The organism is Malaciobacter halophilus (genome assembly GCF_002837275.1).
GTDB classification, from domain to species: domain Bacteria; phylum Campylobacterota; class Campylobacteria; order Campylobacterales; family Arcobacteraceae; genus Malaciobacter; species Malaciobacter halophilus.
In genome coordinates this window covers 1-115,343 of record NZ_NXIF01000007.1, presented here as the reverse complement: position 1 = coordinate 115,343, position 115,343 = coordinate 1, and the positions used below count along the sequence as shown (strand labels likewise).

Here is a 115,343-nt window from a genome sequence, read left to right as displayed (position 1 = left end):
TAGGACTTTTTATTTATATGTTTTAGACATCTATTTATTCTATTTTGTACTGTAAGGTAAGAGTTAGCATTTGCATGACAACTTTTTTTGTCTTTTTTAATATTTAAGTTAATATCATTAATAATAGCTTTAAAGTCATCACTTTTACTATATCTATTATTTTTATTTAAAATATAAACAAATACTTTATTATTTGATTTTAAACAGATTTTATATTTTGATTTATCTTTTGAATTGAATTTAAGTTCAGTTTTAGAAGCAAAAAAACAGTATGCACTTGATACAAAATCTTCTTTTACATCATGATATAGATTCATATTGTATTTAAAGTTTAAATTTTCTGTTTTATTTTTACCTTGAAAAATATAAAAGTTTGCATTCATAGCTATTTTATTGAAACTGTTAGAGTTCGCATTTACATTTAATAAAGCTAAAAATAGTAAAATAATGAGTTTCAAAAAAAATCCTAAATTAAATATTTTGCAATTATAGAAAATAATTTTTATGTGATATAAAAAAATATTTATTAATAGTTTTTTTTTATAAAGAATTAATAAAGGAGTATAATGGATATTTTTCAATGGATAGGCTTTGTTGGGATGTCTTTTGTAGTAGCTGCATATCTATTTTTGCAACTAGACAAATATGATATACATTCAATTCAATATCAAATATTAAATTTAGTTGGTGCTATACTATTACTTATCTCACTATGTGTTCATTTTAATCTTGGTTCTTTTATAATTGAAGTATTCTGGATTGCTATTACAATCTATGGAATATTCAAAAATTTAAGGAAAAGAAAAAATGAAAAAATCAATACTTTTAATCCTTAGTATTTCAATGCTTAGTTTTGCTAATACTTATGGCAAAATTGATATGCATGGAGGCAAAGGTGACTCCTTACTTGGTGATAATAATAAAAAAACAACTTCATCTTTTAATAACTCTTTTAATAGTTTTTCAAAACAAACAAAACAGATAAAAAAAGATGAAAAAAGTAAAAATACTAAACAAAAAAACAGTAGTAATAAAAGCAATAACAAGTAATATATTAAACAAAATAAGGAATTAAATGCAAAAATATAGATTTATTTCGTGGAATGTAAATGGAATTAGAGCCGTAGATAGAAAAGAGGCTTTAAAATGGATAGATAAACAAGATGTTGATATTTTAGGATTACAAGAGATTAAAGCAGAAGAGAATCAAATCCCTAAATCAATATTTGAAAAAGAGTATAAATTTAAGCATATAAATCCTTGTAGTATTAAAGGACGTTCAGGAACTGCACTTTATAGTCAGATTGAACCTTTTTTTAGTGATAATTGCTTAGAAGTAGATGTGCTAAAAGAAGGAAGAATAAACGAAGCACATTTTAATTTTAATAATAAAAAGATTGCATATTTTAATGTATATTTTCCAAATGGACAAAGTTCAGATGAAAGATTGGATTATAAAATGCAATTTTATGATAGATTTTTAAACTATTGTCAAAAACTAAGAGAAGATGGATTTTCTATTATAGTTTGTGGTGATGTTAATACAGCACATACACAGATTGATATTGCAAGACCAAAAGCGAATGAAAAAACATCAGGTTTTTTACCTATGGAAAGAGAATGGATTACAAAGTTCTTAGAACATGGATATATTGATACTTTTAGACTAATCAATGGTCAAATAAAAGACAAATATAGCTGGTGGAGCTATAGAGCAAATGCAAGAGCAAATAATGTTGGCTGGAGAATTGACTATTTTTATGTAAGTGAAGATTTAAAACATAACATTAAAGATGCTTTTATTTTAGATGATTATATGGGAAGTGACCACTGCCCTATTGGTATAGAAATTGAACTATAAAAAAAGGGATGAAAGATAACCTTTCATCCCCTTTAAGACTCTAAGCTTTAAAATAATTGATTTAATTAAAATCTATTATTAAAGTTTCTTTTTGGTCTCTCTTCTCTTGGTCTAGCCTCATTGATTTTAAGAGTTCTTCCTTCGAATTCTTTCCCATTTAATTCATCAATAGCACTTTGTCCAGCAGTATTGTCTTCCATTCCAATGAATCCAAAACCTTTTGCTCTTCCAGTCTCTCTATCAGTAATAATTTTAACAGAACTAACTTCTCCATACTGAGCAAATAGTGCTCTTAAACTCTCTTCTGTAGTCCCATAAGACATATTCCCAACGTAAATTTGCATTTTTTCTTTTCCTTTTATTGTTATATAATTAACGCCCTTTACATAACTTTATTCATATTTGGGAATATAGATATTGCCAGTATAGGTACATTAAATATATTAGTAATTTGATTATACAATAAAAAACTGTTTTTTTAGATAGTTTTTATCCAAAATGAAAGATTTTTTTTAAATTTTTTTTAAACTTACACTAAAAACCACGTAAAAAGTTTGGAATTATGGGCTTTTGAGCCTTTATTACTAAACTTAACTCTTTTATTAATTTTTCTTTATCTTTAGGTAAAGTTCCAGCTAAAGCAAAACTATTAGAAGCATGATTTGAACGAAATATAACTGCATTTTTTGGATTTAAACTAGAAATAAAAGATTTTTGCTCTTTTAACATTTCAATATCATCTAAAGGCTCAAAATCATTATCAAAGCCCTTATAAAAACCATTTATAGAACTATTATCTAGCATAAGCTGTAAAGTAGAAAGATAAGTTATATTTGTATTATTTATTATATTTGAAGTATGTAAAATATGCTCTTTACTATATTTTTTACCACCAATACCTAAAACAACTGTTGCAGAAATCTTCATATTTGCATTGCTTGCTTTATTTAAACCACTTATCATCTTATCATTTGTTATTGGCTTTTTAATCTTTTTTAGAAGTTCATAACTTCCTGTTTCTATTCCATAATAGATTAAACTTAACTTTTTACTTCTTAATAGTTTTAACTCTTCTAGCGTTTTATCATACAAATTAAATGCAGATGCATAAATAGAAACTCTTCTTAATTTTGGAAAATACTCATTTAAAAGATTTAAAATTTCAATAAGCTTTTTAGTTGGTAAAGCTAAAGCATCACCATCTGCTAAAAAGACTCTTTTTGCACTTTTATTATATTTTGCATATATTTTTATATCAGTTAAAATTTCATCTATACTTCTTATTTTAAACTTTTTTGTTTCATACATACTACAAAAACTACATTTATTAAAACTACAACCTAATGTCACTTGAAGTATAAAAGAATAGGCCTCAGCAGGAGGCCTATATAAAGGTTCATCGTAACTAATGAACATCTTTACTCTTCATGCTCTTTTAGTAAGTTTTGAGGAGAACTTTTAATTGATAAATATCTAACTAAAAGTAAAAATATAATTACTACTGATAAAATCATAATATTAAAATTTACAGGACTTGATAACAAAGCATCTACTGATGTTAAATCTTCTGTATTTACTTTTACAACATTTACAATAAACTCTCTTAATGTTAAGATAATAAATGCATCAACTAAGATACTTAATACAACTCTTTGTTCTCTTACAAAATTAATAACAGCTCTTACTATTTCTAAGAAAATTATAAAATAAAGCATATAGATAATAAAATCCATCAATTTATCCATAGAAATAGCTATAATAAATAAAACTGTTGCTACTATAATCTCAATATAGAATTTATCCTTGTAAAAATTTGTAATTCTTCTCATCTTTTATATTACTACCTTTATTTTTAACCATGATTTTGGAATATCTTTTAAGCCGTACTTAGCTGAAAAAATCATAGCTGCTACCATACCTCTTGCACTAGAGTCGCCACCAGCTTTAGCATTTTGTATTAATAACTCTTTTAAATTGTCATACTTAAATAACAAATGTAACACAGATGCAAAACCTTCACTTGTCGCACAAGCAGGACCAAACTCTCTTATTACTTCAAAACTCTCTTTATCTTTTGAATCATAAGCTTTTTTAATATATTCTTGAATATCTAAATCTGATTCATCTTTTAATTGTATAATTGCTTCTTTTATATCCCATTTATCTAATACCTTCAAAAGTAATTTTGCAAAAAATTTACTTGCATTTAAAGATTCTGAACTATTATGGGTTAAAGCTGTAAATAGCTCAACATTATCTAAAAACTCTTTTTTATTATTACTAACTAATAATAGTGGCGCAACTCTTCCTACAATTGATAAATCAGTAGAATCAGAACCTTTTATTTGTTCATTTTTTATAAACTCTAAACTATTTCTTGTTGCTGCATCAATATAACCATTGTAAGCTTGTACTTTTTCAAGCCAATATAAACTATATGCTTTTATATCAAACTTATCTTTCTCTTTTAAAAAATCATATAACCAAAAAGTTTGGTCACCATAATGGGTAAATTCTCCTGCTATTTTACCTTTATGCCAAATAGAACAAGGAGCATTTAACTCATTCCAGTCTATATTTAAAGTTTGAAGTTGTTTCTCATTATAAACCCAATGAGCTCCTAAACTGTATGAATCTGCTACTAATGTACTTAAAACAATATCTTTTACTATTTTTTTATCAAACATATTAAACTCCTATGTTTAAATATTCCAATTTTTATAGTTAGTAAAAGAGGGATATTGCTGTTTAAACTCTTCTTCTTCAAAACTAAATTTATAATTTTCAATATAATCTAGCAAAAGTTCATAAGATTGTTTTAGCTCTTGAAACTTCTGCTCACTTCCTGTTGGCATATCAGGATGATACTTTTTTGAAAGTTTTAAATACTTCTGTTTTAACTCTTTTTTTGAAGTTTTTGTTAATATTCCAAACAAATCAACAGCCTTATCAAAATCCTCTTTATCCATAAACACCTCAATACTAATATCTTTATAGTTTAGATATTACCATAAATTATTTATTTTTAAATTATAAAATTCGACTAATAATAAAACTGCAAATTTTTGTGATATTATATAATAAAAATATAGATTTTATACAAAAAATTAATACTCATCATCAAAATTTTTATTATCTCTTTTTGTTGATAAAGCTAGAGTTATTAAAGATAACACAATTAAAACAATTATAAAAATTACTGCACTTATAATCACAACAACTTGTAAGCTTTTTTTGGATTTCTCTTCCATCTTTTTAATTTTTGCTTCAACATCGTCAATATAAGCTCCTGTTCCAACTATCCAATCCCAAGGCTCAAACTTTTGAACATAAGAGAATTTTGGTTTGGCTTGTTGTTCATTTGGCTTTGGCCACATATAAAGAATTAGTCCACCCTCTTTTTTCTCATTTGCTAAAGTTACAAACTCATTAAAAATATATTGTCCATTTTTATCTTGAAAAGTAGATAAATCTTTACCATTTAATTTAGGAAAAATTGGATGTGTAATCATCTTAGGTTCGCTATTATTTATCCAAAAATAACCATTTTTACCATACCTTATTTCAGAAATAGTTTTTATAGCTTCTTGTTGTAGTTTTTTTGTAACATCTTCTACATAATCACCTGTTCCAATTATCCAATTAAAAGGTTTAAATACCTTTACAAAAGATATTTTCTCTTGTGCTTTTTCAAAGCCTGGTTTTGGCCATAGATAGTCAACAAAACCTTCATCTTGTGTCTTTGCAATATGAACAAAAGCCTTAAAAAGTTGCTTCCCATCTTCATCTTTTCTTTCCATTAAGTTTTGCTGATTTAAATCTGGAAATATTGGATGCATCAACATTACAGCATCAAAATTATTTACCCAAAAATAACCATTTTTACCATATTTTGCTGCTTTTATTGTTTTTAAAAGATGTTTTTTTAAACTCTCTTTACTCATACTATTTTTATGCTCTTCATAGTTATCTTCAAGAATAGAAAAAAGTAAACCCATCTGTTCTGTTAAATGTTTTTGAACCTCTTTTTTTATCTTAATAGGTGAAGTTCTTTGATAAAAAGAGTCTATTGTTTGAATTGTAACTTGAACATAATTTTGAAGTTCTGTTTGTGTTTTTAAATATATATCATGTTTATAATCATCAATATTTGATTTGTTTATTGAATTTATAGTTATGATTGTTCCAATTAAAGAAGCAATAGCTAAAAAGAAAACTACAAATATAGTAATAATTAAAATTTTTGTTTTCATAGAAACATTTATAGTTCCAGTCATAATAATCTCCTAAGATTATTTAACTTTAGTATACTTCAAAAAATTGTTTGTGTCAATTCAGATAAATAGAATTTTGTAGTAAAATAAAAGAGGAGTTTCCTCTTTTATTTCATAAGTGGGTCTGTTAGTCCTAATGTGTACATTCCAATAAGTCCTAAAATACCAGCTATTAAACAGTAGTAAATAGTAGGTATAACTGTTCTTCTTAAAGTTTCTCCCTCTTGGTCTAATAATCCAACTGTTGCAGATGCAGCTACAACATTATGAATTGCAATCATATTACCAGCTGCTGCACCAACTGCTTGAAGAGCTACCATAAAAGCAGTTGAAACACCTAAAGCATCTGCAACTCCAAATTGAAATTGACTTAACATCATATTTGATACAGTATTACTTCCTGCAATAAACGCTCCTAATGCTCCAATCATTGGGGCAAACATAGGATATATATCTCCTACTGATGATGCAACAAAATTTGCCATTGCAACTGGCATAGAATCAAATCCAGACTCATTAATACCTGAATTAATAAGGATTCTAACAAGTGGGATTGTAAATACTAAAACAAAGCCCGCACCTATCATAACTTTTGAAGATTCAGAAACTGCCTCTTTTAACTCTTTGAATTCCATTTTGTGAAGGAAGAATGTTAATAAAACTACAAATACTAAGATACCACCAGGTAAATATAATGGAGCAATGCTATAACCTAAACCTTCTCCTAAAATATCTTTAAAAGGAATTACAACTGATTTTACAAAGGCTTTTGCTTCATCACTTACTCTTGTGATAACTAAGATAACTGCAACTAAAATATATGGAATCCAAGCTTTAGTTAAAGACATTGGAACTTTTGCAGTCATTGCGTCAAGTTTCATTTCTAATTTACTTACCCAATGAACTGGCCACTGCTCTTTAGGTGCAAAATCCCAAGTATTTTTTGGAATTAAAAAACCTTTTTTAGCAGCAAATGTAACAATAGGAAGCCCAACTAATGCTCCTATTAAAGAAGGAAATTCAGCACCTAAGAAAATACCTGTTAATGCATAAGGAATAGTAAAACAAACTCCTGCAAAGATTGCAAATGGAATAATATTTAAACCCTCAGTCCATGATTTATTTTTACCAAAAAATCTAGTTAACATAATCACCATAAATAAAGGAATAAGTGTTCCAGTGATAGCATGAACTATTGCAACTTCAGATGTAATAAGTCTTAAGTATGCTTCCCAATTTGACCCAAGAGAGTCTAATGTGGCACTAATACTTGCACTATCTAAACCTTTATTAACTCCAATTAAAATAGGTGTTCCAACTGCTCCAAATGATACAGGTGTACTTTGAATCATCATCCCAACCATAACAGCTGCCATAGCAGGAAAACCAATTGCTACAATAATGGTGCTGCGATTGCTGCTGGCGTACCAAATCCTGAAGCTCCTTCTATAAAAGAACCAAACAACCATGCAATAATAATAACCTGTACTCTTCTATCAGGACTAATATTATTAAAACCTTGTCTGATTACAGCAATTGCACCTGAATGTTTTAGTGTATTTAAAAGTAATATTGCACCAAAAATTATCCATAAAACTGCAACTGTTATAAGAAGACCTTGAATTGTTGAAGCTAACACTCTATTAAATGTAACCTCCCAAACTAATAGTGCTACTAACGCTGTAGCAATATATACTATTGGCATTGCTTTTTTTGCTGGTAATCTAAGACCAACTAACAATACTGCTGCAATAAAAATTGGTAATGCAGCATAAAGTGCTTGTGTACTAATGTCCATAATACTCTCCTTTGAACTCACTGAAATAATAAGCAAGAAATGTGATAATTGTATGATAAAAATAATAGAAGAAAAAATTAGTTTTTCTATTAATTTATTTGAGTAGTTATGTAACAAAATGTGATAATTATGTAAAAATAGATAAATTAAAAATTGAAATGTAGCTTTGGTTTTATTTATTTATTTAATTCTTTTTGTATAATTGATAATTTATTACAAAAATTTTATATGTTTATATTATAATATCAAACTTGAAATACAAAGGAATATTTAATAAAAATGCACAATAATACAATTATATATATTTTTAATAGACTTATTAGAGTTGGAATTTTACTATTTATCTTATATCTTATTTTTACAAACTTTGGAACTTTTTTAATAATAGTTGCGACTATATTTCTACTTGGATACTTTTTTATTTATAAAAAATTAAAAAAGATGTCAAATGGTTTTAAATTTACTTATACACAAAATGATTTTTCAAATGGAGCAAATCAAAATTTTGATTTTAGGGATTTTGACTTTAATAACTTTAACCAACAGTTTGCACAAAGACCTGGTATTGCAGAAGTAGATAAGGCAAAAGAGTTTTTTGGTTTTTCTCATACTCCTACAAAAGAAGAAGTAAAAAAAAGATATAAAGAACTAGCAAGAAAATATCATCCTGATATAAATAATAGTGATGATACCTTAATGCAAGAGTTAAATCACTACAAAGATGTACTTTTACAATATATAGGATAATTAAAAGTGGGGATAAAGAAAGTATCTAATATTTTTTTATTCATCACTTTAATAAGTGCTATATTCTTAATTTATCTTTGGTATAAAGATTATGAATTTAAAACAAAACCACTTAATCAAGATATTATTTCTAAAATTGAACAAAAAACAAAGCATTTAAGACAATTAGCATATAAAAACTATAATATTACTTATGATATTCCAGTTTTAATCTCAAAGAATATGAAAAACAATCTATTTGGTATGGCTATTTATAGTTATGATAAAGGGATTATTATATATCTTAATAAAAATAGATTTAAAGAAAATATTGATTATATGATTGATTCTGTTTTACCACATGAATATGCCCATGCTATAATGTTTGTATTAAAAGATTTTTCAAAGAAAAATGCAGGTCACTCAAAAAAATGGCAAGATATTTGTATCTCTTTAGAAGGCAAAAAATGTGATAGATTTGTTAATAACAATGATATTATCATTGAAAAAACAAATCCTTTTTAATTTTAATTATCTTCAAGCTTTGAACTTATTGAAAATACCTCATTTGCCCATTTTTCATCATCTAAATTATCTTCGTTTAAAATTGATTCTGCAATTGCCTCATATTCATCAGAAGTTGAAGCAATTTTTAAAGCAAGTTTATAGACTTCTTTTGCCCATTGCTTATCATTTAATAAACTTTTATCACATAAAGACTCAGCAAGTGTTAAATACTCATATGCACTTGAGGCTTTTTCAATAGCCTCTTTATAAACACTTTTTGCCATATTTTCGTCATAAAAAGAGTCTTTAGGTTTTGCTAAAATATCAGCAATACTTCTTAAATCTCTAAATAGAGTTATCTTAGATATTGCTAATTTATAAGCTTCTTTTGATAAATCATCATCAGCTAAGCCATCTTTTTTACTAATATAATATGCAAAATCAACATAATCTCTATAATCTTGTGCATTTGATAATACATAATGAAATAGCTTTCTTGAAAGATTTTGTTTTTTTTCAAACTCTTGTGTTGAGAATCTATAAGCCCATTTACTTAAATTTACTTCATACTCTAAATCTTTTAAAATTTCATCTAAACTTTTACTATCACTTAACTCTTGTCTTATCTCTTCTACTATATCTTTTTTGGTAATCAAATTTTCCCTTTAAAAGTTTGGAAGAACTTCTTCTCTTTTAATTAAGCTCTTTTTTTGTTCATTGAAATTTTTATACTCTTGTGTCTGTTTATAATCATTAAACAGTTCTTCACTACTCCACTCTTCATATACTAAAAGCTCTGTTTCATCTTCATCAGCTTCATAAACTTCGTAGTTCTTACAACCTTCTACTTTATTTACATTTAGTAGATGAGTAAATAGTAGTTTTTTTAAGTCGTTTTGTTTTTTTTGCTTTGCAATATAAACTGTTTGTTTTACTAAACTCATTTTATTCCTATAGTCTGTTTTAAAATCGTAATGTACACTATACTTTATTAGATGATACTTACATATTGTGTAATTTTATCTAGGTTTGGATATATTTTCAATTTTGCAAAGGATAGAATATGGAAACTTTTTTAAATCCCTTAATACAAACTTTACAATCTACTAGTAGTTTAGAAGCAATTGCAATGTTTCTATCAATTTTATATTTGCTTTTAGCCATAAAACAAAATGTTTGGTGCTTTGTAGCTGCATTTTTTAGTACACTTATATATACAATAATATTTTTTGATGCATCTTTATTAATGGACTCATTCCTAAATGCATACTATTTAATAATGGCAATTTATGGTTGGTACTCTTGGAAATATACAAATAGTAATAAAAAAGCTGAACTTAAAATTTCAACTTTAGGAATAAATAAAAATATAAAAGCAATTTTTTTATTAACTACTCTTTCTTTAGTACTTGGTTATTATATGAAAAACTATACAAATGCAGACTATGCTTATCTTGATACTTTTACTACTGTATTTGCAATTTTCAATACATATTTACTTGCAAAAAAAGTTATTGAAAACTGGTTATATTGGATAGTAATTGATGCAATTTCAATATATATTTATATAAATAAAGCCTTTTATCTAACTGCTATTTTATTTACTATTTATACAATACTTGCAATAGTTGCATTTATAAAGTGGAAAAAAGATTATGAAAACTGATATAAGCTTTATTAAAACTCATGATTTTTTAAAAAAGAAATATATAAAAAATATTATGTTAGTTAAAAATCAAGGTTTATGTAATACTAATTATATTGTAAAGACAAAAAAACAATCATATGTTTTAAGATTTTTTCACTCAAATAAAAGTGTAAATATAAGTAGAGAGTTTGAATATAAAGTACAAAAAGAGGCTTTTAAAAAAAATTTAACTGCAAAGCCTTACTATTTTGATAAAAAAAATGGTTTACTTATTTCTAACTATTTAAAAGGAGAACATAAAAATAAACTAAAAAGTAAAGAGTTAAAAACCTTAATAAAAAAAGTTAAAAAAGTTCATAAACTAAAAATGAAAAGTAAAACTTATGACTTTAATATAGATTTAAATCACTACAAAAACTCTTTACACGATAAGAAAAGTCAAAAACTCATAAAAAAATTAAAAAAGAAACTAAAAAAGCTTAGAAACTTTAAAAAAAATCTTGCTTTATGCCATCATGATTTAAATCCTAAAAATATCATTTTTAGTGATAAAAACATCTATTTAATAGATTGGGAATATGCAGGAATAAATGATATTTTTTTTGATTTAGCAACTATTTGTATTGAGTTTAATTTAGATAAAAGGAAAAAGAAAATTCTACTTAAACAATATTTTAAAAATTTAAAATATTCTCATTTTCAAAAACTCAAATGTTATGAAAAGATATATTCTTTGTTATGTAAATTATGGTTTAAAGAGAATTTATAGGTTTTTTGTATAAAATTTAACTAATATTTTTCTCATATTGTTAACAATTTTGTTATAATTATTTATAATAAAAGGTTTAACTATGAAAAAAAAAGAGTTTTTAATCGTTTTTGTAGCCTTTACTATTTTTATTTTTACTATAAGTATTCTTTCTCATATAAAAACTTCAAAAGAGTATTATGTAAACTTAAATAAAAATATTTTATTTCAAGAAGCTAAATCTCTTTTTACAAATATGCTAAATACAAGAAGTTGGGCTTCAAGCCACAATGGTATTTATATAAAAGCCCATGATAATATTAAGCCAAATAAATATTTAGAAGATAATATTGCATATACAAATAAAAATGAACTACTAATAAAAATAAATCCTGCTTGGATGACTAGACAAATCTCTGAAATTACTAATCAAAGAGGAAACTACTTTTTTAAAATAACAAATGCGAACGCTATAAATCCCAATAATGAAGCTGACGAGTTTGAAAAGAAAGCATTAAAGAGTTTAGAAAAAACAAATAAAAAATTTTATACTCAATTTACTGCTAATAGATATGATTTACTAGGAGCTTTAAAAGCTGAAAACTCATGTTTAAAATGCCATACAAAAGGTGAAAAATTAGGTGATGTATTAGGAGGTCTTAGAGTAAGTATCCCTGCTGATAATTACATTAAAAGTATTCAAGCAATAGAACAAAAAGCTTCAAATCTTTATATAATTACTATTGTTACTTCAATTATTTTTCTTAGTTTAATAATATATACAATAATTAGTTTATCAAATAAAGAAAAAAGGATATTACTTCTTAATAAAACTTTAGAAAGAAAAGTAAAAAAAAGAACAAAAGAGCTAAGAAAAACAAATAAAAAGTTAACAAAAATTTCAATAACTGACTTTTTAACAAAGATTCCCAATAGAAGGTTTTTCTTTGAGATGGGAGAAAAAGTTTTCTTTTTAGCAAAAAGAGAGAAAATACCTTTTTCAATAATTTGTATTGATATAGATTTTTTTAAAGGAGTAAATGATTCATATGGACATCATATTGGAGATATGATATTAAAACAAATTGCAAATATCCTTAAAAATAATATAAGAAACTCTGACATTTTAGCAAGAACAGGTGGAGAAGAGTTTTATATAGCATTAAATAATACTGATTTAAAAGGTGCTATAAATTTAGCTAATAATTTAAGACTATTAGTTGAAAAAAGTGCTTATAAAAACAATGAAGATTATATTTATATAACTATTAGTGCAGGTGTTGCTACTTGCAATAGTGAAGATAGTTTTTTTAGTTTAATTAATCGTGCAGATAAAGCTTTATATAAAGCAAAAAATAGTGGAAGAAATAGAGTTATATCAAGTTGATTTTTTTCTAATTTTATAAAAGTAAGCGCTTATTAAAATTTATCATTTCTACTTAAATTATATTTTTAATATTTTATAATATACTTTCACAAAATAATAAAATTAAACAAAAAAGAAAGAGAAAATGAGAAGTGTTTTTACAGTTTTAAGTATTTGTATCTTTTTATTTTTTCAACTAGCATATGCAAAAACTACATTAGTTGAAGAAAATACAGCAGTTACAAAAAAAGATGAACTTTTAATTGGGTATTATGGAAGACCAAATACACCATCTTTAGGGATTTTAGGTCAAAGTAGTCTTGATGAATTAATAAAAAAGATGAAGAAAAAGCAAAACTATTTCAATAATGAACTAGATAATAAACTAGATGTAAAATTAGCTTTTCATCTTATTCACTCTTTAGCAACTAAAGATCCAGGTAGAAGAAATGATTATCTTTTAGGAATGAGTGAAAAAACTGTATTAAAATATATAAAAAGAGCTCAAAAAGAGAACTTTTTAGTAATTATAGATTTACAACTTGGAACATACACACCATCAGAAGCTATAAAACCTGTTTTAAAATATTTGAAATATAAAAATGTACACTTAGCAATTGACCCTGAATTTAAAATTCCAAAACATAGAAGATACCCTCCTGGAAGATATATAGGCCATATATTTGCAAATCATTTAAACGACGCACAAGAATTAATTAGTACATATTTAAAAAAGCACAATATAAATCAAGAAAAAAAACTAATAATTCATATGTTTCATAAAAGAATGTTAAGACAAAAAGAGCAAGTTAAAAACTATGATAATGTAAAGCTTATTTATAATATTGATGGTCATGGAAGTGCACAAGTTAAAATCAAAATATATAATGGATTGTATGCATCAAGTCAAACAAATAAAGCAATTGGAGGTTTTAAAATCTTTTATAAAAATGATATTAAACCAATAATGACTCCAAAACAAATATTAGGTTATGAACCAGTTGGTAATCAAAAAATAATGGTTAGACCTTATTATATAAATTATCATTAAATATACACTTTCATTAAAAGGAAAGTGTATAAACTTTTAGATAAAATTCATAAATGAATTTAGAAGAAAAACTTAAAGAACTACCAAATAGTGCCGGAGTTTATCAATACTTTGATAAAGATGGACATTTATTATACATAGGCAAAGCAAAAGTGCTTAAAAATAGAGTAAAGTCATACTTTAAATTTACTCCTACTTTAGCCCCTGCTGATAAATTAAGTCCAAGAATATACAAAATGATAACAGAGGTTAAGTCTTTAGAGTGGATTGTAGTGCCAAATGAACATGATGCACTTATTCTAGAAAATTCACTTATTAAACAACTTAAACCTAAATATAATATTCTTTTAAGAGATGATAAAACTTATCCATATATTATAATAGATTATAAAGAGGATTTTCCAAGACTTGAAATTACAAGAAAAGTTCTAAAAGATAAAAATATTAAATATTTTGGCCCTTACTCAACAGGAGCTAGAGATATGCTAGATAGCATCTATGAAATAGTACCTCTTGTTCAAAAAAAGTCTTGTGTAAAAAGTAAAGAGGCCTGTTTATTTCATCAAATAAAAAAATGTCATGCTCCTTGTGTAGGAAAAATTACAAAAGAAGAGTATAGTAAAATTGTTGAAGAAGCATTAGAGTTTATATACAACAAAAATCGACTTATAAAAAAACTAAATGAAAAAATGCTTCAATACTCTGAAGAGTTTCGTTTTGAAGAGGCTATGAAGTTAAGAGATAGAATCAAAACAATAGAAAAATCTCAAATTCATACAGGAATGGATTTAGCTTCAAATATTGACCTTGATTTATTTGCTATAAGAGCGTCAAAAGATAAAGCAGTTATTGTAAGAATGTTTTTTAGAGAAGGAAAATTAGCTTCAAGTAATCATGACTACTTAAAAATAAATCAAACTCAATTGGAAATAGATTTAAATGAAGCCTATAAAAGAGCAATTATAAACTATTATGATAATGAAATTCCGTTACTTCCTAAAGAGATTATAGTAGCAGATGAGATAACACAAGAGATTGATGAATTGCAAGAATTTATTAAAGATAGATTTGAAAAAAATATTCCAATAACACATCCAAAAAGAGGGAAAAAAACAGAAATTATAAAAGTTGCAATAAATAATTGTAATGAATTATTAAGATTACAAACAACAAATAGTTCTATTTATGAAGAGTTAAAACAGTTACTAAATCTTTCTTATACTCCAAGTAGATTTGAATGTTATGATAATTCACATATGATGGGACAAGCAACTGTGGGTGCGATGGTTACATGGGAAGAGAAATTTGTAAAAAAAGATTATAGGCACTATAATTTAGAAGCTAAAGATGAATATGCACAAATGAAAGAGACTCTAATAAGAAGAGTTCAAAGTTTTGAAAAAAATCCAGCACCAGATGTTTGGGTAATTGATGGAGGAGAAACTTTATTAAAACTTGCAATTGATATAAGAAACTCAGTTGGAGTAAATCTTGATATTATTGCTATTGCAAAGGAAAAACTTGATTTTAAAGCTCATAGAGCAAAAGGAAGTGCAAAAGATATTATTTATTTTGAACAAAACAACTCAATAAAAAGAGTTGATTTACTTCCTAGTGATAAAAGACTGCAATTTATTCAAAGGTTAAGAGATGAAGCACATAGATTTGCAATAAGCTTTCATAAAAAACAAAAAAGAAAAGAAGATAGTAAAATCTCTTTACTTCAAATAAAAGGAATAGGAGAAGCTAAAGTTAAAAAGCTTCTATTATATTTTGGTGAATTTGAGAAAATAAGAAATGCATCCTTTGATGAATTAAAAGCAGTTCTAAACGAAAAAGATGCTAGTTTATTAATAACTCATTTTAAAACATTAGAAAATTAAAGGCTAAAAAGTTGGCAAAAATTTTATTAAATAAAAAAAATCTATTTCATAATTTAAATCTTATATTAAAACAAACAAAAAGTAAAGAAAAGGTCGCAATTGTGTTAAAAGACAATGCTTATGGTCATGGACTTTTAGAAATTGCAAAATTAGCAAAAGAGTTCGGTATAAAAAAAGCAGTTGTTAGAACTTGTGAAGAAGCTAGAAAAATAAATAACTATTTTGATTATATCTTAATATTAGCTGATACGAACTTAAGTACTTATTCACATACTTTTCACATAGCTGTAAACTCACTTGAACAAATTAAACAATTGCCCAAAAATACGCAAGTTCATCTAAAAGTGGATAGTGGAATGCATAGAAATGGGATAAATAAAGATAAGCTTAAAGAGGCTATTCATGGGCTTTATAAACAAAACTTAAAATTCACTGGTTTGTTCACACATTATAGATGTGCTGATGAACTGGCAACTGATTTTTACTGGCAAAGGTCAAATTTTAGGCAAATAAAAGAAGAAGTGAAAAACATATGTGAACAACTTTCAATACCACTTCCAAAATTTCATTCTGCAAACTCTTCTGCTTTGTTTAGAATTAATAATTTTGATGAAGATTTTGCAAGAGTTGGTATCGCTTCTTATGGATATTTAGAAACTGACAATATATTTAATAATCCAGATTTAAAACCAGTTATGTCACTGTGGGGTCAAAAAATTGCCACAAGAGAGATAAAAAAGGGTCAAAGAGTTGGTTATGGTGGAGGATATATTGCAAAAAAAGATATGACTATCTCTACATATGATGTTGGTTATGGAGATGGTTTTTTTAGATTAAATGAAAAACATAAATACATAACTCCTAAGGGTTATGAGATTTTAGGAAGAGTATCTATGGATAATCTTAGTGTAAATTGCAATGATGAAAATATTTGTATTTTTAATGATGCTAGACAATTAGCAAAGATTCATGATACAATAACATATGAAATAACAACAAAATTAAATCCAACAATAAAAAAAGAGATAATCCAATGATTAAATATTTTCTTTTAATAACTACAATTTTTACGTTATCATTTTCTTTAACTTTTGAACAAGCACAAAAAGTAGAGAAAGAAAAAGGTGTCTTAGAAGCTTTAGGCTATTATAAAGATTTAGCGCAGGAAAATAATACTGATGCAATTTTTAGACTTGCAATGATTTATGCAAATGGAGAAGAGATACAAAAAAATATAAATAATGCTTTTATTCTTTTAACTAAAGGTGCAGTATTAGGAGATAAAAAAGCAGGATACTATTTAGGAAAATTATATATAAATAAAAAATCACCCTATTATGATACAAAAAAAGCTTATAATCTTTTTTTAGAACTAAGTAATGCAAACTATACACCAGCACATAATATGATGGGAAAAATCTTAATTAATGGAGTTGGAGTAGATAGAGATTATAAATTAGCTGTTAAATATTTTGAAAAAGCATCAAAAGCTGGATATACAGAAGCACATTGTAACCTTGCTTTAATGTATGCAAGTGGAAAAGGAGTTTTTCCAAATTTTGGAAGAGCCCATGTTTTTGCAAAAGAAGGGATGAAAAAAAATCATCCTTTATGTATCAAAGTTTACAAAGATTATAATCTAAAAAAATATCCAGAAGACAAAGGTTTTAAGTTTGATTTTTATACACAACCTAAATAAACTTAATCTCTTTTAGCAATATCTTCTAAAAAGCAGTCTATTTTATTCTGTTTTAAATAGCTTACAAATAATTCATAATATTTTTCAACAGCTTGCTTATTTATAGAACTAAGAGATATAACAGTTGCTCTTTTGTTATTATCAATAAATCTAGGAAGAGAAGATAGTTCAACTTCTTCACTATTTACTTGTTTCATAATATCAATTAAATCACTCTCTCCACAACCAGCAGTTAAAGATAGTCTATATTTTTCTACACTATTTTTTTCATAATATTTATTAAGTGCTTGTAGTACCATAGCTTGACTCATAGATGGAAAACCTGGAGTAAAAAAGAATCTATTATCCAAATAAAAACCTGGTACATTATTTACGACATTATCTAATAATTTAGAGTCTTTTGGTAAATAAGCCATATTAATTCTATGGGGATAAGCTTCTTGCTTAAACTGTTTTTCTATTAAAGCTTTTGCTTCTTTATGAAAACACATTTGACCATTAGTAAAAACTTTTCCTGCAACTTCTCTTGTCAAATCATCAGGAGTAGAACCTATACCACCAAAACTAAACATAACAGAGTTTTTATCTGCTTTTATTAATCTATATATATTTTCCATAAGTTCAGGTTCATCTTCTATTACAAAAGAGGCTTTATGTCGCCACCCTCTTCTTACCAACTCTTGATTTAAAAAAGAAAAATGGGCATCTTTACGACGCCCATTTAAAAGTTCTGTTCCAATTATAACTGAATAAAAGTTAACTATTTTTTCACTTTGTTTCACTTCTATTTCTTTTAATTAAATTTTTGATTGAATAAACTCATCCATTTCTAAAACTATCTCTTCAATAGTTCTTTCACCATTGATTTTCTTTAAAAGTCCTTTTTGTGTATAAAACTCTTGAATTTCAGCTAAAGGCTCAGTATATACTTTCATTCTATTATTAAAAACTTCTACATTATCATCAGCACCTCTAGCTCTTCCAAGAACTCTATCTTTTGCAACTTCTTCAGATACTTCAACTTCAATACAATTTACTAACTCTACTTCAGATTCAGTTTGTAAGTATTTATCAAGCTCAGTCATTTGCTCACCACTTCTTGGATAACCATCAATTACAACAACATCAGTTGGAGCTTTTTTTATAGCTCCTACAATAGTTTCAATTACAATATCAATTGGAACAAGGTTTCCTTTTGATACATATGAATCAATTAGTTTTCCTCTTTGGCTTCCACTTGCAACTTCAGCTCTAAACATATCTCCTGTTGAGTAGTGAGTTATATTTTCATGTTTTTGAGCAATCAATTCTGCATCTGTTGTTTTACCACTTCCTGGTGCACCAATAATTAAAAAAAGTTTTTTCATAAATGTTCCCTTATCAATTTTTATAAATGTATTAAATTGGCGGTATTATAGCAAAAAGCAACTTATACAAGTTTTTGTACTTTTTATCCTTGCATATCAGATGAATAGTTTTTTCTTCTATTATTTTTATTAAAACCTGTTTTTTTAATAACTATCTCTTTTTGTTTCTCTTTTCTTCTAGTCTCTTTTTCTACAAAAACCTTTTTCTTAGTAAAAGGGTCCATTTCAGTATAATACATAACAGCTGAGTATGTTCCAGGAGTTGGAGTGAATACTTGTGCTTGTTCAGGATTCATCTTTAATTCATTTGTAGTGAACTGCTTTAATTCATGCATATGTTTCTCTTTACAACCTGGATGTGCTGCTATTAAATAATATGTTAAGAACTGTTTTTTCCCTGATTCTTTATTTAATTTATCATACATTCTTTTAAAATCAATTAGTGTTTGTTTTCCAGGTTTTCCCATATGATATAAAACCTCATCACTTGTATGTTCAGGTGCTACTTTCATCTGCCCAGAGATATGATGATTTACCATCTGTTTTAAATACTCATATCCATGTTTTTTATCAGCAGTAATTAAATCATATCTAACTCCTGAAGCTACAAATGCTTTTTTAACACCAGGAACTTCTCTTATATCTTTTAAAAGCTGTATGTTTCTACTATGGTCAACTTTCATAGCTTTACAAAGTCTTTTATCATCAACGCATCGATAGTTATCTATACAAGTACCTTTTTTTAACTTCTTTTTGCACTCATAGCCATACATATTTGCAGTAGGCCCACCTACATCAGAAATAACTCCTTTAAAGTCTTTCATTTTAGTAAAATGTTTTGCTTCTTGAATAATATTCTTTTCACTTCTTGTTCTAATAGTTCTACCTTGATGTACTGCAATTGCACAAAAATTACACTCTCCCCAACATCCATGATGAGTCATAATAGAAAATTTTATAGTTTCTAAACATTTAACATTTCCATCTTTTTTATGATATGGATGTAAATCTCTTTGATAAGGGAAAGATGCAATTTTATCCATCTGCTCTTCTTCTAAATAATCACTTGGAGGATTTTGAATTAAATACCTTGTATCTACTTTTTGACAAAGGCCTTTAGAATACACAGGGTCATTATTATCATAAAATGCTCTAAATAAATCAATATACTTCTCTTTATCTTTTAAACACTCATCATGACTTGGTATTTGCTCATACTCATATACTGGCTCTTTTGAGATATAACAAACTCCTTTAATTGTTTTAGGGTCTTTTCCTTCTTTTAAATAATTACCCAAATCAATAATAGCTTGTTCACCCATTCCATAAATCATATAATCAGCTTTTGTATCAAATAAAATAGGTTTTCTTAGTTTATTTGACCAGTAATCATAATGAGTTAACCTTCTAAGACTTGCTTCTATTCCACCAAGCACAATAGGAACTGTATTTTTAAAATATCTTCTTATTAAATTAGTATATACTAAAGTAGCTCTATCTGGTCTTTTGTTATTTTTACCACCAGGAGTGTAATCATCACTATTTCTAAACTTCTTAGTAGCAGTATAGTTTGATACCATAGAATCAATACTTCCACCACTTACTCCCCAAAAAAGTTTTGGTTCTCCAAGTCTTTTTATATCTATATCAGAGTTTATATCAGGTTGCCCTATTATCCCCACTTTTAATCCAATACTTTCAAGTATTCTTCCAACAACAGCTACTCCCATAAAAGGAGAGTCAATATATGCATCACCAGATATTAAAATAACATCAAGTTTATCCCAACCACGTTTATTCATCTCTTTTTTAGTAGTTGGTAAAAATTCATTTCTATTCATAGATATTTTGACCTTAATATTTTTTTGTATTGTGCCAAAATATCTTTTAACTTATTCTATAAATTTTAAATTAGCTTAACTCTTGTGTTAAATTATCATCAATCTTTTTAATATCAAGTATCATGGCTACTTTTGAGTTTCCATTCTCTTCAATATCAACAAGACTTTGAATTAAAGTACCAGCTCCTAAAAAGTGATTTTGAATATGTTGAATTGATTTTCTTTCAACTACACTAATATTTTCCAATGAAGATACTAAAATTCCAACACAATGCTCTACATTATCTTTATCATACTGCAACAATATAATATTTTCTAACTCATCATCTTCTATCTCTTCATTTATAAAATCTCTAATATCTAAAACAGAAATTAGATTCTGTTTATATAAAACCATTCCTTTAAAATGATTTTTTTTATCCATATCAATTGATTCTTCAAGCTTATCAATTCCAATAGAGCAGATAATATTTTTTGCTTCCACTGCTAAAAATTTACTTCCAAGATTAAATGTTGCTAAATCCACACTATCTTGAGTTAAACTCTTTTTTGAAGATACATTAAACTTATCTTTAACTTTGTGTTTAAATCTATTTTTACTATTAATATCTCCTATATAAATAAATACAAAACATAATACATCATTTTTATAATCATCTACACTACTTTTATACTCTCTATATCCAGAAGAGCATCTAACAGCAACTGCATAATATTTCCCTTCGTATTCAACTATTTGACTTAATTTTTGAGCATTTTGTAATGTAAAAAATTTATCATCTAAGTCTAAGATACTATCTATTTTAAACTTTTCATTTGTAGAAGAGATAATTGTCTTATCTTTATTTGTAAAAAGTGCAAATACTCCATCTATTTTTTCACCTTTATTATCTTTAGGTAGCGTTTCATTAAGCATTGCATTAAATTGAAAAGTTGAATCAAATACGATTGCAATTCCACCGTTTATTTTCTTTTCATCAATTAAAGAACGAATTGCACTACAATAAATATAAGTTGATTCATTTTCATATAAATTACTCTTTTGAAATTTTGATACGCAATATTTAGAAGTATTTTTCAAATTTAAACTCTTCTGTACCCACTCTTGAGTTAAGATTTTACCAACTAAATGCTCTTCTTTTTTATTTGAAACTGCAATTATTTTTCCATTTTTATCAAAAATCAAAAGATTTGTATATACTGTATATAAATCATTTATATACTTTAAAATTGAACTTATCTCATCTTTTTTATCTTCTATTGTCTCCAAATTATCTAATGCTTTTCTAAAAAATGAAGTAAGAGCCCACCACCTACAATCATTAGCTCTTTCATATAAGTTTCTATCCATAATATCTATTGCTAAAGAAGATAAGAACTCACTATCTTTTATAATTGAATTTATAATTGTTTTATTTAGATTACTTAAAGAAGAGTTTGCTTTCACTCCTGTAACACCTATCTCATTTAATAAAGATTTTGAAAACTCTCTATTTGAAGAGTTAACTTTACTTTGAGATATATTACCATTCCAAATTACTCTATTTAAATTATCTTGTATAGTTTTACTCTTATTAAATACTTCTTGTAGCTCTTTTGAGAAGTGTTGTTCATTATTCATCATAGCTTCAATTACTTTATCATCTACACTACTAGACTCTAATTCATCACTTAAAAAAGCGTACTCAAGTGGTATCATTATATGTCCATACCAACTAAGCCCTTTAAAACCTTGATAACCATTTGTTTTACATGTTTTAGCAATATAATCCCTACCAGCAAAGGATACTATTTTGTACTCATCATTTAAAACGATTGGCAGTTTTGAACCTAAAGGAATATGCACTTTATCACTAGAAGCAATTACAACTCCACTCTCATCTAAAATAGTAATTGATTCTTTATTTTTTGTATCTACAAGATTATTAAAAACTCCTTTCATCTCATCTTGAAATTTAAAACATAAACAAAGAACTCCTAAATTTTCAGAGTTTGGATTATTTGATTTTGTAACTTTATATGAATATACTAATGTATTTTTATCTTGAGGAATAAAATCGTGGTGTTTATATGTTTCTACATACTCATCGTTTGTATTTAATACTTCATTTACAAAAGATAAATCTACTTTTTCTATCTTTTCATTTTCATCCAATCTTGCAAGTATTTTACCTTTAGTATTAACTAATACAATATCAAAATATACAGAGTATTTAGCCACATACTCTTTAAATCTTTTTTGTATTTCATGCTTAAGTTCAATACTTTCATCATTATAATCTGATACATAAGATTCAATAAAAACTCTAATATCATCATCTGTTGCTAAAAAACCAATATCAGCTGTTCTTTCAAAAAGATTCCTAATCACAACATCTATGGCTACTTGAGCCTTAAAGTTCATCTCAGCAGTAACTTTTTTTATAGTTTGTTCACTTAAATGATTTAATAAAGTTGAAGTTAAATTTAAAAAATTCTCTTTTGTTTTTCCAATATCAATATTTATATCACCAAGTTGTCCAAGAAGTGCAAAAATATCCCATGAAGAGCTTAATCTACCCAACTCTTCTCTATATTTATCAACATCTTCTATATGTTTAATTATAGGGTATAACTCTTTTTTTACATTTATACCTTTGTAGTTTATCAACCCAGACATTTCTCTTCCTTTTTAGATTGATTAGATATAAAGATTATATATTTTTAAATGTAGAAAATATACCTATATTATGTATATTATTTATACAATTGTATAAAATTATGTTTGTGATTATCAATCTTCAGCTATTTTTTGAGTAAATATAAAAATATTTGCTTGCCAGTTTTTTTTAAAAATGTTATTTTTTATAATTTCAGTTTCTGAATTTTGTGCAAAAAAAGAGATTATATCACTACTATCATGAGTATCAACAATAGTTCTATATATATCATTTTCTCTTGCAAAAAGTATTGTATTATATATCTGTTTTGCATTAAGTTTTTGTTTTTTCTTCTTATAAATATTTAATCTATATCTATTTGCATAATAATCCCAATACTCATCAAAGGCATAAAAATTATAAGTTTTCATTGTATTTAGTTGCATCTTTACTGCTAAAAAAATCTCATCTATATCTCTTAATAATTTAGTCAAGTTTTTTTCATAATAAGACTTGTGTGCTTTATCAAGTTTAACTATTTCATCATATACATTTAATACAATTTTTCTAAAGTTTATAGGGTCTGTCCAAATATAAGGATTATTATCAATTCTATTGATTCCTTTTGTTACATCAACAACTTTAATATTACTAATTGCTTTTAAATCATTTATATAATCTTTTTCTTTAGGTAAATTCATAGACAAAAAAACAGGGGAATAAGATAGTTTTCTAACTCTTTTTTTTGAAGGATATTCAGTTATATAGTTTTCTTGAAACAAAGAAATATAATAAAATTTATTAACTGTGATTTTTTCAATAATATACTCTAAAGGTAGAATAGATACAGAAAGTCTAGGTTTTGCATATAAAATAGAGATAGATAGAAAAAATAGTATTATTACTTTTTTCATATCTACTCTTTTATATATTAAGCTTGAGGTTGTCTAATTCTTAGACTTAACTCTTTTAATTGCTCATTATCAACAGGACTTGGTGCATCTGTTAATAAACATTGAGCTCTTTGTGTTTTAGGGAATGCAATTACATCTCTAATAGAATCAGTTCCAGCAAGAAGCATTACTAATCTATCAAGACCAAAAGCAATTCCACCATGACTTGGTGCTCCATATCTTAATGCTTCAAGTAAAAATCCAAACTTCTCATTTGCTTCTTCTTGAGAAATACCCATAAGTTCAAATACTTTTTCTTGTACATCTTCTTTATGAATTCTTATTGAACCACCACCAAGTTCAGTTCCATTTAGAACTAAATCATATGCAATTGATTCAATATCTTCTAAATCCTCAATATTATTTAAATCACATTTTTCTAAATTTGGCATTGTAAATGGATGGTGCAATGCTTTTGTTTTTCCATCTTCAACTTCAAACATTGGGAAATCAACAACCCACGCAAATTTATAAGTATCTGCTGGAATAATTTCCATTTGCTCAGCAAGATAAAGTCTAAATCTTCCCATATAATCCCATACAGTTTTTTTATCTCCTGCTCCAAAAAATACAACATCACCAACTTCTAATTCAGTTGATTTTACAATCTCTTCTAAATCTTCTTCACTAAAGAATTTAGTTAAAGGACCTTTTAATCCATCTTCTTTCATTTGGAAGTAACCTAAACCTTTAGCTCCAAATTTTCTAACGTAATCTTCAAAACCTTTCATTTGTCTTTTAGAGAAGATATTATCTCCATTTGGACATTTTAAAGCTTTAATTCTATTATTTTTCTTATCTTTTGCAATAGAAGAGAAAATCTCATTTGTAGAGTTAGCAAAAATATCAATAACATCTACCATTGGCATATCAAATCTTAAATCAGGTTTATCTGAACCATATTTTTCCATTGCTTCTTTATATGTAATTCTAGGAAAAGTTGTAGGTATATCTTTTCCACAAGTTGTAAAAACATCATAAATTAGTTTTTCAGCTACTTTTATAATATCTTCTTGATTACAAAATGACATCTCAATATCAATTTGAGTAAATTCAGGTTGTCTATCAGCTCTTAAGTCTTCATCTCTAAAACATTTTGCAATTTGAAAATATTTATCAAATCCAGAAACCATCAATAACTGTTTAAATAATTGAGGAGACTGAGGAAGAGCATAAAACTCACCTGGATGAACTCTACTTGGCACTAAATAATCCCTTGCACCTTCAGGAGTTGACTTCGTTAAAATTGGAGTTTCAACATCAAGAAAACCTAATTCGTCTAAAGTATTTCTAACTTGAATAGTAGCTTTACTTCTTAATTTAAAAATATCATAAGCTTTTGGTGTTCTTAACTCTAAAAATCTATTTCTTAATCTAATCTCTTCATTTACTTTTTCATCACCTAAATCAAATGGCATAGGTTTAGATCTATTCTCAATAGTTAAGTCACTTACAACAATTTCAATTTTTCCAGTAGTTAAGTTAGGGTTTTCTAAACCTTCACCTCTTGCTCTAACTTTTCCAGTAGCTACTAAAACAAACTCATCTCTTACTGTTTCTGCTTTTTCTAAAGACTCTTTGCTATCTTGTGGGTCACAAACTAACTGAACTAGTCCACCTTTATCTCTTAAGTCAATAAATATAATTCCACCGTGGTCTCTTCTACTGTTTACCCAACCAGCAACAGTAACTGTTTCACCAATGTTTTTTTCTGTTACGTCTGTACAATAATGCGTTCTCAATTCTAAACTCCGTCTTTTTAAATATTCGCGATTATATCCAAGATTTACTTAATCTTTTGAAATCCATGCGCTGTACTTTTATATAGTTTTGGCTCATATAAAACTCTATTCTCTTCAAATTTTGTTTTTATTAATCCAGATTTATTTTCATCAAAAAGTCTATTAACTCCTACTAATGAAGAGTAATTTACCCAATCATAGACAATATCAGCACCTAAAGAATCTAAAATATCTTCTAATTTCTCATTTGTTGCATCAATAGAATTAGCAAGTACAAAACTAGTTCTATCTTCTGCTTGAGTTAAAGATATTAATAAAGGATTAAAGTTTAACTGTGTTGATAAAACAACTTCAGGCTCTTTTTCAAAAGCTCTAATTTGAGAAAGGATAATAGAAGTTTTTATAATAGAAGTATTTAACATAACAGCTGCTTTATCAAGTCTATTATCATTAACTAATCTTCTATAATCATTGTTTCTACTCTCAACATTTTTAATAGTAATAATATTTTGCACACTATTTTCATAAATAGTTTTTAGTTTATTACCTAAATAATTTTTTTGGTAATACATAATATTTTTGCCATTTGATAAGCTTTGAAGTAAATCAATCTGCTTTTTATATGAAATTCCTCCAAATAAAAAATTATCTTTAATTATAGAAACTGTTTGTTTATTTATCAAAGGAAAATAGATTTTAACATCACTATCAAAAGAAAAACTTGCTAGCTTTTTATATCCTTCATTTGTAAAAAGTGCAATTACCTTCTCATAACCAGCATCTTTTAACTGTTTTACACTATTTTCTATTGATAACATACTCTCATCAATAGTATCAAAAGTTTCAACTTTAAACTTCTCATTTTTAAATAACAAATAAGCAGTAATTGTATTTACAGTATTATTTGCATATTTACCAACTACCTTAGAAGGATAAACTACTGCTAATTTAAATACATCATCTAAATCTTTATCTTCAATTGATTTTACTTCATTGATAACTATTTCATCTTCTGAAAGCTTGTCAAAAGCTATCTCTTCTTTTACTTGCTCTTGTTTAGTAGTTGGAATTTCTTGTTTTTTTTGAATATCTACTACTCTTTGTTTTTGAGTACATCCAAAAAATAAAAAAACTGTAGCAATAATAAGTACTATCTGTTTCAATTTATCTCCAGTATAGATTTAATTTTTAGCATATCATAATATGCTTCTTTTTTTAATGAAGGATTCCTAAGTAATATACTAGGTGAAAAAGTAGGAATAATATTATAATATTTAAAAGGAAGTATATTTCCTCTTACTTGTTCAAATTGTACATTATCATTTGTTAAATACTTATAAGCTTTCTCTCCAAAAGTTACAATTAACATTGGATTTATTAACTCAATTTGTTTATCTAAATATACCCTACAACTATTTGCATTTGTTGTAGTAAATCCGTCATTAGATTTACATTTAACAATATTAGTAACATATACATCATGAGTGTCTAACATAAGTACATTTTGAATCATATTTTTTAATATTTCACCACTTTTACCAACAAAAAACTCTCCTAACTCATCTTCACTAGTTGTTGGTTCTTCTAAAATAAAAAGAACTTTTGCATCGCTATTACCTTGTCCAAAAAGTACATTTTTTCTAGTTTTACACAAATCACATAAATAGCAATTATCAACTATATTTTTTAGTTCACTTAAGTTATTTGGCAAATTTGAATCATTTATCTCATTTTTGCCAAATTCAATATTTGGATGATACTCATAACCAATAGATTCTAAAAAATTTAATTGATATAAAATTCTGTTTTTAACTGCATTTGTCATGCCAAATTTTACAAAAACTTAACTTTCACATTAATTTGTTCCAATATTTTGTACAATATTTATTTTTTACTTGATTTTTGTTCAAATATTTTGTACAATACATTTCAAGCAACAATACAGGATTTATAATGACTTTACCAAGTCTTAGAACATTAGAAAAAGAATTAGGAGTAAATAAGACAACTTTACACAATTGGAAAAAAACAAGACCTAAGCTTTATAATTTTATTATAGAGTCATATAAAAGGAAAGAGTTGTTAAATAAAAACTTACAACTTATGATTAATCACAAGAAACTTCTTGAAGAAGAGATTAAATTAACCGAAAATAGACTATAATAGTGTAGTTGTAAATATTTAGTAGGCAAAACTATGGAGCTAACTATTAGTTATACCTTTTTAAACTGCGAACTATAACTAATACGAGGCTTCATAGCTTTGTTTATTATATATACACTCCAGTATCAATAATAATTTTATCTCTACCTTCATGTTTAGCTTTATTTAGTAGTAAATCTGCTTGTTCTAAAGCTTCATTATAAGAGTTATATTTATTTCTATAAACTACTCCAGCACAAAATTTAACTTTTAATTTTATATCTTTATGAACAAATTTATTTGTAGAAACAATATTTTGTACTCTTTTTAAATAACTTAATACTTCATCATCTTCTGTATAGTGAATTAAAGCTATAAACTCTTCTCCACCATACCTACAAATTACATCTTCTTCTCTTGTTAGTTTTTTTAGTATTGTTGCAAAAGTACTTAATACAGTATCTCCACATTCATGGCCATAATTATCATTAATAGATTTAAAGTGGTCAATATCATAAAATACTATTGCATACTTAGATTTAAATATTTCATATTCATTCTCAATTTTGTCAACTTCTGCTGCAAATGCTCTTCTGTTAGCAATACCTGTTAAAAAATCTATATCTTTTTCTCTACTAACTTCATTTAAATCTTGTTCAAGTTTATTTATTTGTTTTTGTAAATAAACACAATCTTTTTGTCCTTTAAAAAGTTCAGCTTGAGATTCATCTATACTATTTTCTAATTTATGAATAGTATCTACTAGCTTACTTTGAAGCATAGCTAAATCCCTAGCTGAATGTTTTGATAACTCCAAGCCTTCTAGTTCAGTTTTTATCATTGTAACCTCTTTTGAAGTATCATCACTTTGAAGTAAACATTTGTCAAAATATTTTCCCATAAGATTAATTACTTTTTTAACATCTTTTGCTTTTTCTTGAACTACAACTTTATCTCTTGTAATTCTTTCATTTGTAAATTTTCTTAATCTATTTATAGTACTATTTTTAACTAATCTTTGAGGCTCTTGTAAAAGTTCTGTTTTTAGTTGTGAAATCTTTTTTTCAATATTATAATCAATAGAAGGGGTAAGTAAAAAATCTAAATTCTCTATAAATTTAGTTAAATCTTTGTTATTTACTCTTTTTAATAGCAAGAAGGATAGTTCAAAATAAGTGGTTATATCATTTTCACTTATATATAGCTTCTCATCTTCATTTAAATCTTTATATAACTTATAAAACTTATTTAACTCATCAACTCTAAAATCTAGCTCTTGTGCTTGCTTATAAAACTCTTTTGCATAATTAGATGGAGTTGCGGGTATTTCTTGCTTTGTTAAAGATCGAATAGTATTTTTAATTATTTTTTTTATATCTTCCATAATAGTTCAACTTTTAATTATTTAGAAGTATTTTAACAAGATTAATCTAAAAGAAGGAAAAAAAAAGAGACAAAATTATAAGTTATTGTCTCTTTTTATAAAAATTACTTATATCTATGAGTAATTCTACCTTTATCAAGTGAATAAGGTGTAATTTCTACTTTTACCTTATCACCAGGTAAAATTTTAATGTAGTGCATTCTCATTTTTCCTGAGATATGACATAATACTACATGTCCGTTGTCTAGCTCTACTCTAAACATTGCATTAGGTAAAGCCTCTACAACTTTACCATCAATCACAATAACATCATCTTTTGCCACTTTATTGTCTCCCTAGTTATCTACTGTACTTAAAATCTCTGCTTTGCCGTTAATAACAGCTACTGTATGCTCATAATGGCTACCTCTTAATCCATCTCTTGATACAACATCCCAATCATTTTCTAAAATAACAGGTTCTCTATCTTTATGACAAATCATAGGTTCTATACAAAATACCATTCCATTTTTAATTTTTGGTCCAGATTTTGGACTTCCATTTTCTAAATAGTTTGGAATTTCAGGCTCATCATGAGGTTTTTTACCAATACCATGTCCACAAAATCTAATTAGAGGTTGATAACCTCTAGCAACGATAAAATCTTCTATTGCTTTTGAAAGTTCTTTAAATCTCATACCTTCTTTGATAATATCAATAGCATAAAGTAAAGAGTCTTTTGCACAAGCAATTAACTCTTCATCCTCTTTTGAGATTTTGCCAATTGGCATAGTAATAGCAGCATCTCCATACCAACCATCTAACTCTGTTCCAATATCAAGGCCTAAAATGTCGCCTTCTTTTAAAACAGTATCATCTGGTATACCATGGATAATAACTTCATTTAGTGAGGTACAAATAGCACCAGGGAAACCATACAGTCCTTTAAAAGACGGTCTAGCTCCAAGATCTCTCAAAAACTTCTCACCCATAACATCAACTTCTTTTAAAGTCATGCCTGGCTTTACATTTTCGTTTAAATAATTTAAAGTCTTCGCAACGATAACGTTAGCGTCGCGAAGTTTTTGAATTTCATTTGGTTTTCTAATTGCAATTGCCATAACTACAGCCCAACCGCACTTAGTGTTTCATACTTATTAGTATATTGTTGTGCTTCTATTTTTCTCATTGTATCAATAGCAACTTGAACAACAATAAGAACAGCAACACCACCAAAATAGAATGGAACACCCATTGACTTAACTAAAAGCCAAGGAACCGTTGAAATTGCTGCAAGGTATAATGCTCCCCAGAAAGTTAATCTACTTGCTACTTCATTTAAGAAGTTTGCAGTTGATGCTCCTGGTCTAACACCTGGAATAAATCCACCTTGTCTTTTTAAATTGTCTGAAATATCTTTTGCATTAAATGTAATACTTGCATAGAAAAATGCAAAAAATACTACAAATAAAAACATAAAAATATTAAAAGTATAACTGCTCGGATTTAAAAAATCCGCAATAGCTACTAAGTACTCGTTTTGACTACCTTGTAAAACAGTCGCTGGGAACATTAAAATAGCACTTGCAAAAATAGCTGGAATTACACCTGATAAATTAACCTTAATAGGTATATAGTTCATAACTCTTTTGTTTTGATTTTGCATCATAACTTTTCTTGAGTATGAAACAGGTACTCTTCTCTCACCTAGTTCCACATAAATAATAGCTCCAACAGTTGCAAGAATAATTACTAAAATTGCAATAACTGTTAAAAAGTTCATTTGACCATTATTTACTAAATCAACTGTACCACCAATAGCACTTGGAATTGCAGAAACAATACCTGCAAAGATAATTAACGAAATACCGTTACCAATACCTTTTTGAGTTATTTGCTCTCCAATCCACATTAATAACATAGTTCCTGTCAACATTGATATAGATGATACTGCAATAAAAGTATTCATATCAATAGAAATTGCACTTTGTCCACTTTGCCCAGTTAATGAATTTAGACCCATTGATACACCAATTGATTGAATTAGTGTAATAACAATAGTAGTATATCTGATGATTTGCATATATTTTTGCATACCATCTCTCTCTTTTTTCATTTTACCAAGTGCTGGGAAAGTAGCTGCTAGAAGTTCCATAATAATAGAAGCTGTAATGTAAGGCATAATTCCTAGTGATATAATTGACAATCTTTCAACTGCATTACCACTAAACATATTTACAAGACCTAATGCATTATTTGCATTTGAATCGAAGAATTCTTTTACTACATCTATATTAACACCAGGTACTGGCACATATGCCAGTAGCCTGTAAAGGAATATAAACCCTAAAGTAATAAGAATCTTATTTATAAGATCTTTACTCATAATTATTTTCCAGTTGTAGTTACGTTTTCGTCTTTAATTTTAGATGCTAAATCTTTAGCAGCTGAACCGATTAATTTAACCTTCTCAACTGATTTAGATAGTTTATAAACTGATTTAATAGAATCTAAAGTAATCTCTTCTAACTGTGCAACTTGCTTAACTCTATCTACATTAATAGAGTAAGGTTTGCTAACTCTTGAGAAGAAACCTACTTTTGGAAGTCTTCTATGGATTGGTTGTTGACCACCCTCAAAACCTCTTTTATTCTTAAATCCAGATCTAGATTTTTGACCTTTTTGACCTCTAGTAGAAGTCTTACCCATTCCTGAACCTTGACCTCTACCAACTCTTTTAACGTTTTTAGTACTACCTTCAGCTGGTTGTAAATTATTTAATGCCATCTAATTATCCTTTTATTCTAGCTAGTGCTTCAACAGTAGCTTGTACAAGGTTGTTAGGGTTGTTTGAACCTAAAGATTTTGCAATAATATCTTTAACACCTGATAATTCTAGTACTGGTCTTGCCGCACCACCTGCGATAAGTCCTGTACCCTCTGAAGCTGGTTTAAGTAAAATTTTACTTGAATTATACTTATGCTCAATGTCATGTGCAATTGTAGTTCCTTTAATAGAAACGCTTACTAATGATTTAAATGCATCATCTAAAGCTTTTTTAATTGCATCAGGAACCTCTTTAGCTTTACCAGTTCCATAACCTACTGTACCATTTTTATCACCAACAACAACTAAAGCTGTAAATCTGAATCTTCTACCACCTTTTACAACTTTTGTTACTCTTCCGATTTTAACGATTGCTTCTTGAAAATCTTCTCTATTTACTGCTGCCATCATTAACCCTTATAGTTTAATTCCGTTTTCTCTTAATGCGTCAGCAAATGCTGCAACCACACCATGATACAGGTATCCATTTCTATCAAATACTACAGTATCAATATTCTTCGCTTTTAACTCTTCTGCTAATTTAGCAGCTGTTTTAGAAGCGCTCTCTTTAGATACATTTAATCCTAATGTCTTAGAATTAGCAGCAGCTAAAGTGTTACCAGCTACATCATCAATTGCTTGTGCTGAAACATATTTATTAGATTTAGTAATAGTAACTCTTGGTTTACTTTCAGTACCAGAAATACTACCTCTAACTCTTCTTTTTCTTTTTAATCTTAAAGCGTTCTTTTTTGCTATTTCTTTTGCTCTACTCATTACTCACACCTTACTTCGCAGTTTTACCAGCTTTTCTAACAATATGCTCATCAACATATTTAACACCTTTACCTTTATATGGTTCAGGTTTTCTAAAGCCTCTAATAATTGCAGCAGCTTGCCCAACTTGTTGTTTGTCTGCACCTTTTACGTGAATTAAGTTTTTCTCAACTGTAATATCTAATCCTTCTGGGATATCGTAATTAATTGGGTGAGAGTATCCTAATTGTAGTTCAAGAACTTTACCTTTTACAGCAGCTCTATAACCAACACCGTTGATTTCTAAAGATTTAGCAAAACCTTTATCTAATCCTTCAATAGCATTGTTAATAAGTGCTCTATAAGTTCCCCAGAAAGCTGCAGCTTCAGGTTGTTCTCCAATTTTAGAAAGAATAACTTTATTATCAGCTACTTCAATTCCTACTCTTCCATGAGTCTCAACAGAAGAAACTTTACTTCCTTTTTTAACGTTAACTACTGTACCTTCTACAGTTACTTCAATTCCATTTGGTATAGAAATAGGTCTTTTTCCAATTCTAGACATTACACTCTCCTACCATACTGTACACAGTACTTCACCACCAACTTTTGAAGCATAAGCTTCATCGTTAGCGATAACACCCTTGTTAGTTGTAACAATGATTGTACCGTATCCATTTTTAAAGTTTTTTAATTCTGAAGAAGACTTATATACTCTTCTTCCTGGTTTTGAAACTCTTTTAATTTCGTTAATTACAGAGTTATCATTATCATCATATTTTAATGTAACTTGTACTGTTTTCTTATTATTTTCTGCATCGATAACTTTGTAACTCTCAATATACTCTTTTTGTTGTAATACTTCTAGAATACCTACAATTGTATTTGAGTGTAATAATGTTGCAACTTCTAATTTTCTAAGTGCAGCATTTCTTATTCTAGTTAAAGCATCTGCGATTATATCATTCATCATAGCTTAAATTCTCCTACCAACTAGATTTTCTAACACCAGGAAGTAACCCTTCGTTAGCCATTTTTCTTAAACAAACTCTACAAAGACCAAAATCTCTGTATACTGAATGTGGTCTTCCACAAACTGAACATCTTGTATATGCTCTTGAAGAGAACTTAGGAGTTCTCTTTGCTTTAGCAATCATAGATTTCTTTGCCATTACGCTCTTCCTTTAGTAAATGGAATTCCAACAAGCTCTAATAATCTGAATGCTTCAGCATCATTGTCTGCACTTGTAGAAATTGAAATATTCATACCGTGAGTTTTGATGATATCATCATAAACTACTTCTGGGAACATTAACTGCTCATCTAAACCGAAGTTGTAGTTACCTCTTCCGTCAAATCCATTTCTTTTAAGACCTCTAAAGTCTTTTACTCTTGGTAAAGCAACTGAACAAAGTTTATCTAAGAAAGTATACATATTTTCACCTCTTAGTGTAACTTTTACACCTACTGGCATACCTTCTCTTACTTTAAATCCTGCAACTGATTTCTTAGCAATTACTTTAACTGCATGTTGTCCAGCAATTAAAGAGATAGTATCTTGGATGTTTTGCATTAATTTACTATCTTTCATAGCTTCACCAGCACCAACAGAGATAACTACTTTTTCTAATTTAGCAGTTAACATCTTGTTTTTAGGAAACTCTGATTCTAAAACTGGCTTAATTTCGTTTTTGTACTTTTCTAATAATCTTGCTGCCATAATTAATTACCTTCTACTTTTGCTACATTAGAGATATCAATAGGCATCTCTTTGTTTACAAATCCACCATTAGGGTTTTTTTCTTGATCTGGTTTTACAGTTTTTTTAGCTACTTTGCAATCTTTTACAATTACTTTGTTCTCTTTTGGTAAAACTTGTAAAACTTCACCAGTTTTACCTTTGTCATCACCAGCGATAATCTTAACTGTATCACCTTTTTTAATTTTTAATTTAATAGCCATAATTATAGTACCTCCGGAGCAAGTGAAACAATTTTCATGAAACCTGAGTATCTAACTTCTCTAGCAACAGGTCCAAAAATTCTTGTTCCAATTGGTTCTTTTTTACCATCAAGAATAACCGCAGCATTGTCATCAAATCTAATTAATGAACCATTTTCTCTTTGAACTTCTTTATGAGTTCTTACAATTACTGCTTTAACAACTTGACCTTTTTTTACTTTACCAGTTGGTAGAGCTTTTTTTACAGAAGCAACAATTACGTCACCTACTGTTGCGTATCTTCTTTTAGAACCACCTAAAACTTTGATACACATAATCTCTTTTGCACCAGTATTATCAGCTACATTTAATCTAGAAAAACTTTGAATCATTATTTAACTCCTGTAGCTACAATTTTCTTTAATCTGAAAGATTTAGTTTTTGAAATTGGTCTACACTCAATTGCAACAACTGAGTCACCAACATTTAATTCATTTCTTTCATCATGAATTAAATATTTTTTAAATCTCTTCACAGTTTTGTGATATCTTGGGTGTAAAACGTTTCTTGTAACTAACACAGAAGCAGTTTTATCTCCAGATTTCTTTACCACAACACCTTGAATCTCTCTTTTATGTGTACTCATACCTTAGATCCTTAAGTTATTTAGCTGCAGTAATTGCTGTTTGAATTTGCGCGATCTCTTTTTTAACCGCTTTTAATTCAGAAGTATTTGTTAACTGCATCGTTTTTAGCTTTGCTTTTAATTCAAAAAGAAGCACCTTTTTCTCTTTTAATAACTCGTTTAACTCTGTTAAGCTTTTGTCTTTAATATCAGTATAATTCATTTTCGCTATCTCTTGTTACAATTTTAGTCTTAAATGGTAATTTATGTTGAGCTAAAGTTAAAGCTTCTCTTGCTAACTCTTCACCAACACCCGCCATTTCGAAGCAAATTCTACCTGGCTTAACGTTCATAACCCACTTATCAACAGCACCTTTACCTTTACCCATTCTTGTTTCTAATGGTTTAGCAGTTAAAGGCTTGTCTGGGAAAACTTTAATCCATACTTTTGCTTGTCTCTTAACTTTTCTAGTCATAGCAATTCTGGCAGCTTCAATTTGTCTAGAATCAATTCTACCATGCTCTAAAGCCTTAAGTCCGAAATCTCCGTAAGCTAAGAAGTTACCTCTATGAGCTTTACCTCTATTTCTTCCTTTTTGCTGTTTTCTGAATTTAGTTCTTTTAGGCATTAACATAATTATTTACCTCTTCTTTTACTTGGTCTTCTTTTTGGTTTAGAAGTTTCAGCTTTTTCTGCAGGGATACCTTTAGCAAGTACCTCACCTTTGAAAATCCAAACTTTAATACCAATACAACCATAAGTTGTATGAGCTTCAGCAAAACCGTAATCAATTCTAGCTCTTAAAGTATGTAAAGGAACTCTACCTTCTAAGTACCACTCAGTTCTAGCCATTTCAGCTCCACCAAGTCTACCAGAAACAGAAACTTTAATTCCTTTTGCACCTGATTTAAGTGCATTTTGCATAACTCTTTTCATAGCTCTTCTAAATGCAACTCTTCTTTCTAATTGTTGAGCAACATTTTCAGCAGCTAATTGACCAGAAAGTTGTGGTTTTCTTTCTTCTTTAATATTAACAGCAATCTCTTTTCCAACTAATTTAGAAAGATTTGCTTTTAATTTTTCAACGTCTGCACCTTTTTTACCGATAATAATTCCAGGTCTAGCAGCAACAATAGTAACTCTAACTTTTTTAGCAGTTCTTTCTACAATAGTTTGTGCTACACCAGCGTAATATAACTCTTTTTTGATATATTTTCTGATTTTATCGTCTTCTGCAACGTTTGCAGGTAGTTTTTCAAATGATGGAAACCATCTTGATTCCCAGTTTCTGTTGATACCTAATCTTAAACCTATTGGATTAACTTTTTGACCCATTATTTATCTCCTTTTTCAGCAGCAGCTACTTCAATCATAATGTGTGCAGTTGGTTTATGCTTAGGTGAAGCAGAACCTCTTGCTCTTGGAGTAAATCTCTTAAGAACAGGACCTTTATCAACTCTAGCAGATGTAATAACTGCCTCTTCTGGCTCTAAACCTGCATTTGCAACAGCAGATGCGATAACTTTTGAAATAATTCCTGCAGCTTTATTAGGAGTGAACTCTAATGAAGCAATTGCATATTCAGCATTCATACCTTGAACTTCTCTAGCAATTAATCTTGCTTTGATTGGAGAAACTCTAATAAATTTTAATATTGCTTTACCCATTTCTTAACCTACCTTCTTCTGTACAGAACCTTTATGTCCCTTAAAAGTTCTTGTTGGTGCGAATTCACCTAATTTATATCCAACATGATTTTCAGTAATTAATACAGGAACAAAGTTTCTACCATTGTGAACGTTGAATGTTAATCCAATCATATCTGGTAAAACAGTTGATCTTCTTGACCATGTTTTAATAGGTTTTTTATCATTTGCTTCAACAGCTTTGATAACTTTTTTCATTAGGTGCGCGTCTACAAATGGACCTTTTTTTATTGATCTTGCCATCTTAAACCCTTACTTCTTTCTTCTTGAAATGATTAATTTATCACTAGCTTTTTTCTTTCTAGTTTTATAACCTTTAGTTGGCATACCCCATGGAGTAACTGGATGTCTTCCTGAGTTAGTTTTACCTTCACCACCACCGTGTGGGTGATCAATTGGGTTCATAGCAGAACCTCTTGTTTGAGGTCTAATACCCATGTGTCTAGTTCTACCAGCTTTACCAATTACCATATTAATGTAATACTCATTACCAACGATACCTACAGTTGCCATACAAACACCAAGGATTTTTCTCATTTCACCAGATGGTAATCTTAAGATAACATATTTTCCTTCTCTACCCATGATTTGAGCATATCCACCAGCAGATCTAGCAATTTGTCCACCTTTACCAGGTTTTAACTCAATGTTATGAACCATAGTACCTACAGGGATACTTGCTAATCTTAAAGCATTTCCAGGAACAATATCTAATCCAGACTCAGCAGCTTGTACTTTGTCACCAACTTTTAATCCAGATGGTTGTAAGATATATCTTTTTTCACCATCAGCATAAGTTACTAAACAAATTCTACAATTTCTATATGGATCGTACTCGATAGTAGAAACAGTACCTTCTACACCAAATTTGTTTCTTTTGAAATCAATAATTCTATATAATTTTTTAGCACCTGCTTCTTTGTGTCTTGAAGTGATTCTACCGTTATTATTTCTACCAGCACTTGCTTTTACTCTTTTAAGTAAGCTTCTTACTGTTGGCTTAGAAGTAATATCAGAAGTATCCATAACAGACATGAATCTTCTAGCAGGAGTTATTGGTCTAAATTTTTTTAATGCCATACTCTATACTCCTTATGCTGATAGGTTCGCTATTTCAGCGCCCTCTGGTAATGTTACATAAAACTTTTTAAAGTCAGGTCTTTTACCAACTCTTCCTCTAAATCTTTTTACTTTACCACTTTGTCTTAATGAATTAACCTTTTCAGGTGTTACTCCAAAATACTCTTTGAAAACTTCTTTTAAACCAGTCTTAGTCATTCTAGGACTAGTTTGAACAACGATTACACCGTTCTCTTGAAGCTCAATAGTTTTCTCTGTGTATAATATTGCTTTAATATCTGTAATATCTGCCATTTTTACGCCTCTTTTGTTAGTGCATCAAATACTGATTTTTCAATTAGTACTGAATGATATGCAGAAATTAAATAAGCATTAACTTCTTGCTTTTCAATAACATAACAGTTTTTAATGTTTCTAAATGATAAATAAGTTTTTTCTTCGATTGTATCAACAACAATTAAAGTATCTCTCTTATTTAATTTGTTTAAAACTGCCACTGCATCTTTAGTCTTTCCAGACTCAACCTTAACAGAATCAACTACAAATAAAGATTCTTGATTAGCGTGAGCATTTAAAGCATAAGATAATGCTAAAGCTTTTTGCTTTTTGTTAACTTTTTGATTGTAGTTTCTTTTTGTAGGTCCAAAGATTTGTCCACCACCAACAAATAGCGGAGATCTTCTAGAACCCCATCTAGCACCACCTGAACCTTTTTGAGCTTTAGGTTTTTTACCACCACCGCTTACTTCAGTTCTATTTTTAACTCTAGCTGTATTAGCTCTTAATGATGAAAGATGTGATTTAACATATAAATATAAGTTGTGAGAGTTAATCTCTTCATAACTTGCTGGTAAATCTAATTCACCATTATTTTCAAATTTTTCGTTTAATACTATTGCTTTACTCATTTAGCAACCTTTACTTTTCCTAATGCACCATTTGGTCCAGCAACTGAACCTTTAACAACTAAAATACCTGTTTCAGCATCAAATGAAACAATATCATTTTTTACAGATACGTTCGTATTTCCGTAATGTCCTGGCATTTTTTGCCCTGGTTGAACTCTTCCTGGCCATTCGCAGTTACCAATTGAACCTACTGCTCTGTGGAATCTTGAACCGTGAGACTTAGGCCCACCTGCAAAGTTCCATCTTTTCATACCACCAGCAAAACCTCTACCTTTTGTTTTAAAAGTTGATTTTAAAACATTAGCATCAGATAAACCAGATACATCTAAGTCACCAGCTTCAGTGTTTGCTACAGAAATTGTTGCAAATCTGTTGAACTCTTTACTTAAATTGTATTTTTTTTGTTGACCTTCAATAGCTTTGTTAAATTTTTTACCATTTGCAAAAGCTACAATTGCTTTACCGTTTTCAGCTATCTCACATACTTTTGTATCAAGAACTTTTAAAAGTGTAACAGGAACACTTGGAACTGAAACAGTTCTACTCATACCGATTTTTTCAACTATGAATTCCATTCTTTACCCTTCCTTCTTACTCTTGACCCATTGATCTAACTTCAACATCAACTTCTGGAGCTAAATCAAGTTTCATTAGAGAATCAACTGTATCAGGAGTTGCAGCAATAATATCAATAATTCTGCTGTGTACTCTAATTTCGAATTGCTCTCTAGCGTCTTTGTTAACGTGAGGCCCTTTTAAAACTGTATACTTTCTGATTTTTGTAGGAAGAGGGATTGGACCTCTTAACTCAGCACCAGTTCTTTTTACAGCTTCAACAATAGAAGCAACACTTCTGTCTAAAACTCTGTGATCATAAGCTTTAAGCTTTAATCTAATTTTTTCCATTTTTTTCCTTTAAAGAACTCGTTAGATATACCAAAAAAGTACTCTAACTATTTTTTATGGACGCGGATTATAACTTAATTTTTGTTAAATGTCAAGATTTATGGGCTTTCCAAAAAAAATATCTCTATTTTATTTCCTTATAAAAAGGAAAGTATTTATTTTATTTAAATTTATTAAGTATTTTGACAAAAAACACTACATTTTATATATTTTTATCCTTTTAAAAAGGAAATAAATACAAAAAAAATAGACTTTTATTAGATTTTTGTGAAAACGCTCTTAAAATGTGAGTAATTTGCTTTTAAAATGTGTGTATTGCTAATATTTACTACTTTTTACCCTATTTCACTACATTTCATTAGCAAATATTTTGCTATTTTTACTATTTACTTACTTTTCATTAGCAAATTATTATAAATATAAAAGTTATATTACAATAAACTTTTACATATAATAAGGAGCAATATGATTGAATATATTAATGAAATCTCAAAAGATGAAGACTATATAAGATACAACCATTTTCTAATTAGTGAAAATCTAAATGAACTTTTACACAAAGATTACTATTTATATAATACTAATGAATTTAACAAATCAGATTTAGTAGAAGAGTTATACAACAAAAACTTTGTAAATAAGTATGATAAGGTTCAACACAAACAAATATTTGATTTATATATCAATAATGATAAGTTTAAAGAAAAAGCTCAATTTATCTATTCAATAATAGATAATAAAAAATTTGAAGAGTTTGCAAAAAACAATCCAGACATTGAAAATCCAAATGAATACACTATTACTTACAATATAGTTGATTCTGCTGGTGTTAAAGTTACTATGTATCAACTAAGTCTTAAAGACATAGCTTTTGTATTTTAGATAATCATTTTTGATTATCTAAATCACCCTTTTTTGCTTTAATACTTCTAAGGTTACTTTTTTTCTTAAATCTAATCTTTTAAAATCTTCTATTAAAAGATTTGTTGCAAAAAACCAAACTTCTTTTTTTGTTTCTAAAAAGCCTACATACCATCCATGTTTATTTTTTACTGATGTAGCCCATCCAGTTTTTGAACTTAGTTTATATTTTCTATTTTTTTCTTCAAACATAATATCTTTTACTATATTAATATATTTTTTATCTAGTGGAAGGTTATTTAAATACAATTTTCTTAAAAACTCTACTTGTTCAAATGCTGTTATTTTTATATCTCCATCAAGCCAAAAGCTACTTGAATCAATACCAACTTTTTTATTTCCATAATCTAAAAGTTTCAAATACTTTTCATACTTTTGTATTGAGATTTTTTTTGCAAATTTTTGATAACACCAAACACAAGAGTATCTAAAAGCAGTTTTAAGAGTTTGGTCTTGATTCCATACATTTAAAAATCTCTTCTTTTTATCCCACTTTATTATTTGATTTTCATCATGCAATAGTTTTTCATTTAATATAATTAAACTATTTGGTATTTTGAAAGTTGAAGCTGGCAACAAAGGTTTTGTTGCCCTATTTAAATTATAAACATAGTTTTTTTTACTATACAAAGATTGTATAACTATTGTTCCATCAACATCAAAAGAGTTAAAAATTGATTTTATCTCTATATCTTCTGCTTTTACTAAACTACAAAGAAGTAGTAAAAAAACAAATAATTTCTTCATGTTTATCCTTTATTGATAAAATCCTGAAAAAAGCAATACTCCATCACTTTGTGCATTTTTTTTATCATTTGATACTAAATCACTTATTATTGAACCAACAGCTGGTGCAAAAGTCATACCTAACCAACCAAGTCCCATAGCGTATGTCAAATTCTTTATATTTTCATCTCTTCCTATTAAAGGTATATCATTTGGTGTCAAAGGTCTAAATCCTGCCCATGTTGTTTCATTTTTCATATCAAAGCTTTTATTATATGCAAAGAAGTTATTTTTGATACTATCAATTTGTTTTTGTACAACTTTAGAGTCATCACTACCTATTTCCAATTTTGAAGTTAAACGTACACTATCTTTTCTAGGAGTCATTACTATAAATAAATCATTAAATAGTGTAGAAGTCTTAGGCACTAATTCACTAGGCATTTCAAAAGTAATACTATATCCTTTTGCAGGAGTCATCATCAAATCTTTTTTGCATTGATTTGCAAGTAAAGTTTGGTAACCAGTTGACATAACTGTATGATTTGGCCTATATTGGTTACCATTTGAAGTGATTACATACTTAACCTTATCATTTCTTATATCCAATTGCTCTACTCTTTCATTTAAGATAAACTCCACACCTTCTTGTTCTAAATGTTTTTTTAATTCATTCATAACTTTTCTTGAATCAAAATGTGCATTTTTTTTAAACAGTATCGCACCTTTTGCTTTTTGTGTTATTGTGGGTACATACTCTTGTAACTCATCAAAATCTAAAATTTTAAATCTATCTTCATCTACATAATTGTATGTTTTTAGTTTCTGATTATAACTTTTATCTTCGGTAAAAACAGATAGCATTCCATTTCTGTGATAATCAAAATCCAAATTATGCTCTTTTATCATTTGTTCATAAAATTGTAAAGAGAGTTCACCAAATTTTTCAAAAAGCATCATTGTTTTTTTTGTTCTTTTTTCATTTGCATTAAGTATAAAATTTAATAACCACTTATATATTTTAGGACTTATTGTAGGATGAAAAATAGCAGGAGATTGACCTTTTAACATCAACTTTAATGTATTTGTTACAACACCTGGATAACTTAAAGGAGTTTTATCATATGATGACAATAGCCCTGCATTACCAAATGATGTAGAATCTGTTATATCATTTTCATCAATTACAGTTACTTCTCTTCCACTTTTTTGTAGAAAATAGGCACAATTTAGTCCTACAATACCACCACCTATTATAACTACATCTTTTTTCATAAAGTATCCTTTACAAATAATAATATTGTATATCATACTAAAAAATCATATAGAATAAAAAAATTTTTTATGTAGATATAAAATTTAAACTTTTTTTCAATAGATTTGTTACATTAAGGCTAGCTTTTGTTATAATGAAAAAAAATTAAGGATATAGTTATGACTCAAATCAAACAAGATTTATTAGAAGTTATTGAAACGACAATGATACCAGAAGTAGAAGCATATATCAATGAGCTACATGAACTTATAAAAAACGATGAACAAACAGAAGATAATATGGAAGAAGTAAAAGAGATGGAGTCATTTCTTGTAGAGCTACAAAATATTGTAGTAGGAATTAATGAAAACAAAATAGATGAAAAACAAGCTGAAGAGATTTATACAAAAATAGAAAATCTTTTAGAAGAGAGCCAAGAGCAGGAGTAAATTATACTCCCTCTAAAAAATATTTGAAATCTGCAATATTTTTTATTTGTGATTTAAAGTGACTTATTATTGCAATAGTAGTATTTTGCTGTTTTAACATCTTTTCTATTTTAATACTTAAAGACTCATTTAAAGATGCTGTTGGTTCATCTAAGAGTAATAACTTTGGTTTTAACAATAGTGCTCTTGCTAATATTAACCGTTGTTGTTGGCCTCCTGAAAGTTTTAAAGCACTCTTATTTAGTATATCTTTTACCTCATCATACAAATATACTTGTTTTAATGCTTCAATTATACTTTGTTCTTTGTTTTTAATTTTGTGTGTTTTTGCAAAGAAATTTAAATTATCATATATACTCATAGGAAGCAAATCAGGATGTTGAGAAACATAAACAATCTCTTTTCTAAGCTCTTGTACTTCATAGTCATCTAAAGTTAATACATCTATATATTTATCACCTTTTTTATAAAGTATTTCTCCACTTAATTTATAATCTTCTTCAAATCTAATCATAGAGTTTATACATAAAAAAAGTGAAGTTTTACCTATTCCACTTGGACCTTGAATTGCAGTAATAGCATCTTTTTTTATATGAAGATTTAATTTTTCAAAAACTATTTTATTTGCAAATTGCAATTTTAAATTTTTAATAATAACCATTTTTTCTCTTTACTCTTTGTTGTATAAGTTTTGTTACTAAAAACAGACTCATAGAAATCACTAAAAGTATTAGTGCTGCACTAAAAGCTTGATTAAGCTCAGTTTCATCACCATAATTTGTAGAGATATAGTATATATAAAAAGGCAATGCTTCATACTTTGAAAATATACTACTTGCAATTCCTACACTTGCAACCGCTCCTGTTAGCATAATAACTGCTGTATCTTCACATGCACGACCTAAAGCCAAGAATACTCCACTTAAAAGCTCTTTTGAACAGTATGGGATTAAAACTAAAAAAAGATTCTTTGTTTTGCATAAACCTAAATTTAAAGATAGCAATTTTATATGTTTTGGAATATTATCAAGTGCATATTGAGTATTTTTTACAATATATGGCATGATAAGAAGTGCCAAGGCTAAAGAAGAAAGAAATAATGAAGGTAAAAAATTTGTCAAAAACTTCTCATGTAAATATATACTTAACAATAAAAAAAATAACCCTATTAAAATAGAAGGTACAGAAGACAACAGTTCAAAACAGAAATTTATATACTCTTTTAATTTTTTATTTGCATAAATACTTAAATAAATTCCACTTGCAAATCCAAAAATAAATGAAAAGCTTAAACTAAGTAAAATTAACATAAGTGTTCCAACTATTGCAGGGAAAATACCATCAAATACTCGCTGTTTTAAGAGTATTGCATCTAATACATTTGTATCTTGAAAAATCAACTCTAAAGATATAGTATTAAAACCTTTTATCAAAACAAAACCTAAAAGCGTATAAACCAAACATATAGCACTTATTGTAAAAATAGCTAAGACTACTTTGTATAAACTATACTGCATAATCTTTTCCTTTTATTTTTCTAATTATTAAAATTAGTATAAAATTAGAACTAAGAAGTAGTAATGCGCATAAAAATATTGCTTTAAAAGCCATTGATTCAAAATCATTTGCAAAAATAAGTGCAATATGTGAAGTTAAACTTCTTGTTGAATCAAAAATAGAACTAGGCACAGCCAATGCATTTCCTGCAAGCATTAAAACAATCATAGTATCACCAAGTGCTCTAGTTGTTGCCAATAAAAAACCTTGTGCTAATTGCTGAATTGAATTTTTTATAACAAACTTGAAAAAAAACTCTTCTTTACTCAAGGCTAAATTTAAACAACACTTCATATACTTTTGTGCTAAATTATTAAAAATATTTAAAAATATAAGACTCATAGTTGGAATCAAAAGTAATGATAAAACAACACTAGCAACAAGTATAGATAGAGTTGAGCTAGGTTTAAACAAACTTATAAATGGTACAAAAATAAATAAAGCTGAAAAAGCATAAATTACTGTGGGAATTGTAGCCATTAATAAAACTGTCTTTTCCAAAAAAAGCTTAATAATAGTAAATTTAGTCAAAAAAATCATACTAGAGATTGAAAATGAAAAAATAAAACCTAAAATCAAAGCTATAAAACTTACTATAAAAGAGCCCATTAAAGGAACTAATATTCCATACTTTTTCTCTTCAACACTCCATGTTAGAGTGAAAAAAGATTTTATTTCATCAAGACTAAAAACATCTATACACAAGTATATTATTAAAAAAAAGATACAAAAAACCAAAAGACTACTAATTAAAGTTATAAAAAGTAGTCCTTTAGAGAAAAGATTATTCATTTACAGGTATAAATCCATATTTTGATACTATTTTTGCACCCTCTTTACTTCTTAAATATGAAATATATGCACTAGCTAATTTTGAAGGCTCTCCATTACTTAATAAATATAAACCTCTTGCTACTTTATAAGTATCTTTATTTATATTTTCAACAGTTGGGGCAACACCATTAATTTTTAGAAGTTTAACACTACTATTTGCAACACCTAAAGAGATTATTCCTATTGCATTTTTATCTTTTGAAACTGCTGTTTTCATAGCTGCATTTGATGACACTACTCTTGCTTTTTTAGAAATAGGTGATTTTTTAAGTGCTTTTTTCCAAAAAACTTTTCTTGTTGCACTTGATTCATCTCTTGTATATAAATTTATAACGGCATCATGCAAACCAATCTCTTTAAAGTTTGTAATTTTACCACTAAATATATCTTGTAATTGTTTAGTTGTTAAAGAGTCTATATTTAATTTAGGATTAACAATAACTCCAATACCATCAATTGCAAATCTATAAAGCTTTAAGTTTCCATTTTCAATCTCTTTTTTAGTTGGCTTTCTTCCAGAATTTGCTAAATCAATAATTTTTGAACTTACTTGTTTAATACCCATTCCACTTCCTCCACCAGCAATAGAAATAGAGATGTCAGGATATTTTCTCATAATATTTTTAATTGCTTCTTTTTCACATTTTATATGTGCAGTTCCACCAGCAATATTTAATGAACCTTTTAAATTTTCAAAAACTTTTAAATCAGAAGCATTTAAAAGAGTTAAAGATAGTGTGATTATTGTAAGTAGTAATTTTTTCAAAACTTACTCCTATAATTTTTATAAAATTATGAAGCATAAGTAGGAGAGTATCTCTTATGTTCTGCTTAAACCTTAAGCTTTTTTTATGTTTTGAAATTATATTGAATTACACATTAAAATATTATAATATAGTTTATTTTTTTATATAAAATGTTTTGAAGCGTTACTTTTGATTTTGTTATAAATAGAGTCAAAATCAACTGGATATACTCTTGTATGTCCAATTACTGAGATAAAATTAGTATCTCCTCTCCATCTTGGAAGCAAATGATAATGCACGTGTTCTGCTATTCCAGCTCCTGCTGCATCACTTAAGTTCATGCCAATATTTACTCCATGCGCATTCATAACATCTTTTAAGAGTTTAACTCCTTGTTTTACACGCAAAGAAATTCTCAACCAAACTTCATCATCTAAATCTTCAATTTTATCTGTATGAGTATAAGGAATTACCATCATATGACCAGGTGAATAAGGATATTTATTCATAACCACATAGCATAATTCATCACTAAAAACAACTTGCAATTTATTATCTTCTAAATTTTTTGCAATATGACAAAATACACACCCGTCAATTTTCTCTTCTGTCACATACTCATGTCGCCAAGGGGCATATACTCTTTGCATTATTTACTCCTAAAAATGGTAAAGACTCTTTTTATAATACTAAATAAAATTTGGTGCATCATTTGCAAACAAAATCAAATCACTTTGTTTTGTTTGTTCTGCCAATGTCTGTTCTAGTTTTGATTTATCTTTTAAAATAATTACTCTTTTTTCATCTATATTCGAACTTAAAAGATGAGAGTTTAATTTTCCTGTGATAATTGCTAAATCAAAATTTTCATTTATCTGTTTTGCCAATAAAATATTTGCTTCATCTGTTGACTCTACAAGTCCAGGTGTTACAATAACTTTTCTTCCTTCATATGTTGAACAAATATTTACAGCTTCAAGCATTCCTTCAAGATTTCCATTAAAACTATCATCAACAATAATTTTCCCACCTGCATGAATTAGTTGAAGTCTATGTGCAACTGGTTCAAGTTTTTCAAAAGCTAATTTTATCTCTTCTAAACTCATACCAAGCTCTAAAGCTACATGAATTACAGCTGTTAAGTTAATGGCATTGAAGCTTCCTAATAAAGGTGCATGAAAATGCTCTTTTACTCCATTTATCTCAACATCAAACCAAATACCTTCTAAATTACTCATAGTTATATTTAAATTATCTGGAAACTTTATAATTGAAGGATGCTTTTTTAAAGGTACACTTTCATGAACAAAACCTTTTTTCATTCTTGCTGATTGTAAGATTTCAGACTTAGTTCTAATAATATTATCTAAAGTTTTAAAATACTCAATATGCTGTTCTCCTACACTTCCTATAACACAATACTGAGGTTCTAAAAAATCTGTAATTTCTGCAATATCCCCTTCTTGTCTAGCACCTGCTTCTGCAATATATACTTGTGCGTTAGCGGGTAAATCTCTATTTACATCTAAAACTATTCCTGCAATTGTATTAACAGACCTTGGTGTTTTATAAGTAATAAATTTATGTTTTAATACTTGATATAAATAGTTTTTTATTGATGTTTTTCCATATGAAGCAGTAATGGCAACAATTTTCAAGTCATTCATAGATTGAATTCTTTTTTTACCTTGATTTTTAAAAGAGATAAAAAATATTTTTTCCAGTCCAGTAGAGATTGCATATGCTAAAATTAAAGGAATAAAAACAGCGGAAATATAACAAGACTGACTTGCTAAACATAAAGCTTTTATAGCAAAAGTCACAAATAAAAGTATAGCTAAAAATCTTTTTACTCTTGAAGTAAGAACCAAGCCTCTATCTAATTTTTTATTCCAAAAATAGAATAATGCAGCATAAAAAACATAAAAGAATATAGCAAAAGCTATATCATTTAAAACATAAAAAATCACTATTGGAAAAACAAAATAAGTAAAATGCCACTCTTGTTTATGATGCTTTAAAATAACTCTTTCAAGTTTATAATTATACCATTGTAAATTGGTAATTAAATACCAACCTAAAGTCATAATAAAAACTATTTCGGTAAATAGATTAAAGTATTCCATTCTTTATTTCCTTTGCTATATCTTCTGCATATTTACAGAAAAAATAGTGTTCTTCTTTATATGATTTAAATTTTGATTTTTTTATTAGTTTAGCGATTTTTTTTCCAGATTCAAGGGAAGTTGCTTTATCATCTTCTCCCCAAAAAATCAATGCATTATTTTCAAATCTTGAAAACTGTTTTGTAAAGTCTTCATTTACAACATTTTTAAAAGTTTCATACATATTTTCACTCATAGACTCAACATCTTTACTTCTAAAAGCTTTTGTAAGTTTACTAAAACCTAGTTTATTAAATAGTTTTGCAAAAAATATTTTAACTTTTATATTAAAAGGTTTATCTTCTACAATACCTGCACTACTTAATAAAACTAAATTTTTAGGATTTAGTAAAGTTGCAACCTTTCCACCATAAGAGTGCCCTGCAATTACAACTGGATTTGAGTTTAAAGCATAAAGTAATTTTTCAACTACTAAAGCATAATCTTTAGTATGTAAAATATAGCTATTTGATGTATTCCCAAATCCTGGCATATCTATATAAATATGTCTAAAATCTTCCAAACAATTTTCAAAAGCATTTTTCATAATTTGCTTATTACTTCCCCAACCATGTAAAAAAACTATATCTTGTTTCTTACTTGGATTTACAATCTCATAGGATACATCAAACTCTTTTTCAAAAATTGCTATATTCTTAACTGCCAATTACTTACCCTTGCTTGCTTGAATCTTATTTACATAGTCATAGTTTATTAAAATCTTTCTTGTTTTTGGCAATGATTTTGAAAGTTTTTTTATAATTTCATCAAAGTTTGAGAAAAGATAGTTTGCCATACTTCCTGGAACAGGATTTATTTCATTTAGATATACTTCATTATCTTTTACAAAAAAATCACATCTAATTAGTGCTCCATCAAATAAAGTATTATAAATATCTTTAAAACTTTTTTTGATTTTTTCTTCTAATTCTTTTGATATATCTGCTTTAAGTGCTGTACTTGTTCTTGCAAAATCTAAATACTTTTTATCAAAGTCTAAAAACTCTGCTTTTTGAGGCTCTTCAATAATAGAAAATTCAAATTCATTATTTATTTTACAACCTGCTAAATTATACTCTTTAATTCCATTTATAAAAGGTTCTACTATTATTGCATCATCAAATTCAAAAGCTACATCAAGTGCATACTCTAACTCTTCATTTGATTTTACAACTGAAACTCCAATAGAACTACCAAGTCTTACAGGCTTTATAATTACAGGAAAATTATCTATATTTACTTTATCATCTCTTGTAAAGTATTTATAATCAATAGTTTTTACTCCAACACTTAAAGAGTATCCTTTTGTTAAAAACTTATTAAAACTTACAGAACAAGCCTCTTTTCTTGGCCCAATATATGATAAATTATTAAATTCTAATAAAGAAGATATTACCCCATCTTCTCCATCTGCACCATGCATCATATTTAAATAAGTATCAACTTCAATCTTTTTAGGTTTTGACAAAAAGCTTCCTTGAGTATAAAAACCATCTTTATGCAACTCAATTTTTTGGCACTTTTTATAATCTTTTGAACTAAAAAGTTTTGATTTTATTGTATCAGTTGGGATATGATAAAACTCTCTATTTTCATCTAAAAAAATATACTGTATTTGTGTATTTATAACATCTTTCATTGCAATTGCAGAAACAATTGAGATTTCATGTTCATATGAAACTCCACCAAAAATAATCCCTAATTTCAATATTTTCTCCTAAACTATCTTTGTAGCTTTTTTAAAGCCTCTTTTACTAAATCACTTGTATTTGTACTAACACAAGTTTTAAGCACTTTTGAAACGACATCTTTTTTGAACCCTAATGATTCTAAAGCTAAAGATGCTTCTAATGTATTTGTAATAGAAGAGCCTTCATCTTCTGCTTTATCTACTACAAAACCAGACAACTCTACTAAAATCCTACTTGCACCTTTTGGTCCAATACCAGGAACTCTTTTTAACATACTAACATCATTTGATGTTACAATTTCAGAAAATGAAGAGGGTGTAAAAGTAGAACAAATTGCAAGTGCAACTTTTGGTCCAACACCATTTATTTTTATAACTGTATCAAATAATTTTTTTTCATTTAAATCTAAAAAACCGTACAAATTTTGTGCATCTTCTCGTATTATATGCGTAGTATAAAGTTTAACTTCATTTTTAGTTATTTTTGAGCTACAATTTACAGATACAAAAACTTCGTAGATAAGTCCATTTGCATTGATATGCAATAAAGTAGGCTCTTTCCTCTCTATCTTACCTTCGATACCAACTATCATTCTTTAATTCTCTTTATAATTATTTTTTATATTTATTTTTTAAAAAAAGTGTTACTTTTTTTCTAAAATTCCACTTTTTTATACTTAGATAACCATATCTAAATTAAATTCATTATATAATAAGTAAACTTAAAAAAAAGGGGCGTTGGGATGCTCGATATCGTTACAAAAAAGATAAGTAATAAAATCATATTTTCTTTATTGATATTGATGACCATTAGCAGTTTAACTATAGTATATTTCACAACAAAAAGCGTAAAAGAGGACTCTATTGCCGTAACAAAAGAGAACTTATCTATGCTAAATAGTGCAATGTTTCAAAGTTTAAGACATGCTATGAACACAGGAGATCCTGCACAAATTGCTAAAGCAGAGGAAGAAGCAAGAGGGATAAAAGGAGTAAAAGAGTTAGTAGTTGCAAAAAGTCAACCTTTAATAGATATGTATGACCCAGGAGCACCATATACAAAAGATAGAGAGATTTTAGAGTCTTTTAAAACTAAAAAATCAAAAATACTAGAAGTAAATGATGAAAAAGGCCATGAATTAAGGATGATAAAGCCAATGATTGCAACACAAGAGTGTTTACTATGTCATGCTAATCAACAAGAAGGTGATGTAATTGGGGTAATGGATTTAACTTTCTCTCTTGATGAAGCTGATGATAGAATTTATGCTTTAGTTGTTGAAATACTTATTATTGCTACTATCTTAGGATGGATAACTATTGGACTTGTTTTGGTTTTAGTTAAAAGAGCTACAAATCCAATTGGTAAACTAAAAGAAGGTTTTGAAAATTTATTAAAATCAAATGACACAAGTATAAAATTAGAGATTCAATCAAAAGATGAAATTGGAGAAGTTGCTGTTTTATTTAATGCTTACATGGATAAAGTAAGACAAGGTCTTAAACAAGATGAAAAAGTAATTGAAGAAGCAAATGATATATTAGAAAAAACTGGAAATGGGTTCTTTGTTTATAGTGTACAATCAACTGCTGCAAATCCATATGTAGAAGACCTAAAAAATAAACTTAATACAATGATTTTAAGTACAAAACAAACACTTGATAAAATTAATGAGACTTTAAAAAACTATTCAGAATCAAAATTTGATTATAAAATAGATGATAAAGGTATTTATGGAGATTTAGGTTCTCTTGCTGCTGGAATTAAATTAGTAGGAAATAATACATCAGAGATTTTAGCTATGATTATGAATACAGGTGATGAACTTAGTAAAAATACACACTTACTATCTAAAGCATCTGAGAATCTATCTACTTCATCAAATGAACAAGCAAGTAGCTTAGAAGAGACTGCTGCTGCATTAGAGCAAATAACTGCAAATATAAAAGGTAATACTGAAACTACCGTAAAAATGGCAAGTTTAGCTCAAGATGTAACTGGCTCAGCTAAAAAAGGTATGGATTTAGCAAATACAACTGCTGTTTCTATGGAAGAGATAAATGATAAGGTTACTGCAATTAATGAAGCAATTGAAGTAATTGATCAAATAGCTTTCCAAACAAATATACTTTCTTTAAATGCAGCTGTTGAAGCAGCAACTGCTGGTGAAGCTGGAAAAGGTTTTGCTGTTGTTGCTCAAGAGGTTAGAAATCTTGCAAATAGAAGTGCTGAAGCAGCAAGAGAGATTAAAGACTTAGTTGAAGACGCAAGTGTAAAGGCAACGGAAGGTAAAGGTATCTCAACAAATATGATAGAAGGATATAAAGAGCTTAATAGTCATATTTCAGATACTATTGATATGATTGATAGTGTTGCTACTGCATCTAAAGAGCAAGAAAAAGGTATTATTCAAATAAATGATGCGGTTAGTAATCTTGACCAATCAACACAAAAAAATGCAACTGTAGCTGATGATATTTCAAAAATGTCTGCACAAATTGCATTTATGTCAGACTCACTTGTAACAGCAGCTTCAAGAGCAAACTTCTTAGAAGAAGCAAGAGAAGGTGTAGCAAATGTTGATTTAGTTTATGATACTGCTAAACTTAAAGTTGATGTATTAAAACTTAAAGATGGAGTTTATTCACAACTAGGAGAGTATAAAAACTGGAGTGTTAAGCAAGGCAACTCTATGGATGAATGGATAAATAAATATGAAGAATCAACAACAAATGTAAATGTAGATGCCATAGAAAGATTAAGAAAACTAAATAAAAATTTAAATACTAAACTTCAAATATTAGTTCAAGCAAATGCTAATAAAGAAGACAATAGTTCACTAAATGAAAAAGCAAAAGAGGTTGAAATAGAAGCTCTTAGAATTTTTGGTGAATTAAACGCACTTAAAAAAGAAGCGTGTAAGAATATGAAAAAATAGAGTAGATAAAAGAAGAAAATCTTCTTTTATCAACCTTGCATTTGCTTAATTAACGCTTCTAATTCTTCTTCTGACATATTATCTTCTGTGTTATCAATATTCTTAGCAGAACTTGCTAAATTGTACTGTGATTTATCAATATGATTCTTCTCACAAACAAAATTTACGACTCTTTCTATTTTTTGTCTATGTAAATCTTGATGTTGTAAAAGCCCAAGTGAATTAGAAATTTTGTCAGTTAACTTCTCTTTTTCTCTTAAAGAAATACTCATACTTTCAATACTTTCTTGAAGATATTCAAAGTCTTCATATATCTTACTTGCATTAGTTTCTGACTCTTTAATTACGTCACATAACTCTTTAATTAACTCTTCATATTTCATATATGACCTTTAAAAAATAAGTTTTATATAAGTCTATCTTTTTTTAACTTAACTATATAAACAAAAGAGTCAAAAATATATACATATTTTATAAGTTAATGAATTAATTCAGCAATAAACTCTGTTGCATATGAACCTTTTGGAAGATAAAAAGATAACTCCATCCAGTTTTTTTCTTCTTTATAGTTACTTTGTATATCACTTGGAAAAATCCAAGCAAACCTTCTTGCCCCATCTTCTTTTAGAGTTTGAGTGAACTGTTTTTCAAACTCTAATGCTTCATTTTGAGCTTGTTTTACTCTTCTTCCACATAAAAGTCCAGTTGGAACTCTATCTTTTTCATAAAACTTTAAAGCTTCACTTTCTAAATCTTCTGCATAAAATATTTTTCCAAAGGGATAATGAGACATCAAATCGCCACTTATTATCTTGAATGGATGTTTTTGTTTTTTCATATTTTTTACTAATTCTAAAGGAAGATTTAGTTTATTATATATCTCTTTTGGCTCAAAAGCTTCAACTAGTTTTGAAATCTCTATTCTTTTTGAAAGCCAATTATTAAAAAGATAACTTTGATATGAATTAATATACATTTGCTTTAATTTTCTATCTTTTTCTTTTAAAGTTCCATTTATTATTGCTTCACCTTTTTTATAATTATCCCCTTCTATTCCAAACCGCTGAAATCCAAAATAGTTTGGCATACCAAATACTGCAAGTTGAGTTAAAACTTGTTCAATAATTTTTGCATCAACTGAAGATACTCTTTTTAATCTAATAAAAAATTTATTACCTTTTAAGTGTCCAATTTTTATCTTGTTTTTATGATATGTTGTTTCTAAAATTTTTATTTTTTCATGATTAAAACTACTTAACTTATCTTCAAATTTTCTATTAATAGATATAGATTGTATTGTCATTGCATTTTTATCTTTTAGTCCTGCATAACCAATATCTCTATGTTTACATCCAAAATGATTTGCAAAAATAGAAACAGCATCCCATGTTGTTAAATCCTTCTTTCTAAACTTAATTATTAAGTGTTCACCTTCATTGGAAAACTCATATAAAGGCTCTTCTGTAACGACAAAGTCATCTTTACTTTGTTTAAATACTACATCTATTTTTGCATGATTTAGATATCTTTGTAAATTATTCAAATTATTATTCCTCGTGTAATTATTTATATTAAAAATGATGATTTTTTGCAGTTGTTTTATAACTGCCTTTTATTACTTTTGCAAATATATTTAATGGTACTTTGTGATTCTTAGCACTTAACATTACTTTTTCTAAATGTTTTTTTGGAAAAGTAAATAACATTTCATACTCTTCTCCTGAAGTTCCTACTTCAGGAGAAATTTCATCAAAAAATTCAAAACCAACCTTACTTGCTTTTGAAACTCTTTGTAATTCAAAGAATAATCCATCAGAAATATCAAGTGAAGCATTTACATACTTTGAAATATCATAAAAAAAATCACCTTTTAATTTAGGTTTTATAAATTTAGCTTTTGAAGGTACTTTTTTACCTTTTAAAAGCTTTTTTAAATCCTTTTTACAACTACCCAAAGTTCCTGTATAACATACTAAGTCCCCTATTTTTGCATCAGCTCTATATTTAGGATTTGAAGTTTGGGAAATAATTGTTATAGAAATATCAAGCTTTTCATTACTTATTGTATCTCCACCAATAATCTTAATCCCATAATCATTTGCAACTTTTTTAAAACCATTTGCAAGTTTTCTTAAGTCACTTGTTGAAAAATCTTTAGGAATAGCAACTGTTAAAAGAGCATAAAGTGGTTTTGCATTCATAGCAATAGCATCTGAAATATTCACTAACATCGCTTTAGAAGCAATCTGCTTTAAACTCATCCACTCTCTTTTAAAATGTACATTTTCAAAAAAAGCATCTTGAGAGTAAACCATATTGCCAACTACTGCTGCATCATCACCTATAAGTTTTGTTTGATTTGTAAATTGTTGTATAAAATAGTCTTCTTTATTCATGGCGCAATTATATCAAAATAATTCTCTAAAATCTAATTTTTTTCTTAAATTATTTTCTAGGTAAAATATTATTCTTATTAATTAATAAATTTTCTTATATAATAGTGCAATTTTAACAAGGAGTAATAATGCCAAAGATTAACAAATACGTAGATATTGACACAGTAGAAAGAGAAGCTAAAAAAGACTTAATTGATAGACACTCACCATTTATTCACTGTAAAGAGACTGCAAAAGCAGGAGAACCATTTGAAGTTACTGTAAAAATGGGAAATGAATATACACATCCAGATGATTTTGACCACTACATTGAGTCTGTTGCTTTATACAACAAAGAAACATTATTAGCAAAAGCTACATATGTTCCAGGAACATTAGGAAATGTAAAAGCTCATAATACAACTACATTTACTATTATTCCAACAACTAAAAAATTAAACTTAGTTGCACACGGATACTGTACAAAACACGGAATTTGGGAATCAACGCCTGTAATTGTAGAAGTTGAAGAATAAAAACTTATTAATACTATTTGAATAAATTTGAGTTTCCAAACGGAAGCGCGAATTTATTCGTGCCTCTTTCACTAATTTTAGTTCCAAAAATACACAAGCAGTTTGCTTTTTTATTACTTATTTATATATATTAAATTAGACTCTTAATAAATTTTGGAGACTAAAATGAGATTACTTTTTCTTATAATACTTCTAAACTTTACACTTAATGCAAAAACATTTATTGATATGTATAATAGAGAAGTAGAAGTTACAAACAATAATAAAATAGTGTGCTTAGGCCCTGGAACATTAAGACTTATTACTTATATGCAACTTGAAAAAAAACTTGTAGGTATTGAAAAAAAAGAGTTAAGATTTAGCCCTAATTCAGCTTATAGTTTAGTGCTTGATAAAAAGTTTATCAAATCGCTTCCTATTGTAGGTCAAGGTGGACCTGGGAAAATGCCAAACTTAGAAACATTAATAAATCTAAAACCTGATATTATTTTTACATCTATACTTTCACCTAAACAAGTAGCTTTAATTCAAGAAAAGACTAAAACACCAGTTATTGCACTAAGTTATGGTTCAAATTATAGTGGGAAAAATAATAAAGAAGATAAAATTGAAGCTGTAAAAAAATCACTGTTACTAATATCAAAAATCATGGACAAACAAAATAGAGCTAATGAATTAATCTCTTTTATGAATAAACAAAAAGAGGCTTTAAAAAAAGTAAAGATTGATGATAAAGCTGTATATGTAGGTGGAGTTGCATATAAAGGGGTTCATGGTATCACAAGTACTGAAAGTGATTATCCTGCATTTAAACTTTTAAATATAAAAAATCCAATCTTACAAAATCATATAGGTCATGCTTTTGTAAATAAAGAGACTCTTTTAAGTTTTAATCCTGAAGTTATTTTTTTAGACTCAGTTAGCAAAAAAATAATTTTAGAAGAGATAGAAAAAGACAAAGCAATTTATAAACATATTAAGGCTTTTAAAAACAATAATATCTACTGGTTATATCCAAGTAATTTTTACAATACAAATATAGAAAATATTTATATAAACAGTTGGTTGATTGCTTCATACTTTGGGAAAAATATAGATATTAAAAAAGTAAAAAAAAGAGTCTATGAGAAGTTTTTAGGAGAAGATATTAAAACCAATGTACACTAAACAACTCTACTCAAAAAAAAGATTGTTAATTGCAATTTTTTTACTTTTTATAACAATAAGCTTAATATGGCTCTCTTTAATAAGTGGTAATAATGGAGTAGTCTTTTCAGATACATTTAAACTTTTAGAAGCAAATGGTAGTTTTTCAATAATAGTTTTTGAAATAAGAGTACCTAGAACTTTAGCAGCGTTTGTGGTAGGAGCTTCTCTTGGACTATCAGGAGCTATGATGCAAGCTGTATTAAAAAATCCTTTGGCTTCTCCTTTTACTTTAGGAATTTCTCAAGCAAGTGCTTTTGGAGCAAGTTTTGCCATAATAGTATTTCAGTCATATTCAAGTGCTTCTTCATATGAAGCAAGTTTTATAACTGCACTTTTTGCTTTTGCTTCAAGTATGATAAACACTTTTTTGATAGTCTCTTTAGGTAAAAGAGCAAATATGTCACCTGAATCACTTATACTATTTGGAGTAGCTTTAGGTGCATTTTTTTCTGCATTTACTATGCTACTTCAATACTTTGCAGATGATATTGATGCAGCAGCTACACTATTTTGGACTTTTGGTGATTTATCTAAAGCTAGTATGAATACTATTTTATCAATTGGCTTAGTTTTATTAATATGCTTATTTTTCTATTTTAAAATATTTTGGAAATTTGATGCACTGATGTTAGGTGAAGATAGTGCAAAATCTTTAGGGATAAATACACAAAATCTTAGATTAGGCTCTATGATTGTAGCCTCTTTTTTAAGTGCAATTAGTGTTTGCTTTTTTGGAATTATAGGTTTTGTTGGACTTATTGCACCACATATTGTAAGACTTTTTATAGGAAGTTCACACAAATATGTCTTGCCTTTATCTGCAATAAGTGGTGCAATACTTCTTTTACTTGCTGATATTGTTTCAAGAACAATCTTACTTCCTATTACTATTCCTGTGGGCATTATAACTTCAATGCTTGGAGCTCCACTATTTTTATATTTTTTATATAAAAGAAGTTCAAAATGTTAAAAATTACAAACCTACATGTAAAAATAAATAAAAAAATATTACTTGAAAATATAAATTTAGAACTAAAGCCAAAAGATTTAAATGTAATTATAGGACCAAATGGTGCAGGAAAAAGTACTTTACTAAAAGCCATAGCTAAAATAATACAAATATATAAAGGAGAAATAAGTTTTAAAGAAATAGACTTTACAACTGCTTCAATAAATAGCATCTCAAAGTATATTGCTTATATGGCACAATTTAATCAAAACTCAAATCTTACTACTGTTGATGTTTTACAAATTTCAAGAAGAAAATATAGTGGATTTTCTTTAAAAGAGTATGACCATGATATGATTAAAAATACTATAAAGGAGTTTAATCTACAAAATTTTTTAAATAGAAATATCGATACATTAAGTGGAGGAGAAAGACAAAAGATTTTTTTAGCTGCTGCTATTTTACAAGAACCTAAAATCTTACTTTTAGATGAACCAATATCTCATCTTGATCCTAAAAATCAAATAGAGATGCTTGAACTAATAAGAAAAAAAACAAAAGAGAATAACTTTATTACAATAACCGTACTACATGATTTACAAAATGCTCTACACTATGCTGATAAGATAGTAATGCTTAAAAATAAAGAGATTTTATATTTTGAAAATAGTTTAAATATTACAGAAAAGATGATTTCTAAACTTTTTGATACAACTTGCAAACTATTTTGGCAAGAGGGACACCCTTTTTTGTTTTTAGGGCATTCTCACAATAACAATATACACAATCATTCACATAAAAAGGAAAATCATGATACTTGATAAATTAAAACAACAAGCACTACAAAGTGCAAAAAAAAACTCTTTAATCTTAAAAAGTTTTAAAATTTGTGAGCCATTTACTTATGTTGAAGTTACAAATAAAACTAAATCTTCTATTGGAGTAGCTTTAAGTCCAAGTGATGAAGGAGATTTAGAAAATATCAACTTTAAAAATATTGAAGATATATTAGAAGATGATAGTTTTAATTTAGCTTCAAGAGCAATAATACTTGCAACAATAAATGCAATTGGACAGTATGAATTACAAGAAAATCCACCTTCGTTGAAAAAGAATCTAAGAGTTGCAAGCTGTGAATTTTTACTTGAAAATAGTACTAAAAAAGACAAGATAGTTTTTATTGGAAATTTAAAACCAGTAATAAAAAAGCTAAAAGAAAACTCAAGAGATGTAGCAGTTTTTTGTAGAAGAAAAAAAGAGTTAAATAGTGAAGTTTATAATGATATTTTTGAGTATGAAGCTGTAAGTAAAGCTGATATTGTAGTAATAACTGGCGCTGCACTTATTGGCTCAACATTTGATGCAATATTAAAGTTTGCAACAAATGCAAAAATTATCATGGTATCAGGTTTTTCTGCTGGATTAAATCCTGTTTGGTTAAAAAATAGTAATGTAACTCATATTGCAAGCTTATATTTAAAAGATTGTTCAAAAGATAAAATTGAGAAAAATCCTTTTGAAGATATTTTTGAGAATAGCTGTTATTTACAAAAAATATAGTATAAGAATAGACTCGAATAAATTCGAGTTTCCAAACCGGACGCGCGAATTTATTCGTGCCTCTTATTAATTTAACACATAATTAACTCTTTTAATATAAAATCAAAAAAAATATTAGGAGAGTTAAATGCTAAAAAGATTATTACCTCTTGTTTTCTTACTTATTAGTATAAATCTATTTGCAAGTTCAAATAAGATGTTTCAAACAGTAAATAAAAACCAAGCTACACTAGTTAAAACTGATAGTAGTAAACAGTTTTGTAATGTATGTGGAATGCATCTAGTAAAGTTTTATAAAACATCACATGCAGTTGAGTTTAAAAATGGCCATAAAGAGCAGTACTGTTCTCTTCATTGTTTTGCAAAGGTTAATGAAAAATTTAACAATCTAATAAAAAATGTTAAAGTAGTAAATACTAAAACATTAGAATTAATTGATGCTAAAAAAGCTTTTTATGTAGTAGGCAGTTCTGTAAAAGGTACTATGAGTATGACAAGCAAATATGCTTTTTTGACAAAAAAAGATGCTTTAGAGTTTCAAAAAGAGTATGGTGGAGATATTAAAACTTTTGATGAGGCTTTAAAGATTGCTACAAATGATTTGAAAAATGACAATATAAGAATAGATAAAAAAAGAGCAAAAATGGCAAAAAAAGGTAAAAAAATCTATAATGCCATGTGTAATAAAGATATTCAAACTCCTGATTTTAACTCAATTGGTGAAGCAAAAAAGTATTTAATTGATAATAATATTTGTAAAAACTTAAAACCAAAAATGCTACAAGCTGTAGCTATTTATAAATATGACCCTTCATTAGCTACAAATGAAAATAAAAGAGTTCATGTACCTAAAGATGCCAAATGTCCAGTTTGTGGAATGTATGTAGCAAAATATCCAAAATGGGCAGCCAAAATTGAAGTAGATAAAACTCACACACACTACTTTGATGGAACAAAGGATATGTTTAAATTCTATTTTAATCCAAAAAAGTTTTCACACAACCACACAAAACAGCAGATGAAAAATATAACTGTTACTGATTATTATACTCTTGAAGCTATTGATGGTAAAAGTGCTTTTTATGTAGTAGGTTCAAATGTATATGGTCCAATGGGAGAAGAGTTAATTCCATTTAAAGATGAAAAATCAGCAAATGCATTTAAAAATAGTCACTATGGTAAAAAAATATTGAAATTTGAAGAGGTAAAAGAGAGTATGTTATACTAAAAAAGCCATTTTACAATGCGATTATATCGCATTGTTTAATGACAACTATTTAATAAACGAACAACAATAATCAACTAAACTTTTTACTCTTAATTTAAATTTTGAGTTTGCAGGTATTTCAAAACTTCCAGGAGCTTTTACTTCCATCCAATCTTCAGCTGGTAGCATAACTTCTAGTTCACCAGTTTGAATATCCATAATCTCTTTATTTACAGTATTTAATTCATACTCACCAGGTAGCATAATTCCTAAAGTTTTCCTTGTACCATCTTTGAACTCAATAGATCTACTTGTTATATTTCCATCAAAAAATACATTTGCAGCTTTTGCTATATTTACATTTTCGAATTCTGCCATTAATTTATCCTTTCTTGTTTTATATATATGATACCATAAATTTATTTGAAGCATATATCTATTTTAGTTTTGTTATAATTTTTTTAATAAAAAAGTATTACAAATAAACACAAAAAAAGAGTTTTTATATATGCAAGGATACATTTTAGACGTAAAACCTGTAAAAGATGATGATCTAATAGTTACAATACTTACGCCTACAAGAGTTTATACAACATATAGATTTTATGGAGCAAGACACTCAAATATAAATGTAGGATATAAAATAGATTTTGAGATTGAGCATAATCTAAGAAGTGATATTGGAAGATTAAGAGATGTTATGCAGCTAAATTATGAGTGGATATTGGATGCAAAAAAGATGTATGCTTGGCAAAGATTTATAAAACTATTTTATTATCACTTTAAAGATATAGAAGAATTAGATGAATTTTATTTTGATTTATTAAATGCCTTATCACACTTGATGATAAAACAAAATGAAAAAAGAGCTATCATACAAGCTTACTTAAAACTTCTTGAGCATGAAGGACGACTTCATGTTGATTATACTTGTTTCTTATGTGATATACAGATTCAAACAGATATATCTTTAGTAAGAAGTTTTGTTCCTGCTCATCCTCAATGTACATTTGCAAGAAAGTTTAAACTTGATAAAATAAAAGAGATGTTTGAACAAAATTCACTTATTAGTTTTAATGATGAAGAGATTGATTATCTTTGGCATATTTTACTTCAAGGACTATAAGTAAAAAAATTATATAATATCCTAACTATTGCAGGAGAATTAGATGCTAGATAAACATAGTAATGCAACTTCATACTTAGATTTAGAGGATGAAGACATAGCAGTTACAAATATACTTAATAAGTATAAGCTTTCAAATCAAGAGAATAACTCTTTTTTATTTAATATTGATGATGATTATAAGCTTCTTATGAATTATATTTGTGAACTTTATATAAAAGATGAGAAACTTCCTGCTGATATATATGAACAACTAAACTATAATATAAATTTTAGAAAATTCTTAATTAAAGCACTTAAACAAAAGCTTGATAATATATTTTTTGATAAAAAAACAGTAGTTTTTAAAGAGATAGTTACAATAATTAATCTACTATCTTTTGGAGAAAATTACAAAATATTTGAGAATTATATAAGTTATAATACAGAAAACCTATCCTCACTATTTAGAGATTATGAAACAAAGCTAGAAGAGTTTCAAGATAAAACAACTCATTTTGAACTTCTATTTTCACACTATACTTTACTTATTGAAACGGTAAATGTATTGTGTAAAGTAAACTCAAATGATGTACAAAGAAAAAGAAGTATTAATCCAATATTAGAAATTTTGACAGAAACAATAAATATTTTAAAATTTAAAGTAAAACTAGAAGAAGAAAAAGTAAATATTTTAAATAATATTTTAGGAAAACTTCTATTTTATTATGCACATATACCATATATAGATATTAAAAATAAAAGTGTGACTGAATTAATAGCTGAGTTTTACTTTAACTTTGAAAAATCAAATGATGGTTATGAACTTTCAAAAAGTACACATTTTGGTAACTCAAATGAATTAAATGAATACAAAATATATCTAAATACCATAACAACCCTACTTTCAAATATGATATATAAACTTGAAACAGAGTATGATTATAATGAATACAAAGATCTTATCAATTTTAAAAATATCTTAGATTTGTATGAAGAGACTATCATTCATACATATATTCCAAAATTTAAAACAATAAGCGAGTTTAAAAATCACCTTATAAATAACTATATTTTCATATATAGTAGCAATTGTGAAGATGATATATTTTTAATAATTGATGATTTCTTTAAAAATAAAAATTTTGATAACTCAACAATTCAAATCATATATGCAATCACACTATATTCAACACAAATAAAAAATGACATCTTAATAGATATAATCAAAAAATTTCTTGCAATGGAGAAGTTTGACAATGACTATTTAGAGTTTTATAAAATAAATATTTGTGATGTTATCATACATAGATTTATTAGACAAAATAGCTTCATAATTGATGATGAATTAGCTAGAATTATAGTTGATTATGTAAATAAAAATAGCGTTGCTTCACATCTAATAAGTGTATATACAAAAATATTTTTATCACTTAGCTTATACTATTCATATAGCTATGAAACAAAAGTCATAGAACTATCAAAAAACTACTTTGCAATATACAAAAATATAAATGGAAACACTTTACTTGAAAATGAATACAAAACTATAAATGATAAAATATTTATCAATTATGGAAAAAGACTTATAAAAGAGCTTGATTTAGATTATGAATATATAGAAGATGAAAAGTATTATGAACTTGGTAGAAAAAGCGTACTTAAACATATAAATCAAAATAAAATAAATAAAACATACTATATGAATCAAAAGCTATCTGATGTGATAACAAATATCTTAAATGAAAAAAATCTTGATGATGAAAAAGTAAACAAATACATAGAAGAGTTTATCTCAAAAGAAGTATTTTATGGACTAGCTTTTGCAGTTGTAGATGGACTTTGTCAAAAAGATTGTACGATACTTGATTTGGGATATGAAACAGTAAAAATACCTTTATTTTCAAACTTTGAATTAAAAATAATTTACTCAACAGTATATAAAGAAGTATTTCAACATCTATTTATAAATACAAAAGAGTATATGAAAAAAAATGTATCAAATATAATCATAAGCTACCAAAAAACAATTCCAATGTTTTTTGATAAAATCACAGGTCTTAGAAATGTAAATAGACTTCAAAAAGATTTAAATGATATCAAAAATGAATTTATTTTTATAGAGTTTTATATAAATAATATAGATGAATATAATGAAAAACTAAGTTATGCAAAAACAGATATCATACTAAAAAATTACGCCAAAGAGCTTGAAAGTTTTTTAAATATTTACAGACTATCAGGACCAAAATTTGGAGCAATATTACCACTAAATTCAAATATGGATAGTTATATACAAAAGATAAAAAAAACAAAAATTATTTATCAAGAAAATCAAATAAATTTTGATTTAACATTTGCAGTATCATGGGGAAATAGTGAGAATATACTAGAAAAATCAGCACACTGCATCACTTTGGCAAGAAAGTCAAAAGAAAAATATTATGAATTTAAATAACTAAGGCTTTTTTAGCCTTAATTATACTTGTTCATCTAAAAGTCTGTCTTCTAGTTTTTCAATAGCGTTTTCTAGTGATTTTACATCAAGGTTGTAAGCTTTTGCTTTTTGTATAGCTTTATCTACATTATCATCACTTAAAGGAGCTGTTACTTCACAAGCTGTTTTTACAACATCAAGGATTTGTGCTCTTTGCTTATAAGCTTCATCAACTTTGCTTATATCATCTACAAACTCTATTGAATCAATCAAAGTATCACTTAGTTTCCAGTGCCTGAAAATCCTTGCAGTAATCTCAGAAGTACTTAATCCTAAAATCTCTTTTTCTGCTTGTGCTGTTGACTTACCTTGTCTTAATAAATCTTTGAATTCATTTGTTTTACCCTCAAGCTCTAAAATATCAGCAATAATAAACTTTCCTGCTTCTTGAAGTAAAGAGGGTAAGATAAGCTCTTCTTTTAAGTCAAAAGAGACTTTTGATAACCAAAGATTAGTTAAGGTAGTTGCCATATTTGAAACTCTCATAAAATCATCACTATTAATTCCATAAGCAGATAAATTTGCCTTTAGCAAGTTTTGTACAGTACCGCCAATTGCAATAGAAATTGTGAAGTTAATCCCTAATAAATTAATAGCTCTACTTGGAGTTTCAACCTTGCTTCTAAATCCAAACATCGCTGAATTTGAAACCTTTAATAATGTGGAAATTATCAAGGCATCTTTTTCAATTATCTTTAGTAATTCAAAAGCTTCTTTATCTCTTTTTTGTCTATACTCTTCAATCTCTGCAATTGTTTTAGGAAGAGGAGGTAATGACTCAATTTTTTCTAAAATATTTTCTGGCACTTAAAACTCCTAAATTAAGTTTAAATTAGCTAGATTATAACTAATCTTTCATCTACATAAAATTAAACGTTGAACCTAAAGTGCATAACATCACCATCTTGAACAACATAATCTTTACCTTCAAGTCTTAGTTTACCTGCTTCTTTACATTTAGCTTCTCCACCAAGACTAACAAAATCTTCATAAGAAATAACTTCAGCTTTGATAAAACCTTTTTCAAAATCATTATGAATTACTGCTGCTGCTTGCGGAGCTTTTGTATTTTTCTTAATTGTCCAAGCTCTAACTTCAACCTTACCAGCAGTAAAATATGACTGAAGCCCAAGTTTGTCAAATGAAGTATGAATAATCTGCTCTAAGCCAGACTCTTTAACTCCTAAATCAGTTAAAAACTCTTTAGCTTCATCATCTTCTAAACCAACAAGCTCTTCTTCAATCTTTGCACAAAGCATAATTACATCTGCATTTACTTCTTGTGCATGTTCTTTTAACTCTTCTACGTATTTATTCCCACCATCTGCTAGTGAATCTTCATCAACATTTGCACCATAAATCACATCTTTATTTGATAAAAATCTAAGCTCTTTATCAAGGGCAATAAAAAGTTCATTTTCACTATCTTCAAAAGTTTTTACAGGCTCTAACTCAGCCAAGTGATCAAGTAAAGCTTGTGCAACTACAAGTTGAGCTGCAGCATCTTTTGAACCTTTTGATTGTTTTTTAAGTCTATCAATTTTCTTTTCAACTTGAGTAATATCTGCATAAATTAATTCTGTTTCAATAATCTCAATATCTCTTAAAGGATTTACATCACCCTCAACATGAGTGATATTGCCATCATCAAAACATCTAACCATATGTAAGATTACTTCAACTTCTCTAATATTTGATAAAAACTGATTACCAAGACCCTCACCCTTACTAGCACCTCTAACAAGCCCAGCAATATCAACAAAATCAATAGTTGAATGTTGAATTTTATCTGGAATAACAATCTTTGCTAATTCATCTAATCTCTTATCTGGTACTGGAACAATCGCTTTATTTGGCTCAATAGTACAAAAAGGATAGTTTTGCGCCTCTGCATTTTGTGCCTTTGTCAAAGCGTTAAATGTTGTACTTTTACCTACATTTGGAAGTCCTACGATACCTACACCTAAACCCATTAGTTTCCTTTGTTTTATATAAATATAGCCAATTTTATCCAAAAATCACTTTTTCAAGCCTGAAATACCAGCAAAAGCCACAAAATTCAAGCATTCTCACCATACACGAATAAATTCGAGTCTCCAAGGAAGCGCGAATTCATTCGTGCCAAAATCCAAACTTACAAAAGACTCAAATAAATTCGAGTTTCCAAAAGAAATCAAAATTCATCCACCACATTCGGAAGCGCGAATTCATTCGTGCCATTTTCAAGCAAGTTCCACCCTACTCGAATAAATTCGAGTCTCCGAACTGCCTCCACGGAAGCGCGAATTCATTCGTGCCATCCATTTTACTTATTGTGTTCAAACTCTGGAACTATCTCTTTTAACTTCTTGATTTTATCTTCACAAACTAAAAGTTCTTGTATATCATTATTTAGTTTATGTATATCATATTTTGTAGGTTTTGCTACCATAATTGAGTCATAATCTGTTTTTTTATCACTATCATTTATAAGTAACTCTTCATAAAGTTTCTCACCTGGTCTTAATCCACAAAACTCTATTTTTATATCTTCTTGTCCACTTAATTCACACATCTTTTTAGCTAAATCTACAATCTTTACAGGTTCTCCCATATCAAGTATAAATATCTCTCCACCCTTTCCAATACTTGCAGCTTGAAGTACAAGCTCACAAGCTTCAGGAATAAGCATAAAATATCTTGTAATATCTGGATGTGTTACAGTAATAGGTCCTCCTGCTTCAATTTGTGATTTAAACTTTGGTATTACACTTCCACTACTTCCAAGAACATTTCCAAATCTAACTGCAACAATTTCTGTGTTTTGTTCAGTGTTTGCATTTTGTGCGTATAGTTCACAAATTCGTTTTGTTGTACCCATAACATTTGTAGGTCTTACAGCTTTATCTGTTGAAATCAATACAAACTTTTCAACTTTATATTTTATAGATAAATCTATACAATTTTTTGTTCCAAGTATGTTATTTGAAATACCTTCTAAAACATTATCTTCTACTAAAGGTACATGCTTATAAGCAGCTGCATGTATTACTATTTGAGGTTTATATTTCTTAAAAGTTTTTTCTATAAAATCATAATTTCTTACATTTTGCATCACTGGTATAATCTCAGAGCCATTTAACTCTTCTGTTATTTTATAAAGATTAAATTCACTATGATCAAGTAAAATAAGCTGTTTTGCTTTAAACTTCTTACACTGCCTGCTTATCTCACTTCCTATACTACCTCCAGCTCCAGTAATTAATACAACTTTACCTTTTATAAAGTTTTCTATTTTCTCTTTGTCTAAATCTTGAGGATGCCTTGCAAGCAAATCTTCTACAGATATATTTTTAAGTTGTTTTGAGAAGTTTTTTTCAGCTAAAATATCTTCTAGTGCAGGAAGAATTCTTATTTGTTTAAAGTAGTATCCAACCTCATCATATATTTGTTTAATTCTTTTTTTAGAAACACTAGGCATTGCAATAACTAAAAGATCTAACTTAGTATCACCTAATCTTTCTTTTAGCTTTTCTTGAGATAAAATATGAATAGCATCGATTGATCTTTTTTGTAAAATCTTATCATCATCTACAAAATACTTTACTTTATATTTACTCTCTCTAAACTCTTCTTCTAGCTTCATCCCTGCTTTTCCAGCACCATAAATAACCAACTCTTTAGTCTTTGCAACCTTACTTCTATTTATCAAATAATGATAAGAATACATAGAAAAGTTTATAACAAACAAATAAAAAGCAAGCTCAGAAGCCATAAAAGCAAATCTAAGCTCTCCATAATAAAAAGGCATGTAGATACAAAAAGCCACAATATAAACAATACTTTTCATAATAAAAGTTTTTTGAGTAGCTTTTGACCAACTCAAACTAAAATCTTTGAAAATCAAAAGAGAAGCTAGCATTCTTATAGCTATTACGCCTATTACAAATCTTATTTCAAACTCCATATGAAAGATGAAAAAAGTCCACCAAAAAGTGATAATTGTAAGACAAATAATCACTACAAAATTAAGTATTCGTTTATCAAGACCTAGCATATATTTTCCTAATATTTATTTAATATCAAATTAAATTATCTTTGATTACATCACAAATCATCTGTACATCACCTTTATTCATTGTTGTACTACTTGCTACACAAAGCCCTTTTTTAAATAACTCTTCACTTGTACCATCAACTATAGCCTTATTGTTTTTAAATAATTTTTGCATATGCATAGGTTTCCATAAAGGTCTAGATTCTACATTTACTTGTTCTAAAGCCTTCATAATTTCATTGTAATCTGATTTTTTAAATATCATAGCGGTAAGCCACCTGTTCCCTCTACTATTGTCAAGTTCTGGCATAAACTCAACTTCATCACAATTTTTTAAAAACTCTTTGTACCACTTAAATATTTCTCTTTTTTTCTGTACACGCTCTTCTATAACTTCCATTTGTCCTACACCAATAGCTGCTAAAACATTTGACATACGATAATTATATCCATACTCTTCGTGCTCGTAATGTATAAATGGTTCTTTTGCCTGTGTAGAGTAAAACTTCGCTTTGTCAATCCAATCTTTATTTGGAGATACTAACATTCCCCCACCACTTGTAGTAAGTATTTTATTTCCATTGAAACTATATATTCCAAAATCTCCAAATGTTCCTGTATGACGACCATTATAAGTAGCACCTAAACTTTCAGCTGCATCTTCAATTAGATATACTCCATGAAGATTACAAATATTAGCTATTTTTTCTATGTCAGCACACTGCCCATATAGATGAGTTACTATTAAAGCTTTTGGTTTTTTATCACATTCGCATAAGTATTTATTTAGAAGTTTTGGTGATAAATTCCAACTCTCTTTATCACTATCTATAAAAACTGGATTTGCACCTTGATAAAGTATAGCATTTACTGAACCTATAAAAGTAAAAGTAGAAGCTAATACATCATCTCCCTTATCAATTCCTAAAACTCTAAGAGCTAAATGAATAGCAGCTGTCCCAGAAGTCACTGCAAGAGCATTTTTTGTACCTGTATAATTCTTTATACTGTCCTCAAATTTATTTACATATTCACCAAGTGGTGCTATATAATTGCTTTCAAATACTTTTTCAATATACTTTAATTCATTTCCACTCATATGTGGAGCACTTAAAAAAATTCGTTTATTCACTTGACTTTTATCCTATCTACTTTATTTATCTTTTGGAACATAAAGCTCCGCTTCTCCATCTATTACTATTTTATTTTTTACTTTACAAGTTGTTCTAAAAAATACTCTTCTTTTATCTAAATCTACTTTTGTAACTGTTACAGTTGCTACAACTGTATCTCCAAGATACACAGGTCTTTTAAACTGCAAACTTTGAGCAACATATACACACCCCTCACCTGGTATTTTTGTACCAAAAAGTGCTGAAAAGTATGATGCTGACATCATACCATGAGCTATTCGTTTTTTAAATCTTGAATTCTGGGCATACTCATCATCCATATGTACAGGGTTTCTATCTCCAGATATTCCTGCAAATGCTTTGACATCTGCATCTGTTATAGTTTGACTATAACTTACTTCCATCTCTTCTTGTATCTCTTCTATTGGTACTTGATTAAAAACTAAAGAGTTAGACATTATGATCTCCTCTTTATGTTTTCTTTGGTAAATTCAATAGCTGGACTACCAAATACAGTCATACCATCTGGTACACTTTTAGTCACAACCGCACCTGCTGCTATTACTGCACCTTTACCAATTTTCAAAGGTCGATTAGGTTTTCCTTGGTGGATAATAGCTCCAGTACCTATGTAAGCATGGTCACCTATATAAACATTACCATTACACTTTACAGCTGGTGCAAATGTAACATAGTCACCTATAACACAATCATGAGCTACATAGCTATAGATATTTACTTGAAAACTCTTACCAATAGTTATATCAGAAGTGAGTGTAACAAAAGGACAAAGAATCGAGCCTCCACCCATTTTTACATCTTCTAGCACAACACTGTTTGAAGCTTTTACATCAAAAACTTCAATACTTTTCTCAAGACACTTCAAAGTAAGTTTTTCTCTTATTTTACTATTTGATATAGCTATCGTAACTTTTTTTTGACCTTCAAGATTTACAAATTGCTCAAAATTAAAAATATCACATCCAAAAAGTTCATTTGGAACATCTCCATCATCTACAAAAACAATCTTAGATTTATTTCCAAACTGCTCTTTGACTAATGGCAAAACTTCTTTTCCAAATCCACTCGCCCCATAAATACCATAAATTGTACTCATGAAGCTCTCCTAACAGATGGGAAATAAATACTATTATTTACCCCCCCTTTTTTATTTGAAGTTGAAGATATCAGCCGTACTGGTACACCTACAACTTTTTGATTATCATCAATATTTCGTATAACCATACTTCCACCTCCTACTATCACATTTTTTCCTATTATTATACCTTGTATCACATTAGACCCTATTCCAATATGGGTATATTTATCCACTCTTACATCTCCTGCAAGTGCTACATTTGGTGAAATATGTACAAAATCATCTATCACACACTCATGCTCAATAACACAAGAAGTATTTAATATTGCGCCTTCACCTATAGTGGCTTTTGCATTTACTACTACATTTGGCATGATAACTGTTCCTTTACCTATAGTTGCACTTGAAGATATTATGCTACTTGGATGAATTAAACTTATTATCTTAAATCCACTATTATGAACTTTTTCAAAAAGTTTTGCTCTTATAGCATTACTACCTATTCCAAAAGCAATAGGAATATTATTAGTTTTTTTAATATCTTCAAAAGTTGGATATTTGTTTTTTCCATCATCAATGAATATAATATTTTCGTAACCATTATCTCTTGCAATATCTGCAACTACAAGACCATGGCCACTTGCTCCATAAATATATAACTCTTTCATCTTACTTTGTCCCAGTAAATTTTTCCATTGTAGCACTGCTAGAAGAACTAATATCACTTCTTTTTACAACTTTTAAAAAAGTTAACCAAAGTATTTTCATATCTAATAGAAAAGATTGATTATCAACATACCAAACATCATAATCAAATTTTTGTTCCCAAGAAATAGCATTTCTTCCATTTACTTGAGCCCATCCTGTGATACCTGGCTTTACATCGTGCCTTCTTTTTTGTTTATCAGTGTAAAGTTTTAGATATTCAATAAGTAATGGTCTAGGACCAACAAAGCTCATCTCTCCCTTAAGTACATTAAACAACTGAGGAAGTTCATCTAAACTTGTACTTCTAATAAACTTTCCAACTCCTACTAGTCTTTGCTCATCTGGAAGCAAATTCCCCTCTTTATCTTTTTCATTTGTCATAGTTCTAAATTTATATATACCAAATATCTTTTCTTTATATCCTGGTCGCTTTTGTCTAAAAAGTATAGGACTTCCCATCTTCCAAAGTATAAGTAAACTCACCACTATATAAATAGGTGAAAAAATAATTATTAAAAATAGAGCTAGGATTTTGTCAAATAGTGATTTAAGCATTTTCAGTAAACCTTAATTCATTTATTTTATCTATGTATTCTTTTGATAATTGTGAATATTGCCTGTTTTCATAAATCCACTTTTTACCATTTTCTCCAAATTTTTTTCTTTCTTCTTCATCCAAATTAACTATACTTAAAATCTTTTCTTTTAAATCATTAGCATTTGATGTATTTTCAAAGTAACCACAATTAGCTTCATTTATCATAGATGGATAGCCTGTATATGATGCAATAATTGGCTTTGATGCTAACATATATTCAACAACTTTATTCATAGATTGACCATACTCCCAAACTTTAGAATCTTTTGTAGATAGATATAAAATATCACATTTCTGTAAAAAATACTTCACTTCATTTTGTCCAATACGAGGTAAAAAAGTTACATTTGTACAATCTTTTAGTTGCTCTTCAAAGTTAACTTTTAAATCACCACTTCCAACTAACATAAAATGAACATTCTCATTATCCTTTAAAAGCTTTATTGTTTTTATAAATGGCTCTAATGCATTTGTTATCCCCATACTTCCAGCATAACCTACTATAACTTTATTTTTGGGGAACACCCTATCAAAAGGATTATTATCAATTTTTTCTTCTTTATAATTAACTGGATCAAAACCTAAAGGAGAACAATGAAAAGGTTTTTCATATCCTATTATATTTTTTACATGTAAATCAAGTCTAGGCATTGTACCTACTACTAAATCAGCTTTTTTGTATCCAAATTTTTCAATAAAGCCAATCAATAAAACTAATGGATGCCACTTTGAAAAACCACCCTCTTCCGTCATTGTAAGTGGCCATATATCTCGTATCTCAAAAACTAAAAAAGAGTTAAACTTTCTTTTCAGATAATATCCATAAATTATAGAAAATATGGATAAAGAAGAAACTAAAACTACATCAGGTTTATCAATCTTATTTAAATCCATTTTAAAAAGTTTTCGTTCAAAGTCAAACCAACTCAGTACTCTATCAATTGAAGCAGTTTTTATATATTTTTTAGTTTTAACCCAACATAAAGGAACATTTTCAACTGTTTCAAAATTATAAATTTCATCTGTATCTGGATAAGTTGAGAAATGATTTGAATCAGATGTAATTAAAGTGGTCTTATAACCTAATTTTATAAATTCTTTTGCTAATACAAAAAGCCTTGCAGGCATTTTACTATAATTTGGAGGACTAGCATATTTTGAGATACAAAGTATATTCATATTCTAGTTTTCATTATAAAGTTTTGGTATAGAATTTACAATTTTAATAACCTCTTCAAAATCCATTCCCAGTGTATCTAAATACCATCTTATATTTTGATATCTTGGTTGATTTTCATCTTCTACAAGTTCAAGAGCTTTTTCTCTTGTAAGTTGTCCTTCTCTTATTTGATTAGATCTAAATGTATCATGTTCAGTAAACCCTGCGACTGTATAATAAACATAGTTATAAAAACCTGCTGTACCATCGCCTATTCTCCAAGTAGTACTGGTATCTATTGCTGTCTCCCAATCATATTGATTTATTAATGTATTATTTAAAAGATTTTCTTCCCATGTCCAATAATCAAAAATGTGATAATAATCTTCTTTTTGCATAAAACTTCTATAATACTCCCCAGAAAGAGTATCCCATAAAGAACTATTAAAATATCCTGGGCTTTCAAGCATAGCCTTAAATCTTTTAGAGTGATATCTGAGTTGTTTCATTACGCCATTAGTATAAACCTTATCTTCTTCAAAGTCTGGTTTTATACCTAAGAAGCCTGTTTTGAAGTGTGTTTGCTCCAAAGGATTAACTCCCCAAAGATTAAGATTTATTCCAGTTTGTTTTTTTATCTCTTCTACATACCTGAAAAAATGCTTATCTCCAGCCGTAAGCATTGCCATCATACCTAAGTGAGGAGATTTAAGCCAAGCTTCCAAGTTCATCTTAATATTTTTTCTTTTTTGAGAGATATCTGCTGCAACTATGATATTTTCAACTCCCATATCTCCACACATTTGAGAGATATTTCTTCTTCCAAGATCAGTTACCATTCCCCAGTCATAAGTATAAGTTACTGGTTTCATTTCTAATTCTTTCACTATCAAATGTAATCCATAACAACTATCTCTACCTCCTGAAAAAGGAACAATACAATCAAGTTCTTTACCTGGCTTTCTATAAGGCTCTACAAGTTTGAATAACTCTTCTTTAGGTTTTGGTTTATTTCTTTTTTTATAATTGTGACAATAATTACATACACCTTCATTATCAAATTTAATAAAAGGCATTGTTTCAGGTAAAATACATTTAGTACATCTTTTTAAGTTAACTTCTTTAAAACTTTTAAATTCTAATAATTTTTCTTCATTTTTATTAAATTGAAATTCTGGAATAAGATTTTCATTTCTTATTTTTTCATCTGTTATATGTAACTTTTTTTCTGCTTTAGGAATATCAATAATTAAACTTTCTTCTTTTATTTGATGCACATCTATACATTGTATCTGATCTAAAGCATATCTTTCTGAAGCAAAATATATATCATCTCCTATATATCCAACATATAAACTTCCATTATTAGAAAAAAGTAATAGCTTTCCATACTCTGGTAAAACTAATGCACAAGCAACCACCCCTCTACAAAGAGAAAGGATTTTATTTGGAAGCTCAGAAACTTCGTGATTTTGAAGGAGATGTTCTTCTGAAATCGCAACTATAACTTCAGAATCAATTTGATACTTTCGTTCAACGCTCAATTTTTCCCAAATATCTTTTTCATTCACAATTATTCCATTATGTATTGCACAGATATTATTTCTTACTACTGGCTGATTATCTCCTAATCCATTAGTTATAAGTCTACTATGCCCTAATACTATTTTAGAATTAAAAAGTTTTTCTTTTTTTAACAGTTTTTCAATATTATAATCAGCTCTTCCTATTTTATAAACGCTATCTTCATAATATATCAATCCACTCGAGTCAATACCTCTTTGTTCTGAATGCTTTACTAAACTATTTAAATTTTCTTTATTTACTTTTATTTTTGAAATCTGACCAAATATACCACACATTCTATTTTTTTTCCTTACTTATATTTTCTATTAAATTTTTATACAGACTAATTAACTTCTCTTCTTGAGCACTCCAACTTAAATCATATAAATTATTTTTATTAATCTTTGGTAATTCTTCCATTTCTTCAAATTCTAAGATTGCATTATAAATACTTTCTGAATCTAAGTCACTACATTTACCTAAGTTATACTTTTCAACAACCATTGATATATCTGGAAAATCAGATGCTAAAACAGGTATTTTAGAAAATGCATACTCAAAAAGTTTGTTTGGCAAACAGTAATAATCACTTAAAGAAACATTTTGAATAAAACAAAGCCCTACATCTGCACTTTTTGCGATAGGTACCACTTCTTTATGTGGAACTGAGTTGTGCACATGAATATTTTCATATTGATATGACAATTCTACTAACTTATCTTTAAGTGGTCCATGCCCTAAGAAAACTACATGAGAAGATATATCCTTATTTGTAAAAGCTTCAGTAATCAAGTCTATACCTCTTCCAACACCTAAAATACCTATATATAAAAATATTTTTGATGTTTTAGGTAGAAGAAATTTTTCACGAAGGTAGTTTTTGTCATAATTCTCTTGACTATCTAAAATATCAGGAGAGTTTAAAATAACTTCTGTCTTTTTTAATCCAATATTTTCTTCATACCATTTTGCGATAGAGGGACTTACAACAATTAGTTTATCTACAAACCTCCATAACCTTTTTTCAACAAATAAAGTCATCTTACCTAGAGTTTTACTTAAGGCATTCCTATCAGATTCTAGTTCATGTGCATCATATACAAGTTTTGATCCAGTAAATAACTTCACTATAACACCAAGTGGCAAAACCAATGTATCATGACAATGAATAACTTTTGGTTTTTGTCTCAATGCTTTAAACAACATCTTTGATGTTAGCTCTATTAATGACAGAGTGTGTCTTATGACATTTGGTAAAAACCTCCATTCTCTTGTTCTTAATATAATAGTATGGATTTTGATCCTATCAGATATTTTTGTATTATTTGATTTTTCTTTATCAAAAACACCTATACCACTAATATTATGAGTTTTAAATTCATTTGCAATACAATTCAGCTCTTTTAAAATCCTTGAATCAGTATTTATATCTGTATGTGTTAAATGTATTATATTCATTATTTAAAAATTTCCTTTCTATCTTTAAACTCTATTGGTGGAAAAATTAGTCCCATCAAAAACCATATTGGTATCCAAGTAAAAAAAGTTCCAAATGATGCTATACCTAATATTCCTGTTAATACAAGAAGACTGTAAAGAGTATATACGTTATTAAAATATAAATTATTATTATAGTTTAACTTCTCTTTAATAGCATTAAATAAATATATAAAAAAAAGTATAAAACCAATTATTCCTAGATGAGTAAATAGTGAACCAATAAAACTATGGACATATTTTCCTTCTCCAGTAGTTAACTTATCTACCGCCATATTTCCAAAAATAGGATTATAGTTAAAATGTGATGTAAAATCACCCCATAAAGCCAATCTACTATTAATGGAACTTATTTCACCTGAACCAAAGCCAAATATTCTTAACTTATCTAAGTCAATTTCTACAATATTTAGCATGAATATCAAAATAAATATAAATATAAAAATTGACAAAAATATAGATTTTAAAAGTTTATTAGCAAATCTACTAAAAAATATTTTTTTTATATTAAATTTTACACTATTTAGTAATTTTTTTGAATTAACAAAATTCAATAATACATAAAACACCGTAATACTAAGTAATAACCCAGTAATATTTACTAAAGTATTATTTGATCCTATCAATTGGGATAACAACATTATTCCAAACAAAACAACGCTACTTAGCAAGTAAATACTAAAGCTAATAAGTTTTACAAAAGTCTTTCTTCTTATGTATTTGTTAACAATGAGAAAAAACATTGTTATAAATGAAAATATAAGAGACGATATGATTAAAAAATTTCCTGCTCTTTGGTACATTCCATCAGGATCTACTATCAAAAATAAATCTCCTCTTATATTCGATGCTAATTCTACACTTGTATCAATAAGTAAAACAATAAAAGATACAACAAAAATAAAATAAAAAGAATTAAAAAATTTTAAAAACTGATTTGAGCTTAATACTTTTTCTTTTATATATTCTAAATTTAATGATATTAGTACTCCAAGTAAGTAAAATAATATTATTCCTCCTGTAGTTGCTATTGTATAACTTTTAATATCTTCTGGACGACTAAGAACTAAGCTACAAATGAAATATGTTAAAAACAAAGTTAAAAAGAAGAAAGATTTTTTCATATATATTCTTTTCTTTACCAGCATATCTAAAATCAATAAAATAGTACCAATAAATATTGAGAACATTAAAAGAATTAACGCTGAAGAACCATCAAAAATAAATTTTATATTTGTAAATAAATATATTAAAGTCACACCAAGCATTATAAAAAAAAGCATAAATCTAGCCAAAACTAACAAGAGGTAACTTCCTCAAAAACTATTCTATCTTCTTTATCCTCTAAGTGACAATTATGCCAAAGCAGTACAAAGTCACCATTATATTGTTTACATTTTTCTTTTAAGTCATTCATTCTATTTAGAACTTCTGCTTTGTAATCACCTTTCATTTTAGACTTATCTATTATTGTACATTCCATTACTATTAGTGGCTTTTCTTTTAATTTTAGTTTTTCTCTTGTTAGTATATTGAAAACACTATATTCATAACACACACCACATCTAAAGCCCTCTTTATCAGCATATCCGCATGTGCTATCCCATTGCATTAGGTTATCTTCCCAAATTTGCCAAGTAGTTGGCACTTCAAATCTCAAATAATGTTCTCTACCAAAAACGATTTTTGTATTTAGATTATTTTCCAATTCATTTTTTTCATTCTTTAATTGCATAGAATCATTGTAAGCATTGTATGTAGGATGAATGCCTATATTATGACCTCTATTTTTTATATTTGAAATAGTACTTTTGATTTTGATACTAGATGAGTCATAATGATTGTCATACTCCGTTTCTCCTTTTCCCATAAAGAAAAAATGCGTTTTTATACCAACCTTTTCACTTACATCCATCAGGTAATCAAATGTATCAAAAGGATCTTTAGCCACACCTAAAAATACTTTCACTTGTCGTATAAGATTTTTTACTGCCAATAGTAAGCTTTTTCGTTTTATTATATCACCAGCTATTTCTCTAACACAGTTGTTTACATTTGAATATTTTTGAATATAATCAATATCATGAGTCAAAAATGTTTGATAACATCTTGATTTGAATTGTAAATTACTATCAAGTTCTAAAAGATTTTTTTTAAACTCTTCCAAATATTCATTAACTATAGGTCTATCTAAAAAACCTTGTTTGTAAGCCAAGCTTTCAGTTGCAGGAAATCTGTTGTGAGAGTCTCTAGCTTTATTTACATATTCTTCCCACCTTGTGAGCATAAAAAAACTAGCTGCAAAGATATCTAGCTCTTCTATTTTTTGAGGTATATTTTCTAGTTTTAGATAGTCTAAATCTTTTGGGTATTTATTAAAAAAAGTATCTTTGATAGTCAAGACTTGTTTATTTGGTAACTCTATTATCCAATTTTTGCAATCATCATTCTGTATTACTTTAAAATCTAATCCTAAAAACTCATCAAATATGATATCTAGTATATATTTTCGCTCACAAATGTTATTGTTTGGTATAGTTATTTTTATCATTTTTTCAAATCACTAATAAAATTTCTTATTTTAAGTAACTTAGAATTAGTCTTTGTTATGTTAAAATATGGCTTCTGAATCGCTCCAAAACTTCTGAAATACTTTTCAATACTCTCTATCATACTACCTTCAAAATCAAAAGTCTTATTGTTTTCAAGAGCAAACTTTATACTTTCGTATAATACAACATCCATTCCCCCTAAGTCTTTAAAATCAGGATGAATACCACCCATAAGATAATAAACAGTATTGTCATCATATACTAAAAAATTTGCTGATATAACATTGTCTTCATATTTGGCAAAATACATTTTTACTGCATTATTTTCTCTACAAGCCTTATACAGATTTTTGACAAAATCTAAACTATAAGGTATGTTTCTTCCTTGTCTTTTAAATGTCATCATGTTTAGTTCATAAAATTTTTCTACATCATCACCTTCTACTACTTCTACACCAACTTCATTAGCTTTTCTTCTTCTTCTTCTTATATCAGTTTCAAGATTTTTTTCTAAATCTTCTAGCGTAATATTTTCTATAACATAAGTATAAAATGTAGTTTGTTCAAATCCTTCCCAATAAAAAGCTAACCAATTTGTAACTTTTTTATCAAAATTTTGTGTAAAGTAGTCAAACTTCGGTATTTTTTGAATAAGTGCAGTCATCATGTCCTTTTCCCAAGAAAGTCTTTTATAATATTTTTGTTTGGATGGATAATTGATATATATTCCCATAGTTTGTGTAAGTTGTGGCATTGTTAGTATCTCAAATATAATTTCACTTTTCCTATAAATAGGTAATGATGCAAATATTTCTCCCCCTTTTTCTACGAGCAAAACATCCCACGCATTTTCACCACAAATACTATCTAACCACCAATCTTTACTAAAAATAGGAATATCTTTTTCTTTTTCACAAAACTTTCTGTACTTTTCTTTATTTGTCACTGTAGTTCTCCCAATCTAACTTTTCTATTTCTTGACTAAACGATTTTATTTCATCTTCCTTTAATGATACTTTTTCTCTTAATTTTATTTCTGCTTTTTTAAACTCTGTTTTTTCATCGGTACTTATAAACTTTTGACACTTTTTTACTGTGTTTTCAAAATCATCTCCAAGCTCTTTATAATCTATCGATAGTAAGCTTTTTTTATCAAATAATTTACTATCTTCCAATATCTGTTTTTCTAAAAAATATATTTGCTTAACTATCTGTTCATAAGTGCTTAGTTTTTTCAGCTCTTCTACATTATATGGCATTATTGACCAAAAATCATTATCATTCAAGCCTTCTTTTCTTTTTGCTTTTAAGATAGACTGTGCAGTAAAGAGTGGCTCTCTTTTTATAAATATAAATTTTGCCTCTGGAAAACATTTGTGTAACAATCTCATTCTCTGTCCCGCATTTAGATTTTTAAAAATTAAAGGCTTATCAAAGTAGTTTATAACCGCTGTTAATTCATCTCTTATCTGATGTACAATTTCATCGGTTATCTCATCATAATCTATAAAGTGTTTATCATCACGAAGCCACTTGTACCAAAACCCTCCACACTCACTAGGAGAGTTTAATCCACAAGTAGAAGTATCTCCATGATCCGACTTAAAACAATCATGTGCTTTTTGTTTAAACAATTTATCACTTAACCAAAAACCAAAAAATAAATTTTTATAAAATTTACATACTAAATTATTCACATACAGTATATCTAGTTGGTTTGTAATTACTTGGTACAGAATTGTACTGCCAGTTCTTGGAGCTCCAATAATAAAGACAGGTTGATATTTTAGTGGTTTTAATAAGTATTTTTTGATAAACCTATCTTCCCATTTCTTAATAAATGGTGATAAAAAATTTACAAATTGTCTCATTATAAAAGATAAATACTTTTTTAAATTTAAATATTTGTGTATCAAATCATTTCCTTTTATTTATCAATATGCTAACTTTCACATCATTGTTAATCAATTATTAGTTTTCTTTTAGTTCTCTTAAATAAGTATTAGTTTTTTCAAAGAACTCCTCTACTTCATTCAAATCACTATTGTCCAAAACTTTAGGAGCAATCTTTTTTCTATTAATAAACCACTGTTTAAATTGATATAACAATCCACCTGTCAAGCCAATTTTTTCTCTAATTTTAAAACTTTTTAATGAAATAATCTCAAGTACTTCTAAAAAAATTGATTTTTTTAAAATTAAACTTTTATTATGCTTTCTATTTTGTAATTTTATATGCTCAATATTTAAAAAATTAAAAATATCATAATAAAATTTATCTGGTGAATTTTTAAAGTCCTCATAAAAACCTATAAATAAATTCTTACTTTCTATTAAGTTTTGAATCTGAGGAATATATAATTCATATGAATATAATAAATCATACCTAAATAATATTTTATTTTGACAAGCTTTTGGATAGTACAACCCTTGCTTTCTTCCTTTAAGCATTTTCCAACATTCTTTAAAATCTTCAGACAATTCTCTCATTTTTGGATCACTGTATGCCAATCTTTGACTATGCATAGAAACTGATGCTGACACTGGTTCTCTTAAAATAATAATAAATTTAGCATCTGGAGATAGTTGTAAAATATTCTTTATGGACATTTCACTATACATATTAAATACACTTGCATCTAATCTATATTTAGATTTTTTTGCTTCTAAGTTATTAAATAATTCTAAATATTCTTCAATATTTTTTATCAAATAATCACTTTTATTATCATAAAAAGTATGTGCATCAAAATATCTAGGTTCTTTCAATTCAGATATATATATTTTTTTGTGTTGTGCTAAATTATTTGCCAATGCAGTTGTTCCTGCTTTTGGTGCTCCGATAATAAATAAATTTGGAATAATACTATTCATTTTTATCCTTCATGATGTATGTTTGCAATAAATATAAATGGAAAATATAATACAGAGAGATATATACAACCATATAACGTAAATAATCTATAAATGCTATCTTTAAGTAATAAGAACTATAAAGTATAACTATATGCAAAGTTAATAAACCAAGTTGCCAATACATAACATTTTTATTTTTCATATAAACTTGATTGATTGCAGTTAGTGGTGAAACTATAAATTGTACTATAACTAGGAAAAGAATTATTCTTGCATATTCTCCTGCCTCTTTCCAAGCTTCTCCAAATACAATAATAAATATATCTTCAATAAAAAAATAAATTAAAGGAAATATTGCAATAGATAATATAAGTAATCTTTTAAATGTTTTTTTGAAAGAAACGATAGAAGTTCCTGTTCTCTTTTTTTCTTCAACTGCTTCTTGAAAAAATACTTGTCCAATAGACCCTCCAACTAAAGATGCTGGCATCTCAAGCACTCTTTGAACTAAAGAATAATATCCTAAAGTAACAATCCCGTAAAAAGTTGAAATAAAAATATTTGTAATATTTTTAGATGAAGTATTTGCCAAACCTGCCCATAGTGTGAACTTAGGAAAGTCTTTATATTTTTTGGCAAGCGCAATTATTTTAACTTTCGATATATTTGATATGAGTACTTTATCTTTTATGATGTTAACCAATAATTTAGTATTTGCAAAAAACTGTGAGAGTATATTTCCACTGATTAATCCTACTGCACCATTTTTAAGAAACCCTAAACTTAACTGTATTATTGCCTGTATTATAGACTTGATAATAGTAGCGTTTGCAATATCTTTATAATTTTTTTTACGATTATTAAAATAATTTAAAATGTTCCACAATCCAACAAAAAATACAGTTAGAGGAATAAAATAAAGCCAAAAACTTATGTCTTCATTATCTAGCAATTTAGTAAAGTAATCATTAAAAAGTGTGATAATAATAAGTAATATTAATGAAATAACAACTGTTATAATAAACCCTAAGGCAAAGATATTTATAGCATCTTCATCTTTTTTTGGAAGCATTATAGCAAGTTCATATCTACCATTTGCAATACTACCAAATATAGCTGTAATAGCTACAAATAAAGAAAGTACTCCAAAATCTTCAGGTGTATATATACGAGTTAATATAGGGCTTATAGCTATAGGTATAGCTTGTGCTATTGTAGTCCCTGTCATTAGAGTGAGGACATTACGGCTGAATTCTGATTTAGGTTTTAGTTTTTGTATCAATTACTTCACCACAAAACAAGGGTTTAATAAATCTTCTTTATTATAAACAACTTGAGTATTTGACTCATATTGATAGGTCATTTTTCCAGCATTTCTTACCACCGCATCAGCTGCAGCTGTATCCCACTCCATTGTTGGAGCTAGTCTTGGATATATATCAGCAATTCCCTCTGCTACCATACATAGTTTAAGGCTAGAACCTTTTGACACTTGTTCTACTTCTTTTGTATCTAAGTTATCTATAAATTCTTGTGTTTCAGAAGATAGGTGCGACTTTGATGCAACTACAAATAATTTTTCTTTTGGAGTGTTATTAGTTTTTAAAGGAAGCTTCTCTTCATTTTTAAAAGAGTTTGTTCCATCACTATAATACATATCATTTAGTGCAGGAGCATATACAACACCCAAAATAGGAGTATTTTTATGTATTAGTGCAATATTTACTGTAAACTCTCCATTTTTCTTAATAAACTCTTTTGTTCCATCTATTGGATCTACACAAAAGTAGTATTCCCAATTTTTTCTTATCTTATAAGATGTTTGTTTGTTCTCTTCACTCATTATTGGAATATTTGGATATAGTTTTTTTAAAGACTTACAAATAAGTTCATTTGATTTTGTATCTGCTTCTGTTAAAGGTGATTTATCATCTTTATAATCTATTTGAAAATCTTTATTATAAATTTCCATAATAAGTTTTCCAGCGTCTAATGCTATTTGTTTTAAGTCTTCTATTTTTACACCATTATATTGCATAATCGTTTTCATCTCCTTGAATATAACCATGTTTTATTAAATGGTTTATTACTATATCAGTACACTCTTGAACAGTATGTTTTTCTGTATTTATATGAATATGTGGTTCTTCTGGTTCTTCATAAGGAGAAGAGATACCAGTAAAATTTTTTATAGCACCTTCTCTTGCCTTTTTATACAATCCTTTAGGATCTCTGCTTTCGCATATTTCAAGAGGTGTATCTACAAATATCTCTATAAATTCATCATATTTTACAAGGGATTTAGCAATTTGTCTATCTGACCTAAAAGGAGATATAAAAGCGGTTAAAACTATAAGCCCACTATCTACAAATAGTTTACTTACTTCTCCTATTCTTCTAATATTTTCTATTCTATCTATTTCAGAAAAACCTAAGTCTTTATTTAATCCATGTCTTACATTATCACCATCAAGAAGGTATGTTTTTCTTCCTCTTTTAAAAAGTTCTAATTCAACTGCATTTGCAATAGTAGATTTTCCTGAACCTGAAAGTCCTGTAAACCAAAGAATACAAGGTTTTTGAGAAAGAACTCTTACTCTATCTTCTTTTTCTACATGTTGCTTGTGCCATATTATATTTTCATTTGTTTCGTGTTTTTTTTCTATCATTTCACATACTTCTTTTTTACAAACTTTACTATTGTTTTTACGGCTTCTTCAACAGATAGTTTATCTGTATCTATCATTATTTCTGCATGTTGTGGTTCTTCATATACATCATTTACCCCTGTAAAATTTTCTAATTCTCCTTTTAGTGCCTTTTCATATACACCTTTATAATCTCTTTTTTTACAAGTTTCAATATCAGCTTTTACATAAACAACTATATTATTCTGAACCATTTCACGTATAGCTTTTCGTGATTCTTTATATGGACTTACAAAAGATGCTACAGTTGACACTGAGTTTTTTTGTAATGTTTTTATAAGATGACCTATACGATGCATATGTCTATTTCTATCTTCTCTAGTATATCCAATATCTGGTATTACATCTCTTATATCTTTTGAATCTAATCTTTCAATTGGAATATCTAGTTTTTCTAACTCTTCATAAACTCTATTTGCAATTGTTGTTTTACCTGAAAGGGGAAGTCCTGTAAACCATAGATTAAAAGGTTCTATTTTTTTTCTTCCCCATTTTATTTTAAACCAAGCTCTTTCATGTGCCCAATAAAGTGCTATTTTTGCTACCCACTCTAAAGCACCTGCTGCAATAGCCAAATCAAGTCTTCCAAAAAATACATATACTATGATAATAGTAGTTGTTGTTGCAACTACTCTCCATGAAAAACCTTTTACTAGGGATCTTTTATTTGTGTCTTTGTACATTTATAAAATCTCTTTACATCCCCACTCAGGGAAGTTATCTCTAATATATTGGTTTAAAGCTATTTCAGCTTTTGTATACTCTCTTAACTCTTCATCTTTACCTTGAGTTTCTACTGCATCTACAATCATACCAGCACCAACTGTTGAGTTTGTATATCTATCAATGATAATAAAACTTCCAGTATGTCTATTTTCATAGTATGAATCAACAGCAATTTGTCTATCTACAGATAATGAACATTTTGCAATATCATTTAATTCAAGGCTATCTGTAAAAATTTCTTTAAAGCTATTGATATCTTTTTTGAATTCAATTGCTTTAAATGAACCATTTATAACAGAAGTAGCTCTTTTAATAATATAGCTATTATTTAACTCCATTGGTTTTTCATCCATCCAAACTACCATTACATTTAGTTTGTTTGAAACTTGAGGAATAGAGTTTGATTTAACAATCATATCTCCTCTTGAAATATCAATTTCATCTTTTAGTGTAATTGTTGTTGCCATTGGTGCATATGCTGTTTCAATAGTCTCAACAGTTTCATCTTTTCCAATTGGTCTTAAGTCTTTAACATCATTTGAAACAATTGATTTAACAACTGATATTTTTCTTGATGGTAAAACTGTAATTTCATCACCAACAGATATTTTACCACTTGCAATAGTTCCAGAAAAACCTCTAAAGTTTAAGTGAGGACGTGAGACATATTGAACTGGTAATCTAAAGTCATCATTCTCATCATGGTGAATCTCTACACTATCAAGTAACCTCATTAATGGAAGACCTTCATACCAAGAACATTTAGCAGAGTTTGAAACAATATTATCTCCATCTAATGCAGAGATTGGAATATAGTTAAAGTTAATATCCGCATTTCCAGGAAGATTTGGAATAATCTCTTCATAATCTTTTTTAATCTCTTTAAATCTTTCTTGGCTAAAGTCAACTAAGTCCATTTTATTAATAGCAACAATTAGGTTTTTAATTCCTAATAATGAAGCGATATAAGAGTGTCTTTTAGTTTGAGTTAAAACACCTTGTCTAGCATCAATAAGAATAATCGCTAAATCGGCTGTACTAGCCCCTGTAGCCATGTTTCTTGTATATTGCTCGTGACCTGGTGTGTCTGCAATAATAAACTTTCTTTTATCAGTTGAAAAGAATCTATAAGCAACATCAATAGTAATACCCTGTTCTCGCTCACTTGCTAGTCCATCAACTAAAAGTGCAAGGTCAATTTTATCCCCTGTTGTACCACTTTTTTTAGAGTCTTTTTCAATAGATGCTAATTGGTCTTCAAAAATCATTTTTGAATCATAAAGAAGTCTTCCAATTAGAGTACTTTTACCATCATCAACTGAACCACAAGTGATAAATCTAAGAATCTCTTTGTGTTCATGCTCTTTTAAATATTGTTCAATATTTTCAGCAATTAAATCTGATTGGTGTGCCATTAAAAATACCCCTCTTGTTTTTTCTTCTCCATTGATGCGTCACCATCACTATCAATTAATCTACCTTGTCGCTCGCTTGTTGTACAAACTAACATCTCTTGAATAATCTCAGGTAAAGTAGTTGCTTCACTTTCAACTGCTCCTGTTAGTGGATAACATCCAAGTGTTCTAAATCTCACTTTCTCTTTTTTAGCAGTCTTTCTTAACTCTTCTGGCATTCTTTCATCATCTACCATGATTTTTGTACCCATGTATTCAACTACTTCTCTTTCTTTTGAGAAGTATAAATCAGGAATAGGTATTTGTTCTAAATAGATATATTGCCAAATATCAAGCTCAGTCCAGTTTGATAATGGGAATACTCTAATAGACTCACCTTTTGTGTGTCTTCCGTTATAGATATTCCATAACTCTGGTCTTTGATTTTTTGGATCCCATCTATGGTTTTCATCTCTAAATGAGTAAATTCTTTCTTTTGCTCTAGATTTTTCTTCATCTCTTCTTGCCCCACCAAATACTGCATCAAACTTTTGAATATCTAGCATTTGTTTTAGACCTTGAGTTTTCATAATATCTGTATGTAAAGCAGAACCGTGTTTAAATGGAGAGATATCCATCTCAATACCTTTTGGATTAGAGTAAACGATTAATTCCATTCCTACTTCTTTAGCTCTTCTATCTCTAAACTCAATCATCTCTTTAAATTTCCATTTAGTATCTACATGTACTAAAGGAAGTGGCGGAGGTGCAGGGTAAAAAGCCTTTTGTAAAATATGTAGCATTACAGAAGAGTCTTTTCCTACTGAGTAAAGCATTGCTGGGTTTGAAAACTCAGCTATTACTTCTCTCATAATATGCATTGATTCAGCTTCTAATTGTTTTAAATGTGTAAGTCTTTCTTCTGTAATTTGCAATTTATTTTCCTTTTATATAATTGAATTTTATTTTATAATCTATTAGATATGTACTTAATTTCCTCATCTGTTAAATAAGGGTTCATAGGTAAACTCATAATCTCTTCTGAAACTATTTCAGAAATAGGAAAATCACCTTTTTTATATCCTAGGTATTCAAAACATTCCTGAAGATGTAAAGGCATAGGATAATGCACTGCTGTCGGTATGCCATTCTCTTTTAAAGAGGATTGTATATTATCTCTATTTTTTACTCTAACTGAGTATTGTGCCCAAGCAGAAGTTACATTTTTAGCAACAAAAGGCAAAATCAAATCTTTTCCAGATAAAGCTTTTGTATATTTACTTGCAACTTCTTGTCTTAAAGCTAAATCTTTTTTATAATATTTTAATTTTACATTTAGAATTGTAGCTTGAATGGTATCAAGTCTTCCACCCATACCTATATACTTATGATGATACCTTTTGCTTTGTCCATGAACTCTTAATGATTTTATTTTTTCTGCTATTTCTTCATTATCAGTAAATACTGCTCCTCCATCACCAAAACATCCAAGTGGTTTAGCAGGGAAAAAAGACGTAGTTGAAATATCACCCCATACAGAATCTGTCATATTATTAAAAGTAGAACCAAAACTTTGTGCTCCATCAATTATCACTTTTAGATTATGTTTATTTGCAATATCTTGAATTTTTTGCATATCTGCTGGTTGTCCATAAAGAGATACTGGAATAATTGCTTTTGTTTTAGAAGTAATTTTAGCTTCTATTAAATCTGGATTTATATTATAAGTCTTTTCATCGATATCTACAAAAACAGGAGTTGCACCTAGAAATGCAATTGTCTCAGCTGTTGCAATGAATGTAAATGGAGTAGTAATTACTTCATCACCTGGTTTAATATCAAGAGCCATCATAGCAAGGAGTAAAGCATCTGTACCAGAACTACATGTGATTGCATGTTTAGCACCGGTAAACTCTTGAAGTGACTCTTCCAATTGACTAACTTCTTCTCCCATTATATAATTAGACTTATCTAAAACAACATGAATTGCTTCATCTATTTCTGTTTTGTATAATTGATACTGGTCTTGTAGTTTTGCGAAATCTATTTTCACTATTTTTCCTTATTCTTCAATTAAAACTACTTCATCATTTTGAAGTTTATATTTTGTATTATCAAATGAATCTATAGCGATGTTATTTTCATCAAATTCCAATCTATTTCCTGCAACTGATACCCATCCAATTTGCCTTGCAGGTACTCCTACCATTAAAGCAAAATCTTTTACATCTTTATTTATTACAGAACCTGCTCCTACTAAAGCATATCTACCAATTGTATTACCACATACTACTGTTGCATTTGCACCAATAGAGCAACCTTTTTTAAGAAGTGTTATTTTAAATTCTTCACGTCTAACTATAAATGCTCTTGGATTTGTAACATTTGTAAATACCATAGAAGGTCCTAAAAAAACATCATCTTCTACTTCAACACCTTCATAAATAGAGATATTATTCTGAACTTTGACACCATTTCCAATATTTACTTTTGGTCCAACAACACAGTTTTGACCGAAACTACAATTTTCTCCTATTGTAGTCCCTGATAATACATGTGAAAAATGCCAAATTTTTGTACCATCTCCTATATTTACATTTTCATCAATATACGATGATTCGTGTGCAAAATACTTAACCATTATATAATCTTTTTACAAAATGGATGATAATCATCTTTTAATCCAATAGGTGTCATTTTTCTTATTTGAGACACTATTTCTATTGACCCATAGGCTTCTTCTAATCCAAAGCCATTCCCTGCTAATATCTCTTCATAAGATCTAGTATGCAAGTCTTTGAAACCGCCAGAAAACTCTATTTCTTCACCTTCAACAGTGATTGATCTAAATGTAGTTTGCCCTTGAGCTTTTACTTCTTCTGGAATATAATCGTAATTTACAGATAAAAACCATCTTACATTTGCATTTTTAAGTCTTAATAATCCTGCGTTTGCATCTGGCTGTTTTAAGTGAACAATATTCTCTTTTACTTCACCAAAAATCCATGAAAGCATATCATAGAAATGTACTCCAATATTCGAAGCAATTCCACCTGATTTATTCTCATCGCCTTTCCATGATACAAAGTACCATTTACCTCTACTTGTAAGATATGTCAAGTCAATATCATATATCTTATTTGGTTTTTGTTCTAACTCTTTTTGAACTCTTTCTTTTAAAGCTATAATTGAAGGATGAAGTCTAAGTTGCAAGATATTATTTACTTTTTTACCTGTTTCTTGTTCTATTATTTTTAGTTGATCAATATTATGTGGATTTAATACCAGTGGTTTTTCACAAATAGCATGTGCCCCACTTCTAAGTGCGAATCTAATATGTGCATCATGTAAATAATTTGGTGTTGTAATTCCAATGTATTCTATTCTCTTTTCATTTTCCCTATGGTATTTATCAATAAATCTATCAAATCTTTCAAATTCTGTAAAAAAAGAAGCTTGTGGAAAATGAGAATCCATAATTCCTATTCCATCATAAGGATCTAGTGCTGCTACTAGTTCATTTCCTGTTTCAGTAATAGCTTTCATATGTCTCGGTGCGATATAACCTGATGCACCGATAAGTGCAAAATTCTTTTTATTCATTTATAGTCTCCATGTTGGTTTTTCTACTATACCTTTTACATCAATAACTATAGCTTCTTTATTTGACATAGAGCTATAATCTTCTGTTGATATAGTTTTAAATTGTTCATGCCCTACTGCAACAATTATAGAGTCATATTTATTACTATTTAAAGGTAATGAATCTAAAAAATTTAAATGTTTAGTTTCTCTATCACTTTTGTCTACCCAAGGATCAAATACTTCTATATTGCACTCAAACTCTTTAATTTCATCTATAATATCAAGTACTTTTGAGTTTCTCATATCTGGACAATTTTCCTTAAAAGTTACACCTAAAATCAATACATTTGCGCCATTTAATTTTTTATCATTTTTTACCATGTATTTAACAGCTTTATCTGCGATTAGTTTACTCATACTATTATTTATTTGTCTTGCTCCAAGAATTAAGTTTGGCATATATCCTAAACTTTGTGCTTTATAAGTCAAGTAATAAGGATCAACTCCTATGCAATGACCACCAACTAATCCAGGGAAAAGTTTAATAAAATTCCATTTTGTTGCAGCTGCTTCTATTACATCTTTTGTATTTATATTCATTCTATCAAATATCATAGCAAGTTCATTTATGAGTGCTATATTTACATCTCTTTGAGTATTCTCTATAACTTTTGCAGCTTCTGCTACTTTTATAGTAGGAGCTAGATGTGTACCAGCTTTAATAATTGACTTATATAATTTATCAACTTTTTTTGCAACTTCAGGAGTACTACCTGATGTTATTTTAAGAATTTTAGTTACAGTATGCTCTTTATCACCTGGATTTATTCTTTCTGGAGAATACCCACAATAAAAATCTTTATTAAAAACCAAATCTGATTCTTCTTCAAGAATTGGTACACAAACTTCTTCTGTGACACCTGGATAAACAGTAGATTCATAAATTACTATATCATCTTTTTTAAGTATATTACCAACTGTTTTTGTCGAACTAATAATAGGACTAAGATTTGGCTCATTATCACTATTAATTGGAGTAGGTACTGTTACTATATAAATATTGCAATTTTCTATATCTTTTGTATCAAGTGTAAACTTCATATTATTTTTAATACACTCATTTACTTGTATTTCATTTAGTTCTTGAGTTCTATCAAAACCATTTTTCAGTTCATTTATTCTTGCCTCATTTATATCATAACCAACTACTTCATATTTTGAAGAGAACGCATGTGCCAATGGAAGTCCCACATAGCCAAGTCCAATTATACATATTTTATTATTCATTTATATTTACCTTTAATTTCATAAAATTCTTTATACCATTTTACAAACTTTTTAATACCATTTTCAAGTATTGTATTTGGTTTATACTCAAAATCATTTATCAAATCACTTACATCTGCATAAGTACTTTGTACATCTCCATCTTGCATTGGTAAAAAGTTCTTTTTAGCTTCTTTGCCTATTGCTTTTTCTAAAGTATTTATAAAGTCCATTAGTTTTACAGGAGCATTATTTCCTATATTATATATTCTATAAGAAGCTGTTGACTTATCCAATGGAAGATTTTTCTCAAAATCAACCTCCAATGAATTTGAAGTTTCTATTGGCTTAGCTGGATTATCTATTACTTTTATAACTCCATTTACTATATCATCTATATAAGTAAAGTCTCTACTCATATCACCATGATTAAAAACTTTTATTTCTTTATCATTTAATATTGCATTTGCAAAAAGCATAGGTGCCATATCTGGTCTTCCATATGGACCATAAACAGTAAAAAAACGAAGACCTGTAGTACATATACCATAAAGATGTGCATAAGAATGTGCCATCATTTCATTTGATTTTTTTGTAGCAGCATAAAGAGATACAGGATGAGCAGTATGGTCTGTAGTTTTAAAAGGTTGTGATTTATTTAATCCATACACAGATGAACTACTTGCAAAAGATAAATTTTTAACATTGTAATTTCTACAAGCTTCAAGAATATTTAAAAATCCCACTACATTACTTTGAACATAAGCATGGGGATTTTCAAGTGAGTATCTAACTCCCGCTTGCGCTGCAAGGTTACATACGGCATCAAACTTTTCAGTTTCAAAAAGATAGTTTATCGTTTGAGTATCTTCTAGATTTGCTTTGATGAATTTATGGTTTGGATAAGTTTTTGAATATACAATCACATTGTCTTTTAAATCTTCTTTGCTTATTCCTAATTCATTTAATCTTGCATATTTTAAGTTTTGATCATAATAGTCATTGATATTATCAAAGCCTACTACCTCATCACCTCTTTGCAAAAGTTTTTTGGCAAGATGATAACCTATAAAGCCTGCTGTTCCTGTTACGAGTATTTTCAAATCTTTATTGCCTTTTATTTTAGTGGCAATATTGTATTTAAACTATGTTTTAATTTTGGTTAAATCAAATGACATATTTTAAACTTTTTTGTGATTTTTTATAGTGGCTCGAATGAATTCAAGGTTTTATTTAGCTATTTTGGAAGCGCGAATTTATCCGTACAAAAAGTGTGCAAAGAAAGAAAGACCCGAATGAATTCGGGTTTCCTTTAGCTATCGCTATTGAAGATATCTCTTGTATAAATTTTTTCTTCTACATCCTTTATATCTTCTGAGATTCTGTTTGCTACAATTACATCACTTATTTTTTTAAACTCTTCTAAGTCTTTTATAACTTTTGAATTAAAAAAGTCTTCTTCTTCTAGTACTGGTTCATATACTACAACTTCAATACCTTTTGCTTTAATTCTTTTCATGATTCCTTGAATAGCACTTGCTCTAAAATTATCACTTCCTGATTTCATCACAAGTCTATATATACCTACTTTTATATCTTTTGTATCGTTTGATAATTCTTTTGCTTTTTTAATAATACTATCAGAAATAAAATCTTTTCTTGTGCTATTGGCATCTACTATTGCACTTATTAAATTATTTGGTACATCTTCATAGTTTGCTCTTAATTGTTTAGTATCTTTTGGAAGACAATATCCTCCATATCCAAAACTTGGGTTGTTATAGTGATTTCCAATTCTTGGATCTAATCCTACACCCTCAATTATCTGTTTTGTACTAAGATTATGAGTTTGTGCATAAGAATCAAGTTCATTGAAAAATGCTACTCTCATAGCAAGATATGTATTTGAAAAAAGTTTAATTGCTTCTGCTTCTGTTGAGTCTGTAAATAGTATGTTTATCTCTTCTTTAATAGCTGCTTGTTTTAGAAGTGTCGCAAAAATTTCGGCTCTTTTACTTTGTTCACCTACTATTATTCTACTTGGATATAAGTTGTCATATAAAGCTAAGCCTTCTCTTAAAAACTCAGGACTAAAAATAATATTTTCACATCCAAATTTCTCTTTTAAAGATTTTGTATATCCAACTGGAATAGTTGACTTAATAATCATCACTGCATCTTTATTTATACTTAATACATCTTTTACTACTGCCTCAACACTTTTTGTATTAAAATAGTTTGTTTGAGTATCATAGTCTGTAGGTGTTGCAATAATTACAAAATCTGCATCTTTATAAGCTTCATTTTTATCTAAAGTTGCTTTAAAATTTAAATCTTTTGTTTGTAAATACTCTTCAATCTCTTTGTCTTCTATTGGTGACTTTTTATTGTTTAATAATTCTACTTTTTCAGGGATAATATCAAGGGCAACTACTTCATTGTGTTGAGAAAGTAAAACTCCATTTGATAGTCCTACATATCCAGTACCTGCTATTGCTATTTTATAATTTTTATTTTGCATGATAATTTATACCTTATTTTTTGATTTTATTGTATAAAAAAAGTAGTTAATAGTTGGTTAGGTAAATAATATAAATAGTGCCTTGAATGAATTCGAGATTCCAAGATTAAAGACTCGAATTTATTCGTGCAGTGTGATGGAGGCGCGGATTTATCCGTGCAATGCCCCGAATGAATTCGGGGTTCCTTTATTTTAGATTTTTGAAAAACTCTAGTGTCATTCTTACACCTGCTCCACTTGCTCCAAAAGGGTTATATCCCCATGCTTTTTCAACATATGCAGGTCCTGCTATATCAAAATGTATCCATTTATTTTTGTTTTCATCTTCTATAAAGTTATCAAGGAAAAGTCCAGCTGTTATTGCTCCACCATATCTTGTACTTGCTATATTATTTATATCTGCAACTTCTGATTTTATTGTTTTTCTTAAAAATCTATTAAAATCAAGAGCTGTTGCATACTCTCCTGAAGCCAATGCATACTTCACTGCCTCTTTTTTAAGTTCATTACTATTTCCCATGATTCCAGTTGTGTATTCACCAACTCCTACTACACAAGCACCTGTAAGTGTTGCATAATCAAAAATATAATCAATATTTTCTATCTCATCTTGTGCATAACATAAGCAATCAGCAAGTACTAATCTTCCTTCTGCATCTGTATTTTTAACTTCTATTGTTTTACCATTTTTTGCACATAATACATCATCTGGTTTATATGCATTTCCACCAATCATATTTTCAACTGCACCCACAATAGCATGAACTTCAATTGGTAAATTTAACTTAGCAACTGCATCTATGATTCCAAGTACTGCACAACCACCAGATTTATCTGATTTCATTGTAGTCATAAAATCAGCTGGCTTTAAAGATAATCCTCCCGAATCATAAGTAAGCCCTTTACCTACAAGTACAACTTTTCTTTTTGCATCTTTAGGTTTAAAACTTAAATGAATTAATTTTGATTCATGAATAGAAGCTCTTCCCACACTTAGCATTGCATTCATTCCATTTTTTTCTAAATACTTTTCCCCATGGATTTTGTATTCAAGTTCATTTTCTACTGCAATCTCTTTAGCAATTTGAGACATTACTTCTGGATAGAAATCAGCCGGAGCTGTATTTACCATATCTCTTACTTTATTCACAGATTCACAAATAACAATTGATTCATTTACAACTGCTTCTAATTTTTTATCAACAGACTCAACTACTATATTAAGTTCTTGCTTTTTACTCTTTTTTTGTTCTGATTTATAGTTTGTAAACTTATAATCAGCCAAAAGTGCACCCTCAACTACTGCTTTTAAATTTGTTGTATCTTTTAAAACTACTTTTGCACTTTTTATTGTAGTTGAATTAAATTTTTTTATAGCTTCAGCAATTGCAATTGCTATACTATCATAATCATTTGATTCACATCCTACATATATTTTTGCACTTTGTATTAAAAGAACACAAGATTCATCTTTTGGTTCAAAATTTAATGCTTTTAATACTTTTTTATCTTTTGCAGTATCTAAATCATTTAAAATAATAATCTCTAAACCTGATTTTAACTTCTTATCTTTATCTACTAAATTAATCTTCATAGTTTTTATCCTTTTTTTGAGTAGCTTTATTAAAATAGTATATTATGCTTCCACCAAATACTATTGCAAATGGCAATGCAAAATACCAATGTTCTTTTAAAAAATGTAATACTTTTAAAATCTCTTCACCAAAATACCAAACAGGAACTATGGTAATAGCAGCCCAAAGCCATGCAGAAATCAAATTGATAAAAGCAAACATTTTTGCACTATATCTAGTAAGTCCAATTGATATAGGTATTATTGTTCTCATTCCATACATATATCTTTGAATAAATATTATAGGCCATCCATGTTTTTTTAGAAGAACATGAGCTAATGCAAATTTTCTTCTTTGTCCTTTAAATTTTCTATGAACATAGCTTTTATTAAATCTTCCAATATAAAAATATACTTGATCACCTGCAAAACCACCAAGTCCAGCTACAAATATAGCTATATATAAACTCATATCTCCTGTATGAGACAAAAGCCCTGCCATTACTAAGCCTGCTTCACCTTCTAACATTCCCCATGCAAAAAGTATTATATATCCATACTGTTTTAATAAATAAACAAATTTATTCTCAAAACCGCTAACAGGAGCATGATATAAATTATAAGCTAAATATGAGAAAAAAACGATTACAACAGTTGCTAATATCTTTCCTGAATGAGGTTGGACTTTTTTAAAAAATTTTTCCATAACAATACTTTATTCAAAACTAAGTAAGCTTTTTGCTTGAATCATATCTTTATCACCACGTCCAGATAAACTAACTATTATAATTTTGTCTTTAAACTTTTCTTTAGCTTTTTTCAAATATGCAATTGCATGTGCACTTTCAAAAGCAGGGATTATTCCCTCTTTTTGACTAAGCCATACAAATGCATCTAAGGCTTCTTTATCTGTAATCGAGTCATACTCAACTGTTTTATTATCTTTATGAAAAGAGTGCTCAGGCCCAATTCCTGGATAATCAAGTCCTGCACTAAATGAGTGTGCTTCTGTAACTTGCCCATCTTCATCTTGTAGTAAATATGAACATTGTCCATGAACAATCCCAGGTGTTCCTTTTTCTAAGCTACATCCGTGTTTATTTGTATCAAGTCCTAAGCCACCAGCCTCAATTCCAATACAAGTAACTTCTTTATCTTCTAAAAAATGAGAAAACATTCCTATTGCATTTGAGCCACCACCAATACATGCAACAACATAATCAGGTAGTCGATTCTCTTTTTTAAGTATCTGTTTTCTTGCTTCATAGCCAATAATAGCTTGAAAATCTCTAACCATCATAGGATAAGGATGTGGACCTGCAACAGTTCCAATTATATAAAAAGTATCTCTTGCATTTGTAACCCAATACCTAATAGCATCATTCATTGCATCTTTTAAAGTTTTGCTACCACTTTGTACAGCAACAACTTTAGCACCTAAAAGCTTCATTCTAAATACATTTAACTCTTGTCTTTGTACATCTTTTGCACCCATAAAGACAGTACACTCTAAACCTAAAAGTGCTGCGATTGTAGCTGTCGCAACTCCATGTTGCCCTGCACCAGTTTCTGCTATCACTTTTGTTTTCCCCAATTTTTTTGCAAGCAAACCTTGGGCTATTACATTGTTTATTTTATGAGCACCTGTATGATTTAAATCTTCTCTTTTTAAATATACTTTGGCTTGAATCTCTTTACTAATTGATTTTGCAAAATATAAAGGATTTTCTCTTCCTACATAATCTTCTAAAAGTTCATTTACCTCTTTCCAAAAATCCTTGTCAAATCTATATTTTTTGTACTCTTTTTCTAACTCTTCAAGTATTGGCATCAATGTTTCAGGAACATATCTTCCACCAAATTTTCCAAAATGCCCATTTTCATCAGGGTCAAATTTACTCTTTTTTGGGATATAATCACTCATTTTCATCCTCTTTAAAACTTTTTATAAACTGTATGAAAAATACTAAGAAAATAGATAAAATAAATCCAGTCACAAAAGATACTACTACTATTAGTTTTTTCTTTGGTTTGATAGGATTTTTATGCTTAAGAATCTCTCCTTCTGCATAAGTATTTTTAAAATAATTTGTTTTTAGTTTTCTTTTTTCTTTTAATAACTTTTGATTTAAATCATAAATCTTTTTTGGAAGTTCTATATTTAAGTTAACTTGCAACTTTTTTAAATCTTCATTTATTAGATTATTTTTTTCAAACTCTAACTCTTCTATTTGTAGTATTAAAATATTTTGTTTTAATTGCTTTAAATCTTCAAGTTTGTCTTTTGCAGACATAACAAGTGTCTGAATAGTTTGAAGTTGTGTAGCTACTAAAATACCTTCGCTTTTATTTGCAGTTTTATTTTTATTTATTTTTATTATATTTTTTTCATACTCTTTTAATTTCTTTTCATAAAATTCAATTTTATTACTTATTGTATTAAGTTTTACTTTTTTGAGAAAATTTATTTTATTTTCTATTTTTAAAGTTAACTCTTTTTCTATTTTTTCTATTTCTTTTTCTATTTTTCTTTTTTCTACTTTTTCTGCATAGTTTAAATTATACTGTAAATCTTTGATTTTATTTTTTGTATTTATCAAAAACTCTTCATATTTGTACTTATAATCGTTATTTATAAAATCTAAAACTTCTTTATTTTTACTTAAAAGTTCTTTATTTGAAAGACCTTGTATTTTTATCTTTAAGAAATTTTCAACACCTTTGACTATTTTTATCTCAGTGATTTTTGGATTGTTTTTTTCTATCTTTTTATCTGGATTATCTACATTAAAAATAAGTCTTAACTTTTGTTCTAAAACATTTGGTTTTTCTATAAGTTTATCTCCAATAAATCCTATTCTATAAGTTGAATCAATTTCATAAATAGGTGTTCTTGTAAAAGCATAAACAGCTCCTAAAACTGTTATTATTAAAGTAAAAACTACTATAAAAACTCTTTTTTGCCATAGTGTTTTAAATAACTCTTTTAAATCAATCTCATCTTCTTGTATAGTTCTTATCTCTTTTTCCAACTTTTTCTCCCCAGATTTGTTTTATACATCAAGTATTGTATATACAGGTGTGTGTTGCTCTACTCTTTGTTTTCCATTTAAAAAAGTAAGGTTTAATAAAAAACAAGCTTCAACTAAATTTGCTTTTACATTTTTTATTAGTTTTGCAGATGCATTTGCTGTACCACCAGTAGCAAGCAAATCATCAATCAAAAGAACTTTTGCATCTGTTTTTCCATGAAAAGCATCAAGATGTATCTCAACTTCATCAAAACCATACTCTAACTCATACTTTTCACATACAGTTGTACTTGGTAATTTTCCTTTTTTTCTAACTGGAACAAAACCTATATTTAATCTATCAGCAAGTGCTGCACCAAAGATAAATCCTCTACTATCAATACCTGCAACATAATCTAAATTATACTCTTTATATCTTTTTTCAAGGTGATTCATCAAAAGACTAAAAGCATTTTTATCATTTAGAAGTGTTGTTATATCTTTAAATACTATACCCTCTTTTGGAAAATCTTGTACATCTCTTATGGCATTTAATAGTATTTGTTTCTCTTCTTGTGTTAATTCAGTCATTACTTTATCACTTTTTTGATTTTTTCTATTGTTTTTGTTGTGCTTTTTCCATCTACAAACTCAACTAGTTTTGTTTCAAGGGCTATGTCACTTCCTACAACTTCTTTACCCTCATAATCAGCACCTTTTACTAAAACATCTGGTTGAACTTTTGAAATAAGCTCATAAGGTGTATCTTCATCAAAGATTACTACATAATCCACACACTCTAAAGCAGAAACTATATAAGCTCTATCATCTTGTGTGTTTATTGGTCTGTTTTCACCTTTTAATCTTTTTACACTATCATCTGAGTTTAATCCCAAAATCAAAACATCACCAAATGATTTGGCAACATCTAAGTAACTTACATGACCTTTGTGTAAAATATCAAAGCATCCATTTGTAAATACTATCTTTTTGTTTTGTTTTTTTAATCTTTCAGAGATTTTTTCAATGTCTTGAACTGTTTTTATATGTAATTCAATTGAACTTTTATTTAAACTTGATTTATACTCTTCAATTTCATCAAGACTAACAGTTGCACTTCCAAGCTTACCAACTACAACTCCAGCTGCTAAATTAGCAAACTCTAAAGCATCTTCAATACTATTATTTAAACTAAGTGCAAATCCAAGTGCAGCAAGAACAGTATCACCAGCACCAGTAACATCAAAAACTTCTCTTGCTACTGTTGGTCTAATAATCACTTCATCATCTTTTAAAAGAGCTATTCCTTGGTCACTTAAAGTGATAATTGAGTAGTATAAATCTGCTTGTTCTTTTAATTTTTTTAAAGCCTCTTTTAAAGTATCATCATTTTCAATCTCTATTTTAGAAGCCTCTTGTGCCTCTTTTTTATTAGGTGTTAAAAAGTATGCACCTTCATATTTTGAGTAGTCTTCTCCTTTTGGATCAACTATTACTCTTTTTTCATATTTTTTAGCATAATCTATGATTTTTTTTGATAATTCTTTAGTAATTACACCCTTTCCATAATCTGAAAAAAGGATAATATCGTATCTATTTATTATCTCTTGAAATTTCTCAAAAATTCTTTTTTCACTATCAAAAGAGATAGAGTTTTTACTTTCGTGGTCATATCTTACTACTTGTGAGTGAGAAGCCATTATTCTTGATTTTTTAGAAGTTTTTCTTCCCTTTTGCTCTATTAAAAAAGATTTTGCTCCCTCTTTATCTAGCATAGATTTTAACTCTTTTGCAGTATCATCATCTCCTACAACAGAGATAACACTTACATCAGAGCCAAGAGATAAAAGATTGTTAATAACATTTCCTGCTCCACCTAAAACAGTTGTCTCTTTTTTTATATCAATAACTTGTACAGGTGCTTCAGGTGAAATTCTATCACACTTTCCCCATAAATAATGATCTATCATAAGATCACCAATAACTAAAATATTTGGCTTTTTATCATATTTAATCATCTTATTTTACCTCATCATTAAAAAGTCTTTTTATCTCAGGAATATATGCTTTTATTCCATCTTCTAACTCAAATCTTGCCTCAAAATCTAAATTTTTCTTTGTCTCTTTCATATTTGCTTCTGTATGAAATTGATATTGACCAATATATGGATTTGGTATATATTCTGTTTGAAAATTTGTACCAAGCTCTTTTTGTAATGTATCAGCTATTGCTTGAAAAGATCTTGCTTTTCCTGTTCCTACATTATACACTCCACTTTTTTTAGGAGCACAAGCTTTTATATTTGCTTGAATAACATCTTCAATATAAATAAAATCTCTAAGTATCTTATCACTTCCTTCAAATAATTTAGGAGCATTTCCTTTTAATATTTGATGCCCAAACTGAACAACAGTTGAAGCTGTTTTATTTTTATAAAACTCTCTTGGACCATAAACATTAAAATATCTAAGTCCAACAATTGATATATTTGGATTTTTGTTTATATAAGAATAAGAGATATTATCCATCATTAATTTGCTAAATCCATAAACATTACTTGGTGCTTCATTCCCTACTGTTTGAGGGCTTGAAGCATCTCCATAAGTAGCACCAGAACTAGCATAAACCATATTTGCATTATGATTAATAGCAATTTTTAAAAGCTCTTCATATGCATTTACATTTGTTTTTATCATCAAATCTTGCTCATTAACTGTTGTATCAGAAATAGCTGCTTGATGGAAGATATAATCAAAGCTATACTGTATAGCCAATCTTTTTAAAAGATCAGTATCATTTATATCGCCACTTATTACAGTTCCTTTAAATCCAATAAGGTTTTTAAAATGCCCAAAACTTTTCAAATTTCCATTTGAGAAAGTCTGCCCAGACCTAAAGCAATCAAGAGCAATAACATTTGCATCAGGAAAATTTTCTTGAAAATAAAAAGCCAAATTAGAACCAATAAATCCAGCAGCCCCAGTAATCAAAATTGTTTTATTATTAAAATCTATATCATTATATTTCATCATATCTCTCACTTATGTTTATAAAGTCTTACATTTTAACTAAAATTCAATTAAATTAGCTTTTTGCAAGCAAATATCGGAGGCTCGAATTTATCCGTGCTAAATTGCCCCGAATAAATTCGGGGTTCCGAAAATGCAAGTGAAATCGGAAGCGCGGATTCATCCGTGCCAAATTGCCCCGAATAAATTCGGGGTTCCAAGATCTAAAAAACACTTAACCAATCTTTCAACTTTACAATAATATAATTTTTCAAATTATTTTAAAGAGTTTTCATGAAGAAATTTCTTATTATATTTTTCTTTTTTCTATCGTCTTATGCAAATAATCTTCAAAAACCTATGACTTATGACAATCAAAACATCAAAGGCTGGTATATGAGTGAAAAACTCGATGGTATAAGAGCTTATTGGGATGGGAAGCAACTTCTTACAAAAAATGGTAATAAAATAACTACAAAAAAAGAGTTTACAAAAAATTTTCCAAATTTTGAGCTTGATGGAGAGTTATGGACTAAAAGAGACGATTTTGAAAACATACAAAGCATAGTACTAGATAAAAAAGCTTCAAAAAAATGGAGTGAAATAACTTATAATATTTTTGAAGTACCAAATGCAAAAGGCAATTTTAAACAAAGATTAAATAAAGCAAAAAAATGGTTTAAAAATAACCCAAATAAATATATAAGATTTATTCCTCAAATAAGATGTAAAAATAAAAATCATATGCAGGAATATTTAGAAAAACTTGTATTAAATAAAGCAGAAGGAATAATAATAAAAAATCCCCATAAAAAATATTTTAAAGGTAGAAGTCAAGATATATTAAAAGTAAAAAAAATTTTTGATATGGAAGGAAAAATCATTGGTATTAATTATGATAAAAAAAATAAACACAGAATGAAAAGTCTAATAATAAAACTTCCAAATGGTATTACTTTTAATCTAGGAGGAGGTTTTTCAAATAAGCAAAGATATAAACCACCTAAAATAGGAGAAATTGTAACTTTTAAATATTATGGTTTTACTAAATATAACAAACCAAAATTTGCTTCATTTTTAAGAGTAAGAAAAAAGGAGTAAAAAGTTCACAGGAAGCGCGGATTCATCCGTGCAAAAAAAACCCCGAATAAATTCGGGGTTCCGAAAGTTCACCGGAGGCTCGAATTTATTCGTGCAGTGTGTTGGAAGCTCGAATTTATTCGTGCCAAATTGCTCGAATAAATTCGGGGTTCCTATATACAATAAAAGGTTTATTTATGTACAAAAAACTCCCCCATATAAATTTAAAAGAGCATTATCAATTTATCACTTTTCGTACAAAAGATAATATTGATTTTTATCTTAAAAAACTTGAAAATGATTTATCATTAAGTAACCATATTAGACAATACAAAATTGATAAGTACTTAGATAACTCTTCTTTGGGTGCATATATAAATAGTGATTTTATTGATAGTGTAAAAGATATTATATTGGAAAATCAAAGTAACCTTTATGAAGTCATAATATTATGTATCATGCCAAATCATATTCATATTTTAATAAAGCAGTTTGATGATATTGATAAAATCATAAAATGTATAAAAGCAAAAACTGCCCTTAGATTAAATGCCAAGTTAAATAAAAAAGGAAGTTTTTGGCAAAAAGGTTATTATGATAAAGTAATAAGAGATGAAAAACATTTTGAAAGAGTTTATAATTACATATACAATAATCCAATAAAAGCAAAATTAAAAGATTGGGAAAGAAGAGTTTATAGTTTATATGAGTAGTGGTTCGATTTAAATAAATTATTTTAAAAAGGACTCGAATGAATTCGAGTTTCCAAAGAAAGGAATGTGTTGGAGGCACGGATTTATCCGTGTAAAAAACCCCAAATGCGCAATTGAAATTGGAGGCTCGAATTTATCCGTGCAAAAAACCAAAATGCACAAGAATGCCTCGAATGAATTCGCAGTTCCAAAATGTGATAATATTATAATTTTATTTTTTCTATATCTTTTATACTATTAAGTACATATGTTGCTAAAGATTTTGTTTGGTCAAACTCTTGTCCTGATTTTACTTGAATACTATATTTAATACCTGCATTTATTGCACATTTTATATCAGAACTTTTATCTCCTATTAACCATGAATTATCTAAGTCTATATCATAACTTTTTAGGATTTCATCAATCATTCCAGTATTTGGTTTTCTACAATTACATTTTTGTTCTGGAGAGTGTGGACAAAATTTCACTTCTTCAATAAAAATTCCTTCATTTTCAAGTCTATTTAACATCCAAGAAGTTAACTCTAAAAACTGTTCAATTGTATAATAGCCTCTTCCTATACCTGATTGATTAGTGATAATAAAAAGTTTAAAACCTTTTTTTTGTATATATTTTAAAGTAGGAATCACTCCTTGAATAAACTCAAAATCTTCAATCTTATACACATAACTTTTATCAATATTTATTACACCATCTCTATCTAAAAAAAAGGCTTTTTGCATATACTTTCCTAATAAAGTGCAGTTTTAGTATCTTTTATTCCTGCATTACTTAACTTTTCACAAATAGTATCAAGTGTTTCATTAATATTCAATTCAAGTTCTTGTTCTTGCTCATTTACTCTAATTGTAATACAATCTTGACCTGAAGACTTATATGTAATTGTTTTATTGTCAATTTGCCAATTGTTATTTCCTAAAGTTAAAGCATCATTGATATCATCTATTTCTCCATGGAGTAAAAAATATGATTGCAAAGAGCTTGTTATTGTAGCAATATCTCTTTTTACAGTAGTAACAACAGCTGCTTGTTTTGTATTCATATATTTAGGTATAGCATAGCTTCCAATTAGTGCTAATAAAACCAACACAAAAATTAGTTCAAGTAAAGAAAAAGCGCTTTTCATAAGAAACCTTTAAATAATTTTTTAAATTATATAAAGTTTTAAATAAAAATAAAATTATTAGTTATTTTCTGCTTCGTCTTTTTTCTCTTCTATATAATCACTAATTGCTTCTTTTATATTCTCTAATTTTTTTGGATTTCCTTGAAGTCTTTGAAAATGCTTGTTTATATCTTCATTTTCATTTATCTTAAGATCAGCAATACTAGAACAAATATCTAAAAATACGCTATATGGTACTTCATCTCCTCTTTTTAAAAAGTGTATTGCTCTTTGTAAAGATACAAAAGGATTAATACTAATTTTACTTAGATTATTTACTTTTGTTTGAATATAAGAGATAAACTCTTCTCTTATATCACTTTTAACAACTGTTACTTCTTTGCTATTTAAATCTAAAACACACTCAAAACCAATTTTTGTAGAGTCAAAATCAAAACCATCAACAGTAAACTCTAAAGATTTGTTTTCAAATTTTGGTCTAAATACAAACTGAAATATCTCATCATGAAACTTATATGTTAAAGAGTTATTCTCATACTCAAAATAGCTTTGATCTAAACATTGGTTTAACTCTTCCATCATTTGCTTTGAAGGAAAAATCATATCAATATCTCTAAAAGTATCTTTTTTAATACATGAACCAGCTAAATAAAAAGTGACTTTTGAGAAGTGTGGCTTTCTTACAAGTAAATCTTGGAAAAAATAGTTTAAAATATTTATTACATTACATAATCTAATATCAAAACTCATTTGCAATTCATAAGGAATAAACTCATCATACTTTTGCCAATGCTTCTCATAAATCATACTTACCCTTTATCTTTTAATTTAGCTTTTAAAATCTTTTTACCAGACTCAACACCTGGTTGATTATATGTATTTATTTGTACAAATTTACCAACAACTGAAGTTAATAATTGATAATTATACATTAGTTTTGCAATATTAAACTCATCAACTCTATTTATTGTAATCACATCATGTGGAATATCTCCTAGCTCTTTAAGAGATTTTATAGTTGCATTTGCTTGTTCATCAATTAGTTTTGCAAAAGTTAAATTATCTACATAATCTAAATCATCAAAACCTTCTAAAGTATTAGCTGGTATTTTTGTTTCATCTTGGAAATCTGCTACTTTAATAAAAGTAACTGTTTTATCTCGTTTTCCTTCTGCTATTAATTGTAAAAAAGAGTGTTGGTCAACTGGTCCAATTAAGCCAATTGGAGTTAATGCTTGTTTTGTACCATTTATATTGATTTTTCCCAAACTTTCACCCCAAAGTTGAATATACCACTTATTAAACCCTTCTAAACTTGCAGAATAAGAAAAAACTACATTTATGTTAAACCTATTTTTATTTTCAACCATAAATCTTGCTTTTTCCATGATAATATCATAGTACTCTTTTTGTTCAAAAAAACTATTATGAACCTCTTTAGCACCTTTTAATAAATTATCAATATCCACACCCAAAATTGCTAAAGGTACAAGCCCTACTGTTGAAAAAACAGAAAAACGCCCACCTACATTTTTAGGAATATCAAAAGTTGTCATTTTGTGTTTATTTGCAAAAGCTGTTAATTTACTATCATTTTCACTAATAATAGTGCAGTTTTCATTACTCATTTTTATTAAAGATGAAAGGTATTTAAAAATTGATATTGTTTCTATTGTAGTACCAGATTTACTAATAATTAAAAATAAAGTATCTTCTAAATCTAGTTTTTTTAATCTTTGCTTTATATCCGTAGGGTCAGTAGTTTCAAAAAAGTGTAACTTTTTATCAAATTCACTTGTTCTTTTTAAAAACTGATAAATAGCAAACGTTCCTAAAGTACTTCCACCAATTCCAACTATTGCAATATGTTTTTTTGAAACTTTTTTCGCATACTCTTTTATTTTTGTAGTATCTTGAAAGGGCAAAGAATAGTAACCTATTTGTTCTATTTCATCTTTTACATAATTAAAAATTGTTTGACTTGATTTTATTTGATAAAAACTTTTGCTATATTGCATCTATTACCTTTTATTTGTATTATATGAATTTGAAACTGGTATTTTTTACTCGAATAAATTCGAGTTTTCTAAATTTTCTTATAAAAATGATTTGTTGCTTTTACAAAACCATCAATACTTCCGCAATCAAATCTAACTCCATCAAATTTAAACCCTAAAACCATTCCTCTTTTTGCTTGTGTCATCAAAGCATCAGTAATTTGTATCTCTCCACCTTTTCCAGGTTTTGTATTTTCTATTATTTCAAAAATATCAGGTGTTAAAATATATCTTCCAATTATTGCAAGATTTGAAGGTGCATCTTGTGGTTCTGGTTTTTCAACCATATTATCAATCATATAAATACCATCTTCAATCTGTTTTCCAGCAATAACTCCATATTTGTTTGTATCTTCTTTAGGTACCTCTTCAATAGCTACAATACAGCACTGATATTTTTCAAATAGTTTTACCATTTGTTTTAAAACTCCTTGAGCTTTACTATCGCATAAATCATCAGCCAAAAGAACAGCAAAAGGTTCATTTCCTATTAGTGTCTGCCCAGTTAAAATGGCATGACCTAAACCTTTCATTTTTGTTTGTCTTGTATATGAAAAAGTACAATTTTCTATAACTTCTCTTATTTCTGTTAAGTAGTGCTCTTTATTTGTACCTTTTATTTGGTGTTCTAACTCATATGAGATATCAAAATGGTCTTCAATTGCTCTTTTACCTCTTCCTGTTACTATTGCCATTGTTTCACACCCTGCATCAATTGCTTCTTCAACTCCATATTGAATAAGAGGTTTTGTAAGTACAGGTAACATCTCTTTTGGTGTTGCTTTTGTTGCAGGTAAAAATCTTGTTCCATAACCTGCTGCTGGAAATAAACATTTTTTAATCATCTAAAATCCTATAAAATCACTTTTTTTATAAAAAATTATACCTAAAATCCATTAAAGAATTTGAGGTACATCTATATTTGTCTCTTTATTTGTATCTGCTACACTTTCAAATACAACTTCAATGGGAGCATCTGCGCTACTTTGTTTATTTACAAATCTCGTGTACTGTTTTTGGAAATCAAGTTTAACTGTTCCTATTGGTCCATTTCTTTGTTTACCTATAATAATTTCTGCTTCTTCAACAGGTTTGTTTACAAAAGTAGATTTATACTCTTCACCTTTATCTTTTGCTTCTTTCTCTTTTCTTGCTTCATCTCTTTCTTTGTAAACATCATCTCTATAAACAAACATAATAATATCGGCATCTTGCTCAATTGCACCAGACTCCCTTAAATCAGAAAGCATTGGTCTTTTATCTGGTCTATTTTCAAGTCCTCTATTTAACTGTGAAAGTGCAATAATTGGTATTTTCATTTCCCTTGCTAACATCTTAAGTCCCCTTGAAATATCAGATACTTCTTGATGTCTATCTTTATTTCCTGTACCTTGCATAAGTTGCAAGTAGTCAATAATAACCATTGAAATATTATTGTCTTCATTTTGCGCAAGTTTTCTAACTCTTGCTCTTAATTGATTGATATTAACACTACCACCATCATCAACAAAAAGTTTTTTTTGATTTAAATCATCAAAAGCTCTTGATAAATTACTCCACTGGTCATCATCCATATCACCTTTTCTTAAATTCTGCAAAGGTATTGATGTTTTTGCTGCAAGCATTCTTAACATTAACTGTTCAGCAGGCATCTCTAGTGAGAAAAAAACCACTCCTTTTCCTGCTTCAACATTTGCTAAAGCCATATTTAAAACAAGTGCAGTTTTTCCCATGGCTGGTCTTGCTGCTATAATTACTAAATCACCTTCATTAAATCCTGTTGTTCTTTTATCTAAATCATGAAAACCTGTTGTTTCACCTATTAAGTGTTGGTTTCCTAACTCTTTCATTTTTTTGATATAGCTTAAAGTATCACCCGTGATTTCTTGCATATCTTTTAATTCAGATGTTGCACTATCAGTTGAGATTTTATATAGTTCACCTTGAATAGTATCTAATGCCTCATTTGCAGGAACTTCATCTTCAATTGAAACTTTTTTAATTGTCGTAGCTAATGAGGCAAGTTCTCTTTTAATACTTCCATCTTTTATCTCTTTTACATATGCAAGTGTATTTGTAATTGGATTTGCTGAAAGTATTTCAATTAGTATAGAGTCATCTACATCTTTTGCACTAACTCTTTTTCTTATAAACTCTTCATCTACTGGCATATCATCACGATAAAGATTCGTCATAACTTCAAATATTTTTTGATGTGCTGGTAAATAAAAATCTTTGGGTTTTAAAATTGATAAAATCTCTTCAATTTCGTCAGGGTTAAAAAGTATTGAGCTTAATACTGCTCTTTCTATATTTATACTATATACACTATCCATAAAATCTCCATATTTATATAAAGATTTTATTATATCTAATAGTAACTAACAAGCAAAGAAAAGCAAAGACTATTTCTTCTTTGCTTCTTCTTCTACTTCTTGTAAAAATCTATCTAATAGTTTATCAGTAGGAAGTTTTGCTACTGTTTCACCTTTTTTAATAATAAGCCCACTTCCTTTTCCATAAGCAATAGCTACATCAGCAGCTTTTGCTTCGCCAAGAGCATTCACAACACATCCCATAACTGAAACATTTAAAGGTGTTTTTATATGTTTAGTTTTTTCTTCAACTTGTGCTACTGCACTTACTAAATCTGCTTCTATTCTTCCGCATGTTGGACAAGAGATAATATTTAATCCCTCTTTTACTAAACCTGCATCTTTTAGTATAGCTCGCCCTACTTCAATCTCTTTTTCAAGTTCACCTGTCATTGAAACTCTTAAAGTATCACCTATTCCATCAAGAAGTAAACTTCCAAGTGCAATTGAAGATTTAATTGTTGAGTGAAATTGTGTTCCAGCTTCTGTCACACCTAGATGAAAAGCATAATTATTCATAGGTCTTAAACCTCTGTATGCTTCTACTGTTCTTTGAACATCACTAGCTTTTAAAGATACTTTTATATCTGTAAAGCCCAAATCTTCAAGATATTTTATATTATAATCAGCACTTTCAATCATACCTCGTGCTGTTTGTCCATATTTATTTTCGAACTCTTTTTCCAAAGAACCACAATTTACGCCAATTCTAATTGGAAGATTTCTTTGCTGACAAGCTTTTACAACCTCTTGTACTCTTTTTTTATCCCCGATATTTCCAGGATTAATCCTAATACAATCTACTACTTCAGCAGCAATCAATGCAAGCCTATAATTAAAGTGAATATCTGCAACTATTGGTAAACTAACTTGCTGTTTTATCTCCTTTAAAGCATTTGCGGCTGCTTTATCAGGTACTGCTACTCTTACTATATCAGCCCCTGCAAAATGCAGTCTTCTTATTTGTTCAACAGTTGCTTTTACATCTGATGTTTTAGAAAAAGTCATAGATTGTACAGGAATTGGTGCATCACCACCAATAGGAACATCTCCTACATAAATCTTTTTTGTTGGGTATCTTTTAATCATGGCAAAATTTTATCTAATTATTATTAATCTTTGATGAATATTTTTAATTGATGTTTTTCTTAATCTTATGTAATAATTCTGTCATATTTTAATTGAATGAAAGTTTTACAAATGTATAATAAAATTATCTAAATTTATAATTAAAAGACTTTTAATGCTATATAGACAAAACAAGCTAAAATTTTTAGCTTTATTTATTATTTTAACATTTAGTATTATTATTTTCACTTCTTTATATATTCATACAAAAGAGAAAGCTTTATTAAATTCACGATATAAAGAAGCAGCTACTGCTACTGATAAGCTAATTGAAAATTTGATCGAGAATAAACAAAACGCTACACTAACTATTGCAATTTCATTAGCAAAAGATGATAGATTATATTCATATATGAAAAACAAAGATTATAAAAACTTTGAATATGAAAAAATAGCTGAACAAATGAGAAAACATACAAAATTTAAAAATGTATGGTTTCAATTAATTAATAAAAACGGAAAATCAATTTACAGGTCATGGACAACTAAAAAAAATGACAATCTTCTTTTTAGAAAAGATTTAAGACAAATGCTTGAAAAACAAGATATTACTACTTCTATTAGTGTAGGAAAATATGATTTAAGTATAAAAGCAAGAACTCCTATTTTTGATACAGAGAATAATTTTTTAGGTGCTCTTGAAGTAATTACACACTTTAATTCAATAAGTAAAAAACTAAGTAATAATAATATTTCAACTCTTATTTTAGTTGATAAAAAATATAAAAATAGATTAACAAACTCTTTAACACAAAATTTTATTGATGATTATTATGTTGCAAATTTAGATGCATCAAAAGAGTTAATTGAGTATGTAAAAAAAGATGATATAAAAAAATATCTAAATATTAAAGATTACATAAAAGAGTACAAATATTTAGTTAACTCTTATACTTTAAATGACAAAGAAGGTAAGCATTTAGCCTCTATTGTTACTTTTGAAAATATTAAAGCAATTGATATTCAGGCTATAAAAGATTATAAAAAGCAAATGATAATGTTAGTAGTAATTGCACTAATTATTATCACTTTTATATTTACTTTTTATATTTATAATATTGATTCTAAAAATATAAATAGATTAAATGATAGGCTTAAAAAACATATAAAACAGTTAAAAACACAAGAGAAGAAAAAACAATCAATTCTTGATTCTCAATCAAGTATTATTGTCATTACAGATGGTGTAAATATTATAAATGCAAATAAAAAGCTTCTAAAATTTTTTAAGGATGTAAAAAATTTAAAAGAGTTTAAACAAAAATATATTTGTGTATGTAAAGCCTTTTTACAAATGCAAGATAGCTCTTATATTGTTGATAAAGATTATGATGGGAAAAATTGGGCTGAATACATACTTTCAAAACCAAGCAAAAACTATAAGGTTGCTATGTTAAACCATCTACAAAATATAAGACACTTTTCAGTTAAAGTATCAAAAGGTGAAGAAGATGACTATATTATAGTAACCTTAACAGATATTACATCTGAAATTGAGCAAAAACAACAACTTAAATATCTAAATAATAATTTAGAGAAATTAGTAAATGAAAAAACTTTAGAACTTAAAAAACTAAATGAGTCTTTAGAAGATAGAATAAAAGAAGAAATTTATAAAAGTCAAGAAAAAGATAGACTTCTTTTTCAGCAATCAAAAATTACAGCAATTGCAGAAACATTGAGTAATATTGCCCATCAATGGAGACAACCATTAAGTACAATTAGTACAGCAACAAGTGGAATGCAAATACAAAAAGAGATGAATATTTTAGATGATAAAAGCTTTAATGACTCTTGTGACATCATATTATGTAATGCAAAAAAACTATCTAAAACAATTGATAACTTTTCAAACTTTTTTACTCAAGAAAAAGAGAAAAGTCAATTTACATTAAGTGAATCAATACAACAAACTTTAAAATTTTTAAACTCTACTTTTGAAGAGAAAAATATAAAAATAGATTTTTCAATGGATAAAGATGTAGAAATTTTTGGTTATAAACAAGAGTTTCAGCAATCCCTTGTAAGTATTTTTGATAATGCAATTTTTGCAATAAGTAATAATCAAGATAAAAATAATAGAGTCATCATAATACGAATAAAAAACAACTACTTAAGTATAAAAGACTCAGGAAAAGGTATCCATGAGGAGGACTTAGAAAAAGTATTAGAACCATACTTTACAACAAAACATCAAGCTTTTGGAATTGGGATGGGACTTTATATGGTACAAGAACTTTTAACAAAACATATGAATTACAAAATAGATGTGAAAAATAGTAGCTTTTGTTACGAAAATAAAGAGTATTTTGGAGCTGAGATTATTATAGATTTTAATTAAACTTCTATTTGGAAAAACTTAGTTATAATACGCAATATTTATAAAAGGAACTAAGTTGCAAGAGTTTACTATTTTTGATATGGTTGTTGCTGGTATTACCGTAATTTTAGGTTTAAAAGGTCTATTTAGAGGTTTTATCAAAGAAGTACTAGGAATTGTAGGAATTATTGGAGGTATTTTCATAGCTTCAAGATTCTCTTTAGAAGTTGGAAATTTAGTTGCACCAATACTTGCTTTAGAAAATGAAGCTACTATAAAACTTATTGGATTTATAGCTGCTTTGATTGGATTTTGGGTTGCTGTTTATTTTATTGCTTTAGTTTTAAGTAAAATAACTGACTTAAGTGGTTTAGGTGTAGTAAATAGAGTTCTTGGATTCTTATTTGGAAGTGCTAAAATATTTTTAATCTTCTCTGTAATTGCTTATGCTTTATATCAAGTACAATCATTCAAATCAGTAATAGATGATAAAGTTGGAAACTCTATTACTTTCCCTTACTTAATCGATGTTGGTGGATATATAATAAAACTTGACACAACAAAAGTTACTAAAAATATCGAAGAAGGTGTTGATAGCGTAGTAAATAAAACAAAACAAACTATCAATAAATCAATCGAAGAAAAAGTTTCACAAGAAGTAGAAAAAGCTACAAAAGATGTAGTAGAAAATGCAACACAAATCAAAAATAATATAGAACAAAATGTTGAACAAACAGCAAACGAAGTTGAAAATAGTAATACACAAGAAGAGACTAAAAAATAATAGCAAAGGATAAATAGATTGTTTGAAAATAAATATATACAACAAAGAATAGAAAAAGCAAATACTTTAAAAGAACTAGGTGTAAATCCATATTCAAATGCAAGTAAAAGAAATACTACTATAAGTAAATACCTAAATGTAAATACTGATATTTTCCAAAAAGAAGATAAAAGAGATGAAAAAAGAAATTATACAGTTGCAGGAAGAGTTAAATTCTTTAGACTTATGGGGAAAGCTAGTTTTTTAAAAATAGAAGACGAAAGTGGAATATTACAAATTTATGTAGCAAGAGATAATTTACCAGAAGGTTTTTACAATAATATTTTCAAAAAAAATGTAGAAGTAGGTGATATTATAGAAGTAAGTGGATACCCTTTTGTTACAAATAAAGGTGAATTATCATTACATGTTCATGAACTAATTATTTTAACAAAATCAATTTCGCCACTACCAGAGAAGTACCATGGAATTCAAGATAAAGAGTTAAGATATAGACAAAGATATTTAGACTTGATTATGAACTCTCAAGTAAGAAAAACTTTTCATATTAGAAGTAGAGTTATTAGTCTTACTAGACGATTTTTTGAAGATAAAGGTTTCTTAGAAGTTGAAACTCCTATGATGCACCCAATTCCAGGTGGAGCAAATGCAAAACCATTTGTTACACATCATAATGCTTTAGGTGTTGATAGATTTTTAAGAATTGCTCCAGAGTTATACTTAAAAAGATTAATTGTAGGTGGTTTTGAAGCTGTATTTGAAATCAATAGAAACTTTAGAAATGAAGGTATGGATGCAACTCATAATCCTGAATTTACTTCTATTGAGTTTTATTGGGCATATAAAACATATAAAGACTTAATTGAGATTACAAAAGAGTATTTTGAATACCTATTTGAACATCTTGATTTACCAATGACTTTACCATATGGTGATACGAAAATTGATTTTACGAAATTTAGTGAAATTCCACTAATTGAATCTTTAACAACAGTTGGTAATGTACCAGCAGAAGTAACAGAAGATAAAGAAAAAATATTAGCATATTTAAAAGAGCACAATTTAGAAGCAGATGAAAATTTAAATCTTGGACAACTACAAGGTGAGTTATTTGATGCTTTTGTTGAAGAAAAATTAATAAATCCTACATTTATTACAGAGTATCCAGTAGAAATCTCTCCACTTGCAAGACGAAGTGATGAGAAACCTCACTTAACAGATAGATTTGAGTTATTTATTGCAGGAAAAGAGATTGCAAATGCATTTAGTGAATTAAATGACCCAATTGACCAACTTCAAAGATTTGAAGGACAAATGGCTGCAAAAGATAAAGGTGATGATGAAGCACATGAAATGGACCAAGACTTTGTTAATGCCTTATCTTATGGAATGGCACCTTGCGCAGGTCAAGGAATAGGTATTGATAGACTTGTTATGATGCTTACAAATGAGCACTCAATTAGAGATGTAATCCTATTCCCAGCAATGAAACCTATAAAAAGTGAGATAGATTTACACGCAGACGAAGAGTAGAAAAACATTAGGGAGTAAAAATGAGTTATATAACAAATGAGAGATTAGAAGAAGCAGATAAAGAGATATACTCTTATGTAAAAGAAGAGTTAAAAAGACAAACAAATCATTTAGAGATGATTGCAAGTGAGAACTTTACAAGCCCAGCT

General features: G+C 28.0%; 127 protein-coding genes and 2 pseudogenes (1 of these 129 running past the window's edge). 30 read left to right on the top strand and 99 right to left on the bottom strand.

Annotation, left to right across the window (positions count from 1 at the left end; genetic code table 11):
* Positions 1-458 carry the 5' portion of a hypothetical protein gene (locus CP960_RS02220; RefSeq protein ID WP_101183603.1) on the bottom strand. The gene continues 1 nt to the left of window position 1, outside the view, so only the first 458 of its 459 coding nucleotides appear in the window; it begins with the start codon at positions 456-458; its stop codon straddles the left edge of the window (only 2 of its three bases are visible, at positions 1-2).
* A gap of 108 nt (positions 459-566) precedes the next feature.
* On the opposite strand from CP960_RS02220, the gene CP960_RS02215 reads away from it, so the two are divergent.
* Genes CP960_RS02215 through xth form a run of 3 tightly spaced genes read left to right on the top strand, consistent with a single transcriptional unit; the run spans position 567 to position 1,861 of the window.
* Entirely contained in the window at positions 567-836 is a 270-nt protein-coding gene (locus tag CP960_RS02215) for a CBU_0592 family membrane protein (protein WP_101183602.1), read from the top strand.
* The gene (locus CP960_RS02210) at positions 808-1,050 is read left to right on the top strand and encodes a hypothetical protein (RefSeq protein ID WP_101183601.1); all 243 of its coding nucleotides are present in this window, start codon (positions 808-810) and stop codon (positions 1,048-1,050) included. Before CP960_RS02215 ends, CP960_RS02210 begins: the two co-directional genes overlap by 29 nt.
* Before the next feature lie 25 nt (positions 1,051-1,075).
* Positions 1,076-1,861, top strand: coding sequence for an exodeoxyribonuclease III (gene xth / locus CP960_RS02205; protein ID WP_101183600.1), 786 nt, complete (start codon positions 1,076-1,078; stop codon positions 1,859-1,861).
* A 65-nt stretch (positions 1,862-1,926) separates the two neighbouring features.
* Here the strand turns inward: xth and CP960_RS02200 are convergent, their stop codons facing one another.
* The 7 genes and pseudogenes from CP960_RS02200 to CP960_RS02170 all read right to left on the bottom strand — a co-directional run bounded on the left by CP960_RS02200 (position 1,927) and on the right by CP960_RS02170 (position 7,933).
* Entirely contained in the window at positions 1,927-2,205 is a 279-nt protein-coding gene (locus CP960_RS02200; protein WP_101183599.1) for an RNA recognition motif domain-containing protein, read from the bottom strand.
* 190 nt (positions 2,206-2,395) lie between these two features.
* Entirely contained in the window at positions 2,396-3,277 is an 882-nt protein-coding gene (locus tag CP960_RS02195; RefSeq protein WP_101183598.1) for a radical SAM protein, read from the bottom strand.
* Between the two features lie 2 nt (positions 3,278-3,279).
* Entirely contained in the window at positions 3,280-3,690 is a 411-nt protein-coding gene (locus CP960_RS02190) for a hypothetical protein (RefSeq protein ID WP_101183597.1), read from the bottom strand.
* Between the two features lie 3 nt (positions 3,691-3,693).
* Positions 3,694-4,548: an ADP-ribosylglycohydrolase family protein gene (locus tag CP960_RS02185; protein ID WP_101183596.1), complete on the bottom strand. Its 855-nt coding sequence runs from the start codon at positions 4,546-4,548 to the stop codon at positions 3,694-3,696.
* Between the two features lie 15 nt (positions 4,549-4,563).
* On the bottom strand, positions 4,564-4,830 hold the full coding sequence (locus CP960_RS02180; protein WP_101183595.1) for a DnaJ domain-containing protein: 267 nt from the start codon (positions 4,828-4,830) through the stop codon (positions 4,564-4,566).
* Positions 4,831-4,968: 138 nt separating this feature from the next.
* Complete coding sequence (locus CP960_RS02175) at positions 4,969-6,138, bottom strand: cache domain-containing protein (RefSeq protein ID WP_101183594.1); 1,170 nt, start codon at positions 6,136-6,138, stop codon at positions 4,969-4,971.
* A gap of 104 nt (positions 6,139-6,242) precedes the next feature.
* Positions 6,243-7,933, bottom strand: a pseudogene (locus tag CP960_RS02170) (L-lactate permease).
* 279 nt (positions 7,934-8,212) lie between these two features.
* Between CP960_RS02170 and CP960_RS02165 the strand changes: the two are divergent.
* Positions 8,213-8,680 (top strand): J domain-containing protein, encoded by a 468-nt coding sequence (locus CP960_RS02165; RefSeq protein WP_101183593.1) that lies wholly within the window; start codon positions 8,213-8,215, stop codon positions 8,678-8,680.
* 6 nt (positions 8,681-8,686) lie between these two features.
* Complete coding sequence (locus CP960_RS02160; RefSeq protein ID WP_101183592.1) at positions 8,687-9,184, top strand: SprT-like domain-containing protein; 498 nt, start codon at positions 8,687-8,689, stop codon at positions 9,182-9,184.
* 2 nt (positions 9,185-9,186) lie between these two features.
* Here the strand turns inward: CP960_RS02160 and CP960_RS02155 are convergent, their stop codons facing one another.
* Positions 9,187-9,822: a hypothetical protein gene (locus CP960_RS02155; protein WP_101183591.1), complete on the bottom strand. Its 636-nt coding sequence runs from the start codon at positions 9,820-9,822 to the stop codon at positions 9,187-9,189.
* A 9-nt stretch (positions 9,823-9,831) separates the two neighbouring features.
* On the bottom strand, positions 9,832-10,110 hold the full coding sequence (locus CP960_RS02150) for a putative quinol monooxygenase (RefSeq protein WP_101183590.1): 279 nt from the start codon (positions 10,108-10,110) through the stop codon (positions 9,832-9,834).
* Positions 10,111-10,229: 119 nt separating this feature from the next.
* Here CP960_RS02150 and pnuC point away from each other — a divergent pair, with 119 nt between their 5' ends.
* The 7 genes from pnuC (at position 10,230) to CP960_RS02115 (ending at position 17,561) form a co-directional block, all read left to right on the top strand.
* On the top strand, positions 10,230-10,832 hold the full coding sequence (gene pnuC / locus CP960_RS02145; protein WP_101183589.1) for a nicotinamide riboside transporter PnuC: 603 nt from the start codon (positions 10,230-10,232) through the stop codon (positions 10,830-10,832).
* Positions 10,822-11,583 (top strand): choline/ethanolamine kinase family protein, encoded by a 762-nt coding sequence (locus tag CP960_RS02140; protein WP_101183588.1) that lies wholly within the window; start codon positions 10,822-10,824, stop codon positions 11,581-11,583. Before pnuC ends, CP960_RS02140 begins: the two co-directional genes overlap by 11 nt.
* Positions 11,584-11,665: 82 nt before the next feature.
* A complete protein-coding gene (locus CP960_RS02135) occupies positions 11,666-12,949 on the top strand; it encodes a diguanylate cyclase (RefSeq protein WP_101183587.1) in 1,284 nt (427 codons plus the stop codon).
* A 124-nt stretch (positions 12,950-13,073) separates the two neighbouring features.
* Positions 13,074-13,979, top strand: coding sequence for a hypothetical protein (locus CP960_RS02130; RefSeq protein ID WP_101183586.1), 906 nt, complete (start codon positions 13,074-13,076; stop codon positions 13,977-13,979).
* A 53-nt stretch (positions 13,980-14,032) separates the two neighbouring features.
* Positions 14,033-15,862 (top strand): excinuclease ABC subunit UvrC, encoded by a 1,830-nt coding sequence (gene uvrC, locus CP960_RS02125; RefSeq protein ID WP_101183585.1) that lies wholly within the window; start codon positions 14,033-14,035, stop codon positions 15,860-15,862.
* A gap of 11 nt (positions 15,863-15,873) precedes the next feature.
* Positions 15,874-16,899 (top strand): alanine racemase, encoded by a 1,026-nt coding sequence (locus CP960_RS02120; protein ID WP_101183584.1) that lies wholly within the window; start codon positions 15,874-15,876, stop codon positions 16,897-16,899.
* A complete protein-coding gene (locus tag CP960_RS02115) occupies positions 16,896-17,561 on the top strand; it encodes a tetratricopeptide repeat protein (protein ID WP_101183583.1) in 666 nt (221 codons plus the stop codon). The genes CP960_RS02120 and CP960_RS02115 overlap by 4 nt, the downstream gene beginning before the upstream one ends.
* Before the next feature lie 2 nt (positions 17,562-17,563).
* Here CP960_RS02115 and CP960_RS02110 read toward each other — a convergent pair whose 3' ends face one another.
* The 8 genes from CP960_RS02110 to CP960_RS02075 all read right to left on the bottom strand — a co-directional run bounded on the left by CP960_RS02110 (position 17,564) and on the right by CP960_RS02075 (position 27,928).
* Positions 17,564-18,343, bottom strand: coding sequence for a competence/damage-inducible protein A (locus CP960_RS02110; protein WP_191321652.1), 780 nt, complete (start codon positions 18,341-18,343; stop codon positions 17,564-17,566).
* A 15-nt stretch (positions 18,344-18,358) separates the two neighbouring features.
* Positions 18,359-18,928: an adenylate kinase gene (locus CP960_RS02105; protein WP_101183582.1), complete on the bottom strand. Its 570-nt coding sequence runs from the start codon at positions 18,926-18,928 to the stop codon at positions 18,359-18,361.
* Between the two features lie 83 nt (positions 18,929-19,011).
* Entirely contained in the window at positions 19,012-20,769 is a 1,758-nt protein-coding gene (locus CP960_RS02100; protein WP_101183581.1) for a YgiQ family radical SAM protein, read from the bottom strand.
* Between the two features lie 70 nt (positions 20,770-20,839).
* Entirely contained in the window at positions 20,840-23,428 is a 2,589-nt protein-coding gene (locus CP960_RS02095) for a chemotaxis protein CheW (RefSeq protein WP_101183580.1), read from the bottom strand.
* Positions 23,429-23,542: 114 nt separating this feature from the next.
* Positions 23,543-24,322, bottom strand: coding sequence for a metal ABC transporter solute-binding protein, Zn/Mn family (locus tag CP960_RS02090; RefSeq protein ID WP_101183579.1), 780 nt, complete (start codon positions 24,320-24,322; stop codon positions 23,543-23,545).
* A 17-nt stretch (positions 24,323-24,339) separates the two neighbouring features.
* Complete coding sequence (gene aspS, locus CP960_RS02085; RefSeq protein WP_101183578.1) at positions 24,340-26,103, bottom strand: aspartate--tRNA ligase; 1,764 nt, start codon at positions 26,101-26,103, stop codon at positions 24,340-24,342.
* 44 nt (positions 26,104-26,147) lie between these two features.
* A complete protein-coding gene (locus CP960_RS02080) occupies positions 26,148-27,266 on the bottom strand; it encodes a hypothetical protein (RefSeq protein WP_101183577.1) in 1,119 nt (372 codons plus the stop codon).
* Complete coding sequence (locus CP960_RS02075) at positions 27,263-27,928, bottom strand: uracil-DNA glycosylase (protein ID WP_101183576.1); 666 nt, start codon at positions 27,926-27,928, stop codon at positions 27,263-27,265. The genes CP960_RS02080 and CP960_RS02075 overlap by 4 nt, the downstream gene beginning before the upstream one ends.
* A 128-nt stretch (positions 27,929-28,056) precedes the next feature.
* Here CP960_RS02075 and CP960_RS02070 point away from each other — a divergent pair, with 128 nt between their 5' ends.
* A complete protein-coding gene (locus CP960_RS02070) occupies positions 28,057-28,266 on the top strand; it encodes a hypothetical protein (RefSeq protein ID WP_101183575.1) in 210 nt (69 codons plus the stop codon).
* Between the two features lie 106 nt (positions 28,267-28,372).
* Here the strand turns inward: CP960_RS02070 and CP960_RS02065 are convergent, their stop codons facing one another.
* The 24 genes from CP960_RS02065 to rpsJ all read right to left on the bottom strand — a co-directional run bounded on the left by CP960_RS02065 (position 28,373) and on the right by rpsJ (position 40,358).
* Complete coding sequence (locus tag CP960_RS02065; RefSeq protein WP_101183574.1) at positions 28,373-29,629, bottom strand: GGDEF domain-containing protein; 1,257 nt, start codon at positions 29,627-29,629, stop codon at positions 28,373-28,375.
* Between the two features lie 104 nt (positions 29,630-29,733).
* Positions 29,734-29,952, bottom strand: coding sequence for a translation initiation factor IF-1 (gene infA, locus CP960_RS02060; protein ID WP_079577043.1), 219 nt, complete (start codon positions 29,950-29,952; stop codon positions 29,734-29,736).
* A 12-nt stretch (positions 29,953-29,964) separates the two neighbouring features.
* Positions 29,965-30,729: a type I methionyl aminopeptidase gene (map, locus tag CP960_RS02055; RefSeq protein ID WP_101183573.1), complete on the bottom strand. Its 765-nt coding sequence runs from the start codon at positions 30,727-30,729 to the stop codon at positions 29,965-29,967.
* Between the two features lie 2 nt (positions 30,730-30,731).
* A complete protein-coding gene (gene secY / locus CP960_RS02050; RefSeq protein WP_101183572.1) occupies positions 30,732-31,994 on the bottom strand; it encodes a preprotein translocase subunit SecY in 1,263 nt (420 codons plus the stop codon).
* Positions 31,995-31,996: 2 nt separating this feature from the next.
* Positions 31,997-32,395: a 50S ribosomal protein L15 gene (gene rplO / locus CP960_RS02045; RefSeq protein ID WP_101183571.1), complete on the bottom strand. Its 399-nt coding sequence runs from the start codon at positions 32,393-32,395 to the stop codon at positions 31,997-31,999.
* 4 nt (positions 32,396-32,399) lie between these two features.
* Positions 32,400-32,843, bottom strand: a complete 444-nt coding sequence (gene rpsE / locus CP960_RS02040; RefSeq protein WP_101183570.1) for a 30S ribosomal protein S5 — start codon at positions 32,841-32,843, stop codon at positions 32,400-32,402.
* Positions 32,844-32,852: 9 nt separating this feature from the next.
* On the bottom strand, positions 32,853-33,212 hold the full coding sequence (rplR, locus tag CP960_RS02035) for a 50S ribosomal protein L18 (RefSeq protein ID WP_101183569.1): 360 nt from the start codon (positions 33,210-33,212) through the stop codon (positions 32,853-32,855).
* Between the two features lie 10 nt (positions 33,213-33,222).
* Positions 33,223-33,756, bottom strand: a complete 534-nt coding sequence (gene rplF, locus CP960_RS02030) for a 50S ribosomal protein L6 (protein ID WP_101183568.1) — start codon at positions 33,754-33,756, stop codon at positions 33,223-33,225.
* A gap of 9 nt (positions 33,757-33,765) precedes the next feature.
* Positions 33,766-34,164: a 30S ribosomal protein S8 gene (rpsH, locus tag CP960_RS02025; protein ID WP_101183567.1), complete on the bottom strand. Its 399-nt coding sequence runs from the start codon at positions 34,162-34,164 to the stop codon at positions 33,766-33,768.
* Positions 34,165-34,177: 13 nt separating this feature from the next.
* Complete coding sequence (locus tag CP960_RS02020) at positions 34,178-34,363, bottom strand: type Z 30S ribosomal protein S14 (RefSeq protein ID WP_079577051.1); 186 nt, start codon at positions 34,361-34,363, stop codon at positions 34,178-34,180.
* The gene (gene rplE, locus CP960_RS02015) at positions 34,363-34,911 is read right to left on the bottom strand and encodes a 50S ribosomal protein L5 (RefSeq protein ID WP_101183566.1); all 549 of its coding nucleotides are present in this window, start codon (positions 34,909-34,911) and stop codon (positions 34,363-34,365) included. The genes CP960_RS02020 and rplE overlap by 1 nt, the downstream gene beginning before the upstream one ends.
* 2 nt (positions 34,912-34,913) lie before the next feature.
* Complete coding sequence (gene rplX / locus CP960_RS02010) at positions 34,914-35,153, bottom strand: 50S ribosomal protein L24 (protein WP_101183565.1); 240 nt, start codon at positions 35,151-35,153, stop codon at positions 34,914-34,916.
* 2 nt (positions 35,154-35,155) lie between these two features.
* Positions 35,156-35,524 carry a 50S ribosomal protein L14 gene (gene rplN / locus CP960_RS02005; RefSeq protein ID WP_101183564.1) on the bottom strand — a complete coding sequence of 123 codons (369 nt, stop codon included), beginning with the start codon at positions 35,522-35,524 and terminating at the stop codon, positions 35,156-35,158.
* Positions 35,524-35,778, bottom strand: a complete 255-nt coding sequence (gene rpsQ, locus CP960_RS02000) for a 30S ribosomal protein S17 (protein WP_101183563.1) — start codon at positions 35,776-35,778, stop codon at positions 35,524-35,526. The genes rplN and rpsQ overlap by 1 nt, the downstream gene beginning before the upstream one ends.
* Positions 35,779-35,794: 16 nt before the next feature.
* Positions 35,795-35,980 (bottom strand): 50S ribosomal protein L29, encoded by a 186-nt coding sequence (gene rpmC / locus CP960_RS01995; protein WP_101183562.1) that lies wholly within the window; start codon positions 35,978-35,980, stop codon positions 35,795-35,797.
* Entirely contained in the window at positions 35,967-36,392 is a 426-nt protein-coding gene (gene rplP / locus CP960_RS01990; RefSeq protein ID WP_101183561.1) for a 50S ribosomal protein L16, read from the bottom strand. Before rplP ends, rpmC begins: the two co-directional genes overlap by 14 nt.
* 2 nt (positions 36,393-36,394) lie before the next feature.
* On the bottom strand, positions 36,395-37,093 hold the full coding sequence (gene rpsC / locus CP960_RS01985) for a 30S ribosomal protein S3 (RefSeq protein ID WP_101183560.1): 699 nt from the start codon (positions 37,091-37,093) through the stop codon (positions 36,395-36,397).
* Positions 37,093-37,425 carry a 50S ribosomal protein L22 gene (gene rplV, locus CP960_RS01980; protein WP_101183559.1) on the bottom strand — a complete coding sequence of 111 codons (333 nt, stop codon included), beginning with the start codon at positions 37,423-37,425 and terminating at the stop codon, positions 37,093-37,095. Before rplV ends, rpsC begins: the two co-directional genes overlap by 1 nt.
* A 3-nt stretch (positions 37,426-37,428) precedes the next feature.
* Positions 37,429-37,707 (bottom strand): 30S ribosomal protein S19, encoded by a 279-nt coding sequence (rpsS, locus tag CP960_RS01975; protein ID WP_101183558.1) that lies wholly within the window; start codon positions 37,705-37,707, stop codon positions 37,429-37,431.
* Between the two features lie 9 nt (positions 37,708-37,716).
* On the bottom strand, positions 37,717-38,544 hold the full coding sequence (rplB, locus tag CP960_RS01970; protein ID WP_101183557.1) for a 50S ribosomal protein L2: 828 nt from the start codon (positions 38,542-38,544) through the stop codon (positions 37,717-37,719).
* 12 nt (positions 38,545-38,556) lie between these two features.
* On the bottom strand, positions 38,557-38,838 hold the full coding sequence (locus CP960_RS01965) for a 50S ribosomal protein L23 (RefSeq protein ID WP_101183556.1): 282 nt from the start codon (positions 38,836-38,838) through the stop codon (positions 38,557-38,559).
* A 2-nt stretch (positions 38,839-38,840) separates the two neighbouring features.
* Positions 38,841-39,452 carry a 50S ribosomal protein L4 gene (rplD, locus tag CP960_RS01960; protein WP_101183555.1) on the bottom strand — a complete coding sequence of 204 codons (612 nt, stop codon included), beginning with the start codon at positions 39,450-39,452 and terminating at the stop codon, positions 38,841-38,843.
* Positions 39,449-40,027, bottom strand: coding sequence for a 50S ribosomal protein L3 (gene rplC, locus CP960_RS01955; RefSeq protein WP_101183554.1), 579 nt, complete (start codon positions 40,025-40,027; stop codon positions 39,449-39,451). The genes rplD and rplC overlap by 4 nt, the downstream gene beginning before the upstream one ends.
* Before the next feature lie 16 nt (positions 40,028-40,043).
* On the bottom strand, positions 40,044-40,358 hold the full coding sequence (gene rpsJ / locus CP960_RS01950; protein WP_079577065.1) for a 30S ribosomal protein S10: 315 nt from the start codon (positions 40,356-40,358) through the stop codon (positions 40,044-40,046).
* Positions 40,359-40,823: 465 nt separating this feature from the next.
* On the opposite strand from rpsJ, the gene CP960_RS01945 reads away from it, so the two are divergent.
* Positions 40,824-41,240 (top strand): hypothetical protein, encoded by a 417-nt coding sequence (locus CP960_RS01945; protein WP_101183553.1) that lies wholly within the window; start codon positions 40,824-40,826, stop codon positions 41,238-41,240.
* An 18-nt stretch (positions 41,241-41,258) separates the two neighbouring features.
* Here the strand turns inward: CP960_RS01945 and blaOXA are convergent, their stop codons facing one another.
* The gene (gene blaOXA, locus CP960_RS01940) at positions 41,259-42,026 is read right to left on the bottom strand and encodes a class D beta-lactamase (RefSeq protein ID WP_101183552.1); all 768 of its coding nucleotides are present in this window, start codon (positions 42,024-42,026) and stop codon (positions 41,259-41,261) included.
* Between the two features lie 9 nt (positions 42,027-42,035).
* Entirely contained in the window at positions 42,036-43,280 is a 1,245-nt protein-coding gene (locus tag CP960_RS01935; protein WP_101183551.1) for an NAD(P)/FAD-dependent oxidoreductase, read from the bottom strand.
* A 159-nt stretch (positions 43,281-43,439) separates the two neighbouring features.
* On the opposite strand from CP960_RS01935, the gene CP960_RS01930 reads away from it, so the two are divergent.
* Positions 43,440-43,709: a hypothetical protein gene (locus CP960_RS01930; protein ID WP_101183550.1), complete on the top strand. Its 270-nt coding sequence runs from the start codon at positions 43,440-43,442 to the stop codon at positions 43,707-43,709.
* Between the two features lies 1 nt (position 43,710).
* Here CP960_RS01930 and CP960_RS01925 read toward each other — a convergent pair whose 3' ends face one another.
* From CP960_RS01925 to ruvA, 9 genes are all read right to left on the bottom strand, one after another.
* A complete protein-coding gene (locus tag CP960_RS01925; RefSeq protein WP_101183549.1) occupies positions 43,711-44,370 on the bottom strand; it encodes an ATP-binding cassette domain-containing protein in 660 nt (219 codons plus the stop codon).
* The gene (locus CP960_RS01920) at positions 44,357-45,226 is read right to left on the bottom strand and encodes a PstA family ABC transporter permease (RefSeq protein WP_101183548.1); all 870 of its coding nucleotides are present in this window, start codon (positions 45,224-45,226) and stop codon (positions 44,357-44,359) included. The genes CP960_RS01925 and CP960_RS01920 overlap by 14 nt, the downstream gene beginning before the upstream one ends.
* Positions 45,216-45,971 (bottom strand): PstC family ABC transporter permease, encoded by a 756-nt coding sequence (locus tag CP960_RS01915; protein ID WP_162919064.1) that lies wholly within the window; start codon positions 45,969-45,971, stop codon positions 45,216-45,218. The genes CP960_RS01920 and CP960_RS01915 overlap by 11 nt, the downstream gene beginning before the upstream one ends.
* 79 nt (positions 45,972-46,050) lie before the next feature.
* On the bottom strand, positions 46,051-46,866 hold the full coding sequence (locus tag CP960_RS01910) for a phosphate ABC transporter substrate-binding protein (protein WP_101183546.1): 816 nt from the start codon (positions 46,864-46,866) through the stop codon (positions 46,051-46,053).
* Between the two features lie 141 nt (positions 46,867-47,007).
* Positions 47,008-47,496 (bottom strand): HIT family protein, encoded by a 489-nt coding sequence (locus CP960_RS01905; protein WP_101183545.1) that lies wholly within the window; start codon positions 47,494-47,496, stop codon positions 47,008-47,010.
* Between the two features lie 39 nt (positions 47,497-47,535).
* A complete protein-coding gene (locus CP960_RS01900) occupies positions 47,536-48,972 on the bottom strand; it encodes a Mur ligase family protein (protein WP_101183544.1) in 1,437 nt (478 codons plus the stop codon).
* The gene (locus tag CP960_RS01895) at positions 48,959-49,678 is read right to left on the bottom strand and encodes an alpha/beta fold hydrolase (RefSeq protein ID WP_101183543.1); all 720 of its coding nucleotides are present in this window, start codon (positions 49,676-49,678) and stop codon (positions 48,959-48,961) included. Before CP960_RS01895 ends, CP960_RS01900 begins: the two co-directional genes overlap by 14 nt.
* On the bottom strand, positions 49,679-50,719 hold the full coding sequence (locus CP960_RS01890) for a D-alanine--D-alanine ligase (protein ID WP_101183542.1): 1,041 nt from the start codon (positions 50,717-50,719) through the stop codon (positions 49,679-49,681).
* A gap of 14 nt (positions 50,720-50,733) precedes the next feature.
* Positions 50,734-51,294: a Holliday junction branch migration protein RuvA gene (ruvA, locus tag CP960_RS01885; RefSeq protein ID WP_101183541.1), complete on the bottom strand. Its 561-nt coding sequence runs from the start codon at positions 51,292-51,294 to the stop codon at positions 50,734-50,736.
* Between the two features lie 150 nt (positions 51,295-51,444).
* Here ruvA and CP960_RS01880 point away from each other — a divergent pair, with 150 nt between their 5' ends.
* The gene (locus CP960_RS01880; protein WP_101183540.1) at positions 51,445-53,640 is read left to right on the top strand and encodes a methyl-accepting chemotaxis protein; all 2,196 of its coding nucleotides are present in this window, start codon (positions 51,445-51,447) and stop codon (positions 53,638-53,640) included.
* 29 nt (positions 53,641-53,669) lie between these two features.
* On the opposite strand, the gene CP960_RS01875 is transcribed toward CP960_RS01880, so the two are convergent.
* From CP960_RS01875 to CP960_RS01865, 3 genes are all read right to left on the bottom strand, one after another.
* Entirely contained in the window at positions 53,670-54,023 is a 354-nt protein-coding gene (locus tag CP960_RS01875; protein ID WP_101183539.1) for a hypothetical protein, read from the bottom strand.
* A gap of 95 nt (positions 54,024-54,118) precedes the next feature.
* Positions 54,119-55,183 (bottom strand): tRNA pseudouridine(13) synthase TruD, encoded by a 1,065-nt coding sequence (gene truD, locus CP960_RS01870; RefSeq protein ID WP_101183538.1) that lies wholly within the window; start codon positions 55,181-55,183, stop codon positions 54,119-54,121.
* Between the two features lie 28 nt (positions 55,184-55,211).
* Positions 55,212-56,036, bottom strand: a complete 825-nt coding sequence (locus CP960_RS01865; RefSeq protein WP_101183537.1) for a thiamine-phosphate kinase — start codon at positions 56,034-56,036, stop codon at positions 55,212-55,214.
* A gap of 128 nt (positions 56,037-56,164) precedes the next feature.
* Between CP960_RS01865 and CP960_RS01860 the strand changes: the two genes are divergently transcribed.
* The 6 genes from CP960_RS01860 (at position 56,165) to CP960_RS01835 (ending at position 61,497) form a co-directional block, all read left to right on the top strand.
* Positions 56,165-56,551, top strand: a complete 387-nt coding sequence (locus tag CP960_RS01860) for a class II SORL domain-containing protein (RefSeq protein WP_101183536.1) — start codon at positions 56,165-56,167, stop codon at positions 56,549-56,551.
* Between the two features lie 165 nt (positions 56,552-56,716).
* Positions 56,717-57,718 (top strand): ABC transporter substrate-binding protein, encoded by a 1,002-nt coding sequence (locus CP960_RS01855; RefSeq protein ID WP_101183535.1) that lies wholly within the window; start codon positions 56,717-56,719, stop codon positions 57,716-57,718.
* Positions 57,708-58,730, top strand: a complete 1,023-nt coding sequence (locus tag CP960_RS01850) for a FecCD family ABC transporter permease (RefSeq protein ID WP_101183534.1) — start codon at positions 57,708-57,710, stop codon at positions 58,728-58,730. Before CP960_RS01855 ends, CP960_RS01850 begins: the two co-directional genes overlap by 11 nt.
* On the top strand, positions 58,724-59,530 hold the full coding sequence (locus CP960_RS01845; protein ID WP_101183533.1) for an ABC transporter ATP-binding protein: 807 nt from the start codon (positions 58,724-58,726) through the stop codon (positions 59,528-59,530). Before CP960_RS01850 ends, CP960_RS01845 begins: the two co-directional genes overlap by 7 nt.
* The gene (locus tag CP960_RS01840; protein ID WP_101183532.1) at positions 59,520-60,269 is read left to right on the top strand and encodes a Rossmann-like domain-containing protein; all 750 of its coding nucleotides are present in this window, start codon (positions 59,520-59,522) and stop codon (positions 60,267-60,269) included. The genes CP960_RS01845 and CP960_RS01840 overlap by 11 nt, the downstream gene beginning before the upstream one ends.
* Before the next feature lie 127 nt (positions 60,270-60,396).
* Complete coding sequence (locus CP960_RS01835; RefSeq protein WP_101183531.1) at positions 60,397-61,497, top strand: nitrous oxide reductase accessory protein NosL; 1,101 nt, start codon at positions 60,397-60,399, stop codon at positions 61,495-61,497.
* Between the two features lie 45 nt (positions 61,498-61,542).
* Here CP960_RS01835 and ppnP read toward each other — a convergent pair whose 3' ends face one another.
* Complete coding sequence (gene ppnP / locus CP960_RS01830; RefSeq protein ID WP_079577088.1) at positions 61,543-61,854, bottom strand: pyrimidine/purine nucleoside phosphorylase; 312 nt, start codon at positions 61,852-61,854, stop codon at positions 61,543-61,545.
* 130 nt (positions 61,855-61,984) lie between these two features.
* Here ppnP and recO point away from each other — a divergent pair, with 130 nt between their 5' ends.
* Positions 61,985-62,602: a recombination protein RecO gene (gene recO, locus CP960_RS01825; protein WP_101183530.1), complete on the top strand. Its 618-nt coding sequence runs from the start codon at positions 61,985-61,987 to the stop codon at positions 62,600-62,602.
* Positions 62,603-62,645: 43 nt separating this feature from the next.
* Entirely contained in the window at positions 62,646-65,039 is a 2,394-nt protein-coding gene (locus CP960_RS01820) for a GGDEF domain-containing protein (protein ID WP_101183529.1), read from the top strand.
* A gap of 21 nt (positions 65,040-65,060) precedes the next feature.
* Here CP960_RS01820 and CP960_RS01815 read toward each other — a convergent pair whose 3' ends face one another.
* The 35 genes from CP960_RS01815 to rfaD all read right to left on the bottom strand — a co-directional run bounded on the left by CP960_RS01815 (position 65,061) and on the right by rfaD (position 102,096).
* The gene (locus tag CP960_RS01815) at positions 65,061-65,885 is read right to left on the bottom strand and encodes an HDOD domain-containing protein (protein WP_099333970.1); all 825 of its coding nucleotides are present in this window, start codon (positions 65,883-65,885) and stop codon (positions 65,061-65,063) included.
* Positions 65,886-65,947: 62 nt separating this feature from the next.
* Entirely contained in the window at positions 65,948-67,051 is a 1,104-nt protein-coding gene (gene ychF / locus CP960_RS01810; RefSeq protein WP_101183528.1) for a redox-regulated ATPase YchF, read from the bottom strand.
* 332 nt (positions 67,052-67,383) lie between these two features.
* Positions 67,384-69,114 (bottom strand): UDP-N-acetylglucosamine 4,6-dehydratase (configuration-retaining), encoded by a 1,731-nt coding sequence (gene pglF, locus CP960_RS01805; RefSeq protein WP_101183527.1) that lies wholly within the window; start codon positions 69,112-69,114, stop codon positions 67,384-67,386.
* Positions 69,115-69,139: 25 nt separating this feature from the next.
* Positions 69,140-70,246, bottom strand: a complete 1,107-nt coding sequence (gene pglE, locus CP960_RS01800; protein WP_102136630.1) for a UDP-N-acetylbacillosamine transaminase — start codon at positions 70,244-70,246, stop codon at positions 69,140-69,142.
* Positions 70,247-70,267: 21 nt separating this feature from the next.
* Entirely contained in the window at positions 70,268-70,705 is a 438-nt protein-coding gene (locus CP960_RS01795; RefSeq protein ID WP_101183526.1) for a MaoC family dehydratase, read from the bottom strand.
* Positions 70,705-71,364 (bottom strand): acetyltransferase, encoded by a 660-nt coding sequence (locus CP960_RS01790; protein WP_101183525.1) that lies wholly within the window; start codon positions 71,362-71,364, stop codon positions 70,705-70,707. Before CP960_RS01790 ends, CP960_RS01795 begins: the two co-directional genes overlap by 1 nt.
* Entirely contained in the window at positions 71,361-72,014 is a 654-nt protein-coding gene (locus CP960_RS01785; protein WP_101183524.1) for a NeuD/PglB/VioB family sugar acetyltransferase, read from the bottom strand. The genes CP960_RS01790 and CP960_RS01785 overlap by 4 nt, the downstream gene beginning before the upstream one ends.
* 1 nt (position 72,015) lies before the next feature.
* Positions 72,016-72,609, bottom strand: coding sequence for an undecaprenyl phosphate N,N'-diacetylbacillosamine 1-phosphate transferase (gene pglC, locus CP960_RS01780; RefSeq protein ID WP_101183523.1), 594 nt, complete (start codon positions 72,607-72,609; stop codon positions 72,016-72,018).
* The gene (locus tag CP960_RS01775; protein ID WP_101183522.1) at positions 72,602-73,831 is read right to left on the bottom strand and encodes a glycosyltransferase family 4 protein; all 1,230 of its coding nucleotides are present in this window, start codon (positions 73,829-73,831) and stop codon (positions 72,602-72,604) included. The genes pglC and CP960_RS01775 overlap by 8 nt, the downstream gene beginning before the upstream one ends.
* Before the next feature lie 3 nt (positions 73,832-73,834).
* Positions 73,835-75,673: a glucosamine 6-phosphate synthetase gene (locus CP960_RS01770; RefSeq protein WP_101183521.1), complete on the bottom strand. Its 1,839-nt coding sequence runs from the start codon at positions 75,671-75,673 to the stop codon at positions 73,835-73,837.
* 1 nt (position 75,674) lies between these two features.
* Positions 75,675-76,835, bottom strand: coding sequence for a glycosyltransferase (locus CP960_RS01765; RefSeq protein WP_101183520.1), 1,161 nt, complete (start codon positions 76,833-76,835; stop codon positions 75,675-75,677).
* Positions 76,835-78,157, bottom strand: a complete 1,323-nt coding sequence (locus tag CP960_RS01760) for a hypothetical protein (RefSeq protein WP_133121127.1) — start codon at positions 78,155-78,157, stop codon at positions 76,835-76,837. The genes CP960_RS01765 and CP960_RS01760 overlap by 1 nt, the downstream gene beginning before the upstream one ends.
* 14 nt (positions 78,158-78,171) lie before the next feature.
* Positions 78,172-79,425 carry a polysaccharide deacetylase family protein gene (locus CP960_RS01755; protein WP_101183518.1) on the bottom strand — a complete coding sequence of 418 codons (1,254 nt, stop codon included), beginning with the start codon at positions 79,423-79,425 and terminating at the stop codon, positions 78,172-78,174.
* On the bottom strand, positions 79,422-80,372 hold the full coding sequence (locus CP960_RS01750) for a GNAT family N-acetyltransferase (RefSeq protein WP_101183517.1): 951 nt from the start codon (positions 80,370-80,372) through the stop codon (positions 79,422-79,424). Before CP960_RS01750 ends, CP960_RS01755 begins: the two co-directional genes overlap by 4 nt.
* Positions 80,362-81,342 (bottom strand): sulfotransferase, encoded by a 981-nt coding sequence (locus CP960_RS01745; protein WP_101183516.1) that lies wholly within the window; start codon positions 81,340-81,342, stop codon positions 80,362-80,364. The genes CP960_RS01750 and CP960_RS01745 overlap by 11 nt, the downstream gene beginning before the upstream one ends.
* 55 nt (positions 81,343-81,397) lie before the next feature.
* Positions 81,398-82,300 carry a sulfotransferase gene (locus tag CP960_RS01740; RefSeq protein WP_101183515.1) on the bottom strand — a complete coding sequence of 301 codons (903 nt, stop codon included), beginning with the start codon at positions 82,298-82,300 and terminating at the stop codon, positions 81,398-81,400.
* Complete coding sequence (locus CP960_RS01735) at positions 82,293-83,564, bottom strand: lipopolysaccharide biosynthesis protein (RefSeq protein ID WP_133121126.1); 1,272 nt, start codon at positions 83,562-83,564, stop codon at positions 82,293-82,295. The genes CP960_RS01740 and CP960_RS01735 overlap by 8 nt, the downstream gene beginning before the upstream one ends.
* Complete coding sequence (cysQ, locus tag CP960_RS01730; protein WP_101183513.1) at positions 83,565-84,320, bottom strand: 3'(2'),5'-bisphosphate nucleotidase CysQ; 756 nt, start codon at positions 84,318-84,320, stop codon at positions 83,565-83,567.
* Positions 84,310-84,951: an adenylyl-sulfate kinase gene (gene cysC / locus CP960_RS01725; RefSeq protein WP_101183512.1), complete on the bottom strand. Its 642-nt coding sequence runs from the start codon at positions 84,949-84,951 to the stop codon at positions 84,310-84,312. The genes cysQ and cysC (CP960_RS01725) overlap by 11 nt, the downstream gene beginning before the upstream one ends.
* Complete coding sequence (cysC, locus tag CP960_RS01720) at positions 84,948-85,673, bottom strand: adenylyl-sulfate kinase (RefSeq protein ID WP_101183511.1); 726 nt, start codon at positions 85,671-85,673, stop codon at positions 84,948-84,950. Before cysC (CP960_RS01720) ends, cysC (CP960_RS01725) begins: the two co-directional genes overlap by 4 nt.
* The gene (gene cysN / locus CP960_RS01715) at positions 85,674-87,131 is read right to left on the bottom strand and encodes a sulfate adenylyltransferase subunit CysN (protein WP_101183510.1); all 1,458 of its coding nucleotides are present in this window, start codon (positions 87,129-87,131) and stop codon (positions 85,674-85,676) included. It abuts the gene before it with no gap.
* Entirely contained in the window at positions 87,131-88,045 is a 915-nt protein-coding gene (cysD, locus tag CP960_RS01710) for a sulfate adenylyltransferase subunit CysD (protein ID WP_101183509.1), read from the bottom strand. Before cysD ends, cysN begins: the two co-directional genes overlap by 1 nt.
* Before the next feature lie 32 nt (positions 88,046-88,077).
* Complete coding sequence (locus CP960_RS01705) at positions 88,078-89,163, bottom strand: DegT/DnrJ/EryC1/StrS family aminotransferase (protein WP_101183508.1); 1,086 nt, start codon at positions 89,161-89,163, stop codon at positions 88,078-88,080.
* A gap of 9 nt (positions 89,164-89,172) precedes the next feature.
* Complete coding sequence (locus CP960_RS01700; protein ID WP_101183507.1) at positions 89,173-89,751, bottom strand: acyltransferase; 579 nt, start codon at positions 89,749-89,751, stop codon at positions 89,173-89,175.
* Positions 89,751-90,713 (bottom strand): Gfo/Idh/MocA family protein, encoded by a 963-nt coding sequence (locus tag CP960_RS01695; protein ID WP_101183506.1) that lies wholly within the window; start codon positions 90,711-90,713, stop codon positions 89,751-89,753. The genes CP960_RS01700 and CP960_RS01695 overlap by 1 nt, the downstream gene beginning before the upstream one ends.
* Complete coding sequence (locus CP960_RS01690) at positions 90,714-91,982, bottom strand: nucleotide sugar dehydrogenase (protein WP_101183505.1); 1,269 nt, start codon at positions 91,980-91,982, stop codon at positions 90,714-90,716. It lies immediately after the preceding gene.
* Positions 91,979-93,064, bottom strand: a complete 1,086-nt coding sequence (locus CP960_RS01685; RefSeq protein ID WP_101183504.1) for an NAD-dependent epimerase — start codon at positions 93,062-93,064, stop codon at positions 91,979-91,981. The genes CP960_RS01690 and CP960_RS01685 overlap by 4 nt, the downstream gene beginning before the upstream one ends.
* 209 nt (positions 93,065-93,273) lie before the next feature.
* The gene (locus CP960_RS01680; protein ID WP_101183503.1) at positions 93,274-94,482 is read right to left on the bottom strand and encodes a nucleotide sugar dehydrogenase; all 1,209 of its coding nucleotides are present in this window, start codon (positions 94,480-94,482) and stop codon (positions 93,274-93,276) included.
* Positions 94,483-94,669: 187 nt separating this feature from the next.
* A complete protein-coding gene (locus CP960_RS01675) occupies positions 94,670-96,076 on the bottom strand; it encodes a leucyl aminopeptidase (protein ID WP_101183502.1) in 1,407 nt (468 codons plus the stop codon).
* Entirely contained in the window at positions 96,066-96,761 is a 696-nt protein-coding gene (locus tag CP960_RS01670; protein ID WP_101183501.1) for a DedA family protein, read from the bottom strand. Before CP960_RS01670 ends, CP960_RS01675 begins: the two co-directional genes overlap by 11 nt.
* 9 nt (positions 96,762-96,770) lie before the next feature.
* Positions 96,771-97,979, bottom strand: coding sequence for a tryptophan synthase subunit beta (gene trpB, locus CP960_RS01665; protein ID WP_101183500.1), 1,209 nt, complete (start codon positions 97,977-97,979; stop codon positions 96,771-96,773).
* Positions 97,972-99,087, bottom strand: a complete 1,116-nt coding sequence (locus CP960_RS01660) for a Wzz/FepE/Etk N-terminal domain-containing protein (protein ID WP_101183499.1) — start codon at positions 99,085-99,087, stop codon at positions 97,972-97,974. Before CP960_RS01660 ends, trpB begins: the two co-directional genes overlap by 8 nt.
* A gap of 21 nt (positions 99,088-99,108) precedes the next feature.
* On the bottom strand, positions 99,109-99,657 hold the full coding sequence (locus CP960_RS01655) for an adenine phosphoribosyltransferase (RefSeq protein ID WP_101183498.1): 549 nt from the start codon (positions 99,655-99,657) through the stop codon (positions 99,109-99,111).
* Entirely contained in the window at positions 99,657-101,084 is a 1,428-nt protein-coding gene (rfaE1, locus tag CP960_RS01650) for a D-glycero-beta-D-manno-heptose-7-phosphate kinase (protein ID WP_101183497.1), read from the bottom strand. Before rfaE1 ends, CP960_RS01655 begins: the two co-directional genes overlap by 1 nt.
* Before the next feature lies 1 nt (position 101,085).
* Positions 101,086-102,096, bottom strand: coding sequence for an ADP-glyceromanno-heptose 6-epimerase (rfaD, locus tag CP960_RS01645; protein WP_101183620.1), 1,011 nt, complete (start codon positions 102,094-102,096; stop codon positions 101,086-101,088).
* A gap of 273 nt (positions 102,097-102,369) precedes the next feature.
* On the opposite strand from rfaD, the gene CP960_RS01640 reads away from it, so the two are divergent.
* Complete coding sequence (locus CP960_RS01640) at positions 102,370-103,176, top strand: DNA ligase (RefSeq protein ID WP_101183496.1); 807 nt, start codon at positions 102,370-102,372, stop codon at positions 103,174-103,176.
* A gap of 176 nt (positions 103,177-103,352) precedes the next feature.
* The gene (locus CP960_RS01635; protein WP_101183495.1) at positions 103,353-103,868 is read left to right on the top strand and encodes a transposase; all 516 of its coding nucleotides are present in this window, start codon (positions 103,353-103,355) and stop codon (positions 103,866-103,868) included.
* Positions 103,869-104,071: 203 nt separating this feature from the next.
* Here CP960_RS01635 and gmhB read toward each other — a convergent pair whose 3' ends face one another.
* The 7 genes from gmhB to ispG form a co-directional block, all read right to left on the bottom strand.
* A complete protein-coding gene (gmhB, locus tag CP960_RS01630; protein ID WP_101183494.1) occupies positions 104,072-104,593 on the bottom strand; it encodes a D-glycero-beta-D-manno-heptose 1,7-bisphosphate 7-phosphatase in 522 nt (173 codons plus the stop codon).
* A gap of 8 nt (positions 104,594-104,601) precedes the next feature.
* Complete coding sequence (locus tag CP960_RS01625) at positions 104,602-104,997, bottom strand: type II secretion system protein (RefSeq protein WP_101183493.1); 396 nt, start codon at positions 104,995-104,997, stop codon at positions 104,602-104,604.
* A gap of 57 nt (positions 104,998-105,054) precedes the next feature.
* The gene (locus CP960_RS01620) at positions 105,055-105,804 is read right to left on the bottom strand and encodes a hypothetical protein (RefSeq protein WP_101183492.1); all 750 of its coding nucleotides are present in this window, start codon (positions 105,802-105,804) and stop codon (positions 105,055-105,057) included.
* A gap of 2 nt (positions 105,805-105,806) precedes the next feature.
* The gene (locus tag CP960_RS01615; protein ID WP_101183491.1) at positions 105,807-107,015 is read right to left on the bottom strand and encodes a glucose-6-phosphate isomerase; all 1,209 of its coding nucleotides are present in this window, start codon (positions 107,013-107,015) and stop codon (positions 105,807-105,809) included.
* 68 nt (positions 107,016-107,083) lie between these two features.
* Entirely contained in the window at positions 107,084-107,899 is an 816-nt protein-coding gene (galU, locus tag CP960_RS01610) for a UTP--glucose-1-phosphate uridylyltransferase GalU (RefSeq protein ID WP_101183490.1), read from the bottom strand.
* A gap of 51 nt (positions 107,900-107,950) precedes the next feature.
* The gene (locus tag CP960_RS01605; protein WP_101183489.1) at positions 107,951-109,390 is read right to left on the bottom strand and encodes a replicative DNA helicase; all 1,440 of its coding nucleotides are present in this window, start codon (positions 109,388-109,390) and stop codon (positions 107,951-107,953) included.
* Positions 109,391-109,459: 69 nt separating this feature from the next.
* Positions 109,460-110,518 carry a flavodoxin-dependent (E)-4-hydroxy-3-methylbut-2-enyl-diphosphate synthase gene (ispG, locus tag CP960_RS01600; protein ID WP_101183488.1) on the bottom strand — a complete coding sequence of 353 codons (1,059 nt, stop codon included), beginning with the start codon at positions 110,516-110,518 and terminating at the stop codon, positions 109,460-109,462.
* A 154-nt stretch (positions 110,519-110,672) separates the two neighbouring features.
* On the opposite strand from ispG, the gene CP960_RS01595 reads away from it, so the two are divergent.
* From CP960_RS01595 to glyA, 4 genes and pseudogenes are all read left to right on the top strand, one after another.
* Entirely contained in the window at positions 110,673-112,898 is a 2,226-nt protein-coding gene (locus CP960_RS01595; RefSeq protein WP_101183487.1) for a sensor histidine kinase, read from the top strand.
* Between the two features lie 55 nt (positions 112,899-112,953).
* Positions 112,954-113,661: a CvpA family protein gene (locus CP960_RS01590; RefSeq protein ID WP_101183486.1), complete on the top strand. Its 708-nt coding sequence runs from the start codon at positions 112,954-112,956 to the stop codon at positions 113,659-113,661.
* A gap of 18 nt (positions 113,662-113,679) precedes the next feature.
* On the top strand, positions 113,680-115,194 hold the full coding sequence (gene lysS, locus CP960_RS01585; RefSeq protein WP_101183485.1) for a lysine--tRNA ligase: 1,515 nt from the start codon (positions 113,680-113,682) through the stop codon (positions 115,192-115,194).
* A 20-nt stretch (positions 115,195-115,214) separates the two neighbouring features.
* Positions 115,215-115,343, top strand: a pseudogene (glyA, locus tag CP960_RS01580) (serine hydroxymethyltransferase); the annotation flags it as partial.

Excerpts from the sequence above, each read along its gene's own strand:
- CP960_RS02215 (WP_101183602.1), top strand. The coding sequence starts at position 567 with ATGGATATTTTTCAATGGATAGGCTTTGTTGGGATGTCTTTTGTAGTA.
- CP960_RS02210 (WP_101183601.1), top strand. The coding sequence starts at position 808 with ATGAAAAAATCAATACTTTTAATCCTTAGTATTTCAATGCTTAGTTTT.
- xth (WP_101183600.1), top strand. The coding sequence starts at position 1,076 with ATGCAAAAATATAGATTTATTTCGTGGAATGTAAATGGAATTAGAGCC.
- CP960_RS02200 (WP_101183599.1), bottom strand. The coding sequence starts at position 2,205 with ATGCAAATTTACGTTGGGAATATGTCTTATGGGACTACAGAAGAGAGT.
- CP960_RS02195 (WP_101183598.1), bottom strand. The coding sequence starts at position 3,277 with ATGTTCATTAGTTACGATGAACCTTTATATAGGCCTCCTGCTGAGGCC.
- CP960_RS02190 (WP_101183597.1), bottom strand. The coding sequence starts at position 3,690 with ATGAGAAGAATTACAAATTTTTACAAGGATAAATTCTATATTGAGATT.
- CP960_RS02185 (WP_101183596.1), bottom strand. The coding sequence starts at position 4,548 with ATGTTTGATAAAAAAATAGTAAAAGATATTGTTTTAAGTACATTAGTA.
- CP960_RS02180 (WP_101183595.1), bottom strand. The coding sequence starts at position 4,830 with ATGGATAAAGAGGATTTTGATAAGGCTGTTGATTTGTTTGGAATATTA.
- CP960_RS02175 (WP_101183594.1), bottom strand. The coding sequence starts at position 6,138 with ATGACTGGAACTATAAATGTTTCTATGAAAACAAAAATTTTAATTATT.
- CP960_RS02165 (WP_101183593.1), top strand. The coding sequence starts at position 8,213 with ATGCACAATAATACAATTATATATATTTTTAATAGACTTATTAGAGTT.
- CP960_RS02150 (WP_101183590.1), bottom strand. The coding sequence starts at position 10,110 with ATGAGTTTAGTAAAACAAACAGTTTATATTGCAAAGCAAAAAAAACAA.
- pnuC (WP_101183589.1), top strand. The coding sequence starts at position 10,230 with ATGGAAACTTTTTTAAATCCCTTAATACAAACTTTACAATCTACTAGT.
- CP960_RS02140 (WP_101183588.1), top strand. The coding sequence starts at position 10,822 with ATGAAAACTGATATAAGCTTTATTAAAACTCATGATTTTTTAAAAAAG.
- CP960_RS02135 (WP_101183587.1), top strand. The coding sequence starts at position 11,666 with ATGAAAAAAAAAGAGTTTTTAATCGTTTTTGTAGCCTTTACTATTTTT.
- CP960_RS02130 (WP_101183586.1), top strand. The coding sequence starts at position 13,074 with ATGAGAAGTGTTTTTACAGTTTTAAGTATTTGTATCTTTTTATTTTTT.
- uvrC (WP_101183585.1), top strand. The coding sequence starts at position 14,033 with ATGAATTTAGAAGAAAAACTTAAAGAACTACCAAATAGTGCCGGAGTT.
- CP960_RS02115 (WP_101183583.1), top strand. The coding sequence starts at position 16,896 with ATGATTAAATATTTTCTTTTAATAACTACAATTTTTACGTTATCATTT.
- CP960_RS02105 (WP_101183582.1), bottom strand. The coding sequence starts at position 18,928 with ATGAAAAAACTTTTTTTAATTATTGGTGCACCAGGAAGTGGTAAAACA.
- CP960_RS02100 (WP_101183581.1), bottom strand. The coding sequence starts at position 20,769 with ATGAATAGAAATGAATTTTTACCAACTACTAAAAAAGAGATGAATAAA.
- CP960_RS02095 (WP_101183580.1), bottom strand. The coding sequence starts at position 23,428 with ATGTCTGGGTTGATAAACTACAAAGGTATAAATGTAAAAAAAGAGTTA.
- CP960_RS02090 (WP_101183579.1), bottom strand. The coding sequence starts at position 24,322 with ATGAAAAAAGTAATAATACTATTTTTTCTATCTATCTCTATTTTATAT.
- CP960_RS02075 (WP_101183576.1), bottom strand. The coding sequence starts at position 27,928 with ATGACAAATGCAGTTAAAAACAGAATTTTATATCAATTAAATTTTTTA.
- CP960_RS02070 (WP_101183575.1), top strand. The coding sequence starts at position 28,057 with ATGACTTTACCAAGTCTTAGAACATTAGAAAAAGAATTAGGAGTAAAT.
- CP960_RS02065 (WP_101183574.1), bottom strand. The coding sequence starts at position 29,629 with ATGGAAGATATAAAAAAAATAATTAAAAATACTATTCGATCTTTAACA.
- map (WP_101183573.1), bottom strand. The coding sequence starts at position 30,729 with ATGGCAATTGCAATTAGAAAACCAAATGAAATTCAAAAACTTCGCGAC.
- secY (WP_101183572.1), bottom strand. The coding sequence starts at position 31,994 with ATGAGTAAAGATCTTATAAATAAGATTCTTATTACTTTAGGGTTTATA.
- rplO (WP_101183571.1), bottom strand. The coding sequence starts at position 32,395 with ATGGCATTAAATAATTTACAACCAGCTGAAGGTAGTACTAAAAACGTT.
- rpsE (WP_101183570.1), bottom strand. The coding sequence starts at position 32,843 with ATGGCAGCAGTAAATAGAGAAGATTTTCAAGAAGCAATCGTTAAAATC.
- rplR (WP_101183569.1), bottom strand. The coding sequence starts at position 33,212 with ATGAGTAGAGCAAAAGAAATAGCAAAAAAGAACGCTTTAAGATTAAAA.
- rplF (WP_101183568.1), bottom strand. The coding sequence starts at position 33,756 with ATGTCTAGAATTGGAAAAAGACCTATTTCTATACCAAATGGAATTGAA.
- rpsH (WP_101183567.1), bottom strand. The coding sequence starts at position 34,164 with ATGATGAATGATATAATCGCAGATGCTTTAACTAGAATAAGAAATGCT.
- CP960_RS02020 (WP_079577051.1), bottom strand. The coding sequence starts at position 34,363 with ATGGCAAAGAAATCTATGATTGCTAAAGCAAAGAGAACTCCTAAGTTC.
- rplE (WP_101183566.1), bottom strand. The coding sequence starts at position 34,911 with ATGGCAGCAAGATTATTAGAAAAGTACAAAAACGAAATTAAGCCAGTT.
- rplX (WP_101183565.1), bottom strand. The coding sequence starts at position 35,153 with ATGGCTATTAAATTAAAAATTAAAAAAGGTGATACAGTTAAGATTATC.
- rplN (WP_101183564.1), bottom strand. The coding sequence starts at position 35,524 with ATGATTCAAAGTTTTTCTAGATTAAATGTAGCTGATAATACTGGTGCA.
- rpsQ (WP_101183563.1), bottom strand. The coding sequence starts at position 35,778 with ATGAGTACACATAAAAGAGAGATTCAAGGTGTTGTGGTAAAGAAATCT.
- rpmC (WP_101183562.1), bottom strand. The coding sequence starts at position 35,980 with ATGAATTATACTGATATTAAAGACAAAAGCTTAACAGAGTTAAACGAG.
- rplP (WP_101183561.1), bottom strand. The coding sequence starts at position 36,392 with ATGTTAATGCCTAAAAGAACTAAATTCAGAAAACAGCAAAAAGGAAGA.
- rpsC (WP_101183560.1), bottom strand. The coding sequence starts at position 37,093 with ATGGGTCAAAAAGTTAATCCAATAGGTTTAAGATTAGGTATCAACAGA.
- rplV (WP_101183559.1), bottom strand. The coding sequence starts at position 37,425 with ATGGGTAAAGCAATATTAAAATTTATTAGAGTTTCTCCAATCAAAGCA.
- rpsS (WP_101183558.1), bottom strand. The coding sequence starts at position 37,707 with ATGGCAAGATCAATAAAAAAAGGTCCATTTGTAGACGCGCACCTAATG.
- rplB (WP_101183557.1), bottom strand. The coding sequence starts at position 38,544 with ATGGCATTAAAAAAATTTAGACCAATAACTCCTGCTAGAAGATTCATG.
- CP960_RS01965 (WP_101183556.1), bottom strand. The coding sequence starts at position 38,838 with ATGGCAGATATTACAGATATTAAAGCAATATTATACACAGAGAAAACT.
- rplD (WP_101183555.1), bottom strand. The coding sequence starts at position 39,452 with ATGAGTAAAGCAATAGTATTAAACGAAAAATTTGAAAATAATGGTGAA.
- rplC (WP_101183554.1), bottom strand. The coding sequence starts at position 40,027 with ATGGAATTCATAGTTGAAAAAATCGGTATGAGTAGAACTGTTTCAGTT.
- rpsJ (WP_079577065.1), bottom strand. The coding sequence starts at position 40,358 with ATGGAAAAAATTAGATTAAAGCTTAAAGCTTATGATCACAGAGTTTTA.
- CP960_RS01945 (WP_101183553.1), top strand. The coding sequence starts at position 40,824 with ATGATTGAATATATTAATGAAATCTCAAAAGATGAAGACTATATAAGA.
- blaOXA (WP_101183552.1), bottom strand. The coding sequence starts at position 42,026 with ATGAAGAAATTATTTGTTTTTTTACTACTTCTTTGTAGTTTAGTAAAA.
- CP960_RS01935 (WP_101183551.1), bottom strand. The coding sequence starts at position 43,280 with ATGAAAAAAGATGTAGTTATAATAGGTGGTGGTATTGTAGGACTAAAT.
- CP960_RS01930 (WP_101183550.1), top strand. The coding sequence starts at position 43,440 with ATGACTCAAATCAAACAAGATTTATTAGAAGTTATTGAAACGACAATG.
- CP960_RS01925 (WP_101183549.1), bottom strand. The coding sequence starts at position 44,370 with ATGGTTATTATTAAAAATTTAAAATTGCAATTTGCAAATAAAATAGTT.
- CP960_RS01920 (WP_101183548.1), bottom strand. The coding sequence starts at position 45,226 with ATGCAGTATAGTTTATACAAAGTAGTCTTAGCTATTTTTACAATAAGT.
- CP960_RS01905 (WP_101183545.1), bottom strand. The coding sequence starts at position 47,496 with ATGCAAAGAGTATATGCCCCTTGGCGACATGAGTATGTGACAGAAGAG.
- CP960_RS01900 (WP_101183544.1), bottom strand. The coding sequence starts at position 48,972 with ATGGAATACTTTAATCTATTTACCGAAATAGTTTTTATTATGACTTTA.
- ruvA (WP_101183541.1), bottom strand. The coding sequence starts at position 51,294 with ATGATAGTTGGTATCGAAGGTAAGATAGAGAGGAAAGAGCCTACTTTA.
- CP960_RS01880 (WP_101183540.1), top strand. The coding sequence starts at position 51,445 with ATGCTCGATATCGTTACAAAAAAGATAAGTAATAAAATCATATTTTCT.
- CP960_RS01875 (WP_101183539.1), bottom strand. The coding sequence starts at position 54,023 with ATGAAATATGAAGAGTTAATTAAAGAGTTATGTGACGTAATTAAAGAG.
- CP960_RS01865 (WP_101183537.1), bottom strand. The coding sequence starts at position 56,036 with ATGAATAAAGAAGACTATTTTATACAACAATTTACAAATCAAACAAAA.
- CP960_RS01860 (WP_101183536.1), top strand. The coding sequence starts at position 56,165 with ATGCCAAAGATTAACAAATACGTAGATATTGACACAGTAGAAAGAGAA.
- CP960_RS01855 (WP_101183535.1), top strand. The coding sequence starts at position 56,717 with ATGAGATTACTTTTTCTTATAATACTTCTAAACTTTACACTTAATGCA.
- CP960_RS01850 (WP_101183534.1), top strand. The coding sequence starts at position 57,708 with ATGTACACTAAACAACTCTACTCAAAAAAAAGATTGTTAATTGCAATT.
- CP960_RS01845 (WP_101183533.1), top strand. The coding sequence starts at position 58,724 with ATGTTAAAAATTACAAACCTACATGTAAAAATAAATAAAAAAATATTA.
- CP960_RS01840 (WP_101183532.1), top strand. The coding sequence starts at position 59,520 with ATGATACTTGATAAATTAAAACAACAAGCACTACAAAGTGCAAAAAAA.
- CP960_RS01835 (WP_101183531.1), top strand. The coding sequence starts at position 60,397 with ATGCTAAAAAGATTATTACCTCTTGTTTTCTTACTTATTAGTATAAAT.
- ppnP (WP_079577088.1), bottom strand. The coding sequence starts at position 61,854 with ATGGCAGAATTCGAAAATGTAAATATAGCAAAAGCTGCAAATGTATTT.
- recO (WP_101183530.1), top strand. The coding sequence starts at position 61,985 with ATGCAAGGATACATTTTAGACGTAAAACCTGTAAAAGATGATGATCTA.
- CP960_RS01820 (WP_101183529.1), top strand. The coding sequence starts at position 62,646 with ATGCTAGATAAACATAGTAATGCAACTTCATACTTAGATTTAGAGGAT.
- ychF (WP_101183528.1), bottom strand. The coding sequence starts at position 67,051 with ATGGGTTTAGGTGTAGGTATCGTAGGACTTCCAAATGTAGGTAAAAGT.
- pglF (WP_101183527.1), bottom strand. The coding sequence starts at position 69,114 with ATGCTAGGTCTTGATAAACGAATACTTAATTTTGTAGTGATTATTTGT.
- CP960_RS01795 (WP_101183526.1), bottom strand. The coding sequence starts at position 70,705 with ATGTCTAACTCTTTAGTTTTTAATCAAGTACCAATAGAAGAGATACAA.
- CP960_RS01790 (WP_101183525.1), bottom strand. The coding sequence starts at position 71,364 with ATGAGTACAATTTATGGTATTTATGGGGCGAGTGGATTTGGAAAAGAA.
- CP960_RS01785 (WP_101183524.1), bottom strand. The coding sequence starts at position 72,014 with ATGAAAGAGTTATATATTTATGGAGCAAGTGGCCATGGTCTTGTAGTT.
- pglC (WP_101183523.1), bottom strand. The coding sequence starts at position 72,609 with ATGCTTAAATCACTATTTGACAAAATCCTAGCTCTATTTTTAATAATT.
- CP960_RS01775 (WP_101183522.1), bottom strand. The coding sequence starts at position 73,831 with ATGAATATACTTTGTATCTCAAAATATGCTAGTCCTCCAAATTATAGT.
- CP960_RS01770 (WP_101183521.1), bottom strand. The coding sequence starts at position 75,673 with ATGTGTGGTATATTTGGTCAGATTTCAAAAATAAAAGTAAATAAAGAA.
- CP960_RS01765 (WP_101183520.1), bottom strand. The coding sequence starts at position 76,835 with ATGAATATAATACATTTAACACATACAGATATAAATACTGATTCAAGG.
- CP960_RS01760 (WP_133121127.1), bottom strand. The coding sequence starts at position 78,157 with ATGCTTTTTTTTATAATGCTTGGTGTGACTTTAATATATTTATTTACA.
- CP960_RS01755 (WP_101183518.1), bottom strand. The coding sequence starts at position 79,425 with ATGATAAAAATAACTATACCAAACAATAACATTTGTGAGCGAAAATAT.
- CP960_RS01740 (WP_101183515.1), bottom strand. The coding sequence starts at position 82,300 with ATGAATAGTATTATTCCAAATTTATTTATTATCGGAGCACCAAAAGCA.
- cysQ (WP_101183513.1), bottom strand. The coding sequence starts at position 84,320 with ATGCAATATAATGGTGTAAAAATAGAAGACTTAAAACAAATAGCATTA.
- cysC (WP_101183512.1), bottom strand. The coding sequence starts at position 84,951 with ATGATAGAAAAAAAACACGAAACAAATGAAAATATAATATGGCACAAG.
- cysC (WP_101183511.1), bottom strand. The coding sequence starts at position 85,673 with ATGTACAAAGACACAAATAAAAGATCCCTAGTAAAAGGTTTTTCATGG.
- cysN (WP_101183510.1), bottom strand. The coding sequence starts at position 87,131 with ATGGCACACCAATCAGATTTAATTGCTGAAAATATTGAACAATATTTA.
- CP960_RS01700 (WP_101183507.1), bottom strand. The coding sequence starts at position 89,751 with ATGGTTAAGTATTTTGCACACGAATCATCGTATATTGATGAAAATGTA.
- CP960_RS01695 (WP_101183506.1), bottom strand. The coding sequence starts at position 90,713 with ATGAATAAAAAGAATTTTGCACTTATCGGTGCATCAGGTTATATCGCA.
- CP960_RS01690 (WP_101183505.1), bottom strand. The coding sequence starts at position 91,982 with ATGAATAATAAAATATGTATAATTGGACTTGGCTATGTGGGACTTCCA.
- CP960_RS01680 (WP_101183503.1), bottom strand. The coding sequence starts at position 94,482 with ATGCAAAATAAAAATTATAAAATAGCAATAGCAGGTACTGGATATGTA.
- CP960_RS01675 (WP_101183502.1), bottom strand. The coding sequence starts at position 96,076 with ATGAAGATTAATTTAGTAGATAAAGATAAGAAGTTAAAATCAGGTTTA.
- CP960_RS01670 (WP_101183501.1), bottom strand. The coding sequence starts at position 96,761 with ATGGAAAAATTTTTTAAAAAAGTCCAACCTCATTCAGGAAAGATATTA.
- trpB (WP_101183500.1), bottom strand. The coding sequence starts at position 97,979 with ATGAGTGATTATATCCCAAAAAAGAGTAAATTTGACCCTGATGAAAAT.
- CP960_RS01655 (WP_101183498.1), bottom strand. The coding sequence starts at position 99,657 with ATGACTGAATTAACACAAGAAGAGAAACAAATACTATTAAATGCCATA.
- rfaE1 (WP_101183497.1), bottom strand. The coding sequence starts at position 101,084 with ATGATTAAATATGATAAAAAGCCAAATATTTTAGTTATTGGTGATCTT.
- rfaD (WP_101183620.1), bottom strand. The coding sequence starts at position 102,096 with ATGAAATATAATGATATAGATTTTAATAATAAAACAATTTTGATTACT.
- CP960_RS01640 (WP_101183496.1), top strand. The coding sequence starts at position 102,370 with ATGAAGAAATTTCTTATTATATTTTTCTTTTTTCTATCGTCTTATGCA.
- CP960_RS01635 (WP_101183495.1), top strand. The coding sequence starts at position 103,353 with ATGTACAAAAAACTCCCCCATATAAATTTAAAAGAGCATTATCAATTT.
- gmhB (WP_101183494.1), bottom strand. The coding sequence starts at position 104,593 with ATGCAAAAAGCCTTTTTTTTAGATAGAGATGGTGTAATAAATATTGAT.
- CP960_RS01625 (WP_101183493.1), bottom strand. The coding sequence starts at position 104,997 with ATGAAAAGCGCTTTTTCTTTACTTGAACTAATTTTTGTGTTGGTTTTA.
- CP960_RS01620 (WP_101183492.1), bottom strand. The coding sequence starts at position 105,804 with ATGATTTATGAGAAGCATTGGCAAAAGTATGATGAGTTTATTCCTTAT.
- CP960_RS01615 (WP_101183491.1), bottom strand. The coding sequence starts at position 107,015 with ATGCAATATAGCAAAAGTTTTTATCAAATAAAATCAAGTCAAACAATT.
- galU (WP_101183490.1), bottom strand. The coding sequence starts at position 107,899 with ATGATTAAAAAATGTTTATTTCCAGCAGCAGGTTATGGAACAAGATTT.
- CP960_RS01605 (WP_101183489.1), bottom strand. The coding sequence starts at position 109,390 with ATGGATAGTGTATATAGTATAAATATAGAAAGAGCAGTATTAAGCTCA.
- ispG (WP_101183488.1), bottom strand. The coding sequence starts at position 110,518 with ATGATTAAAAGATACCCAACAAAAAAGATTTATGTAGGAGATGTTCCT.
- CP960_RS01595 (WP_101183487.1), top strand. The coding sequence starts at position 110,673 with ATGCTATATAGACAAAACAAGCTAAAATTTTTAGCTTTATTTATTATT.